Annotated in this window: 102 protein-coding genes, 9 tRNA genes, 2 pseudogenes and 1 riboswitch (1 of these 114 only partly in view); of the genes and pseudogenes, 72 read left to right on the top strand and 41 right to left on the bottom strand. The window is 54.6% G+C overall.

What is annotated here, in order from left to right; all coding sequences use genetic code 11:
• The 4 genes from bluB to ACT3RQ_RS11485 all read left to right on the top strand — a co-directional run.
• On the top strand, nt 1-631 hold the 3' portion of the coding sequence (gene bluB / locus ACT3RQ_RS11500) for a 5,6-dimethylbenzimidazole synthase (protein ID WP_444680525.1). Its footprint begins 98 nt before the window's first position; the window shows 631 of its 729 coding nt (coding positions 99-729); its start codon lies beyond the left edge, outside the window; it ends in the stop codon at nt 629-631.
• A gap of 92 nt (nt 632-723) precedes the next feature.
• Entirely contained in the window at nt 724-1,197 is a 474-nt protein-coding gene (locus ACT3RQ_RS11495) for a GNAT family N-acetyltransferase (protein WP_444621846.1), read from the top strand.
• A gap of 170 nt (nt 1,198-1,367) precedes the next feature.
• Nucleotides 1,368-1,595, top strand: coding sequence for a hypothetical protein (locus tag ACT3RQ_RS11490; protein ID WP_192527844.1), 228 nt, complete (start codon nt 1,368-1,370; stop codon nt 1,593-1,595).
• Nucleotides 1,588-3,090 (top strand): sodium:solute symporter family protein, encoded by a 1,503-nt coding sequence (locus ACT3RQ_RS11485; protein ID WP_444680524.1) that lies wholly within the window; start codon nt 1,588-1,590, stop codon nt 3,088-3,090. The genes ACT3RQ_RS11490 and ACT3RQ_RS11485 overlap by 8 nt, the downstream gene beginning before the upstream one ends.
• Before the next feature lie 76 nt (nt 3,091-3,166).
• On the opposite strand, the gene ACT3RQ_RS11480 is transcribed toward ACT3RQ_RS11485, so the two are convergent.
• Together ACT3RQ_RS11480 and ACT3RQ_RS11475 are read right to left on the bottom strand one after the other, a co-directional pair.
• On the bottom strand, nt 3,167-4,228 hold the full coding sequence (locus tag ACT3RQ_RS11480) for an SPFH domain-containing protein (RefSeq protein WP_441678918.1): 1,062 nt from the start codon (nt 4,226-4,228) through the stop codon (nt 3,167-3,169).
• Nucleotides 4,229-4,230: 2 nt separating this feature from the next.
• Nucleotides 4,231-4,725, bottom strand: coding sequence for a nodulation efficiency, NfeD-like protein (locus ACT3RQ_RS11475; protein ID WP_441678920.1), 495 nt, complete (start codon nt 4,723-4,725; stop codon nt 4,231-4,233).
• A 160-nt stretch (nt 4,726-4,885) separates the two neighbouring features.
• Between ACT3RQ_RS11475 and ACT3RQ_RS11470 the strand changes: the two genes are divergently transcribed.
• Nucleotides 4,886-5,599 (top strand): trimeric intracellular cation channel family protein, encoded by a 714-nt coding sequence (locus tag ACT3RQ_RS11470; RefSeq protein ID WP_172117241.1) that lies wholly within the window; start codon nt 4,886-4,888, stop codon nt 5,597-5,599.
• Here ACT3RQ_RS11470 and ACT3RQ_RS11465 read toward each other — a convergent pair.
• Entirely contained in the window at nt 5,596-8,550 is a 2,955-nt protein-coding gene (locus ACT3RQ_RS11465; RefSeq protein ID WP_444680523.1) for a hypothetical protein, read from the bottom strand. The two genes, ACT3RQ_RS11470 and ACT3RQ_RS11465, sit on opposite strands and share 4 nt — an antisense overlap.
• Nucleotides 8,551-8,658: 108 nt before the next feature.
• Here ACT3RQ_RS11465 and ACT3RQ_RS11460 point away from each other — a divergent pair, with 108 nt between their 5' ends.
• The gene (locus ACT3RQ_RS11460) at nt 8,659-9,366 is read left to right on the top strand and encodes a DUF3581 family protein (RefSeq protein WP_172117239.1); all 708 of its coding nucleotides are present in this window, start codon (nt 8,659-8,661) and stop codon (nt 9,364-9,366) included.
• 128 nt (nt 9,367-9,494) lie between these two features.
• On the opposite strand, the gene ACT3RQ_RS11455 is transcribed toward ACT3RQ_RS11460, so the two are convergent.
• On the bottom strand, nt 9,495-11,234 hold the full coding sequence (locus tag ACT3RQ_RS11455) for a potassium/proton antiporter (protein WP_444639612.1): 1,740 nt from the start codon (nt 11,232-11,234) through the stop codon (nt 9,495-9,497).
• A gap of 111 nt (nt 11,235-11,345) precedes the next feature.
• Nucleotides 11,346-11,732 carry a hypothetical protein gene (locus tag ACT3RQ_RS11450; RefSeq protein ID WP_444680522.1) on the bottom strand — a complete coding sequence of 129 codons (387 nt, stop codon included), beginning with the start codon at nt 11,730-11,732 and terminating at the stop codon, nt 11,346-11,348.
• Between the two features lie 228 nt (nt 11,733-11,960).
• Here ACT3RQ_RS11450 and ACT3RQ_RS11445 point away from each other — a divergent pair, with 228 nt between their 5' ends.
• A complete protein-coding gene (locus tag ACT3RQ_RS11445; protein ID WP_444680521.1) occupies nt 11,961-13,460 on the top strand; it encodes a CoA-acylating methylmalonate-semialdehyde dehydrogenase in 1,500 nt (499 codons plus the stop codon).
• A gap of 62 nt (nt 13,461-13,522) precedes the next feature.
• Here the strand turns inward: ACT3RQ_RS11445 and ACT3RQ_RS11440 are convergent, their stop codons facing one another.
• Nucleotides 13,523-13,819, bottom strand: coding sequence for a hypothetical protein (locus ACT3RQ_RS11440; RefSeq protein WP_444680520.1), 297 nt, complete (start codon nt 13,817-13,819; stop codon nt 13,523-13,525).
• A 308-nt stretch (nt 13,820-14,127) separates the two neighbouring features.
• A riboswitch (TPP riboswitch) is annotated at nt 14,128-14,232 on the top strand.
• Here ACT3RQ_RS11440 and ACT3RQ_RS11435 point away from each other — a divergent pair.
• The 4 genes from ACT3RQ_RS11435 to ACT3RQ_RS11420 all read left to right on the top strand — a co-directional run bounded on the left by ACT3RQ_RS11435 (nt 14,222) and on the right by ACT3RQ_RS11420 (nt 18,877).
• The gene (locus tag ACT3RQ_RS11435) at nt 14,222-15,610 is read left to right on the top strand and encodes a sodium:solute symporter (protein ID WP_444680519.1); all 1,389 of its coding nucleotides are present in this window, start codon (nt 14,222-14,224) and stop codon (nt 15,608-15,610) included. Its footprint overlaps the riboswitch before it by 11 nt.
• Nucleotides 15,607-16,575, top strand: a complete 969-nt coding sequence (gene corA, locus ACT3RQ_RS11430; RefSeq protein ID WP_444680518.1) for a magnesium/cobalt transporter CorA — start codon at nt 15,607-15,609, stop codon at nt 16,573-16,575. The genes ACT3RQ_RS11435 and corA overlap by 4 nt, the downstream gene beginning before the upstream one ends.
• 77 nt (nt 16,576-16,652) lie before the next feature.
• Complete coding sequence (locus ACT3RQ_RS11425) at nt 16,653-17,831, top strand: zinc-binding dehydrogenase (RefSeq protein ID WP_444680517.1); 1,179 nt, start codon at nt 16,653-16,655, stop codon at nt 17,829-17,831.
• A gap of 23 nt (nt 17,832-17,854) precedes the next feature.
• Nucleotides 17,855-18,877, top strand: coding sequence for a proline racemase family protein (locus ACT3RQ_RS11420; RefSeq protein WP_444630340.1), 1,023 nt, complete (start codon nt 17,855-17,857; stop codon nt 18,875-18,877).
• 49 nt (nt 18,878-18,926) lie between these two features.
• Here the strand turns inward: ACT3RQ_RS11420 and ACT3RQ_RS11415 are convergent, their stop codons facing one another.
• The 3 genes from ACT3RQ_RS11415 to ACT3RQ_RS11405 form a co-directional block, all read right to left on the bottom strand.
• Entirely contained in the window at nt 18,927-19,127 is a 201-nt protein-coding gene (locus ACT3RQ_RS11415; protein ID WP_444680516.1) for a DUF1289 domain-containing protein, read from the bottom strand.
• A gap of 26 nt (nt 19,128-19,153) precedes the next feature.
• A complete protein-coding gene (arfB, locus tag ACT3RQ_RS11410) occupies nt 19,154-19,570 on the bottom strand; it encodes an alternative ribosome rescue aminoacyl-tRNA hydrolase ArfB (RefSeq protein ID WP_193054807.1) in 417 nt (138 codons plus the stop codon).
• Nucleotides 19,571-19,641: 71 nt separating this feature from the next.
• The gene (locus ACT3RQ_RS11405) at nt 19,642-20,589 is read right to left on the bottom strand and encodes a D-2-hydroxyacid dehydrogenase family protein (protein ID WP_444680515.1); all 948 of its coding nucleotides are present in this window, start codon (nt 20,587-20,589) and stop codon (nt 19,642-19,644) included.
• 103 nt (nt 20,590-20,692) lie between these two features.
• On the opposite strand from ACT3RQ_RS11405, the gene ACT3RQ_RS11400 reads away from it, so the two are divergent.
• The 6 genes from ACT3RQ_RS11400 (at nt 20,693) to ACT3RQ_RS11375 (ending at nt 23,914) form a co-directional block, all read left to right on the top strand.
• Nucleotides 20,693-21,118: a flavin reductase family protein gene (locus ACT3RQ_RS11400; RefSeq protein ID WP_444680514.1), complete on the top strand. Its 426-nt coding sequence runs from the start codon at nt 20,693-20,695 to the stop codon at nt 21,116-21,118.
• A gap of 25 nt (nt 21,119-21,143) precedes the next feature.
• Entirely contained in the window at nt 21,144-21,308 is a 165-nt protein-coding gene (locus ACT3RQ_RS11395; protein ID WP_444680513.1) for a hypothetical protein, read from the top strand.
• Nucleotides 21,309-21,558: 250 nt separating this feature from the next.
• The gene (locus tag ACT3RQ_RS11390; RefSeq protein ID WP_444628127.1) at nt 21,559-22,188 is read left to right on the top strand and encodes an NAD(P)H-binding protein; all 630 of its coding nucleotides are present in this window, start codon (nt 21,559-21,561) and stop codon (nt 22,186-22,188) included.
• A 230-nt stretch (nt 22,189-22,418) separates the two neighbouring features.
• Entirely contained in the window at nt 22,419-22,988 is a 570-nt protein-coding gene (locus ACT3RQ_RS11385) for a DJ-1/PfpI family protein (protein WP_192527830.1), read from the top strand.
• Nucleotides 22,989-23,125: 137 nt separating this feature from the next.
• A complete protein-coding gene (locus tag ACT3RQ_RS11380; protein ID WP_193056763.1) occupies nt 23,126-23,488 on the top strand; it encodes a ribbon-helix-helix domain-containing protein in 363 nt (120 codons plus the stop codon).
• Nucleotides 23,489-23,572: 84 nt separating this feature from the next.
• The gene (locus ACT3RQ_RS11375) at nt 23,573-23,914 is read left to right on the top strand and encodes a hypothetical protein (protein WP_172117223.1); all 342 of its coding nucleotides are present in this window, start codon (nt 23,573-23,575) and stop codon (nt 23,912-23,914) included.
• A gap of 2 nt (nt 23,915-23,916) precedes the next feature.
• Here the strand turns inward: ACT3RQ_RS11375 and ACT3RQ_RS11370 are convergent, their stop codons facing one another.
• Entirely contained in the window at nt 23,917-24,135 is a 219-nt protein-coding gene (locus ACT3RQ_RS11370; protein ID WP_172117222.1) for a DUF3820 family protein, read from the bottom strand.
• Nucleotides 24,136-24,278: 143 nt separating this feature from the next.
• On the opposite strand from ACT3RQ_RS11370, the gene mqo reads away from it, so the two are divergent.
• The gene (mqo, locus tag ACT3RQ_RS11365; RefSeq protein WP_444680512.1) at nt 24,279-25,982 is read left to right on the top strand and encodes a malate dehydrogenase (quinone); all 1,704 of its coding nucleotides are present in this window, start codon (nt 24,279-24,281) and stop codon (nt 25,980-25,982) included.
• 96 nt (nt 25,983-26,078) lie between these two features.
• On the opposite strand, the gene ACT3RQ_RS11360 is transcribed toward mqo, so the two are convergent.
• Entirely contained in the window at nt 26,079-26,954 is an 876-nt protein-coding gene (locus tag ACT3RQ_RS11360; protein WP_172117220.1) for a LysR substrate-binding domain-containing protein, read from the bottom strand.
• A 130-nt stretch (nt 26,955-27,084) separates the two neighbouring features.
• Between ACT3RQ_RS11360 and ACT3RQ_RS11355 the strand changes: the two genes are divergently transcribed.
• Nucleotides 27,085-27,510 (top strand): VOC family protein, encoded by a 426-nt coding sequence (locus tag ACT3RQ_RS11355; protein ID WP_444680511.1) that lies wholly within the window; start codon nt 27,085-27,087, stop codon nt 27,508-27,510.
• A 33-nt stretch (nt 27,511-27,543) separates the two neighbouring features.
• Here ACT3RQ_RS11355 and ACT3RQ_RS11350 read toward each other — a convergent pair.
• Nucleotides 27,544-27,825 (bottom strand): annotated as a pseudogene (locus ACT3RQ_RS11350) (helix-turn-helix transcriptional regulator); the annotation flags it as partial.
• Between the two features lie 2 nt (nt 27,826-27,827).
• On the opposite strand from ACT3RQ_RS11350, the pseudogene ACT3RQ_RS11345 reads away from it, so the two are divergent.
• The 4 genes and pseudogenes from ACT3RQ_RS11345 to ACT3RQ_RS11330 form a co-directional block, all read left to right on the top strand.
• Nucleotides 27,828-27,940 (top strand): annotated as a pseudogene (locus ACT3RQ_RS11345) (NAD(P)-dependent alcohol dehydrogenase); the annotation flags it as partial.
• Nucleotides 27,941-28,112: 172 nt separating this feature from the next.
• Nucleotides 28,113-28,379, top strand: a complete 267-nt coding sequence (locus tag ACT3RQ_RS11340; protein ID WP_172117214.1) for a DksA/TraR family C4-type zinc finger protein — start codon at nt 28,113-28,115, stop codon at nt 28,377-28,379.
• A 112-nt stretch (nt 28,380-28,491) separates the two neighbouring features.
• Entirely contained in the window at nt 28,492-29,223 is a 732-nt protein-coding gene (nfsA, locus tag ACT3RQ_RS11335; RefSeq protein WP_444680510.1) for an oxygen-insensitive NADPH nitroreductase, read from the top strand.
• A 124-nt stretch (nt 29,224-29,347) separates the two neighbouring features.
• On the top strand, nt 29,348-29,944 hold the full coding sequence (locus ACT3RQ_RS11330) for a hypothetical protein (RefSeq protein WP_444680509.1): 597 nt from the start codon (nt 29,348-29,350) through the stop codon (nt 29,942-29,944).
• Between the two features lie 22 nt (nt 29,945-29,966).
• Here ACT3RQ_RS11330 and ACT3RQ_RS11325 read toward each other — a convergent pair whose 3' ends face one another.
• Nucleotides 29,967-30,491 (bottom strand): helix-turn-helix domain-containing protein, encoded by a 525-nt coding sequence (locus ACT3RQ_RS11325; protein WP_087106281.1) that lies wholly within the window; start codon nt 30,489-30,491, stop codon nt 29,967-29,969.
• Nucleotides 30,492-30,779: 288 nt separating this feature from the next.
• Here ACT3RQ_RS11325 and gltX point away from each other — a divergent pair, with 288 nt between their 5' ends.
• The 3 genes from gltX to ACT3RQ_RS11310 all read left to right on the top strand — a co-directional run bounded on the left by gltX (nt 30,780) and on the right by ACT3RQ_RS11310 (nt 32,561).
• On the top strand, nt 30,780-32,258 hold the full coding sequence (gene gltX / locus ACT3RQ_RS11320; RefSeq protein ID WP_193054819.1) for a glutamate--tRNA ligase: 1,479 nt from the start codon (nt 30,780-30,782) through the stop codon (nt 32,256-32,258).
• 131 nt (nt 32,259-32,389) lie between these two features.
• Nucleotides 32,390-32,465: transfer RNA gene (locus ACT3RQ_RS11315), tRNA-Ala, on the top strand.
• Between the two features lie 20 nt (nt 32,466-32,485).
• Nucleotides 32,486-32,561 (top strand) — tRNA-Glu (locus tag ACT3RQ_RS11310).
• Nucleotides 32,562-33,187: 626 nt separating this feature from the next.
• Here the strand turns inward: ACT3RQ_RS11310 and gltA are convergent.
• On the bottom strand, nt 33,188-34,474 hold the full coding sequence (gltA, locus tag ACT3RQ_RS11305; RefSeq protein ID WP_172117211.1) for a citrate synthase: 1,287 nt from the start codon (nt 34,472-34,474) through the stop codon (nt 33,188-33,190).
• Nucleotides 34,475-34,972: 498 nt separating this feature from the next.
• Here gltA and sdhC point away from each other — a divergent pair, with 498 nt between their 5' ends.
• The 9 genes from sdhC (at nt 34,973) to sucD (ending at nt 46,758) form a co-directional block, all read left to right on the top strand.
• A complete protein-coding gene (sdhC, locus tag ACT3RQ_RS11300) occupies nt 34,973-35,350 on the top strand; it encodes a succinate dehydrogenase, cytochrome b556 subunit (protein WP_087106275.1) in 378 nt (125 codons plus the stop codon).
• On the top strand, nt 35,344-35,691 hold the full coding sequence (gene sdhD / locus ACT3RQ_RS11295; protein WP_172117210.1) for a succinate dehydrogenase, hydrophobic membrane anchor protein: 348 nt from the start codon (nt 35,344-35,346) through the stop codon (nt 35,689-35,691). The genes sdhC and sdhD overlap by 7 nt, the downstream gene beginning before the upstream one ends.
• 3 nt (nt 35,692-35,694) lie before the next feature.
• Entirely contained in the window at nt 35,695-37,467 is a 1,773-nt protein-coding gene (gene sdhA / locus ACT3RQ_RS11290; RefSeq protein ID WP_172117209.1) for a succinate dehydrogenase flavoprotein subunit, read from the top strand.
• A 27-nt stretch (nt 37,468-37,494) separates the two neighbouring features.
• Entirely contained in the window at nt 37,495-38,205 is a 711-nt protein-coding gene (locus ACT3RQ_RS11285) for a succinate dehydrogenase iron-sulfur subunit (protein WP_087106268.1), read from the top strand.
• A gap of 349 nt (nt 38,206-38,554) precedes the next feature.
• Nucleotides 38,555-41,389 (top strand): 2-oxoglutarate dehydrogenase E1 component, encoded by a 2,835-nt coding sequence (locus tag ACT3RQ_RS11280; RefSeq protein WP_444680508.1) that lies wholly within the window; start codon nt 38,555-38,557, stop codon nt 41,387-41,389.
• Between the two features lie 40 nt (nt 41,390-41,429).
• A complete protein-coding gene (odhB, locus tag ACT3RQ_RS11275; RefSeq protein WP_193054821.1) occupies nt 41,430-43,010 on the top strand; it encodes a 2-oxoglutarate dehydrogenase complex dihydrolipoyllysine-residue succinyltransferase in 1,581 nt (526 codons plus the stop codon).
• Nucleotides 43,011-43,137: 127 nt separating this feature from the next.
• A complete protein-coding gene (gene lpdA, locus ACT3RQ_RS11270) occupies nt 43,138-44,577 on the top strand; it encodes a dihydrolipoyl dehydrogenase (protein WP_444680507.1) in 1,440 nt (479 codons plus the stop codon).
• A 142-nt stretch (nt 44,578-44,719) separates the two neighbouring features.
• Nucleotides 44,720-45,886, top strand: coding sequence for an ADP-forming succinate--CoA ligase subunit beta (gene sucC / locus ACT3RQ_RS11265; RefSeq protein WP_193054822.1), 1,167 nt, complete (start codon nt 44,720-44,722; stop codon nt 45,884-45,886).
• Nucleotides 45,886-46,758, top strand: coding sequence for a succinate--CoA ligase subunit alpha (gene sucD / locus ACT3RQ_RS11260; RefSeq protein WP_172117205.1), 873 nt, complete (start codon nt 45,886-45,888; stop codon nt 46,756-46,758). The genes sucC and sucD overlap by 1 nt, the downstream gene beginning before the upstream one ends.
• 77 nt (nt 46,759-46,835) lie before the next feature.
• Here the strand turns inward: sucD and ACT3RQ_RS11255 are convergent, their stop codons facing one another.
• From ACT3RQ_RS11255 to ACT3RQ_RS11240, 4 genes are all read right to left on the bottom strand, one after another.
• The gene (locus ACT3RQ_RS11255; protein WP_444680506.1) at nt 46,836-47,846 is read right to left on the bottom strand and encodes a lysylphosphatidylglycerol synthase transmembrane domain-containing protein; all 1,011 of its coding nucleotides are present in this window, start codon (nt 47,844-47,846) and stop codon (nt 46,836-46,838) included.
• A 4-nt stretch (nt 47,847-47,850) separates the two neighbouring features.
• Nucleotides 47,851-48,684: a DUF2334 domain-containing protein gene (locus ACT3RQ_RS11250; protein WP_444680505.1), complete on the bottom strand. Its 834-nt coding sequence runs from the start codon at nt 48,682-48,684 to the stop codon at nt 47,851-47,853.
• A complete protein-coding gene (locus tag ACT3RQ_RS11245; RefSeq protein ID WP_444680504.1) occupies nt 48,677-49,819 on the bottom strand; it encodes a glycosyltransferase family 4 protein in 1,143 nt (380 codons plus the stop codon). The genes ACT3RQ_RS11250 and ACT3RQ_RS11245 overlap by 8 nt, the downstream gene beginning before the upstream one ends.
• Before the next feature lie 182 nt (nt 49,820-50,001).
• Nucleotides 50,002-51,939: an exoribonuclease II gene (locus tag ACT3RQ_RS11240; RefSeq protein WP_192527849.1), complete on the bottom strand. Its 1,938-nt coding sequence runs from the start codon at nt 51,937-51,939 to the stop codon at nt 50,002-50,004.
• A gap of 174 nt (nt 51,940-52,113) precedes the next feature.
• Between ACT3RQ_RS11240 and ACT3RQ_RS11235 the strand changes: the two genes are divergently transcribed.
• The 7 genes from ACT3RQ_RS11235 to ACT3RQ_RS11205 all read left to right on the top strand — a co-directional run bounded on the left by ACT3RQ_RS11235 (nt 52,114) and on the right by ACT3RQ_RS11205 (nt 59,731).
• Nucleotides 52,114-52,911, top strand: coding sequence for an HAD family hydrolase (locus tag ACT3RQ_RS11235; protein ID WP_444628546.1), 798 nt, complete (start codon nt 52,114-52,116; stop codon nt 52,909-52,911).
• Nucleotides 52,912-53,040: 129 nt separating this feature from the next.
• Nucleotides 53,041-53,766 carry a response regulator gene (locus ACT3RQ_RS11230; protein WP_444680503.1) on the top strand — a complete coding sequence of 242 codons (726 nt, stop codon included), beginning with the start codon at nt 53,041-53,043 and terminating at the stop codon, nt 53,764-53,766.
• 80 nt (nt 53,767-53,846) lie between these two features.
• A complete protein-coding gene (locus ACT3RQ_RS11225; RefSeq protein WP_444680563.1) occupies nt 53,847-55,262 on the top strand; it encodes an ATP-binding protein in 1,416 nt (471 codons plus the stop codon).
• A gap of 111 nt (nt 55,263-55,373) precedes the next feature.
• Nucleotides 55,374-56,633 (top strand): ABC transporter substrate-binding protein, encoded by a 1,260-nt coding sequence (locus ACT3RQ_RS11220; RefSeq protein WP_193054827.1) that lies wholly within the window; start codon nt 55,374-55,376, stop codon nt 56,631-56,633.
• A 139-nt stretch (nt 56,634-56,772) separates the two neighbouring features.
• Nucleotides 56,773-57,699 (top strand): carbohydrate ABC transporter permease, encoded by a 927-nt coding sequence (locus ACT3RQ_RS11215; RefSeq protein ID WP_444680502.1) that lies wholly within the window; start codon nt 56,773-56,775, stop codon nt 57,697-57,699.
• On the top strand, nt 57,692-58,570 hold the full coding sequence (locus ACT3RQ_RS11210; protein WP_193056747.1) for a carbohydrate ABC transporter permease: 879 nt from the start codon (nt 57,692-57,694) through the stop codon (nt 58,568-58,570). The genes ACT3RQ_RS11215 and ACT3RQ_RS11210 overlap by 8 nt, the downstream gene beginning before the upstream one ends.
• Before the next feature lie 39 nt (nt 58,571-58,609).
• On the top strand, nt 58,610-59,731 hold the full coding sequence (locus ACT3RQ_RS11205; RefSeq protein WP_172117196.1) for an ABC transporter ATP-binding protein: 1,122 nt from the start codon (nt 58,610-58,612) through the stop codon (nt 59,729-59,731).
• A gap of 7 nt (nt 59,732-59,738) precedes the next feature.
• Here the strand turns inward: ACT3RQ_RS11205 and ACT3RQ_RS11200 are convergent, their stop codons facing one another.
• The 3 genes from ACT3RQ_RS11200 to ACT3RQ_RS11190 all read right to left on the bottom strand — a co-directional run bounded on the left by ACT3RQ_RS11200 (nt 59,739) and on the right by ACT3RQ_RS11190 (nt 63,204).
• Nucleotides 59,739-60,785, bottom strand: coding sequence for a YcjF family protein (locus ACT3RQ_RS11200; protein WP_172117195.1), 1,047 nt, complete (start codon nt 60,783-60,785; stop codon nt 59,739-59,741).
• A complete protein-coding gene (locus tag ACT3RQ_RS11195; protein WP_444680501.1) occupies nt 60,782-62,170 on the bottom strand; it encodes a YcjX family protein in 1,389 nt (462 codons plus the stop codon). Before ACT3RQ_RS11195 ends, ACT3RQ_RS11200 begins: the two co-directional genes overlap by 4 nt.
• Before the next feature lie 164 nt (nt 62,171-62,334).
• Entirely contained in the window at nt 62,335-63,204 is an 870-nt protein-coding gene (locus ACT3RQ_RS11190; RefSeq protein ID WP_444680500.1) for a D-hexose-6-phosphate mutarotase, read from the bottom strand.
• A 150-nt stretch (nt 63,205-63,354) separates the two neighbouring features.
• Between ACT3RQ_RS11190 and ACT3RQ_RS11185 the strand changes: the two genes are divergently transcribed.
• The 4 genes from ACT3RQ_RS11185 (at nt 63,355) to ACT3RQ_RS11170 (ending at nt 68,227) form a co-directional block, all read left to right on the top strand.
• Nucleotides 63,355-63,597, top strand: a complete 243-nt coding sequence (locus ACT3RQ_RS11185) for a GlsB/YeaQ/YmgE family stress response membrane protein (RefSeq protein ID WP_192527808.1) — start codon at nt 63,355-63,357, stop codon at nt 63,595-63,597.
• A gap of 188 nt (nt 63,598-63,785) precedes the next feature.
• Nucleotides 63,786-66,251: a DUF1266 domain-containing protein gene (locus ACT3RQ_RS11180; protein ID WP_444680499.1), complete on the top strand. Its 2,466-nt coding sequence runs from the start codon at nt 63,786-63,788 to the stop codon at nt 66,249-66,251.
• 85 nt (nt 66,252-66,336) lie between these two features.
• A complete protein-coding gene (locus ACT3RQ_RS11175) occupies nt 66,337-66,972 on the top strand; it encodes a C40 family peptidase (protein WP_444680498.1) in 636 nt (211 codons plus the stop codon).
• 61 nt (nt 66,973-67,033) lie between these two features.
• Entirely contained in the window at nt 67,034-68,227 is a 1,194-nt protein-coding gene (locus tag ACT3RQ_RS11170) for an MFS transporter (RefSeq protein ID WP_444680497.1), read from the top strand.
• A gap of 43 nt (nt 68,228-68,270) precedes the next feature.
• On the opposite strand, the gene ACT3RQ_RS11165 is transcribed toward ACT3RQ_RS11170, so the two are convergent.
• Nucleotides 68,271-68,753, bottom strand: a complete 483-nt coding sequence (locus ACT3RQ_RS11165; RefSeq protein ID WP_172117189.1) for an FKBP-type peptidyl-prolyl cis-trans isomerase — start codon at nt 68,751-68,753, stop codon at nt 68,271-68,273.
• Between the two features lie 178 nt (nt 68,754-68,931).
• On the opposite strand from ACT3RQ_RS11165, the gene ACT3RQ_RS11160 reads away from it, so the two are divergent.
• Entirely contained in the window at nt 68,932-69,210 is a 279-nt protein-coding gene (locus ACT3RQ_RS11160) for a hypothetical protein (protein WP_444639635.1), read from the top strand.
• 173 nt (nt 69,211-69,383) lie between these two features.
• On the opposite strand, the gene ACT3RQ_RS11155 is transcribed toward ACT3RQ_RS11160, so the two are convergent.
• The 8 genes from ACT3RQ_RS11155 to ACT3RQ_RS11120 form a co-directional block, all read right to left on the bottom strand.
• On the bottom strand, nt 69,384-69,851 hold the full coding sequence (locus tag ACT3RQ_RS11155; RefSeq protein WP_444680496.1) for a hypothetical protein: 468 nt from the start codon (nt 69,849-69,851) through the stop codon (nt 69,384-69,386).
• Between the two features lie 235 nt (nt 69,852-70,086).
• Nucleotides 70,087-71,685, bottom strand: a complete 1,599-nt coding sequence (locus ACT3RQ_RS11150) for an isocitrate lyase (protein WP_444680495.1) — start codon at nt 71,683-71,685, stop codon at nt 70,087-70,089.
• Nucleotides 71,686-72,016: 331 nt separating this feature from the next.
• Nucleotides 72,017-73,198, bottom strand: a complete 1,182-nt coding sequence (locus ACT3RQ_RS11145) for a JmjC domain-containing protein (RefSeq protein WP_444639637.1) — start codon at nt 73,196-73,198, stop codon at nt 72,017-72,019.
• Between the two features lie 30 nt (nt 73,199-73,228).
• Complete coding sequence (gene purB / locus ACT3RQ_RS11140) at nt 73,229-74,617, bottom strand: adenylosuccinate lyase (RefSeq protein WP_444639638.1); 1,389 nt, start codon at nt 74,615-74,617, stop codon at nt 73,229-73,231.
• Between the two features lie 77 nt (nt 74,618-74,694).
• A complete protein-coding gene (gene hflD / locus ACT3RQ_RS11135; RefSeq protein WP_087106212.1) occupies nt 74,695-75,336 on the bottom strand; it encodes a high frequency lysogenization protein HflD in 642 nt (213 codons plus the stop codon).
• The gene (mnmA, locus tag ACT3RQ_RS11130; RefSeq protein WP_444639639.1) at nt 75,333-76,490 is read right to left on the bottom strand and encodes a tRNA 2-thiouridine(34) synthase MnmA; all 1,158 of its coding nucleotides are present in this window, start codon (nt 76,488-76,490) and stop codon (nt 75,333-75,335) included. Before mnmA ends, hflD begins: the two co-directional genes overlap by 4 nt.
• Nucleotides 76,491-76,563: 73 nt before the next feature.
• On the bottom strand, nt 76,564-77,019 hold the full coding sequence (locus ACT3RQ_RS11125; RefSeq protein ID WP_193054836.1) for an NUDIX domain-containing protein: 456 nt from the start codon (nt 77,017-77,019) through the stop codon (nt 76,564-76,566).
• Nucleotides 77,016-77,627 carry a pseudouridine synthase gene (locus tag ACT3RQ_RS11120; protein ID WP_444628534.1) on the bottom strand — a complete coding sequence of 204 codons (612 nt, stop codon included), beginning with the start codon at nt 77,625-77,627 and terminating at the stop codon, nt 77,016-77,018. Before ACT3RQ_RS11120 ends, ACT3RQ_RS11125 begins: the two co-directional genes overlap by 4 nt.
• A gap of 231 nt (nt 77,628-77,858) precedes the next feature.
• On the opposite strand from ACT3RQ_RS11120, the gene ACT3RQ_RS11115 reads away from it, so the two are divergent.
• The 3 genes from ACT3RQ_RS11115 to clpA all read left to right on the top strand — a co-directional run bounded on the left by ACT3RQ_RS11115 (nt 77,859) and on the right by clpA (nt 83,127).
• Nucleotides 77,859-80,093 (top strand): NADP-dependent isocitrate dehydrogenase, encoded by a 2,235-nt coding sequence (locus tag ACT3RQ_RS11115; protein ID WP_444680494.1) that lies wholly within the window; start codon nt 77,859-77,861, stop codon nt 80,091-80,093.
• Nucleotides 80,094-80,408: 315 nt separating this feature from the next.
• Nucleotides 80,409-80,714, top strand: a complete 306-nt coding sequence (gene clpS, locus ACT3RQ_RS11110; protein WP_087106453.1) for an ATP-dependent Clp protease adapter ClpS — start codon at nt 80,409-80,411, stop codon at nt 80,712-80,714.
• Between the two features lie 139 nt (nt 80,715-80,853).
• Nucleotides 80,854-83,127: an ATP-dependent Clp protease ATP-binding subunit ClpA gene (gene clpA, locus ACT3RQ_RS11105; protein WP_444680493.1), complete on the top strand. Its 2,274-nt coding sequence runs from the start codon at nt 80,854-80,856 to the stop codon at nt 83,125-83,127.
• A 135-nt stretch (nt 83,128-83,262) separates the two neighbouring features.
• On the opposite strand, the gene infA is transcribed toward clpA, so the two are convergent.
• The 3 genes from infA to aat all read right to left on the bottom strand — a co-directional run bounded on the left by infA (nt 83,263) and on the right by aat (nt 85,143).
• Nucleotides 83,263-83,481 (bottom strand): translation initiation factor IF-1, encoded by a 219-nt coding sequence (gene infA, locus ACT3RQ_RS11100; protein ID WP_007111068.1) that lies wholly within the window; start codon nt 83,479-83,481, stop codon nt 83,263-83,265.
• Between the two features lie 147 nt (nt 83,482-83,628).
• Complete coding sequence (locus tag ACT3RQ_RS11095; RefSeq protein ID WP_444680492.1) at nt 83,629-84,363, bottom strand: arginyltransferase; 735 nt, start codon at nt 84,361-84,363, stop codon at nt 83,629-83,631.
• Nucleotides 84,364-84,402: 39 nt separating this feature from the next.
• Nucleotides 84,403-85,143, bottom strand: coding sequence for a leucyl/phenylalanyl-tRNA--protein transferase (aat, locus tag ACT3RQ_RS11090; protein ID WP_444680491.1), 741 nt, complete (start codon nt 85,141-85,143; stop codon nt 84,403-84,405).
• Nucleotides 85,144-85,261: 118 nt separating this feature from the next.
• Between aat and ACT3RQ_RS11085 the strand changes: the two genes are divergently transcribed.
• Together ACT3RQ_RS11085 and lolA are read left to right on the top strand one after the other, a co-directional pair.
• The gene (locus tag ACT3RQ_RS11085) at nt 85,262-88,540 is read left to right on the top strand and encodes a DNA translocase FtsK 4TM domain-containing protein (RefSeq protein ID WP_444680490.1); all 3,279 of its coding nucleotides are present in this window, start codon (nt 85,262-85,264) and stop codon (nt 88,538-88,540) included.
• A 239-nt stretch (nt 88,541-88,779) separates the two neighbouring features.
• Complete coding sequence (gene lolA, locus ACT3RQ_RS11080; RefSeq protein WP_087106192.1) at nt 88,780-89,433, top strand: outer membrane lipoprotein chaperone LolA; 654 nt, start codon at nt 88,780-88,782, stop codon at nt 89,431-89,433.
• Between the two features lie 35 nt (nt 89,434-89,468).
• Here lolA and ACT3RQ_RS11075 read toward each other — a convergent pair whose 3' ends face one another.
• Complete coding sequence (locus ACT3RQ_RS11075) at nt 89,469-90,803, bottom strand: replication-associated recombination protein A (protein WP_444680489.1); 1,335 nt, start codon at nt 90,801-90,803, stop codon at nt 89,469-89,471.
• A 304-nt stretch (nt 90,804-91,107) separates the two neighbouring features.
• Between ACT3RQ_RS11075 and ACT3RQ_RS11070 the strand changes: the two genes are divergently transcribed.
• From ACT3RQ_RS11070 to ACT3RQ_RS11050, 5 genes are all read left to right on the top strand, one after another.
• Nucleotides 91,108-91,653: a hemerythrin domain-containing protein gene (locus ACT3RQ_RS11070; protein WP_444621838.1), complete on the top strand. Its 546-nt coding sequence runs from the start codon at nt 91,108-91,110 to the stop codon at nt 91,651-91,653.
• Between the two features lie 113 nt (nt 91,654-91,766).
• Nucleotides 91,767-92,555, top strand: a complete 789-nt coding sequence (gene murI / locus ACT3RQ_RS11065; protein WP_444680562.1) for a glutamate racemase — start codon at nt 91,767-91,769, stop codon at nt 92,553-92,555.
• An 80-nt stretch (nt 92,556-92,635) separates the two neighbouring features.
• Nucleotides 92,636-93,751 (top strand): tRNA (uridine(54)-C5)-methyltransferase TrmA, encoded by a 1,116-nt coding sequence (gene trmA / locus ACT3RQ_RS11060; protein WP_172117173.1) that lies wholly within the window; start codon nt 92,636-92,638, stop codon nt 93,749-93,751.
• Nucleotides 93,752-93,890: 139 nt separating this feature from the next.
• Entirely contained in the window at nt 93,891-98,714 is a 4,824-nt protein-coding gene (locus ACT3RQ_RS11055; protein WP_444680488.1) for an NAD-glutamate dehydrogenase, read from the top strand.
• A gap of 174 nt (nt 98,715-98,888) precedes the next feature.
• Nucleotides 98,889-99,902: a quinone-dependent dihydroorotate dehydrogenase gene (locus ACT3RQ_RS11050; protein ID WP_444680487.1), complete on the top strand. Its 1,014-nt coding sequence runs from the start codon at nt 98,889-98,891 to the stop codon at nt 99,900-99,902.
• Between the two features lie 81 nt (nt 99,903-99,983).
• On the opposite strand, the gene rmf is transcribed toward ACT3RQ_RS11050, so the two are convergent.
• Complete coding sequence (rmf, locus tag ACT3RQ_RS11045; RefSeq protein WP_087106179.1) at nt 99,984-100,193, bottom strand: ribosome modulation factor; 210 nt, start codon at nt 100,191-100,193, stop codon at nt 99,984-99,986.
• 325 nt (nt 100,194-100,518) lie between these two features.
• Here rmf and rlmKL point away from each other — a divergent pair, with 325 nt between their 5' ends.
• Both rlmKL and ACT3RQ_RS11035 read left to right on the top strand, forming a co-directional pair.
• Entirely contained in the window at nt 100,519-102,741 is a 2,223-nt protein-coding gene (gene rlmKL / locus ACT3RQ_RS11040) for a bifunctional 23S rRNA (guanine(2069)-N(7))-methyltransferase RlmK/23S rRNA (guanine(2445)-N(2))-methyltransferase RlmL (RefSeq protein ID WP_444680561.1), read from the top strand.
• A gap of 19 nt (nt 102,742-102,760) precedes the next feature.
• A complete protein-coding gene (locus tag ACT3RQ_RS11035) occupies nt 102,761-103,096 on the top strand; it encodes a glutaredoxin family protein (protein WP_444680486.1) in 336 nt (111 codons plus the stop codon).
• Between the two features lie 17 nt (nt 103,097-103,113).
• Here ACT3RQ_RS11035 and ACT3RQ_RS11030 read toward each other — a convergent pair whose 3' ends face one another.
• Nucleotides 103,114-103,395 (bottom strand): hypothetical protein, encoded by a 282-nt coding sequence (locus ACT3RQ_RS11030; RefSeq protein WP_018916661.1) that lies wholly within the window; start codon nt 103,393-103,395, stop codon nt 103,114-103,116.
• Between the two features lie 187 nt (nt 103,396-103,582).
• On the opposite strand from ACT3RQ_RS11030, the gene pdxB reads away from it, so the two are divergent.
• Nucleotides 103,583-104,731 carry a 4-phosphoerythronate dehydrogenase PdxB gene (pdxB, locus tag ACT3RQ_RS11025; RefSeq protein WP_444680485.1) on the top strand — a complete coding sequence of 383 codons (1,149 nt, stop codon included), beginning with the start codon at nt 103,583-103,585 and terminating at the stop codon, nt 104,729-104,731.
• 62 nt (nt 104,732-104,793) lie between these two features.
• On the opposite strand, the gene htpX is transcribed toward pdxB, so the two are convergent.
• The 4 genes from htpX to msrB all read right to left on the bottom strand — a co-directional run bounded on the left by htpX (nt 104,794) and on the right by msrB (nt 108,600).
• Nucleotides 104,794-105,699 (bottom strand): protease HtpX, encoded by a 906-nt coding sequence (gene htpX / locus ACT3RQ_RS11020; protein WP_172117168.1) that lies wholly within the window; start codon nt 105,697-105,699, stop codon nt 104,794-104,796.
• 92 nt (nt 105,700-105,791) lie between these two features.
• Nucleotides 105,792-107,084 (bottom strand): pyridoxal phosphate-dependent aminotransferase, encoded by a 1,293-nt coding sequence (locus tag ACT3RQ_RS11015; RefSeq protein ID WP_216658002.1) that lies wholly within the window; start codon nt 107,082-107,084, stop codon nt 105,792-105,794.
• A 57-nt stretch (nt 107,085-107,141) separates the two neighbouring features.
• Nucleotides 107,142-108,095 (bottom strand): ribosome biogenesis GTPase YlqF, encoded by a 954-nt coding sequence (gene ylqF, locus ACT3RQ_RS11010; protein WP_444628527.1) that lies wholly within the window; start codon nt 108,093-108,095, stop codon nt 107,142-107,144.
• Nucleotides 108,096-108,201: 106 nt separating this feature from the next.
• Nucleotides 108,202-108,600, bottom strand: a complete 399-nt coding sequence (msrB, locus tag ACT3RQ_RS11005; RefSeq protein ID WP_444639646.1) for a peptide-methionine (R)-S-oxide reductase MsrB — start codon at nt 108,598-108,600, stop codon at nt 108,202-108,204.
• A 250-nt stretch (nt 108,601-108,850) separates the two neighbouring features.
• Between msrB and ACT3RQ_RS11000 the strand changes: the two genes are divergently transcribed.
• The 12 genes from ACT3RQ_RS11000 (at nt 108,851) to ACT3RQ_RS10945 (ending at nt 113,644) form a co-directional block, all read left to right on the top strand.
• Nucleotides 108,851-108,926 (top strand) — tRNA-Glu (locus ACT3RQ_RS11000).
• Between the two features lie 24 nt (nt 108,927-108,950).
• Nucleotides 108,951-109,025, top strand: a tRNA-Gly gene (locus ACT3RQ_RS10995).
• 4 nt (nt 109,026-109,029) lie between these two features.
• A tRNA-Glu gene (locus tag ACT3RQ_RS10990) sits at nt 109,030-109,105 on the top strand.
• Nucleotides 109,106-109,129: 24 nt separating this feature from the next.
• Nucleotides 109,130-109,204 (top strand) — tRNA-Gly (locus tag ACT3RQ_RS10985).
• 23 nt (nt 109,205-109,227) lie between these two features.
• Nucleotides 109,228-109,303 (top strand) — tRNA-Glu (locus tag ACT3RQ_RS10980).
• 23 nt (nt 109,304-109,326) lie between these two features.
• A tRNA-Gly gene (locus ACT3RQ_RS10975) sits at nt 109,327-109,401 on the top strand.
• 315 nt (nt 109,402-109,716) lie between these two features.
• Nucleotides 109,717-110,685, top strand: a complete 969-nt coding sequence (locus ACT3RQ_RS10970) for an ABC transporter ATP-binding protein (protein ID WP_193054851.1) — start codon at nt 109,717-109,719, stop codon at nt 110,683-110,685.
• On the top strand, nt 110,682-111,455 hold the full coding sequence (locus tag ACT3RQ_RS10965; RefSeq protein WP_172117164.1) for an ABC transporter permease: 774 nt from the start codon (nt 110,682-110,684) through the stop codon (nt 111,453-111,455). The genes ACT3RQ_RS10970 and ACT3RQ_RS10965 overlap by 4 nt, the downstream gene beginning before the upstream one ends.
• Nucleotides 111,456-111,490: 35 nt before the next feature.
• The gene (gene queF, locus ACT3RQ_RS10960) at nt 111,491-112,324 is read left to right on the top strand and encodes an NADPH-dependent 7-cyano-7-deazaguanine reductase QueF (protein ID WP_444639647.1); all 834 of its coding nucleotides are present in this window, start codon (nt 111,491-111,493) and stop codon (nt 112,322-112,324) included.
• Nucleotides 112,325-112,371: 47 nt separating this feature from the next.
• Nucleotides 112,372-112,932 (top strand): nitroreductase family protein, encoded by a 561-nt coding sequence (locus tag ACT3RQ_RS10955; RefSeq protein ID WP_444639648.1) that lies wholly within the window; start codon nt 112,372-112,374, stop codon nt 112,930-112,932.
• Between the two features lie 13 nt (nt 112,933-112,945).
• Nucleotides 112,946-113,449, top strand: coding sequence for a YiiD C-terminal domain-containing protein (locus tag ACT3RQ_RS10950; RefSeq protein ID WP_172117161.1), 504 nt, complete (start codon nt 112,946-112,948; stop codon nt 113,447-113,449).
• A gap of 107 nt (nt 113,450-113,556) precedes the next feature.
• Nucleotides 113,557-113,644, top strand: a tRNA-Ser gene (locus ACT3RQ_RS10945).
• A gap of 28 nt (nt 113,645-113,672) precedes the next feature.
• Here the strand turns inward: ACT3RQ_RS10945 and ACT3RQ_RS10940 are convergent.
• On the bottom strand, nt 113,673-113,970 hold a 298-nt coding region (locus tag ACT3RQ_RS10940; protein ID WP_444680484.1), incomplete at its 5' end, for a hypothetical protein.

Raw genomic sequence — 113,970 nt, 5'->3', positions numbered from 1 at the left:
GCGCTCGCTGTTTCTTCCTGACCCGATTCCCGCTGACGTGCTGGCGCGACTATTGCAGGCTGCCCACCATGCGCCTTCGGTAGGGTTCATGCAGCCCTGGGATTTTATGGTCATTGAAGGTGACGAGGTCAGGGCGTCTATCCTTGCGTTATTTGAGCAGGAAAACCAGAAAGCCGCTGAGCGTTTTGAGGGGGAGCGTAATGATCTTTACCGTAGCCTAAAGCTTCAAGGGATTGTCGAAAGCCCGCTGAATCTATGCATCACCTGCGACCGCAGCCGAGGTGGACCACACGTGCTAGGCCGCAACAGCATTGTCGAAACTGACTTGTTCAGCACGTGCCTGGCGGTACAAAACCTGTGGTTGGCCGCGCGGGCCGAAGGGGTTGGCGTTGGCTGGGTAAGTATTATTGATCAGGCTCAGTTAAGTGACACCTTGAACCTGCCTGATCACGTATATCCCGTGGCCTATCTATGCCTTGGCTATGTCAGCGAGTTTCTGGATCAGCCGGAGCTTGAAGCCAAAGGCTGGCGCTCCAGGCTACCGTTAAGTGAGTTGGTACACGGCGATAGTTGGGGGCAACCGCTTGAGAATGGTCCTCTTGATGCGCTGCTGCGCGATTCGTCACGCTAATCGCCGCAGGTGCGCGCTTTTGCATGATGGTGCGAGGCGGGCTACAGGGTTGCCGTGACGGTGTTAATTTCAGCAAAATAAGGTAAATAGTGATGCGGGACACCACTATCCAGCGACTTAGCGCAGATAGTCCTCATCTTCCCATCGTAGTGCGCTGGACGTTTGCAGCGTGGGGGAATTTATACCCAGGGCTAACGCTAGAAGAAGCCATTGATGACACGATGTCTGAGTGCGGTATCTCAGGTGTACCCTCCGTATTTATTGCTTTGCAAGACGACGTACCTGTCGGCACTGCCTGCTTAATTGACGATGATATGAGCATTCGGCGCGAATTAACGCCGTGGCTGGCCTCTGTTTTCGTAGCGCCTGAGTGGCGCGGGCAGGGTGTTGCTTCCGCGCTGGTGCAACGCGTGGAGGCAGAAGTGCGCAATAGCGGTATTCACCAATGTTATCTCTATACCCCTGACCAGCAGTCGCTTTATCAGCGGCTAGGTTGGCAAGCGATAGAAACGCTTGAATACCGAGGCGAAACCGTGACGCTCATGCGACGCCTCTTAACGGAGTAAAGACGTTGATGACGCAGTGGACGCGGAGTGTACTACTTCGGTACCGTCGCACGCTGCCGCTTTGGAATACCTAGCGACAAGCCGTTGATCGGCCGACGATTTGCCGATCACACAACATGAAAATAGGTAGGCCAGTGGTACGACGGCTAACAAAATTTTAGGGAATCACCATGCGGCGTTTACTGGTACTGCCCACCTCGCGTGCGGGTTGGGGTTTATTAATTGCGTTTTTAACACTCATCGCTATGGGAACGTGGCCGATGATTGGTTGGGTAAACCGGGCAACGTTAGTGCTAGGCCTGCCCCTGATGGTGGTATGGAGCTATCTGGTTATTTTTTCTTGCGTGGTGGTCATGCTGATAGGCAACCGTATCGTAGAGCGAGATAACCATGAATAGCCTCTGGCCTCTGCTGATTACGCTTATCTATGTGGCCATTGCCATGATGATTGGCTTACGCGCCCGCGGTGGGCAGGCCACCCGTGCCAATATGAACAGCCTGGAAGAGTGGGGGGTTGCTGGGCGTAGCATGGGGCCGGTCACGCTGTATCTGCTGATTGCCGCAGGGAGCGTCAGTGCTTATACCTTTATGGGCGCACCGGGCTGGGCTTATTCGAAAGGGGTAGCGGTCTTTTACGTCGCTATCTATTTGGCATATCTGGCCCTGATCGCCTGGTACTTTGGCCCCAAAGTATGGCAGTTTGGCGCTGAGTTTGGCCACGTTACTCAGGCAAGCGCGATTGCTGACCGTTATCAAAGCCCTACCTTGGGGGCGCTGGCATCGCTGGTAATGGCGGTTGGCTCAATTGCTTATGCGGTGCTTCAAACGGTTGGTTCGGCCTATATTCTGTTTGTGATGAGCGGCGGGATCATTCCTGTCTGGTTAGGCGTTGTGTTGGTACTTGCCTCTATTGCTGTCTATTTGTACGCCAGTGGTCAGCGGGCGATTGGGCGTACCAACGCCTTTCAGGGCGTATTAATGTTGGTCGTTGCCTGGGCTGTAGGCTTGTGGGCAGTGCATAGCGCCACCGGCGGTTTAAGTTTTGCAGCGGTATTTGAGCGTATTCAGGCTGAGCATGTAGCGTTTTTAACCCTACCAGGGGCTGGCGGGGATATGAGTTTTAGCTTCTGGACCACCTCGATTATTGTCTCGATGTTCTCGTTTATGCCCCCGGTATGGACCCAGTGGATGAGTGCGTCTTCCGCACGCACTATCCGGCGCAGCGCTACCTGGCTGCCAACGTACTATGTGGTGATTTTACCCATGGTGATTGTGGGCTTTATCGGTATTTACTCGCTACCTGACCTGGCCCGAGCAGACACGGTGGCCCTTGAATATGCCATGCAGCATTTGCCCGTTGTGCTGGTCGGGCTACTGGGGGCGGGTACCCTGGCGGCTTCCATGTCATCAAGTGAGCCGTTTATTCATTCGGTGTCGCTGTCATTAAGTAAGGATGTACTGCAACCGCTGTTAAAGCTTTCAAATGCTACTACTGGCCGACTTGCCAGGCTTATGATCTTACCCATCATGGCCTTGGTGATTGCACCGCTCGCGATTGCTGAACCGGGCAGTCTGGTGATGATTTTGCTGGTAGGGCTGGGATTTGCCTCGCAAGTGTTGCCTGCTTTTGTTGGCATGTTCTTCTGGCCGCGCGCGTCACGTTTGGGCGTTATGGCGGGTATTGTGGCAGGATTTTTGGTTACCGTGGCGTTTACTACGCTATGGCCACACCCGTTGGGCATCCACGCGGGGTTCTGGGGGCTAATCATCAACTTGCCGATATTTGTGGGGGTGTCGTTAGTGACTCCGGCCACACAAGCGGATGTCGTGGAGCGTTTTTTTCGCATTGCGGCGCCGCGTGGTTTAACCCGTCTTGGGAGCGTGAGTCGTTAGGGCCGATTTATCATAAGTGTTTGTAACAGTTGGAAAACCGGGTAATAGCGTTACCCGGTTTTCTTGAGCGAGCGTGTCAGCTTCCGCTAATACCTCCGCCTACCACGCCGCTGCGAAAGCTGTTGGATGGGTTAGTACTGCCGGTGCGGTGTTGTAGATGTTCTCCTACCGCATCCTCAGGTGAGCCTGCCAGTTCGCGGAACATGCCCATGGAACCCAGCAGAGCAGAAGATTCATAAGGCACAAAAACGCGCTCGCCGTCTTTTGCCATGTTGGGCAAACCCTTGATATAGCTCTGGCCGAGTAAATAACCCACCACGGTGCGTTTGTTTTCCTCGCTGTCGCCAATGGCATTCAATACCAGTTTGATGGACTCCTGCTCGCCCTGGGCGCGCAGAATGGCCGATTCCTTATCGCCTTGGGCGTTAAGAATGGACGATTCACGCTGGCCCTGAGCCATGGCGATAGCGGCCGATTTTTCACCTTCGGCTTCGGTAACGGTGGCGCGGCGTTTACGCTCGGCAGCCATTTGTAGGCGCATGGCCGTTTCTACTTCTTCAGGCATGGCAATGTCCTGTACCTCGACGCGAGATATTTTGACCCCCCATTTGGATGCAGGCTCTTCCATGGCAGCCTGAATCTCATTGTTCACTTCCGCGCGGGATTCAAATAGTTTATCCAGCTCCATTTTACCGACCACCGAGCGTAGCGTGGTTTTCGCCAGAACCTCGACGGCCTGGCTCATGTTGACGACTTCGTAAACCGCGCGCTTAGGATCAATAATTTGATAATAAAGCGCGCCATTGATACGAACCGTTACGTTATCGGTGGTCACGACCGGCTGGCCGGGGAAATCCATCACCGTTTCACGGCGGTCAATGCGAATCTCATCCGTGGTAATTGCCTGGTACTCTTCGCCCATTTTGCGATAGCGCAGCATGGTGATCGCGCGGGGCTGCTCAATAAAGGGAACGATGATATTGATGCCACTTTCGAGCACACGATTAAATGAGCCGAGGCGCTCAACTACCATTACTTCCGACTGACGTACAATCACCAGCCCTTTGGAAATAATCACAATGCCGATAACGACAATAATCAGGCTTATTAATAAACCGGGGCTAATAGGTAAATCCATTATTAAGGCTCCTTGCGTAGGGTGGTATCGTCTTGCAAAGGGTTAGGGGCTGACGAGGGGAGGGCAACCAGCGCTGTGGTGCCTTCAAAGCGCTGAAAGATAACGGACGTATCGGGTGGAAGTTCTGTGGCACCTGTGTCCATAACGCGCAAGCGGTAAAAGTCGCCGTTAATTTTGATACCGGTCGCATCGTCATAATCGCGGCGCAACGTATGGTAATGATTGCCTTTTTCGACCCCAGTGCCGGTGGTGCCGTAGGCAACGCCGCGAGGAGAAAAGCGCGGACGAATCACCATCACACCCAAGGGAACTAATAGGCCAGAAAAAATGCCCATGCTCAGCAATTGCCAAGGTAGAGAGAGCCCAAGGGCAGTGACCGCCGCGGTAAGCGCGGCAGCAATACCCAGTGCCAGTAGTACCATTGCACCAGAGGTTAACTCCCCTAAACTGAGAAGTAGCGCCAGTACTAACCATGTATAAGCAGGGTTCCAATCCATAGCACCTCCTTTTAAAAAGTTCTCACAAGCGTACCCTAAGCCACGGCGTTAAGTCGGGTTAATTAGCGAATGAGCAAGCGATAGGCGAAAAACGCATTAGTGGTATTCTGCCTGCTTTAAGAAACCGCTTTAAAAAACATAGCGCACAAAGGGGAATCACGTGACGGGTGTGGTGTATTGGTTGGACATGATGGGTGTGATTGTTTTTGCGCTATCGGGCGTTATCCTTGCGTGTCGGTCAAAAATGGACCCGTTTGGCATGCTGGTGTTGGCCGCTGTGACCGGTATTGGTGGCGGTACACTGCGTGATTTAGTGCTGGGCTTGCGGCCTGTCTTTTGGGTCGCTGATCCCACTTACTTATGGGTTATCCTGGCAACGGTGGGCATTTCGCTGGTGGGGTTCCACTATATTCATCGCTTGTCGCGAAGGTTTTTGCCGATTGCGGATGCCTTTGGCCTTGCCTTGTTTACGGTCATCGGCACCCATAAAGCGCTGTTGCTGGGAACCTCCGGTGTAGTGGCGGTATTGATGGGCATGATGACCGGTGTCGCCGGCGGAATGATCCGCGACATGCTGGCTCAGCGCGTACCGATGGTGCTGCGCGAAGAGATCTACGCTACCGCTGCCATGGCTGGCGGCACTGTATATGTCGCGCTGAACACCTTGAATACGCCGCTGAGCGTTAGTATCGCCATGGCCTTGGCGATTACGCTGGGGCTGCGGTTAGCCGCGATTCGCTGGCACTTGGCATTGCCGGTGTTTGCTTGGGTCACTTTGCCGCCCAAAGAGACGGGTTCAGCAGCGCCGCTTTCGACGCCGGCTAAAGCCAGAGAGCGGGTCAGGATGATTCGGCGCCAGCGCAAAAAGCGCTAATCAGGACGAGGGTAACGAACCGCTTGCCGCCAGCGGTCAAACCACCGCTTGGGTTGCAGTACGTGTAACCTGGGTTCGCTGTTAACAAGCTCCACGCCTATGCCAAGTGCGCCAAGGCGGGCATAGAGCGCGCCATTGGTGCTCTGCTCTTCAAGCGTGACATCGGAAAGCAGCAGTAGAGGGCCGCCGGTGAGTACCAGGTTGCTCAGTTGGATACGTTCGCCATTAAGCGCAAGTTCAGCGGTGCCATTAACATTGTGCACGTTGAGTAGCCTGCCGAGCCAGTCGCTTTCTCGGGCACGGGCTAAAAACAACCTGGCGACCAAGCCGGTGTCGCGCATGGCCAGACGCAGCTGTGTGGACAGGCGAATGGGGTCATCCCAGGTAAGCTGTGCGTCATCCATGGAGAGCTGCACCCACCAGCCTGCGTCCTGAGCGCCTTGCTCGCTTATGCGGAACACATTTTCCAAGCGCAGAAATGAGTCATTAGCCGTAAAACGCCGTGCCTGTAAATCACCTTCAGTAAGTTGTAAGTAGAGTTCGATATCGCCACGTAGCCGCTGATCAAGAAGGGCGAGGTCGGCGCCAAACGCACGTAGGGTCATGTTGCCTTGGGCGCTCATCCCCTCCAAGAGCCACTCGCTGCCCAGGCTTGCCTGACCGCCAAGCAGGCGAAGGCCTGCATCTGCAGGCAAGTAGCGGTTATAGCGAGTAAAGTCCGGCACTTCGGTAATCGGCAAGTCTATTCGGGTAACAAAGTATTCTGCTTCTGGCGATATGAATACTTTGCTGAGCTGGTCTGTCTGGGTGGTTAAGGCAAAGTGACGCCCCTCTACATGAGGTTGGTCATCACCGTTACGCTGTAGCGAAAAGCGCGGAATACCCAGCGAAAGTTGTGCCTGTTCGGGGCTGTCGATTTGCGCGGTTAGCTCGCCGCGCCCGCTGGCCTGGTAGTCTAAAAAGGTGACTTCAAGCTGGTTGGCATCGATACGCAGCCGAGTAGGTGCCAACAGGCGCTTACCGCTAAAAGAGCCTTGGGCGAGCAGTTGCCCATTGCCAGACAACGAAACGCCGTGATCTGTGGGTAAAAAGGCGTTCAGAAAACTCAAGCGCTGCACGCTGCCCTCTAGCTGAAACTGCCCACTGGGAATCTCGCCACGCCGTTGAAAGCGGCCTTCGCGAATCACCAAGATACTTTCCAGGCGCTCTTCGGGCTGTGTGTCATCAGCGACCTGCCAGCGTAAACGGCTACCACTGATATCAACGCTTGTGCCATCGGTAGCGGCCTCGCGTAGTTGCAGTGAAAGCTGCATATCGCTAGTGAGCAGGGTGCTTTGCTCATCACGCTGCCAGCGGGTAGTGAGCGAATCGCCGGTTAAGGTAAGCGCTCCGCTAAGCTGTTCAGGGGTAATATGGAGCGTTCCATTACTTTGCGCTTGGCCGCTGACCAGGCTAAACGGAGCCGGGTCCGGCAGGTAGGTGGCAATATACGGTTGCAGGGCGCTAATACTGGCCATGCGGGCGTCCTGCCAGTGAAGTGTCGCGGTGGCGTGGCTGCGGGCTAATACGGGTTCGATAGGACTTTGTGCTACCAAGTCAAGTGTCGCGTCGTTAAGCAGTGTTTGGTCAGCGTGGGAAAGTGTTGCCTGGGAGAAACCAAGTGTCGCGTCCACCATCGAGGCGTCCTTTAGCTCAGCGTTAAGTATGCCTTGCCCTTGAGCGGTCATATCCAGTGCGTTGACCGCGATTGCGTCTGCCTCGACCCGCAAATGGGCGCTATGGGCGTGAGTGTCGCGAACGCTAACCCTAGCCTCTAAACGGCCATTGCCGGATAAGCGAATGCCCTGACCCTCCAGCGTATTGGCGAGGTAGCGGTCCATCATGTCCAGCCGGGTAATGGTGCCTTCAAGCGCCAGCTCAGCATCCGTGGGTGGAGTTAGTTGGTCCAGGCGCTGGTTGGCCATATCGCTTTTAAGGCTTAAGGCGGTATTTACCGCATAGGGCTGTGTATCTGCCAGCGTGACATCCTGCAGGCGAGTCTCAAAATCAATGTGGTGATCGGCTACGCGTAGCTGGACGCTTCCTCTACCGGTTGCTGTGTGGCGCGGGGGTGGTGCATCTGCCTCTCTCCAGGTCGTTGGTTGATCGTGCTCTAAAAGCGTTCGCTCATCCAGCGTTAAACGTAATTCAGGTGCCTTCAAAGTAAGCAGGCTACCTGGTTTAAGTGTGCCTGAGGCAAGTTCAATATGGCCCTCCAGTACGCCGCGGCCGTCCAGGAAAAGCCACGGAATGGCCTCCAGGTAGGGCATGAATACATTCCAGGCATCTGCCTGCGCCTTAATATCAAGTGTTGCGGAAAGTGCCGCTAGCAGTTCAGGGTTAAGTGCACCCGTGGCCGGGTCCGTGGGCGTGATCTCATCAAGCGTTGCAGTGGCTTCAAGGGTTATGGCGTTAACCAGTGTGGCGTGGTCACTTGGGCGTATCAGGCGGCCTTCTGTGATTGCCAGGTTCACATGGGGTATGGCCAGGTTTTCACGGCTAAGGGTTGTATCAGCCACTTCTAGCGTGCCCTGCGCTTCAAGGGCGATATCACCCACCGTTAAGCGGCGAATTCCTTCGGCCTCTAATGCCTTGATATGTAACTCGCCACGCAGTAGCGACCATAACGAGAGTGTGAGCGTGGCATGCTCGGCCTCAATTGCCATCGGTAGCGCATCGTCTTCACGGGCAAGATAAAGGTTGTCTACTTCCCAGCGTCCAGGGTGGCGGCTAGTTCCTTGGCTCCAGCGAACCTCAATACCTTCAAACTGAGAAATTCTTTCCGGTAACCACTGACTATTCAGCAACCAGTAGCTGCCCACCAGCCAAACCGTTATGATAAACAGGCTACTGATCAAGGTAGCCAATACAACGCGGGATAAGCGCTTTTTAGTAATGTTCGTGTTTGACATACTCGCTTCCTGGCAGGTGACTCCTGTTGGCGCGCGTTTTATGGCATTATGCGCGACGCTGGATAGTTATGGGTTTTCGATTTCAACGCTAGGCAGGCAGCAAACGCCATGTTCAAGGATTTTTACGCGCAACACGGAGAGTATGTAGTGGTCTCCGCCGAGCAGGCCAGCCGTTTCGCTAAAGGCGTGGCAGGTGATTACAACCCGATCCATAATCCGGGTGCGCGACGTTTCTGCGTGCCTGGTGACCTGTTGTTTACGCTAATACTGGTAAAGTTCGGGCTGTCGCGGCAAATGGAATTTCGCTTCACCAATATGGTAAGTGCTGATACGCCACTGCTCTTTAGTGAAGCAGAAAATGGCGAGCTTCACGTAAGTGATGAGAGTGGAAAATGTTATTTACAGGTGGTTCGTGATGGCGAGACGACCCACGATAGCGCTGCTATTGAAGCCTTTGCTCGCTGCTATGTGGCGTTCTCAGGCAAAAATTTCCCGCATTATTTAAAGCCGCTAATGGAAAAGCATGGGGTAATGTTTAACCCTAAACGCCCTTTGGTTATCTACGATAGCATGGGTTTTTCATTAGAGCGTTTGGATGGGTTTACACCAGGCCTCGCCTTAACGCGCTCATCGCTGGATGTGCAGGGGAAGCGAGCAGACGCATTGCTTGAGTTTTCCATTGAATCGAAGGGCGCTGCAATCGGTGTCGGCTCTAAAAAGCTGGTGGTCAGTGGCCTTTGTCATTATGACGCCGCTGAAATGGCCGCCATTGTTGATGAGTTTTACCGGCTTAAAGCCGCCTACGAAGCTGCCTGAGTTGTTTCTGCAGGGCTAGTCCAGCAAGAACTGGTTCTGAAATGCGATTCTTGCAGGACATTTTTGCAGCACGTTGAGGTATTTCTAAAGGCCACCCGTTAATAGCGGGTGGCCTTTACGTATGGGTGTCAGGCGGGGTGTTGCTCTACAGTGAGTTCTGGCTGACTGATGGCCAAACCTACCGTGGTAATGCGCCCATCAAGTACGCCTTGAACGGAGAGGGTCACGTTTTCCAACGTTATTGAGTCACCTATGCGCGGTTCGTCCGTCAATCGCTCACGCAGAAGCGCGTCTAATGTGCAGTGCATATCACGGTCTAGCGTAATGCCATAGGAGTTAAATACTTCGTCAACGTTGGTGTTGCCTTTCAGATGCAATATTTGATTGGGGAGTTGGTAGTTGTCGACCGTGGCTCCCTCCGCAAAAATACAGTCAACAAACGGCAGAACCTGTGAACGCAGCACGACAAACAAGTGATCGCCTGGCTGTAATTGAGTGGACCCGCGCGGTGGGATAACGTCTTTGCCACGGGTGATCATGGCCACCACTGTGCCGTCAGGCAGTGCGAGTTGCGATAAACGGCGGTTGGCTGCACGAGTAAAATCGCCTAGCCGATACTCCACAATGTCGGCGTCAACATCCTCCAATGAAGTAATCTCCAGGCTGGCGGCAGGCACAACAGGCGGTGGTTCGGTAAGTTTCAGTTTACGCGCCAAGTAAGGCAGCGTAGTGCCTTGAATCGTGGCAGAAATTAATACCACGAAGAACACCACGTTGAAGATAAGTTCAGCGCCTTCCAGGCCGAAAATCAGTGGGAAAATAGCCAAAATAATGGGCACTGATCCACGCAGGCCTACCCAAGCAACCAGCCCGGTTTCGCGGTTCGTAAAACCGAACATTTTAAGAATGGGAGTGACGGCGAGTGGGCGAGCCACCAAGGTTAATATAGCCGCGATCATCAGGCCTTCCAGCCATACATCCAGTAGGGAAACAGGATTAATCAGCAGCCCAAGCACCACGAACATGACGATCTGACTCATCCACGCTAATCCGTCATGAAACAAAAATGTGCTGCGCTGAAAGGCAATCGGGCGATTGCCGATCATGACGCCTGCAATAAAAATCGCCAGGAAACCACTGCCTCCAAGGTTCGCAGCAACGCCAAAGGCGAAGAGCCCACATGCCGCAACCAGAACGGGATAAAGGCCCGATGTGACCAGATGAATACGGTTAATAAGTTGAACGGCTGCCCAGCCGACCAGCAAGCCGACGGCGCCACCTACCCCGATTTGCAGGATAAAGAGTTTTAACAGGCCCACTCCAAGGGGCATATCGTTAACCAGTACTTCAAGTAATCCAATGGTTAAGAAAATCGCCATCGGGTCGTTGGATGCGCTTTCAATTTCAAGCGTAGACTTGAGTCGTTGATTAATATGGATGCCAGCATTACGCAGTAATGAGAAAACCGCAGCGGCGTCGGTGGAGCCGACGATGGCGCCGAGTAATAAACCATCCAACAAGGGGAGCTTTAGAATATAAGCAGCAGCAACCCCGGTAATCATTGAGGTGATCAAAACGCCGAGCGTGGCCAATAGCGAGGCTGGCTTCCACACCAGGCGGATTGAGGCGAGGGGCGTTTGTAAGCCGCCATCGAACAGAATCATTGCCAGTGCCAACGTGCCTAGCGCGTGTGCCAAACCAGGGTTATTAAAGTCGATACCGCCAATGCCTGCTTCCCCCGCAAGCATACCGGTTCCTAAAAACAGTACGAGTACCGGCATACCCAAGCGAGCTGACAGCTTGCTTGAAATAATGCCGACCAGTAGCAGGATGGCTGCTAGTAAAATAAGTTGGTCCACCAGAAACATACGCACGATTCCTGAAATAACTTGATATGGCCAGACCTTTTAATAATAAATGCCTGGTGTCATGTCCGTGGCAAAGAGGCGTTACGCGCCTCTGTTAACCGTCGTTATTTGTTAAGCGTAGGGTGGTGCTCTGCAGGGAGGAAGGCCACCTGGTAAGCCTGGGGTCGATGAGCCAAGGGTATTCAATACGCAGTGATAAACGGCAGGCGCAATACCAGGCCATCTTTCATGGGCGGGCAGAGCCACCCCGGTATCATTTTGAATTACTACCGGGTTTTGGCGTCGCTTGTCATGGCCCAGACTAAGGCGATTAAGTGGGTTAGCCAGCACGTTCAGCGGCTTGGCGTGGTCTTCCAGGGTTGAGTGATGAACTGGCTCAGCAGCCCGCGGCATCGCCTCGTGAGGAGCGGCGCACCACAGCAATAGCGCCAAGCTCCAGAGGCCCACTTGGCCGAGCCGGAGAGACGTCATAGCGGTGGGCATGTATTGCTGAGGCAAAGAGACATCTCCTGGGTGCGCCGTATTATCATCCCTTATTGGGAGGGGAGGTCAAGCGGTTAAACATGCGTTTGCACTGTCTTTGGCGTCTTGTCATCGCTAATCGGGATTGTCACTAACCGCTAGTTGACGTTTACGTTAACTTGCTGATATACCCTATTCTTGGCCTTGGGGCAGCTATAGAGACTGCCTCTGTTACAAACACAATCATAATCAGGAGCAAGCGTAATGGCCGTTCGCGAAATTCCCATGATCATTGATGGTCAAGCCGTCCTGTCTCAAAGCCAGGAGTGGCGTGATGTGGTTAATCCGGCGACCCAAAAGGTGGTTGCCCGGGTGCCTTTTTGCACGGCAGAAGAAGTAGAGCATGCGATTGCAAGTGCCCATCATGCGTTTAGAGAGTGGCGCAAGGTACCGCTTGGAAAGCGCATGCGTATTATGCTGGCGTTGCAGGCACTGATTCGTGACAACGCCGATGAACTAGCCGCCTTAATCACCGAAGAGCATGGCAAAACGTTGCCAGACGCCAAAGGTGAAGTAGGGCGAGGTCTGGAGGTGGTCGAACACGCCTGCTCGATTACCTCGCTCCAGCTAGGAGAGGTGGCCGAGAACGCGGCAAGCGACGTCGATGTTTATACACTACATCAGCCGCTAGGCGTAGGGGCCGGTATTACGGCCTTTAACTTCCCTATCATGCTGCCCTGTTTCATGTTTCCACTGGCCATCGCGACAGGCAACACCTTTGTGTTGAAGCCTTCTGAGCAGGATCCCAGCTCGACCATGCGCTTGGTGGAGCTTGCCCATGAAGCCGGTGTGCCAGCTGGGGTGTTGAACGTGGTGCACGGCGGTCCTGAGGTTGCCAACCAGATTGTCGATCACCCAACGATTAAAGCGCTATCGTTTATTGGCTCAACCCACGTCGGCTCATTGCTTTACAAGCGGGCGGCAGATGCGGGTAAGCGTATGCAGGCGATGATGGGGGCGAAGAACCACTGTGTGGTTATGCCCGACGCAAATCGCAGCCAAGCCATCAACAATCTGCTGGGCTCAGCATTTGGCGCCGCAGGCCAGCGCTGTATGGCTAATTCGGTCGTGGTGCTGGTCGGTGAGGCGCGACAATGGATTGATGATATTGTGGATGCTGCAGGCCAGATGAAAGTGGGGCCTGGCACTCAACAGGATGCCGATTTAGGGCCGCTGGTATCGCCTGCCGCCAAGGAGCGGGTGTTAGGTCTTATCGAGACCGGTGAAAAGGAGGGCGCAACGCTATTGCTTGACGGGCGTAACTGCCAGGTACGCGATTATCCGAAGGGCAATTTTGTGGGGCCGACGTTATTTACCGATGTGACTGCGGAGATGACCATTTACCGTGAAGAGATATTTGGGCCGGTACTCTGCGTTGTCAACGTGGAAACACTCGACGAAGCGATTGCGTTTATTAATGCTAATCCTAACGGCAACGGCACGTCTATCTTCACGAATTCTGGCTGGGTGGCGCGGCGCTTTGAAACTGATATAGACGTGGGGCAGGTGGGTATCAACGTGCCAATCCCGGTGCCGGTTGCCTATTTTAGCTTCACTGGCTCACGTGCTTCAAAGCTCGGCGATTTAGGGCCAAATGGAAAACAGGCGATCGCCTTCTGGACGCAAACCAAAACGGTAACGGCACGCTGGTTTGAGCCTGAAAACGTTTCAAGCGGTATCAATAGTACTATTGCATTAAGCTAACGCTTACTTACTAAGCAGTCACTGGTTCTTGTGGGGGCCAGTGACGTTGTTGTATTCAAGGCTTAAAAATCATTCAGCAGGCTCAAGCTTTCTTCCAGTAGCTTTTCAATCGGCTTAAGTTGGCTTTCATGCAATACGAGTAGAGACGGCGCCTCTTTCGTCGGTGACCTCTTGCCCTTCGGCTTTGGCATGGCGATCATATTTGCTAAAGGCATCGCCAAAATGGCAGGGCCTTCAGAGGGTAGCGGAGCGTTTTGCTTCATGGCCTGGTCGAAGTCTTTTACCGCGCGCTTTACATCATCTGGCGTATTTAAAACGTAGTCAGCATGCTGTAGATCGCTGGGCTCGCAGCAGAGCATTGAGCCGCCCTTGCGTATGCTCCTTGACTTCGGTGTATGACATAGTGGTTTCCTGTAAGCGCGTCGCTTATTCTCCTGTGCGACGCTTGTAACATTAATGTTTTATAACACTAATGGCAGTAAGCTACTTTTATTTTGTAATGCTTTGACTCAGTTTACAGCAGCTTTTGTTAGTCTAGACAACGTTGTAGCGAATGAATAGCAGAAGTAAACCGTTTTCCTGTTAGCTATTTAGCGGCTAGGATACGGCGCGAGTAGCTGCTCATTTTGACGGTTAGCTCGCTTTACATCAGGATACGCTCTCAATTCACTGTCGCCAGGGGAGCCACGTTGCGTGGCTGAGAATGCTATGACGCAGACCCTGGAACCTGAACCGGTTAGTACCGGCGGAGGAAGTGCGACATGCCATACCTAACGTCAGCCGTGCTAGGCGCGGCGCTCTGTTGCTTTGCATTTTTAGGCCTTAAAGCCCGTGGGCGTAAAGGCTCATTGGATGACTTTGTAACCGCTCGTAATTCACAAACCAGCACCACGCTAGGGCTCTCTTTTGTTGCATCTGGTATGGGGGCCTGGATTTTGTTTGCGCCGCCAGAAATTGGCGCTTTTATTGGCCCATTGGCCTTGGCAGGCTATGCCCTTGGCTCCTCACTGCCTTTTATCGTCCTTGGCTTTTATGGTCCGTCTATACGCCGGGCTCTCCCTGAGGGGCGGAGCATCGCTGAGTTTGCTGAGGCGTGCTATGGGCGCGGAGTGCGCCACTGGGTAACGCTGGTTTCCGTGGTGTATATGGCCTGCTTTTTAGCCGCTGAATTAACCGCTATTGGAGCGATCACCTCGCTGCTTTCTGATGTTCCGTCGAGCTGGGTGATTATTGGAGTAACGCTCACTACGTTGCTTTACACGGTAAGCGGTGGGCTGCGCGCAAGCCTGGCCACTGACCGTTGGCAGGCATGGTTGCTGCTTGCACTGTTAGTGGTGGTTTCCAGCGTCACCCTTTGGCACTTGCCTGCCATGCCGAGCAGTGCGGCATGGCCCTCTATCGCCACTTCTGATGCGCTTAGTGTGGCACTAACGCTTGTCATCGCGGTTACCGCAGCGAACTTGTTTCACCAGGGCTACTGGCAGCGGGTATGGGCGGCACGTGATGACCACAGTTTGGCCCGCGGGGCTTGGGTAGGAGGGGGCGCCACGGTCATGATCGTTATGGTGATTGGCGGTTTGGGTATGCTTGCTGCCATGAACGGTGTTCCGCTGGGCGAACCGCCCATGCCTTTTTTTGCACTGCTCAATAACGCGCCACCCTGGCTAGCTATAACGGCACTAGTGCTTGCCGTTACATTGGTGGCGTCCAGCGTAGATACGCTACAAAGCGGTATTGCCTCACTGATCGTGTCGCGCAGTGAACAGCCAAGCGTTTCTATCGCGCTCACACGCTGGATGACCGTTTTACTTATGGTGCCTGTCGTGGTTGTCGCACTTCAGGGTGTGTCTGTTTTACGTCTTTTTTTAATCGCTGATTTAGTCTGCGCTGCAACCGTGGTGCCCGTGCTGCTGGGCTTGTGGCGGCGCATGACGCCTCTTGCGGCTATCGGTGGCGGCATGGCGGGTCTATTGGGTGCGATCTTGCCTGGGTGGATGAGTCACGCCAGCATAAGCGAAGGGATAATGGCGGCAAGCTTTCCGAACAGTGTACCCACACTAGCGCCGTTTCTAGGTGCTTTGTTAGCTTCCACGGTGGTAAGCGTGTTATTAGCGTATTTAAGAACCCCTTGGAACCAAGGACAGTTATGATTCGCAGTATTTTGACGACCCCTGATGGCGAAACCCATGAAGGGAGCGAAGAGCTTTTTGTCACATGGCAGAATACCCCCGGCAGTCATATATGGATCGATATGCAGGGGGAATCAGCAGAATCTGCTGAGCGGCTACTGGGTAAATTTGAGTGTCACCCCATGGCTATTCAGGATGCCCATAAAGAGCGCTTACCACCCAAAATAGAAGAGTTTGATAACCACGCACTGATTATTTACCGCGGTATTTCATCTTTTGATGCCCAGCTAAACTTTGTTCCTCAGCAGGTCTGCTTTTTTATTGGTGAGTGCTTTCTAGTGACGCTACATCCAGGCGTTGCCATGAGCATTGAGCGGCTCTTTAAGGAGCATGGTAAGACGTTATTAGCGAAATCACCGGAGCAGGTGGCGCTCAAGGTGATGTATATCTCTGCTGGGTATTACATTGATAGCCTGCTTGAATTTGAAGCGGAATTAAGCGATTTAGAAGATGAATTACATGAAAATGGCAACGATGTATTAATGCGCAAAATTACCATGTACCGCTCCCGGCTGGTTAAGATGCGGCGCGTGTTTAATTATCATAAAGGGATTACCCAAGAGTTAACTGTCTACGACTATGAGCACGTCCCGCGTGAGGAAAGTGAAACGCTGCATGCCATTAACGATGTTGCCGAACGTTTTGAGCGGCTTTATACGCTTACTCAGATGTATTACGACATTTGCGGTGACCTAGTAGACGGTTACATATCAATCTCGTCGCACCAACTGAACATTACAATGCGCGTTCTAACGGTCATTACGGCGATTTTTGTTCCGTTAACGTTTGTTGCCGGTATCTACGGGATGAACTTTGACTACATGCCGGAGCTGCACTATCGCTATGGCTACTTCTTCATTTTAGGCATGATGGCAGGAATCGGTGGCGTGCTGATTTGGGTGTTCAGGCGAAAGGGCTGGTTCTAATTCAGCAGGCTTTTAAGGGGTAGCAAGAGTTTGCTATGGTCGGCTAGTCTTATTCCTTTGTATCAAGGAGCCTGACAATGCCTGAATCTACCGCCGTTTCTTCTACGATGGCTGCCATGCTCTTGGTCGGGCATGGTGGCGTCGAACAACTGCATTATCGTGAAGACGTCAAAACGCCGTTGCCCGGCCCAGGTGATGTTCTGGTCCAGGTGACGGCGACCGCGAAAAACAATACTGACCGTAAAGCGCGTGAAGGCCTGTATCCCACCAAAGAGAAAGGCGACGTGACGTCCTTTGCCATGGGTGGCACGCCCACCTTAACGTTTCCGCGTATTCAGGGGGCAGATGTAGCCGGGCGTATCGTAGCGGTAGGCGAAGGCGTGGATGCCGAGCGGATTGGCCAGCGTGGCCTGCTTGATTTCAATATTTATGCGGATGAGCGCCGGGATATCAATCTCACTCCCGACTACTACGGCCATGGGGCCGATGGCGGCTACGCTGAGTATATTGCGGTACCCGCAGACCAGTTCCACTCCATTGATAATCCCGAACTCCGCGATGCTGAGCTAGCCGCGATGGGCATGTGCTCCTATCAAACGGCGTACCATATGATGACCTCGGCACACATCAAGGCTGGCGAGCGCGTGTTGGTAAGCGGTGCCAGCGGTGGCGTAGGTACCGCGCTCATTCAACTGTGCCGTATTGTCGGTGCTGTTCCTTATGCGGTCAGCCAGCCTGATAAAGCCGCTGCGCTGCAAGCGTTAGGCGCCGAAGCCGTCATTGACCGTGGCGACCTGCCGACCTTTGTTAACCGCGTCTTAGAAGCCACTGGCGGAAAGCCAATTGATGCGGTGATGGACTTGGTCGGCGGCGAGATGACCGATCTGTTTATCGACACCATGATTGTTGATATGCAGCACCGCCAATCCTATCCGCGCCTTTCCATAGCAGGGGCCAGCGGCGGTAATCTCAGTGAGATCATGTGGACGCGTATTTACCTTTACCAGGTGCAGATATTTGGCGTTTCTCACGGTACTCGTGAAGAAGCCGAGCAGCTAATCGCCTGGATTCGTAGTGGTGAACTCAAGCCTGTTCTCCATGCGGCGTTCAAGCTTTCTGAACTGCATGACGCCGAGCGCTATTTTGTTAATCGGGGCAGCAATTATCTCGGCAAAATTGTCATTGTTCCGGATGCGCAGTGGGATACCCACGGCGCACCTTTTGCACTAACAAACGCTCAGGAGCAACGCCTTTGAAAAAGATCCATACGCTTCAATTAATGGATACTCATGCGGGTGGCGATGTCAGCCGAATCGTAACGGGCGGGATTGATGCTCTGCCGGGCGCCACGGTGCGGGAGCAAATGGAGTACCTGCGCGATGATGCCGATGGCTTGCGTCGCTTGCTGCTGGAAGAGCCCTACGGTATTCCGGAGATGTCGGTGGACTTACTGGTGCCAGCGACGCACCCTGAGGCCGCCGCAGGTTATATCATTATGGAAGTGATGGGCTACCCGATCTATTCAGGCTCCAATACCTTGTGTACGGCAACCGCGGTGCTTGAGTGTGGGATTGTGCCTAAGCAGGAAGGCATTCAGCAGTTTTCGTTGGAGGCCCCGGCAGGCCTGGTACATATTGAAGCGCGTGTGCATAACGGCGTGGTCGAGTCGGTTACCTGTGAGGGTTTGCCCAGCTATATTGATACCTACCGCGATACCATCCAGGTGCCTGGTATCGGCACCGTGACGTACTCTGTCGCCTATAGCGGCGGCTTTTACGCGTTAGTGGATGCTGCCGAGCTTGGTTTTAAGCTTATTCGTGAAGAAGAGCAGGCACTTTCGGCCTGTGCGCATAAAATTGTTGAGGCCTTGCAAGCTCAACGCGGCTTTTCCCACTACACGCTGGGTGATGTAGGTCCGCTGCCTTTCCTGCATTTTATGGGCCCCGAAGAGCAAGTGGGTGAAGGGTATGTACGCTCTCGTTCAACAACCTACGTTCATCCAGGTGTGATTTGTCGCAGTACTACCGGCACCGGCACCTCCGCCAGGCTCGCGTTAATGAACTACGAAGGTCGACTCAACATAGGGGATAAACTGGAAACGGTCTCGCTACGTGAAACCGGGTTTATTGGCACGTTCACAGGGACTCATCAGGAAGGCGCCTACCAGGTGGTTGAAAATACGATTACCGGGCGCAGCTATGTGCTGGCTCAGTCGGATATCGTGATCAACTGTGATGACCCTCTGGTTGCTTGCGGTGAGCTGCACCATATTTTGAGCGACCGCCACTCTGTTAACCACTAATCTGTTAATCAATACCCTGTTAATCACTGCTCTGTTAATCACTACTCTGTTACGTCGGGTGGCTAATCTCGGCTAACGCGATATAGCCCTGCGCTTCCAGGCGCTCCCAGACCGGGGCTTTTTCGGCCTCGGTCATTTGGCCCCAATAGGCAATTTCATTCAGCGTACGGCCACAGCCTTGGCACGTATTTGTCGTGTCTAGCTGGCAGTGCTGGATGCAAGGAGAGAGCGGTCGGGAAACGGTGGTCATGCGCAATTCACTTGACTCAATAGCGCTTACGCAGAGGAAACTTTACCACGTAGCGATTTTATTTTTCCTTTGCGGGTCTTGTGGTCAACGCGACGTCGCTGGGAGCCTTTGGTGGGTTTTGTCGGGCGGCGTACCTTTTGCTGCCGAGTCGCGCTGATGATCAATTCTTTCAGGCGAGCAAGGGCATCTTCTTTATTAAGCTCTAGCGTGCGATAACTCTGCGCCTTGATAATCACCACACCCTCTTTACTGATGCGTTGATCATTGAGTGCTATCAAACGTTCTTTATAAAACGGCGGCAGGGTAGAGCGTGAAATATCAAAGCGCAAATGTACCGCTGACGCCACTTTGTTGACGTTCTGACCGCCTGCACCCTGAGCGCGAATTTGGCTAATATCAATTTCCCAGTCGGCCAAGGCAACATGGTTGGAAATAGTGAGCATCAAGTCCTCTGTGTCACAGGTGAGTAATAAGGCTAGCACACTTGACACAGAGGTGGTCGCAGCGACGGAGTTTAAGAGGCGAGATTAGTGACCGGCTCACCGTTGCTAAATGCGACGACATTCGCAAACGCGTCACCAAAGTAGAGCTCGTAGCTATCTTTTTCGACATAACCCAAGTGAGGCGTCGCCACGCAGTTGGGCAGGGTGAGCAGAGGATCGTCGCAGGTCGGCTCGCTATCAAAAACATCAACCGCCGCGCGTCCAGGTCTGCCTACTTCGAGGGCGCTAACTAATGCACCTGATGCAATTAACGGTGCGCGACTGGTGTTTACCAGAAGCGCTGTGGGTTTCATGCAGGCCAAATGGTCAGCGGTCACAATACCCCGCGTTTCATCGTTTAGGCGCAGATGTAGGCTAAGCACATCGGCACGTTTAAAGAGATCCTGCTGGCTCTCGGCAACCGTTAACCCGGCGTCCATGGCTCGTGCTCTGGTGCCTTCGCGCCCCCATACCAGCACGTTCATTTCAAATGCCTGTGCGTAACGGGCCACCAGGCTACCAATTTTGCCCAAGCCAAAAATCCCCATTGTGCGGCCTTTTAGCCCGGTGCCTAGGGTTTGTTGCCAGCGGCCAGCTTTAAGGTTTTCTACTTCTTCAGGCAGGTGGCGCATGCCGCAAAGTACCAATCCCCAGGTTAATTCGGCCGCCGCGTGCGGCGAGCCTTTACCTGTCATAACGGTAACGCCGTGGCGCTGACACGCTTTTAGGTCGACATGGGCCGCACCGCCCCCGGTTTGGCTAATCACTTTTAAATTGGGTAAGCGTTCAAGCAGCGCTGCAGTGATAGGGGTACGTTCACGAATTAACACAAGCGCATCCGCGCGATAAAACCGTGCCACCAACGCCTCAAAATCGGTCAGCGTATCGTGATAAATAGTTACGTTGTGCCCGTTGAGCATTGCATAGGCATCCAGATGGCGTACACAGTCCTGGTAATCATCAGGTATCACGATATTCATTGGCAGGTCCTTGGTCAGTGTAAGATCATCGAAAAAAGCAGCGCCGATAGCGTGCTGTTATAAGGTGATACTACTCTCGCGCTAGGCAATCAAGGATCAACGAATGAGCGACTATTTATTAGAGGATTCCCCGTTAAGTGCTGGCATGATTTACCGTCTACTCTCGGGAAGTATCTGCCCTCGCCCGATTGCATGGGTGGCCACACAGGATGTCAGCGGGAAAGACAACCTTGCCCCCTTTTCGTTTTTCAATGTGGCAAGTGTAACCCCGCCTGTTTTGGCCTTTTCGCCACTTCTGGATGGCAGTGGGCAGCCTAAAGATACCCTGCGCAATCTAGAGGAGTTGCCGGAGTGCGTAGTGCATATTGGCAGTGAAGCGCTGATTGAAGCATTGAATACAACCAGTGCCAGCCTGCCCAGAGAGGAAGATGAGTTTACGCTTGCAGGGCTTGAAAAAAACTCTAATGCCAGGCGTCACAGTGCCACGCATTGCTGCCTCCCCAGTTGCCTTTGGTTGCAAGCTTTATGATCTGATTCGCTTTGGTGACCAGCCTTTGGCAGGTACGCTCGTGCTGGCGCAGATAGTCTCTATTCATATTGACGACACCTTATGGGATGGCCGTCACGTGGATATCGATTTACTCAAGCCGATTGGCCGACTAGCGGGCAGCGACTACGCTCGCGCCACTGATCGCTTTGCTATTGAGCGCCCGGCTTAGGGAACTGCTTTTGCCTTGGCCTACCAGGTTTGGTCCGAGCCCAGCACCTTATGAGTGTGCATGAGACCTGCACTGTCGTTGCCACAACACAAGACACCTACACGTTTAGCTTAATGCTGCTGCAGTGTTTTCTTTCAGCGAGCGTGCTCTAAGCACGTTCGCTGCTTTACGCTCAAGGCTTGATTTCTCCAAGCTGTGGCTGCACTAACTAATGAATAGCCCGTGAATATACGTAAACCAGAGAGGCAACATGACCACATTAGTAATAGGTGCCAATGGGCAGATTGGTAAACAGTTTTGTGAACTCGCCCAACAGGCTGGGGAGCCGATTAAGGCAATGATCCGGGATGAAAGCCAGGCAGAGTGGTTCAGCGAGCGTCAGATCCCTATCATTGTGGCTGATCTTGAGGGTGAGTTTGAACACGCCTTCGAGGATTGCGATCAGGTGATTTTTACTGCTGGCTCAGGCCCGCATACTGGACCGGATAAAACGCTCATAATTGACCTTTATGGTGCTATCAGAGCCGCTGATATCGCCAGTGAAAAAGGGCTTGATCGCTATATTATGGTGAGTGCTATTCGCGCAGAACATCCGCTTGAAGCACCCGAAAAGATGCGCCCTTACATGGCCGCCAAGTTTGCAGCGGATAGCCATCTACGTTTTGCCAAGGTTCCCCATGTCATCCTTAAACCAGGCCCCTTGACTAACGAGAAGGCAACGCACGGGTTTGCCGGGACAATGGAGGCATCTCCTGAACAATCCATTACCCGGGCAGATGTTGCCCATGCCTTGCTGCACGTTGTGAAAACACCTACGTTGAAAGACAAGGAGTTCACGCTCTTGAACGGTAAGGAGCGTATTAGTGACTTGGTGCGTTGAGCCTGAGCATCACATAGTAACGATCTAAGCTTCCCCTTACCCTTGGCAAATTATGGCTTGAAGAGCGCCACATGAAGCGTGCCATTATGCATTTACCGGTTTGACCGCGTATTTTCGCTATAAAAAAATCAGTGTAGTAATGGCGTACTACCGCTATCGAAAACGCGCTTGCTAGGCTTGTTGGGCACATGCAACGTGTGCACAACGACAAAACAAGAAGGAGTACGGAGATGACCAGCAAGCGCATTCTGATGATTACCGGTGACTTTACTGAAGATTACGAGACTATGGTGCCTTTCCAGGCATTGATGGCTGTTGGTCATCAGGTTGATGCCGTTTGCCCTGGCAAGGCATCGGGCGACACCGTGGCGACGGCGATTCATGATTTCGAAGGTGATCAAACCTATTCTGAAAAACCTGGCCACCGCTTTGCGCTCAATGCCGATTTTGAGCGTATTGATCCCGCTGATTATGATGCGCTGGTGGTGCCCGGCGGGCGTGCTCCGGAATACCTGCGCTTGAATCAGGATGTGTTGGCGATGGTTCGGCACTTTTTTGAAGCCAACAAGCCTGTTGCTGCGATTTGCCACGGCGCGCAATTACTAGCCGCTGCAAACGTGCTCAAAGGCAGGCAGTGTTCGGCATACCCGGCTTGCCAGCCAGAAGTTGAGTTGGCAGGCGGGCATTTCGCCAGCATTGAGGTAAGTGAGGCGGTAACCGATGGCAATCTGGTGACGGCGCCCGCTTGGCCTGCCCACCCAGCTTGGCTTGCTCAATTTATGGCACTGCTAAACCAGTGAGCGCTGGGCCGTTAGCATCATCATACAAAGCAAAGCTTACGCGCCTACCTAACAGACATGCACCTAGCAGACATTAGGCGCGTAGTGTATTTTCCCGCTATGCTAACGGCTTACCTGAATGTTTAGAGATCACACCCATGTGCAAACTCTTTATTCACGCCAATCCTGAATTATGGTCCAGTGCGACGCATTCACTGCGTATTGATGGCATGGTGACGAGCGTGCGAATGGAGCACTACTTCTGGCTCATTTTGGAAGAGATCGCCACGCGTGATGGTATGAATACGGCTCAACTGATTACTCGCCTGTATCATGAATCTATCGATGCCGGACACGACTTGGGCAACTTTACCTCGTTTTTACGCGTGTGTGCGCTACGCTATCAGGCGCTTCAACTAACGGGAGATATTCCCACTCAGCATGAGATACCGATTGCGACGCTGGATGCTGAGGAGATCCTCGTGCGTGAAGGCCGCTCTAGGCGCCGCCAGGTTCACTAATCACTGACCGTCTCAGCGTGATAGTGAGTAGCGATAAAGCCAGTACGTGAGACAGTACGTGAGACAGACATTAACAGGGTTTTTATGACAGATGTTGCGACTGCCGTGCGCCAATTACTCACCACGGCACCCGAAAAAACATTACCGATCACCTATCAGCAAGTGGCTGCGGCGTTGGGTCTGACACCTCCACGTACTATTCAGCGGGTGGCTCAGGCGCTAGAGCAGCTTATGCGCGATGATGCTGCTGCCCATCAGCCGTTTATCGCCGCGCTGGTGGTAAGCCGCCGGGGCGATAATATGCCCGCCGCTGGTTTTTTTGAGCTGGCCGTAGCGCTGGGGCGCTTCCCCGATGACGCCACGCAACATGCCAAGGCGTATCGTCATGAATATCAGCAGGTATTGGCGTCGCGCTCAAACGCGTAACCTTACTTGGACGGCTTGCGTAACGGCTCCAGCAAGTCGCTTAACCCATTATGGTCAATTTCCTGCATTAGTTGCAGCAGTTGGCCAATCTCTCCCGATGGAAAACCTTCCCGCGCAAACCAGTTAAGGTAGGGTCCCGGCAAGTCGGCAATGAGCCAGCCCTGGTGTTTGCCAAACGGCATGGTGCGAGTTACCAGTTTTTCAAGGTCTTCAGGTCTCATGTCTTACTTTCCTTTGTGCGTGTCTATCGCATTGGTTTCCGAAAAGATCTAATTTTGCTAGACTTTGGTCGAAGTCAATACCCCCCCTCGATGCCGGGCAATTATAGCTTCGGCAAGTTATTTCTGTATCGTCAGGATATGACATGCATAAACATTTACGTTTTTTACTCTGCACACCGCTTTTAGCGTTTGCAGCGATGCCCGTTGCGGCGGATGAGCCTGTTGATGTTGTATTAATTGGTGGCGGCATCATGAGCGCCACACTAGGTACCTATCTTCAAGAATTAGAACCCGACTGGGATATCCATCTTTACGAGCGCTTGGGCCAGGTCGCTGAAGAGAGTTCCAATGCCTGGAACAACGCAGGCAGCGGTCACTCTGCCTTCATGGAAATGAACTATACGCCGGGTGATGGCGACCACGTTGAAATTGAGCGTGCGGTTAACGTTACCGAGCAGTTTGAAATTTCCCGCCAGTTCTGGGCCCACCAGGTCGATCAGGGCATCCTGAGCGACCCGAAAGCCTTTATTAATTCGGTGCCGCATCATGCGCTGGTGTGGGGGGAAGACGATGTCGCTTTCCTGCGCGAACGCTACGCACGCATGACCGAAAACCCGCTTTATGAAGGCATGGAATACTCGGAAGATCGCCAGGAAATCGCTGAGTGGATGCCGCTGGTGATGGCTGGCCGTGATGAGAACACGCCGGTTGCCGCGACTCGTATGCAGATGGGTACGGAAGTGAACTACGGCGCGCAGACTCGCCAGATGGTTGAAGGCCTGGGCGATAGTGATAACTTCACGCTTTCGCTTAACAGTGAAGTGCGCGGTCTTGAGCGTAATGACGACGATACCTGGCACGTGACGATCAAAAACCTGGAAAGCGGTGATGAAACCACCATCGATTCCCGGTTTGTGTTCATTGGTGCGGGCGGTGCTGCGCTGCCGCTGCTTCAGGAATCCGGTATTCCGGAAGCGGACGCTTACGCCGGTTTCCCGGTGGGTGGCCAGTTCCTTTACACCACTAACCCTGAGGTTGTCGCCCAGCACCAGATCAAGGTGTATGGCAAAGCCGGTGAAGGTTCTCCGCCGATGTCGGTTCCGCACCTGGACTTCCGCAACCTGGATGGCGAGCCTGCGCTATTTTTTGGCCCATTTGCCACGTTCTCAAGCAAGTTCTTGAAAGAAGGCTCCTGGACCGACCTGTTTGGCTCCATAACATTTAACAATATCTGGCCGACAACCCAGGTGGGGTTGCATAACTTCAATCTGGTGAGCTACCTGGTGGGTCAGGTAATGATGTCCGATGACGACCGCTTTGAAGCGCTGCAGGACTTTTTCCCTGAAGCGAACAGCGATGACTGGAAGCTTTGGACCGCCGGTCAGCGGGTTCAAATCATCAAGAACGACCCTGAACATGGCGGCCTGCTGCAGTTTGGTACCGAAGTGGTAAGTGCTGAAGACGGCTCAATCGCTGCACTTCTGGGGGCTTCACCCGGTGCCTCAACCGCGCCGCCCATTATGCTGCATTTGCTGGAAAACGTGTTTGCTGAGCAAGTGCAAAGCGATGCGTGGCAGGAAAAGCTGACCGAAATCGTACCGTCTTACGGCCAGCGTCTTTCTGAAAATCCGGAGCTGCTGCGTGAAATGCGGGTATACACAGCAGAAGCGCTTAAGCTGAACGAGCCGATGAATGTTGCTGAAACAGACACAGACGTTCAAGCGGAAGTTGAAAGCGCGCAGCCTGAATCAGAAGCCTCTGATGCCGGTGATGAGAGCAGCGTTGACGAAAACGCTGATGCACAAAGCGAAGAGCAGGACGCTGAAACAGAAGAAGTTGCTCTGTAAGATTTTGCTTACTCAAACCTGAATGCACTAGCGTGCCATGTCAGGTGCGGTCGATAACGCTAGCCCCTTTTTAAGGGGCTAGTGTTTTTTTTGGATTCAATAGTGAGGATTGGCAGCTTCACAAATCAGCTGGGCAAGCGCGTGGGCTGGGGCACTTAACTGGCTGTTTGCGCGATGAATCAATCCTACATCCCGATGAAACGTATGTTCACTCAGCGGGATGGCGCGCACCGCTGGTGGCCAGGGCTGCAGGGCGGCTACCTCTGGCACCAGGGCAATGCCCACGCCGTTGGCCACCAATTGGATAATGGTATCCAGCTCGTCCACCTCACACAGCTCATGCACATGACAGTGCTGGGCGCGTAAAAAGCGGTCGACTTGGCGGCCGCCAAACGAGGTGCGGTCGTAACGCACAAAAGGCTCGCGGCTGAGCAGCTTGCGCCAATCATCGCCTTCCGTTAAAGCCGGGACGATTAGGCGGTAAGGTTCATGGGCCAGTGGTGTCCAGCGTAAATCGCTGTGCAGTGAGAAAGGCGGGCGAATAATGGCCGCCATATCAAGCTCGCCTGCATCCACCTGATTGACCAGCGCCATGGAGAGCCCCGGCAACACGCGGCTCCGGCAGTCGGGATAGGCTCGGTGAAAACGAGCCAAGGCACTGGGCAGTAGCGAGCGCTGAATGGAGGCAATAGCGCCTATGTTCACCGGCGTGCTGGCAGGCTTGTCGGTATTGGCTTCGCCAAGTGTCCGATAAAGGGCGAGTAGGGTATGCGCCTGTTGAAGAACGTCCTGGCCTTGCGCCGTTAATACCGCCGCACGCCCTTTTCGGGCAAACAGGGTAACGCCCAGCTGTGCTTCCAGCCGCTTCATCTGTGCGCTAACAGCCGCTTGCGTTAAGCCAATTTTCTGGCCTGCCGAGGCAAAGGTACCTTCTTGAGCGACGGCTGTTAGGGTTTTAAGCTCTCGTATCATTGATAAATAATATTTGTGAATTGGCGAAAAAGATATTGATTTTATTTTTATAAGGCTCGGCCTAGGATGACCATCGCGGGTTGGCACTTCGTGTCACTCATTACATAACGATAGCGAGCAGGAGACCACTATGAGCCTTTCCCCCTTTCATTTGGCCATCCCGGTTTACGATGTAGCGCTAGCCCGGGCTTTTTACAACGACGTTTTTTGTCTGGAAGAAGGGCGCTCCAGTGACAACTGGGTCGACTTCAACTTTTTTGGTCACCAGCTGGTAATTCACGGCCACCCTAAAACGCCCAGCCAAGAGAATGCCCATACCAACCCGGTAGATGGCCACAACGTACCGGTGCCGCATTTCGGCGTAATTTTAGAGTGGGATGAGTGGGAAACACTTGCCGAGCGCTTGACGTCACGCAACACCGTTTTTGTGATTGAGCCTTACGTACGCTTTAAAGGTGAAGTGGGCGAGCAAGCCACCATGTTCCTGCTCGACCCCTGTGGCAACGCGCTAGAGTTCAAGGCATTTAAGGACAAGAGCCAAATATTCGCCAAGTAAGTTTGCCAAATGAGCTAGCCAAGTAAGCGATAACTACCCCTGCAGCATCTGCTCTTGGCGGCGATGTTGCAGGGGAGATTCGCCAAAGTAGCGTTTATAGTCACGGCTGAATTGCGGCACGCTGCGATAGCCGACCGCCAATGCCGCCTGGTTGACATTATGGTCCTGCTGCGACAGAAGCTGCTGGGCTTTTATCAACCGCAGCCGCTTTAGGTACTGGGCAGGCGAGGCGCGAGTAATCTGCTTGAAATAGTGATGGAACGTCGAAACGCTCATACTGGCTCGCTGAGCCAGCTGTTCAACCGTAAACTCATCGCCTAAAGGCGCTTAAATACGACGGTACACATTTTTTATTGGTTTGCTGGAGCCTATCGAGCCTCCTATTGAAGCCTTCAGCTTGGTATTCAAGCGTCGTGTCGTGGCCGCTTCCTGGCATCGATATGTTTCATCAGGGGATTATCAAAGAGTATAGCCTGAAGCGCTACAACATCCTTGTATGTAAAGAAAATTTCTTAACGCTAAGCGATTCCATTAGTGGAATATTCGTGACCTGCCGATAGCTGCTACCTTGATAGATAAACCAGCGAGTAGGGAATTCAATAATGGCAGGCGGATGGGCAAAAGAGGGTGCCGAACAAGAGCAAATCGAAAGAACACTGGATGATGCTGTCGAGCTTGCCCGCAGTCGGCTGCCGCAGGGCAAAAGCCGTAAGTATTGTGAAGAGTGCGATGAGGTGATTCCTGAGGCGCGCCGCCTTGCAGTCCCCGGGGTTCGCTTGTGCGTTGTTTGCCAGAATGAGCACGACAAAAAACAGTCGAATGCTAGCAGCTATAATCGCCGAGGTAGTAAAGACAGCCAGCTTCGCTAAGCAAGCCCATGTTTGCGCTTATTGGATAAAAGCGTTTAGCAGTAGGCTATTAGCGTGCGGCTGTGCGACTCTAGTGTTGATAAGCGATACTGATTTATAAAGGCGAGGTACCATGAACGACGTTATTAAACTCTTGAAATCCCACCGTTCAGTTCGAAAATTCAAGGATCAGCCGATTGCACGAGAGCTGCTGATCGAACTTATCCAGGCGGGTCAAGGCGCGGCAACGTCCAGTCATGTTCAAGCCTATACGGTTATTCATGTTACAAATCCGGCTAATCGCGAGCAGATTGCTGAGTTAGCGGGTGGCCAGCCTTATATTGCCAGCTGTGCGGACTTTCTGGTCTTCTGTGCCGATATGAAGCGCCCAACCGAGGCATCTGAGAGGGCGGGTTCCAACGTTGTTCGAGGGATGACAGAACAGCTGTTGGTAGCCACGGTAGACACTGCTTTAATGGCGCAGAATGTTGCGACAGCTGCTGAATCAGAAGGGCTGGGCATCTGTTATATTGGCGGTATTCGCAATAACCCCCAAGCGGTTAGCGATCTGTTAAAGCTGCCTAAGCATGTTTACCCTGTATTTGGTATGTGCCTTGGCTATCCGTCTCATGAGCCGGAGGTAAAGCCCCGCCTGCCGGTTGAAGCGATCTTAAAAGAAGACTACTACAGCGACGACAGTGCGCAGGTGCAAGCGTTTGATGACACCATGCAGGCGTATTATCAGTCGCGTAGCAGTGGCAATAAAGACACCGATTGGTCACAAAACCTGAAGCCGCTGTTTGATAACAAACTACGACCCCATATGCGCGACTTCTTGATTCAGCGTGGCTTTGAAATGGAGTAGCCCAAACGGCACCTTGCTTATGACTGCCATCGCTCCTCTTCCTGATGCTTCATGAGTGATCAAATTCACTGCTACCAGCAGGTGGCAGTGATAATCTGGAAGCCGCCGTTTTTGAGGAAGCACTATGTGTAAGTTACGAACAGGGTATACGCGACAAACGGGCTTTGGCCTATTAATGGTGGTGACGATGTCGGCTGCGGGATGCAGCGGTTCCGAAGATGAACCCCCGAGTAATGTATCTGAACAGAGAGCTACCAGCACGCAACCGGCTGACGCTTCTGTAGCGGAAGAGCCTGCGACCATCGTGCCCTTGGAAGTCGCTATTTCGACATCGGTTGCCTTGCGCCCTGATCGGCGCCTGATGGTGGAGGGAGAAACCAATCTACCTGATCAGACGCAGGTGCAGGTTATTGTCGAGCGCGAAGTGAGTCGTGTGCGCTGGAGGGCGCGTGCGCGGGTTAGTGACGGAGGCTTTATTGCTGGTCCATTTGGTTCAGGGAGCGGTTTGCCGGATGGTGGCTATATCGTACAGGTGCAGCTTTCCGAGGCCAGTGTGCAGCCTCAAACCGTACAAGCCGTGATCGGTAATCGCGGGGAGAATTTGGCGGGAGAGCTGGTTAGCCAATCCCGCCATGGGTTGGGTCAAGTGGCCACCTACTCACGCCGTTTCTTGGTGGGGGAGGAGCCAAGACGAACACGTGACCAGGTGGAAGTGCATTAACATTTACGGGGATGTAGATGCTTTAGACAGAACGCCAATGGGCTAGCAGTACCGCATGTATTTCTACGTCAGAAGGCGCTTTTGCAAAGTGCTCAAGTACAAAACGCTCATCGCGACTGACAAGATAATGCCCGGCTTTATGAAATACGTGCGTCGGGCCCAGCAGCAGTAAATCATTGGCTGCGACGGGTGAAAAGTCAGTGCCTGAATCTGGCGTTGCCATAACACAGGGTGCTTTCCAGTCGATATTTAACGCTAAATGGTGTGGAACGGTAATTGTCGTTGCTTGCACCTGTTCCCAGGGGAGGGGGCCAGTGTGTTTCAACGTCAACAGTTGAGGGGCGGTGTCGCCTTCCAGCAAGGTAGCAAGTGAACAATCCAACGCCTCGGCTAGAGCGACCAAACGCTCGTGACCAATTTGTTTAATTGCACCTGATTCCCAGTAGGAAATAGTAACATCCGACACGCCAACGTTACGTGCTAGGGCAGCTTTGTTGAGCTTGGCCCTAAGACGCAATTGCTTAATACGTGAGCCTAGCGATTCCATTTCGATTTCCTATAATTGAGCTGTGTAAGCTCGTTAAGTTTACTTCAACCACAGTTGCAGCGATGTGAGCACGCTTAGTGCGTTTAAGCACTTTTTATAAGCATGATCGCCGATCATCGATGCCGCGCCATACTAAGCGATTGTTCAGTGTCGCGCATCTTGTAATCTTATAACCGTATTACTTTTTGTAAGACGCTTTAATATGAAAGTCGTTCCATCTACAGCGCTGTTGGTTATGCGTAGGGTAGGTATAATATCGCTACGCTTTCTCGCTATAAGGATGTCTTGATGACCGTTCGTACTCGCATTGCACCTTCCCCGACGGGGGATCCCCACGTTGGCACGGCGTATATTGCGCTGTTCAATTTATGCTTTGCGCGTCAGCATGGCGGGCAGTTTATTTTGCGCATTGAAGATACGGACCGCGTACGCTCAACGCCTGAGTCAGAGCAGATGATTCTGGACTCCTTGCGCTGGCTTGGGTTGGAGTGGGATGAGGGGCCTGACGTTGGCGGCCCACACGGTCCGTACCGCCAAAGCGAACGTGGCGATATTTATGCGCAGCATGCTCAACAGTTGCTGGACGCTGGCCATGCGTTTAAATGCTACCGCACTGCAGAAGAGCTGGATGAGCTGCGTGAGTCGCGTAAGGCAGCAGGCTTGCATCTGGCGCTCAAGCCGGGTGACCTGGCTTTGGATGACGCAGAAGCTGCACGCCGGCAGCAGGAAGGCTGGCCTTATGTCGTGCGTATGAACGTGCCCAGCGAAGGTGTCTGTGTAGTAAACGATATGCTGCGCGGTACGATTGAAGTGGAGTGGGCACAAGTTGACGCGCAGATACTGCTCAAGTCGGACGGCATGCCTACTTACCATTTGGCGAATGTGGTAGATGACCATTTAATGGAAATCACGCATGTGCTGCGTGGCGAAGAATGGATTAACTCTGCACCCAAACACCAGCTGTTATATGAATACTTTGGTTGGGAAATGCCTGAGCTATGCCATATGCCGCTTTTGCGTAACCCCGACAAATCCAAGCTTTCCAAACGTAAAAATCCCACGTCGATTAATTTCTATCGCCGGATGGGCTTTTTGCCTCAAGCGGTTACCAATTACCTCGGCCGTATGGGCTGGTCCATGCCGGATGAGCGCGAGAAATTTAGTTTACCCGATATGATGGCCGAGTTTGATATTCAGCGTGTATCGCTGGGCGGCCCGGTGTTTGATCTTGAGAAGCTTACCTGGCTCAACGGTGTTTATATCCGCGAGGACCTGGATGATGATGCGCTGCTTACTGCGCTGCGCGAATGGGCGTTTAATGATGCCTATGTAAGGCAAATTTTGCCCCAGGTACGTCCACGCGTAGAAACACTTTCACAAATCATGCCGCTAGCCGGGCACTTCTTCTCAGGCTTGCCTACGCTTACAGAAGATGACTTCGCCAGTATTAAGCTGGAGAAAGACGAGTTAGTGAAATTGCTGCAGTTCCTGGTCTGGCGCTTCGAGGTGCTACCTGCCTGGGATAAAGAAGCGCTGCTGGCCGAAGTAAAGAGCTTGTCAGCGTATTTCGAGCTTAAAATGAAAGCATTTCTGGCGCCGATTTTTATTGCGATTACAGGCAGTAGCTCAAGCACGTCTGTTATGGATGCCATGGCGATTCTGGGTTCCGATATCACTCGTGCGCGTCTGCGCAACGCTATTGATGTGCTGGGTGGCGTTTCCAAGAAACAAGCGAAACGTTTTGAAAAAGAGTACCGCGATCTGTAAGTCGCTCAGCTAATGGCTGCAGGAAACGCCATTCTCCATTGACGTTAGGCGTCTGGCGTTTTTCTGGGGTATTAATAGCCTTGACGAAGACGAGCGTAATCAGTATTATACGCTCCGTCTTCAGGATATGTGGGGCCTTAGCTCAGCTGGGAGAGCGCAACACTGGCAGTGTTGAGGTCAGCGGTTCGATCCCGCTAGGCTCCACCATTTAGTTTGTTTGTCGTAACGTCCCATTCGTCTAGTGGTCCAGGACACCGCCCTTTCACGGCGGTAACAGGGGTTCGAACCCCCTATGGGACGCCATCTCTTTTATACTCTTCTATCCCCATATTGATGTAGTAATGAACTCTTTCATTTGCTGCGTTTTTTCCTGCCTGTTATCTAGCTGAGCCGCTAAATCCTCACTTTATTTGTGGTATTTTCGCTTGACTTGTCCACTTTTGGTGGTCTTTGCTAAAGGTTGTGCACAGCCCTGTGCTGCACCCGCGAAAAATATTCGAATTAACTTATCTTGTTTAAAAACAATGGCTTACATGCGGTCAAAAAATGACCAATTTAAGGGGAGGTCACTGTTCATGGCGATTCAGGGGCATTTGTGAGAGGTTATGAACAAGGTTATCCACAGATAGTGTGGAAAACATTTTCCAGCCTGGCTCTTAAAAAAGTCAAGCGCTATTGCGGCCTTTTGCTCGCTTTTTGGCTGGCGTTTTCGTCTATTGATGAGGTGAGGCGTGCGCGTTTGGAGAGGCGTTGTTGGATGTCGTGCTAATGAGGTCAGAGTACGCGTCTAGCGCACGTATTCGAACGTGTTTAGAAGGGAGTGGCTTGCGGGAGTTGTTAGGCTTGGAGGGTGGTCATATACAAGCAGAGACGCTTAAACAAGGAAGGCCACCCGAGGGTGGCCTTCTTGAAGATTCAACCGTCGAAAATTATTTCGACGGGTAATCGCGTTGGTCATGGCCAGTGTAAAGCTGACGCGGACGACCAATTTTATAGCTTTCGCTCAACATTTCGTTCCAGTGGGAGATCCAGCCAATCGTGCGTGATACGGCAAAGATTACCGTGAACATATTGGTGGGGATGCCCATCGCTTTCAAAATGATGCCAGAGTAGAAGTCGACGTTCGGGTAAAGCTTGCGCTCGATGAAGTATTCGTCTTCCAGTGCAATTTGCTCTAGGCGTTTGGCAATTTTAAGCTGCGGGTCGTTCGCCATGCCCAGTTCGGCGAGTACTTCGTCGCAGGTCTCTTTCATTACCTTGGCGCGGGGGTCAAAGTTGCGATACACGCGGTGACCAAAGCCCATCAGCTTGAACGGGTCTTCCTTGTCTTTTGCCTTGTCAATGAAGCGTTGGATGTTCTCTTCAGAGTCGTCGCCAATCTCATCAAGCATCGCCAGTACGGCTTCGTTCGCGCCGCCGTGTGCCGGGCCCCATAGTGCCGCAATGCCAGCGCTAATGCAGGCAAAGGGGTTGGCGCCGGTCGAGCCTGCCAAGCGTACGGTAGAGGTGGAGGCATTCTGCTCATGGTCGGCATGCAGCATGAAAATGCGGTCCATCGCTTTCGCGTAAACCGGGTTGATCTTGTACTCTTCGCACGGGTTGCTGAACATCATGTAGAGGAAATTCTCTGCATAGCTCAGGTCGTTGCGCGGGTAATTAAACGGCTGGCCAACATTATACTTGTGCGACATGGCCGCCAGAGTCGGCATTTTGGCGATCAGGCGAATAGCACTAATAGTGCGGTCTTCTTCTTTAGTGATATCCATGTGGTCATGGTAGAACGCCGCAAGACCGCCTACGACGCCGCACATAATTGACATGGGGTGCGCGTCGCGGCGAAACCCTTTAAAGAAGTTGTTGATTTGGTCGTGCACCATCGTGTGATTGCGAATGCGTGCAGCGAAGTCCGTGTACTGCTCGTCGTTGGGCAGTTCACCAAAAAGCAGGGTATAGCTCAGTTCAACAAAGTTGGACTCTTTAGCCAGTTGGTCAATAGGGTAGCCGCGATGCAGCAGTACGCCTTTGCCGCCGTCAATATAGGTGATGGCAGATTGGCAAGAAGAGGTGGCCATAAAGCCAGGGTCGTAGGTGAACAGGCCTTCCGCACCTAAGCCGCGGACATCAATAACGTCTGGGCCAAGGGTGCCGGAGTACATGGGTAGTTCGATCGTTTTATCAAGACCGTCTACCGTCAATGTTGCTTTCCTGTCAGCCATGTTGGCCTCCTTTCGGATTCGGGTTGGGACGTAAAGTCATTGTTTCGCATGCCGCGCCGGCGAAAAGGTTTGCCCACTATAAGAGCGCGCGACATTTTGTCAATTATGCAAAGCGCTAGGCATGGGTGGTGCGTGTATGGTTATGCAAAATTATTATCTTAGACAATTTTTGTATATGGCAAATGATAGCTATAGTAACCAGGTGCCAGAGATTTGACGAATCCTTAACAGGCTTATCAAATTATCGTGACTCTGTCACTATATCGATGCTGCATTGCAAAATCGACTCGGCCGGGCTGCTTTTTTTGCAACATAATTGAGTTAGGTCCGAGTTCGGTTTGTCAGCAGGGGCGAAGGTTCTTATAATCCACGGCGCGCGACCGGCAGGTAGGTGGTCGTGCCCGACTTGGCAAACGGCCGAGCCCCTTCCAGCAACCACTGCCCGCTCGGGCTATGCCCGACCTGTCGCAGAGCGGGCCAAGAGAGTGTGTATAAGCCGTGAATAGCAAACGACCCGTAAATTTAGATCTAACAACGATACACTTCCCACTTCCGGCACTGACGTCGATTGCCCACCGTATTACGGGGGTTATTCTGTTCGTTGGCCTGGTGTTCGCTTTTTGGGCGTTGGGTAAGTCACTTTCATCTCCAGCAGGCTTTGATGCCGTTAGCAGCGCACTTGCCAATAATTTATTGGCCAAGTTCATTGCTTGGGGACTGCTTTCTGCGCTGGCGTTCCATTTTGTAGCAGGGATTAAACACCTGTTAATGGATGCCGATATTGGTGTGACACTAGAAGGTGGTGTGCAAAAAGCACAGATCACCGTTGTGGTGAGTGCCGTTCTAATTATTCTGGCAGGAGTTTGGGTATGGTAACCAACGTCACAAGTTTTGGCCGAAGCGGATTGTCTGATTGGCTGATGCAGCGTGTGTCTGCGGTGGTGCTGGCCGTTTACACGGTCTTTATGGTGGCCTATCTGTTGTTTAATCCAGACCTTGACTACTACACCTGGAGCGGCCTGTTTAACCAAACGTGGATGCGGATCTTCTCATTGCTGGCTTTTATATCCATTGCAGCACATGCCTGGATTGGCTTGTGGACCGTAACCACTGATTACCTTAAGTCCACTGGCCTGCGCGTAGGTGCCCAGACGCTGATTATTCTGGCTATCTTCGTGTACCTGGTTTGGGGCATTCAAATTCTGTGGGGAGCTTGATAAATGTCTAACCTTCGTAGCCTGACGTTTGACGCCATTATTATCGGTGGCGGTGGCGCTGGCCTGCGCGCTGCTTTAGAACTGGCGAAGTCCGGTAAACAAACAGCCGTCCTTTCCAAAGTCTTCCCGACACGCTCTCACACTGTCTCTGCCCAGGGCGGTATTACCTGCGCTATCGCGTCTTCTGATCCTAATGACGATTGGCGCTGGCACATGTACGACACTGTTAAAGGCGGCGACTATATCGCTGACCAGGACGCGTCGGAGTATATGTGCTCTGAAGGCCCGAAAGCTGTATTTGAACTTGAGCACATGGGCCTGCCGTTTTCGCGCTTTGATAACGGCCGCATCTATCAGCGTCCGTTCGGTGGCCAGTCCAAGAATTTCGGTGAAGGCGGCCAGGCGGCGCGTACTTGCGCGGCGGCAGACCGTACCGGTCACGCACTGCTGCACACGCTTTACCAGAACAACCTTAAGAACAATACAACGTTCTTGAATGAGTGGTACGCGGTTGATCTGGTGAAGAATGGCAACGGTGACGTGGTGGGTTGTATCGCCATGTGCATTGAAACTGGCGAAGTTGTTCACGTTAAATCCAAAGCCACTGTATTGGCGACTGGCGGTGCTGGCCGAATTTACGCCTCTACCACCAATGCCTTGATCAATACGGGTGACGGTATCGGTATGGCGTTGCGTGCGGGCTTCCCGATGCAGGATATGGAAATGTGGCAGTTCCACCCGACCGGTATTTACGGTGCGGGCACGCTGGTGACCGAAGGGTGCCGCGGGGAAGGTGGCTACCTGATCAATAAAGACGGCGAGCGCTTTATGGAGCGTTACGCGCCCAACGCGAAAGACCTGGCGGGTCGTGACGTTGTTGCGCGTTCCATGGTCATGGAAATTCTGGAAGGCCGCGGTTGTGGCGAGAAGGGTGATCACGTCTTCCTGAAGCTTGATCACCTGGGTGAAGAAGTGCTGAGCAAGCGTCTGCCGGGTATCGTTGAGCTTTCAAAGACCTTCGCCCATGTCGATCCAGCGAAAGACCCGATCCCGGTCGTGCCGACCTGCCACTATATGATGGGCGGTATTCCGACCAATATTCATGGTCAGGCGATTCTGCAGGACGAAAGCGGCAACGACCAGATCATCAACGGTCTGTTCGCCTGTGGTGAAGCAGCGTGCGTATCTGTTCACGGTGCTAACCGTCTGGGCGGAAACTCCTTGCTGGACCTGGTGGTGTTTGGCCGTGCCGCCGGTATGTTTATTGAAGGCGCGCTGAACGAAGGTATTGAGTACCTGGATGCCTCCGAGTCTGATATTGAATCAGCGATGAAGCGCATTACTCGTTGGAACGAGTCAGAAGGCGGTGAGAGCATTCCTGCGCTGAAAGCAGAGCTTCAGGACATCATGCAGAACTCTTTCGGTGTATTCCGTGAAGAGAAAAACATGCTGGAAGGCGTTGAGAAGCTTGCCAACCTGCGCAGCCGTATTGCCAATGCTCACCTGCCTGATAAGTCCAATGCTTTCAACACGGCCCGTGTAGAAGCGCTGGAACTTGATAACCTGATGGAAGTGGCCGAAGCGACGGCAATTGCCGCCCTTGAGCGTAAAGAGAGCCGCGGTGCCCATTCACGTTACGATTACCCAGACCGTGATGACGTCAACTGGCTGAAACACTCGCTCTACTTCCCGCTCACCAAAGAGCTGAAGCAGCGCGACGTCAACTTCAAGCCGAAAACTGTTGATACGTTCGAACCCAAGGTTCGTACCTACTAAACTCCGCATTGACGAGAGGGAGTTATAATGTCCAATCTTCAGGTATCCGTATACCGTTACAATCCGGAAACCGACTCCGCGCCCTATATGCAGGAGTTCCAGGTTGATACCAAAGGGCGCGATGTCATGGTGCTGGATGTTCTTCATATGATGAAAGAACAGGACAGTGGTCTGGCATTCCGTCGTAGCTGCCGCGAAGGCGTTTGCGGCTCTGATGGTATGAACATGAACGGCAAAAACGGCCTGGCGTGTATTACACCGCTGTCAGATGTTGTGAAAAACAACAAGCTGATCCTGCGCCCGCTGCCTGGTCTGCCGGTTATCCGCGATATGGTTGTGGATATGGGGATTTTCTATAAGCAGTACGAGCGTATTCAGCCGTACCTGCAAAATGAAACGCCAGCGCCCGCCATTGAGCGCCTGCAGTCGCCCGAAGACCGTGAAAAGTTGGATGGCCTGTACGAGTGCATCTTGTGTGCTTGCTGCTCTACGTCTTGCCCGTCGTTCTGGTGGAACCCGGACAAGTTCGTAGGACCTGCTGGCTTGCTGCAGTCTTACCGCTTCCTGGCGGATTCGCGCGATACCGCAACCCGCGAGCGTTTGACCAGCCTGGAAGATCCGTTCTCGGTGTTCCGCTGCCGCGGCATCATGAACTGCGTAGCGGTTTGCCCGAAAGGCTTAAATCCGACGCGGGCCATCGGTAAAATTCGCGAAATGCTGCTCGCAGATGCAACATAAACGCCTTGTGAGTCAATAAAAAGCGTTTGCCACGCAACAAGTCTCGTTTTACTACTTAAATCGTGGCGCTTCGCTTGTTATCATAGGGCTTGTCATAAGGTGCGGCGCGTCGCCGCACTTTATGAGCAGTCAAGTTTAAAAGCCGGTGCTGCGAGTACCGGCTTTTGAGCATGAGCTGAGCAAGAATAGCAGTTAAGAAATAGTAATTAAGAAATAGTAATTATGTAGGGCTTCCGACCGTTGGTCGGTGCCGCCGGTACATGTTCCGCCCCGCCGGCAGGGCAATAGCGATGTCGTTGTGTTTTGCAGCGATGCCGATACCACCCCATCAGTGTAGGGTGACCGAGAGATGCAACAAGGCATAATGGAGTTAATGTGGCGTTCCTCTCACGTTAGTGGTGGCAATGTCCACTACGTGGAAGCGCTTTACGAGCAGTACCTCGCCGATCCAGATGCTGTTTCTGACGAATGGCGTAGCTATTTTGACCAGCTACCGAGTTCCGAGGGCAGTGCCTCCCACGATGTTCCACTAAGCCCGACTCGTGATCAATTCTACCAGCTAGGTCGTGAAAGCCGCCCGGGCCGGGTAGTTGCCGCTGCCGATAGCGGTGAGAACAAAAAGCAGGTGAAAGTCCTGCAGTTGATCAATGCGTATCGCTTCCGTGGTCATCAAAAGGCTGATATCGATCCGCTTGGACTGCGTAATCCTACCCCCGTCCCTGACCTCGATTTATCATTCCATCAGTTGACCAAGGCTGATCTTGATACCGAGTTCCAGACCGGTTCGTTCTTCCTGGGTATTGATAAGGCACCACTGCGTGAGATCGTGGACGCGTTGGAGAAGACGTACTGTCGCTCCATCGGCTGTGAGTTCATGCATATCGTGGACACAGAAGAGAAACGCTGGCTACAACGGCGCTTCGAATCAGTGCGCAGTGCTCCCAAGTTTAGTGACGATGTTCGCAAGCATGTGCTCGAGCGTCTGACGGCTGCTGAAGGTTTGGAAACTTACCTGGCATCCAAATATCCGGGTACCAAACGCTTTGGTCTTGAAGGTGGTGAAGTCTTTGTACCTATGATGGACGAGCTTATCCAGCGTGCTGGCGGTTATGGTACGAAGGAAGTCGTTATCGGTATGGCGCACCGTGGTCGCCTCAACCTGTTGGTCAATATTCTGGGCAAAAACCCGGCTGACTTGATTGATGAGTTTGATGGTAAGAAGGTGATTGAGCGTGGTTCTGGCGATGTGAAGTATCACCAGGGCTTTAGCTCCAACGTCATGTCACCGGGCGGCGAAGTCCACCTGGCCATGTCGTTCAACCCCTCGCACCTGGAAATTGTCGCACCGGTTGTTGAAGGTTCCGTACGCGCGCGCCAAGACCGCCGCAAGGATCCTGTCGGGGACAAGGTGTTACCCATCAATATTCATGGTGATGCTGCCTTCGCGGGTCAGGGCGTCGTCATGGAGACATTCCAGATGTCTCAGACCCGGGCCTATAAGACCGGCGGCACGATTCACATCGTCATCAATAACCAGGTGGGCTTTACGACGTCCAACCCCATGGATGCTCGTTCGACCGAGTACTGTACCGACATTGCCAAGATGGTCCAGGCGCCCATCTTCCATGTGAATGGTGATGATCCTGACGCCGTTATCCATGCGACCCAAGTGGCGCTGGATTACCGTCAACAGTTCAAAAAAGACGTCGTTATTGATCTGGTCTGCTACCGTCGCCGTGGGCATAACGAAGCCGATGAGCCGTCCGGTACGCAGCCATTGATGTACGCCAAAATCAAGGATCATGCGTCGACGCGTACGGTTTACGTTAAGCGCTTGGTTGACCAGGGCGTTCTATCTGAAGATGACGCCAAAGCGATGATGGAAACGTATCGCGATGATCTGGTCGCGGGTAACCACGTTGCCAATGCACTGGTTCAGGAGCCCAATCAATCCCTGTTTGTGAACTGGGCGCCGTATCTGGGGCATGAGTGGACAGGCGATGCGGACACGTCTTTTGACATGAAGCGTCTTCAGCAGCTGGCTGCGAAAATGTGCGAGATTCCGGATGGGGTCGAAGTGCAGCGCCAGGTCGCCAAGATTTACGAAGACCGCCGCAAGATGCAGGCCGGTGGCATGGCCATGAACTGGGGCTTTGCTGAAACGCTGGCCTACGCCACGTTACTTGACCAAGGGCACCCGATCCGGATTACCGGTCAGGATGTGGGTCGTGGCACGTTCTCGCACCGTCACGCTGTGGTTCATAACCAGAAAAATGGCTCTACCTACGTGCCACTGCAAAACATGGCCGATGGTCAGCCGGTTTTCACCATTCACGACTCCTTCCTATCGGAAGAAGCTGTGTTGGCGTTTGAGTACGGTTACTCCACCACTGCGCCGAATGACCTGGTTATCTGGGAAGCCCAGTTTGGTGACTTCTTCAACGGTGCACAGGTGGTCGTTGATCAGTTCATCTCTTCTGGTGAGAGCAAGTGGGGCCGTTTATGTGGCCTAACGATGCTGCTACCCCATGGCTATGAAGGCCAGGGTCCAGAGCACTCGTCTGCGCGACTGGAACGTTTCCTGCAAATGTGTGCTGAGCACAACATGCAGGTCTGTGTACCGACGACACCTGCGCAGATTTATCACTTGCTGCGTCGTCAGGTGATTCGTCCGCTGCGCAAGCCGTTGATTGTTATGTCGCCCAAGTCGTTGCTGCGTCACAAGGAAGCGGTATCGAGCCTTGAAGATCTTGCTCACGGCAAATTCCAAATGGTGTTGCCGGATCAAGCGGATCTGGCCGCTGAAAACGTAACGCGTACGATTCTGTGCTCAGGCAAGGTCTACTATGACCTGGCCGCCTGGCGTGCAGAAAACGAGCGTAACGATACGGCGATCATTCGTCTTGAGCAGCTGTATCCCTTCCCGAAAGAAGAGCTTCTGGAAGTGCTCCAGGCGTATGGCAATGTGGAAGATATTGTCTGGTGTCAGGAAGAGCCGTTGAACCAGGGCGCTTGGTACTCCAGTCAGCACCACATGCGTACAGTGGCCGATATGCTTAAAGATGGCCTCGGACGCGAGTTGAAATTTGCAGGACGTCCTGCCTCTGCCGCGCCGGCAGCGGGCTATATGTCCGTCCATACTGAACAGCAGCGCCAGCTGGTGGAAGACGCTTTCAATCTGTAAAGCGCCCACCGGGTTTAGAGAACACCATAAGGGAAACGACATGGCTACCGAGATCAAAGCGCCAACCTTTCCGGAATCCGTTGCCGAAGGTACTGTGGCTACGTGGCATAAAAAGCCGGGTGACAGCGTCGAGCGTGACGAACTGATTGTTGAAATCGAAACCGACAAAGTGGTGCTGGAAGTGGTGGCACCTGAAGCGGGCACCCTGACTGACGTAATGGCCGAAGAGGGCGAAAGCGTCGCGTCTGAGCAGGTGCTTGGCAAAATCGGTGAAGGCAGCGCTTCAGGCGACAGCGGTAAAAAAGAAGAGCCATCTTCTGATGAGCCGAAAGCCGAGAAAGCTGATCAGCAAGACGAAAAGAAAGAAGAGAAAACAGAAGAGAAGAAAGCCAGCGGCGGCAAGCAGCATGATGTAAAAGCGCCGAGCTTCCCTGAGTCTATCCAGGAAGGCACCGTGGCGACTTGGCACAAAAAGGTCGGTGAAGCGGTTAAGCGCGATGAAGTACTGGCTGATATCGAAACCGATAAAGTCGTACTGGAAGTGGTTGCGCCTGCTGACGGTGCGCTGGCAGAAATTAAAGCCGAAGAGGGCAGCCAGGTAGAGTCCGAAGCAATTCTTGCGGTCTTCACCGAAGGTGGCGGTAGCGACGTAGCAACAGCGGCTGATAAAGAGCCAGCCGCCTCTGCTGACGATGGCGCCAGCGATGAGAAAATGGGCGACAAGATCGTCGCACCGGCGGCGCGCAAGCTGGTTGCCGAGCACGACCTTGACGTTGCCAAAATTGAAGGTACGGGCAAAGGCGGTCGCGTCCTGAAAGAAGACGTGCAAAAAGCCGTTAAAGATGGCTCCGCCAAGAAAGGTGCTGCCAAGTCTTCTGCGCCGAGCAACGCCGCAGCGGCCCCAGCGGCTGTTGAAGGCGAGCGTGTTGAAAAACGCGTGCCGATGACCCGCCTGCGTCAAACCATTGCCAAGCGTCTGGTACAAGCTCAGCAAACCGCGGCCATGCTGACTACGTATAACGAAGTGGACATGACTGAGATCATGGCCCTGCGTGCGCAGTACAAAGACACCTTCCTAAAAGCTCACGATATCAAGCTGGGCTTTATGGGCTTCTTTGTAAAAGCGGCAACTGAAGCTCTCAAACGCTTCCCGGATGTTAATGCCTCTATCGACGGCACCGACATCGTGTATCACGGTTACCAGGATATCGGTGTTGCGGTATCCACCGACCGTGGTCTGGTGGTCCCTGTACTGCGCGACACCGACAGCATGAAAATTGCTGATGTCGAAAGAACGATTGTTGATTTCGGTAAGCGTGGTCGTGACGGTAAGCTGGGCATGGACGACATGATCGGCGGCACCTTTACTATCACCAATGGTGGTACGTTCGGTTCTCTGATGTCGACGCCGATTATCAACCCGCCGCAAACGGCTATTCTGGGTATGCACAAAATCCAGGATCGTCCGATGGCTGTTAATGGCAAGGTTGAAATTCGCCCCATGATGTACCTGGCACTGTCATATGATCACCGTATGATTGATGGCAAAGACGCCGTACGTTTCCTGGTTACGCTTAAAGAATTGCTGGAAGACCCGGCACGTTTGCTGCTGGACGTCTAAGGTACGTAGACCACGTATCCTTGCGTATTGATATTTCGATACGCGCCACCCTTCTTATGCAGTCGCACACCGCTCTTCTCTCGGCAATGTAAAGACGAGAGAAGAGCACCGAGCTAAAGGAGCCAACATGGCTGACAAGTTTGATGTGATCGTTATCGGCGCCGGCCCTGGCGGTTACGTAGCTGCTATCCGCGCAGCGCAAATGGGCCTGAAAACAGCCTGTGTTGAAAAATGGGTTAACAAGGAAGGCAAGACTGTTCACGGCGGTACCTGCCTGAACGTCGGTTGTATTCCTTCCAAAGCGCTGCTGGAAACCTCACATAAGTTTGTTGAAGCACGTGATCACTTTGCTGAAGTTGGCATCGAGATTGACGCGCCGAAGGCTAACATTGCCAAAATGCTCGAGTTCAAAAACTCGGTCATTAACAAAAACGTGGGCGGCATCAGCGCACTGTTCAAGGCCAACGGTGTTACTTCGCTGGAAGGTAAAGGTAAAGTTACTTCGTCTACAGAAGTTGAAGTAACCGACCACGATGGCAATGCCACGACCTACACGACTGACAACATCGTTATCGCCGCAGGCTCCGTGCCGGTTGAAATTCCGCCGACGCCGCTGACCGACGACCTGATTGTGACGTCTACAGGCGCACTTGAGTTTACCGAAGTACCCAAGCGTCTGGGTGTGATCGGTGCTGGTGTTATCGGCTTGGAGCTGGGCAGCGTTTGGAAGCGTTTAGGTTCTGACGTGACCGTTCTTGAAGCCATGGACAGCTTTTTGCCGATGGTTGACGGCGCGATTGCCAAAGAGACCCAGAAGCTGCTCAAGAAACAGGGTCTGGACATCAAACTGGGCGCACGCGTGACCGGTTCTGAAGTCAAGGACAACGAAGTCGTCGTTAAGTACACCGACGGTGACGGCGAACAGGAAATGACCTTCGACAAACTGATTGTTTGTGTGGGTCGTCGTCCTTATACGCAAGGCGTGATTGCCGACGGCGTAGGCGTTGAGCTTGACGAGCGTGGCTTTATCTTCGTTGATGACCAGTGCCGTACCAATGTCCCGAGCGTTTATGCAATCGGTGACTGTGTACGTGGTCCAATGCTTGCTCATAAAGCGTCTGAAGAAGGCGTTATGGTCGCTGACATTATCGCTGGCCATAAAGCTGAAATGAATTACGACGCCATCCCCAGCGTTATCTACACCTCGCCTGAAGTCGCGTGGGTAGGTATAACCGAGCAAGATGCCAAAGCGAAAGGCATCGAAGTCAAAACCGGCTCTTTCCCGTTCTCTGCCAACGGTCGTGCGCTTGCCAACAATGCGCCTGAAGGTATGGCCAAGATTATTGCCGATGCCGAAACAGACCGCATTCTGGGTATGCACATCGTCAGTCAGCACGCGGGTGAGCTGATTGCCCAAGGCGTTATCGCGATGGAATTTGGTTCCAGCGCTGAAGATCTAGCGTTGACCTGCTATGCCCACCCGAGCACTTCTGAAGCTATTCATGAAGCGGCTCTCGCGGTGGAAGGCCATGCAATCCACATGGCTAATCGTAAAAAGCGCAAATAAGTTCAGCGGTAACTACCAGGCGCCACCATTAGGTGGCGCATCACTTTCGGGCATGTTGTAAAATAGCGCGCGAAAGTACGGGGACAGCCCGTTTTTAAAACGGGTTGTCGTTCGAGTCACATGCAACCAATGGCATGAATCGATGAACCTTCACGAGTATCAAGGCAAACAGCTGTTTGCTGATTATGGTCTACCAGTGTCTAAAGGCTTTGCCGTGGACACTCCCGAAGAAGCAGTAGAAGCCTGCAAAAAGATCGGCGGCGACATGTGGGTAGTTAAAGCCCAGGTGCACGCAGGTGGCCGTGGTAAAGCGGGTGGCGTTAAGTTGATCAAAGATCCGGCTGAAGCGAAGGCGTTTGCCGAGCAGTGGCTGGGCAAAAACCTGGTAACCTTTCAGACTGACGAGCAAGGTCAGCCGGTTGCCAAGATTCTGGTAGAGACCTGCACTGATATCGCCGATGAGCTTTACCTCGGTGCCGTTGTCGATCGTACTACCCGTCGCGTGGTCTTCATGGCCTCGACTGAAGGTGGTGTTGAAATCGAGACGGTTGCTGAAGAGACGCCGGAAAAGATTCTTAAAGCCGAAATTGATCCGCTGGTTGGCGCACAGCCGTACCAGGCGCGTGAGTTGGCCTTTGCTCTGGGCCTGAAAGGCGACCAGGTCAAACAGTTCACCAAGATCTTCCTGGGCCTATCCAAGTTGTTCCACGACAAGGATCTGGCGCTTTTAGAGATCAACCCGTTGGTTATCACTGACGAAGGCAACCTGCACTGCCTCGACGCCAAACTGGGCCTCGACAGCAATGCGTTGTACCGTCACCCGGACCTGCAGGCCATGCGCGATCCTTCCCAGGAAGATCAGCGTGAAGCCGATGCAGCGAAGTGGGAACTGAACTACGTCGCACTCGACGGTAACATTGGTTGCATGGTAAACGGCGCAGGCCTGGCCATGGGCACCATGGACATCGTTAACCTGAGTGGCGGCAAGCCGGCTAACTTCCTGGACGTTGGCGGCGGCGCGACCAAAGAGCGCGTAGCAGAAGCGTTCAAGATCATCCTGTCTGACGACAACGTGAAAGCCGTTCTGGTTAACATCTTCGGCGGTATCGTACGTTGCGACATGATTGCTGAAGGCATTATCGGTGCCGTTGAGCAAGTGGGTGTCAACGTGCCGGTCGTGGTTCGCCTGGAAGGTAACAATGCCGAGTTGGGTGCTGAGAAACTGGCGTCCAGCGGTCTGAACATCATCGCTGCTACCAGTCTGACCGATGCGGCTCAGCAGGTTGTTAAAGCGGCGGAGGGCAAGTAATGAGTATCCTGATCGATAAGAACACCAAGGTCATCTGCCAGGGTTTCACCGGTGGCCAGGGCACGTTCCACTCCGAGCAGGCGATTGCCTATGGCACGCAAATGGTCGGTGGTGTTACGCCGGGCAAAGGCGGCCAGGAGCATTTGGGCCTGCCAGTTTTCAACACCGTTAAAGAAGCGGTCGAGAAAACAGGCGCGGAAGCCAGCGTTATCTACGTACCGGCTCCGTTCTGCAAAGACTCAATCCTTGAAGCTGCTAACGCTGGCATCAAGCTGATCGTTTGCATCACCGAAGGTATCGCTACGCTTGATATGCTCGACGCAAAAGTAAAATGCGACGAGTTGGGCGTGCGTCTGATTGGCCCGAACTGCCCGGGTGTTATCACGCCGGGTGAGTGCAAAATCGGTATCATGCCGGGTCACATCCACCAGCCGGGCCGTGTGGGTATCGTTTCCCGCTCTGGTACGCTGACTTACGAAGCCGTTAAGCAGACCACTGACCACGGTTTCGGTCAGTCTACCTGTGTCGGTATCGGTGGCGACCCGATTCCGGGTTCCAACTTCATCGACATTTTGGAAATGTTCGAGAAGGATCCGAAAACCGAAGCGATCGTCATGATCGGCGAAATCGGTGGTACGGCTGAAGAAGAAGCAGCCGCCTACATCAAGGATCACGTTTCCAAGCCAGTGGTTTCTTACATTGCCGGTGTTACTGCACCTCCTGGCAAGCGTATGGGCCACGCTGGCGCCATCATTTCTGGTGGTAAAGGCACGGCTGACGAGAAGTTTGCTGCTCTGGAAGACGCCGGTGTTAAAACCGTTCGTTCTTTGGCAGAAATCGGCGACGCACTGAAAGAAGTGACGGGCTGGTAAGCTGGCAAGCGGATCAAAAAGGGGTGCCGTTTGGCACCCCTTTTTTGTGTCTTCAAGTTGACTGCACTGCCGTCATTTTAACCCTCGACCTCACGCTTGCGCCCTTCAAGAATTTTTCTGAGTAGCGGGCGTCCTGCCATCAGCATAAATACCGGTGCCCCAGCGATTAGATAAAAATAGTAGGTGACGGCACGCCAGATCAAGATGGCGGCTGCCGCACTGCTTTGACCCACTATAGGGGCCAGCAGGGCCGACGAGGAGAGCTCTGCACCCCCGGCACCGCCGGGCAGCAGGGTCAGTTGGCCTGCCGCCATGGAGAGCATCTGCACCAGGAAGGTCCATGCCCAGTCCAGATGTTGCCCAAGGCCGTACAGCGTGACGTAGAGAATGCTGTAGCGCACGATCCAGTGCACGATCCCGAATCCGAAGGCCAAGGCCAGCGCGGAGCGCGGCAACTGAAGGGTTTCGGTAAAGGCCTGCTTGAAGAGCAGGATGCGGCGCACCATGGCATGCTGAAACCGTGCACTGACACGCATTCGAGACAGTAGGCGGCCGGTCACAATTAGTACGCGGCGATGATAGCGGCTTATGAGAACGACGCCGAGCAGTGCCAGGCACAAGAGTGCCATGGGTACCACCAACATCCATCCTAGCCGGGCATCAATGGAGCGCGTGATGACATAAATCATCATCGCGATCATTGAACAGAGAAAAAACAGCAGGTCAATGATTTGGTCTACAGCAAAAATGGCAGTGGTCTGCGCGGGTCGTACGCCACGTCGCGTGAGAAGGGCGATCAGTGTCAATGGCCCACCGCTTCCCCCTGGCGTGGCGCAAATGGCGAATTCAGTAGCCATTACCGTACCGGTAGCACGCATCAGGCCCATGTTGCCGGCGCGTCCCGCCAGTAGAACACGCAGCTTGGCACCGTTAAGCAGCCAGCAGACCAATATCATGCACAGCATCAGCGCAAACAGACTTGGTGGAAACCCGGCAAGTAAATGAATAAGGTCAGTGCCACCCAGTAATAGGGGGATGGCCATAACAGCGATGAGACCTGCGGTCAGCAGCCAGAGTGTTCTTTGCATGCGTTTAATTATTCAGGGGTGGGTTTGGCGCTGGGCGAGCGTTTTCAAGGCGGGTACCCATACGTGATGATAAGGTGCCAGTCTGATTGTGCTGACTGCAATGGCGCTGTAACCAACTGATCTTGGTGGTGGGCCGATAGCCTTCTTCTAACAGGCGCCGAATCGTCGTCAGCCAGTAGCGCCTTGAAATAGCATGGCGCATATCCACGGGGTGTAACCCCAGGCGAATCAGTGGCGCTTGGCGATGACGACGCCTGGCCCGCTCATTAACGACCCAGGACATACCGCGCCGCCAGCGGCTGCGTGCGCTCCACACTAGCGAGGGCGCCTTAATCGGTGTGTAGTCTGGCAGAAAGTACAGCTGGCCGGGGTCGCTGGTATAGGTAAACCCTTGGGTTTTCAGTGCCTGCCGGGCGCCTTCGCCTAAAAGCCAGGCGGGCGCAACGAATCCCTCCAGTGGCCAGTCTTGAGCACGAAAAAGTTCGACGCCACGCTGTAAACGTTCAAGCGCATCAGCGTAGCTGAGCGGGTAAAACTCACCTTCATAGGTATAAAGCCGTCGCATGAAGTAATCGCGCGGCGTGCGGGGGGCGGGCGCATCATCGCAGTGATAGAAACCATGTAACGCCAGTTCGTCTCCGCGCTCCCTGCGCTGATGCAGAAGCCGCAGCATGTCGGTGTCTTTAAAGGTGTTACTGCGATGATGAAAGTCGGGCACGACAAGCCAGGTCATGGGGATTTTTCCCATGCTATCGACCTCCTCGACAAAGGCGCGATAGTCCGGCCAGGTGATGGGGGCAATGTCATGGAGTACCAGTGCAAATTCCCTGTTAGCCATGCTGTGCGCTCACCGTTGCCGTATGACTAATGCCGAGAAGTTCGCGATAGTGCTGCATAACCCCCTGCACGACGATATCCCAGTCATGGTGGCGTTCTACATGTGCGCGCGCGCGACGGCCCATGGCTTTTGCATCGTTTTCAAAAAGCGCCTGAATGCTGCGCGCCATATCTTCACTGTCCAGTGGTCGACACAGCATTCCGCACTCTTCGGGAACGTTTTCGGTCAGCGCACCGGCGCGGGCTGCCACTACCGGAATGCCACAAGCCATGGCTTCCAGCACAATCAGCCCGAAGGTTTCCTGGGTGCCCGCATGCAACAACGCATCGCTACTGGCGAAATAACGTGCAATCTCGGCGGTCGGGCAAAAATGATTGATGACTGTTACGTTGTCGGGAACCTGAGTCGGCATTGAGGAGCCGATCATCAGTAAATGATAGCGCTGTGTGGATGTGCCGCTCTTCAGGCGGCGCATGGTCTCCAGCAGGATCGACAGGTTTTTTTCCTGCGAGCCACGCCCGGCAAAAACCAGCAGGCGTGTGTCGTCATCAAGCCCCAGCTCGACCCTGACCTGCTCATCGCGAAGTTCAGGACGAAAGGTGGTGAGATCTACGCCCAGCGGCTGAACGCGAACCTCCTTAATACCCAGCCCTTCGAGTCGCTCTGCCATCACACGGCTCGGAGCGAGGACGCGATCATAATGATCATAAAGCCGCGAGATGTAGCCGTTGATCAGCGAACGTGACCAGTCCCCTAGCCGATTGCTGATCATGGTGGGCAGGTCGGAGTGGTAAAAAGCTATCAGCGGGATATCGAGCTCACGGGCGCTTGCGATGGCCGCCCAGCCGACGGTATACGGGTCGCCGGCTTCGATCAGGTCCGGACGCACCTCATTAAGCGCTCGCCGCCAGGGACGCCTTGTCAATGGGAAGCGATAGCCATTGCTGAAAGGCAGTGGGGTTGCGGGCACATCAACACGGTGATCTTGGGCTATATACACATGGCGCTCGCCAGGCACCAGCAGGGTATGGCGAGCATCGGCCAAGGCGTTCAAGCGATGACGCTTGGCATCAAGATAGGTACGTACGCCGCCACTGGAGGGCGCATAAAACATGGTCATGTCGGCAATATGCACTACGCCGATACCTCCTCGAACCACTGATAGTTGAGCGGGCGACTTATGATTGCAAACGCAGGGGGCCGCAGGCGCCCCCTGTATAATGTGTCATTTTGATGACCGCTGAGGCAAGCGGCAACAGACTATTGCCTGTCACATTGCCGAGGTCATAAGCCCGCCCATATGGGCGGGCAGGCACTTTAGGCGGGGCGTGCCACCAGCGAACGGGTCTCTTCACGCGCTTCTACCAGCGCAACACGCAGGCTATCGCCCAGTTTATAGCGCTCTTCACCCTCGATCTGAATGCGTCCCTCTTTATCATCGATAGCCACTTTGTCGCGGTCGCTATGCATCAAGGGAGCTGGAACAAACGCGGTAGCGCCATTCTCAATCAGGCGTACGCGCATACCGCCACGGTTAATCGCCATAATGTCGGCTTCAAACGTGTCCTGGTTCTGCGCCGCAGGCGTTAAGAAGCGCACGTAGAGCCAGTCTTTCACATCACGCTCGGCCATCCGGTTTAGGCGGCGGCGCTCGGTGAGCTGCTCGGTTAACGCTTGGCTTGCTTCTGCCGGGGCCTGTTCGCTTTTCAGTACGCGTTTGATCAAACGGTGATTGACCATATCGCCATACTTACGAATCGGCGATGTCCAGGTCGCGTAAGCAGCCAAGCCAAGGCCAAAGTGCGGGCCGGGCTGAGCAGACATGCTGGTAAAGCCCTGGAAACGACGCAGACGGGCATCCAGCCAAGCGTCATCGCGGCTCTCAAGCGCGCGCTTAAGCTCTTTGTAGTGATCCAGTTCCGTTAACGCTTCACGCTCAACGGTAATCTCCTGGCTTGCCAGGAACTCTTGCGCCGCCTCGGCTTTTTCGGGCTCAAAGGCACGATGCACGTTAAAGATACCGTGGCCGATGTGGCTTGCCAGGAAGTCCGCGCAGCAGGCGTTGGCCGCAATCATCGACTCTTCAATCATGCGGTTGGCGATACGCCGGTCTTCGGTATTGATCGCCAGCACATTGCCTGCCGCGTCAAGCTCAAAAACGTAATCGGGACGATCTTTAAAGACCAGTGCGTGCTCGTTGCGCCAGGCGGTACGTGCTTCGGTGAGTTCTTGCAGCGCAGTAAGCTGCTCGGCGATGTTATCTTCGGGTGCCCAATCGCCTTGACCGTCAATCCAGTCAGAAACGCGGTCATACACGAGCCTGGCATGCGATTTAACGTTCGCCGCGAAGAAGCGGTAGTCACCCAGGCTGCCGTCGGCATTGATAACCAACGTGCAAGCGAGTGTCGGGCGCTCTTGGCCTTCCCGTAGCGAGCACAGGTCATCGGCCAACTGTTCCGGCAGCATGGTCACGTTTTGGCCCGGCAGGTACACGGTGAAGGCGCGGGTACGTGCTTCCAGGTCAGCGGCATGCCCCTCTTCTACATAGGCAGTGGGGTCCGCAATCGCGACGCTTAGCTGCCAGCCGCCCTCTGCGCGTTTGCTTACGTGTAGCGCATCATCCATATCGCGGGTTTTTTCACCGTCGATAGTGAAGAAGGGCTGCTCGGTAAGGTCTTCGCGGGTCAGGCCTTCTTCGTGTAATGGCCATTCGGTGCCCGCATCGGGGCAGTCCTGTTCCAGCGCGTGACGGGCAAGTGTGACGCGCCATGGCACCGCAGGGTCGTCCGACTTGGCGACCAACTCATCAATTTGGGCAAAAAAGCCGCGGTCATTCTCTTTAAGCGGATGGCGAACCAGGCGGGCAACCACCCAGTCACCATCGGCAATGCTGGCTTCATCCAGGCTGTTTTTGATACGTGACTTGATCACATTACGAATAGAGGGGTGATCAGGGACGACGGCCAAACGATCTTCGCGCTTTTGAACACGCGCCACAAAGCGGTCAAGACCGGCTTCAATCAGCTTTTCAGGCTCAACCGATTTCTTGTCACCGTTTTCGTGAATCACCGCTTCTACGCGGTCACCGTGAATCACCTGCTTCATCGCGGGAGGCGGCACGAAGTAGGATTCACCGTTATCGGTTTCGAGAAAGCCAAAGCCTTTCTCGGTGGCTTTAATCACCCCTTCAGCGCGCGGGGTGGTATCACGAATTTGTTGCTTGAGCTGAGCAAGCATAGAATTATTCTGAAGCATGAGATCAATCAGTTGGCGAGAGTAGCTTGCCACTATACGGATTCCCAGGGGCTGCGCCAATTATCCGCCGTGGAAGTTGATGTTAGTTAGATAGTATCTTAGATAGTATCAAGGTGTTACATAGCCCGAGGAGGATCGGTTAAGCTGATGTTTCATTAATGGAGAGCGCACGTTATGACACCACGGCTGATTGTTTCTGATCTTGATGGCACCCTATTGGGGCGCGACCATCGCTTGCACGAAGATACCATTGAGGTCTTAAGAACGTTGGTCAACCAGGGGCATCTTTTGGTGCTTGCATCAGGACGCCACTACGCCGATATGCGTGTTTTTAGAGATCAGCTCAATGTTCCCATCCATTTAATCAGCAGTAACGGTGCCTATACACACGACCCTAACGATCAATTGCTGGCGGCCTACCATGTCGGGTCCCCTCAGGCTGCCGCGTTGATTAAATTGCCGCGCCCGGACGGTGTACGGTTAAGCCTTTACCTGGACGATGCCTGGTACATAGATGCTGAGTCGCCCAGCCATTTGGAAATGCATGCAGCCACGGGCTTTGTCTACCAGGTGGTGCCACCGGAGAAGATGCCTACCGAGGGGATAGGTAAGGTGCTTTACGGCGGGCGCCCCGATGCGCTGTTAAAGGTCGAAACCGCCATCCGCGAAATTAATGATGGCTCGCTTCACGTGACCTATTCAACCAGCGATTCGTTAGAGATTATGGCGGGAGGCGTCAATAAGGGAGTAGCTTTGTCGGCGCTGCTCAAGCGCCTCTCGGTTGCACCTGAAGACTGCCTTGCTTTTGGCGACAACCTCAACGACGTTGAGATGCTAAGCCTGGTGGGCGAGCCGCACTTCATGATTAACTCACACCCAGAAATGGCCGGCAGGCTAAACGCCGCGCGGCAGATAGGCCACCACGGCGAGGCGGCCGTCGCTGTGCTGTTACGCGAGCGATTTGCACTCTGAAAGCGACATTAAAAAGAAGATTCGTTAGCGTCAGTCCCATCATTAGTCGAAGGGGGCTTGAGATACCCGGTCCCCTCGACCATCATCATGGCCCCAGAACGACAACAACGTAGGGCCAAAGCCGCTGCAATGACGACACCCGCTGCTACCTTGATTGTGGTCGATGACGATCCGGAAATTCGTGAGCTGCTTGCTGATTATCTGGGTCGCCACGGTTATCGTGTTTTCACCGCCGATGGTGCCGAAGCGCTGCATGCTCTGCGCTTGGAGTGTTCTCCCGACTTGCTGATTGTCGATTTAATGTTGCCCGGCGAAGACGGGTTTACCATCTGCCGTGATGTGAGAAAACATAGCGATGTGCCGATTATTATGCTCACGGCCAGTGCTGATGAGACAGATCGAATTCTCGGCCTGGAGTTAGGTGCTGATGACTACCTGAGCAAGCCATTTAACCCCCGCGAGCTGTTAGCGCGCATTAAAGCAGTATTGCGGCGTACGCGCAGTGATGCGGCGCCTATTCCCACAGGGCAAGCGCGTTGGGTGGGGTTTGGTCAGTGGCAGCTGGATCGCATGACGCGAGAGCTGATTGACGAGAAGGGTGAGCGTACCTCGCTCTCAGGTGCCGATTTTCAGCTACTTCAAGTGTTTCTGGAACACCCTGCCACGGTGCTCTCGCGGGATGATCTCTATGCGCTGACCCGGGGGAGAGACGCGCCGCCGTTTGATCGCTCCATTGATGTTCACGTTTGTCGGCTTCGCCAACGGTTGGGCGAAGATGCTCAGCATTCGCAACTGATCCGCACGGTGCGCGGGGCGGGCTATGTGTTAACCGCCCAGGTAGATGCATTAACGTGAAAGCGACAGGATGGAGAGGCATTAGACGTAGGCTGGCCCGCTGGCTGCCTGCTTCTCTGCGTGGGCGTTTTGTCATTATCATGATCGCTGGGGGGCTGGTGGCTCAAGGCGCCAGCTATGCGCTTTGGAGTTCTCAAGTACGATCCAGCCATTTGGCTCAGCTTGATGAGCTGTCCACCAACATGGCCTTTAGCATCGCCTCCACCATGCGGTTCTTCCGCTCGCTACCCGTTGAATACCGCCATATTGTGCTGGATCAGTTACGCAATATGGGCGGAACGCGGTTTTTTGTGAGCGTTAACGAGCGCCGACTCATGGTCAACGATATTGGCTCGGGGCTGGAAAAAGAAGTTGTCGTTAACAACGTACGTTCGGTGCTCACTCGAGAGCTTAATATTGACGATGTCGTCGTCGAATTTTCGCGTCCGGAAAATCTGCGCGTACTCAATAACGAGGTGCTTCTTTATGACCTGCCGCCCCGTTGGGGGCAGCACAGCCTGATGATGGAGCCGCTATCGCCGCCCATTTTAGTTGTACAGTTAGAGCTTTCACCCGGCACCTGGCTTTACGTTGCCACGCTCCTGGGCGTGCCCGATATTTTTAGCGGCTATCGCTGGCTTTCTGAAGAGCGTTTGCTGGTAGGGCTTTTGGTACTGCTGAGCGTGTTGGCGCTTTCGTTACTGGGCATTACCAGCGTGACCCGGCCGCTGGCACGGCTTTCACGCGCGGCCAGGCAGTTGGGAGATGACCTTGATATTCCCCCCTTAAAGGAGAGCGGCCCCAAAGAGGTGGCGGCCACTGCCATTGCGTTTAATCGAATGCAGCGACGCATACGCGAGCAGATTGAGGAGCGCGAGCGGCTGTTCTCCGCTATTTCTCATGACCTAAAAACACCGATTACCCGTATGCGCCTGCGTGCCGAGATGCTGGATGACACGCTCCAGCGCGAGCGTTTTTGTGCCTCTCTGGACGAATTGGATAGTTTGGTAAAAGGCGCGCTGGCATCGGTAAAAGGGCTGGATCTGCATGAAGAACCGGTGACTATGTCCCTAGAGCAACTGCTTGAAGAACTGGCCGAGGCGCTTAGCTTGCAAGGGGGGGATGTCAAGATTGAGCGCCAGAGTGCCGTCAACATCGCGCCGATTGTTGCCAAGCCTCTAGCGCTAAAGCGTTGCCTGGCCAATTTGCTTGAGAACGCGATTTTTTATGGTAAGCAGGCGGATATCTATCTGGTTGATGAGGAGGAAAGCGTCACCTTGCAGATACGCGATTACGGACCGGGCATTCCTGAAAAGCAGTTAGAACGCGTGTTTTCGCCCTTTGTAAGGCTGGAACCTTCTCGCAGCCGCCATACCGGCGGTAGCGGCCTGGGGTTAGGCATTGCCAAGCATATCGCCCGGGCACACGGTGGCAATATTCAGCTTGCCAACCATGCCGAACAAGGCCTAATCGTGACCCTTACGCTACCGCGCCAAGAAACTATTACGGGTTTGTAATAAACCTCCAACACTATGCAGCACTCGGTAACTCACGTTGCTGCTTTTCCTGGAGTAACCTTCTAAAGGCCGAACGTCCGAGAGGACAATAACAATATCAGGAGCGACGCAATGCCGATGTTTAAGAAAACCACCCTCGCACTCGCCTTAGCCGGGGCGACACTTGCCGCGACAGCTCACGCTGATGACGTCGAAGTACTTCACTGGTGGACCTCCGGCGGTGAAGCCCGCGCTGCCAACGTGCTTAAAGAGCTGATGGAAGCGGAAGGTTACGGCTGGCAGGACTTTGCTGTCGCCGGGGGCGGTGGTGAAACGGCGATGACCGTGCTCAAGTCGCGTGCCATGTCTGGCAATCCTCCTTCAGCGGCTCAAATCAAGGGGCCTGAAATCCAGGAGTGGGGCGAGCTGGGTCTGTTAGGTAATCTTGATGATGTCGCAGACGCCGAAGGCTGGAATGAACTGCTGCCTGAGGTTGTCGCCAATATCATGCGCTATGACGGTCAGTATGTGGCGGTACCTGCTAACGTCCACCGGGTGAACTGGCTATGGGCCAACCCTGAAGTACTGGACGCCGCTGGGGTTGAAATGCCAACGACCCTGGATGAGCTGTTTGTCGCGGGAGAAGCCATTCGCGAAGCGGGCTTTGTGCCGCTGGCGCACGGTGGCCAAGCCTGGCAAGACGCTACGGTATTTGAAAGCGTGTTATTAGGTGGTCAAGGCAGTGAGTTTTACCAAGCGGCGTTGGTGGATTTAGATCCGGAAGCGCTGGGTGGCGATCAAATGATCGAGTCGCTGGAAGACTTCAAGCGTCTGCGTGAGCTAATGGACGAAGGTATGCCTGGGCGTGACTGGAACATTGCCACTGCGATGGTGATTGAAGGCGTGGCAGGCATGCAGTTGATGGGTGACTGGGCCAAAGGTGAGTTTACCGCGGCGGGACTGACAGCCGGAGAAGAGTATCTGTGTGCAGCGGCACCCGGCACGGAAGACGCATTTACCTTCAACATTGATAGTCTGGCCATGTTCCGGGTAACGGATGACGGCGAGCGTGAGGCGCAACAGGCATTGGCACGTTTGGTACTTGAACCTACTTTCCAGGAAGCCTTCAACCTGGCGAAAGGCTCAATTCCAGCGCGTCCTGACCTGGATATGAATGAATTCGACAGCTGTGCCCAGCAGTCGCTGGCCGACTTTCAGCGCACCGCTGAAGAGGGCGGTTTAGTGCCTAGTATGGCGCACGGCATGGCCGTTCGCGCGGATGTACAAGGGGCTATTTTTGACGTCGTAACTAACTACTTCAATAGTGCTGATATGACCGCCGAAGAAGCCGCTGAACGTATGGTGAGCGCAGCGCAAGCGGCCTCGTTCTAACGCGCTTTTCGCTTGGCTTGGTTTAGCCTGACTCAGGTAGGGGGCAGGCAATACCGCCAGGAAATGCTGTAGGGCGCCGCCGCAACGGCGGCGCTTGAGTTTACGGGTAAGCCACTTCTTTTATAAGAGTTACCTCCCCATGAAAAATACCTCTGCGCTGGGCCTGGCGCCTGGTGCCAAGCGGTCAACATCTTCTGGTGGTCTGCAGGCGTGGCTTCCGCGCCTGGTGTTGGCGCCGTCGGTGGCGATTTCGCTGTTCTTTGTTTACGGCTTTATGTTGTGGACCTTCGTGCTCTCGTTGACCAGCTCGCGCATGCTGCCCAGCTACGATTTTGTGGGCTTTGGGCAATATGCCCGTTTAATGGCGAACGACCGCTGGTGGGTTGCCTCAACCAACCTGATGATTTTTGGCGTGCTGTTTGTGGCCATTTGTCTGGTAATCGGTGCGTTTCTGGCCATTTTGCTGGATCAAAAAATTCGCCAGGAAGGCGCGCTACGCACCATTTATCTCTATCCCATGGCGCTGTCATTTATCGTCACTGGCGTCGTGTGGAAGTGGTTGCTTAACCCGCAGCTGGGTATTCAAGCGATGGTGCAGAGCTGGGGTTTTGAGTCCTTTCGCTTTGACTGGATTATTGACCCGGATATGGCGATCTACACCCTGGTCATTGCGGCCGTATGGCAGGCATCCGGGTTTGTTATGGCGCTGTTTCTGGCCGGGCTGCGCGGCATCGACGACAGCATTGTCAAAGCGGCCCAGTTAGATGGTGCAAGCCTGCCGCGCATTTACTGGCGTGTGGTTATGCCCTGCCTGCGCCCGGTGGTGTTTAGTGCCGTAATGATTTTGGCGCATATTGCGATCAAAAGTTTTGACCTGGTGATTGCACTGACCGGCGGCGGGCCTGGGTACGCGACCGACTTACCGGCCACCTTTATGTATGCCCACGCGTTTAATCGCGCCCAGATTGGCTTGGGGTCTGCGAGTGCCATGCTCATGCTTGGCGGCGTGTTGGCGATTTTGATTCCTTATCTCTACTCCGAATTAAGGAGCCGTAAGCATGGATAATGTCATTCGTCGCCAAACCTTCGCGGCCCGCTTGGGTCGTGTTGTGCTGTACGGCGTACTGATTCTTGCTGCGCTGTTTTATATCCTGCCGCTTATCGTGATGTTGATGACCTCGGTGAAGCCGCTTAGTGAAATCAGCGCCGGAACACTTTTATCGTGGCCACAAAATCCGACGCTCGCGCCCTGGACAAAAGCCTGGGGAGAAGCCTGTACCGGCATGCGCTGCGATGGCGTCGGCGGTTATTTCTGGAACTCCTTTGCAATCGTTATTCCTGCGGTATTGATCTCAACCACCATCGGCGCCCTTAACGGCTACGCGCTCACCAAATGGCGCTTTAAGGGGTCCGAATTGGTGTTTGCGTTAATGCTGTTCGGCTGCTTCATTCCCTTTCAGGTGGTGTTGCTGCCCATGGCGCAAACCCTGGGTTGGCTGGGCATTTCCAGCTCACGTGCTGGCTTGATACTGGTGCATGTGGTGTTTGGTATTGCGTTTACCACGCTCTTCTTCCGTAACTTTTATGTGGGTATTCCCAACGAGCTTGTGTCGGCTGCGAAGTTGGACGGCGCCGGATTCTTCCGCATTTTCTGGCGAATCCTGTTGCCGGTTTCTGCACCGATCATCGTCGTCTCGGTGATTTGGCAGTTCACTCAAATCTGGAATGACTTTTTGTTTGGCGTGGCATTTTCGGCCCACAACACTCAGCCCGTGACCGTAGCGCTTAATAATCTTGTCAACACCTCTACCGGCGTACGTGAATATAACGTCGATATGGCAGCAGCGATGATCGCAGCGCTACCCACCCTGGTGGTGTACGTACTGGCAGGCAAATACTTCGTGCGTGGGTTAACCGCCGGCTCCGTCAAAGGCTAGTTCTGAGAAGAGCCTGATAACAAAACAGGGTGTTTTTTTATGTCGACATTAGAAATTCGCAACGTTCGTAAAGAGTTTGGCAGCGAGCGAGTGCTGAAAGACGTCAGTATTTCGATTAATTCCGGTGATTTTTTGATTCTGGTCGGGCCTTCTGGCTGCGGCAAGTCCACGCTAATGAACGCGATTGCCGGGCTTGAGCCGGTGACTAGCGGCCATATTTTGATTGATGGCGAAGACGTCACCTTTAACACGCCTGCCGAGCGCGATATCGCCATGGTGTTTCAGTCCTATGCGCTTTATCCCAGCATGACCGTGCGCCAGAACATTAGCTTCGGGTTAGAGATGCGTAAAGTGCCCAAAGCCGAACGCGAAGCCTCGGTAGAGCGCGTGGCAGACTTATTGCAAATCACTCACCTGCTGGAGCGCAAGCCTGCCCAGCTTTCCGGGGGGCAGCGCCAGCGGGTGGCGATGGGGCGGGCGCTGGCGCGGGAGCCCAAGGTCTATCTGTTCGATGAGCCGCTTTCTAACCTGGATGCCAAGCTGCGCGTTGATATGCGCACTGAAATCAAAAAGCTCCACCAACGGCTGGGCACTACGATTGTTTACGTTACTCATGACCAGGTAGAAGCAATGACGCTGGCCGACTGCATTGCCGTCATGCGTGATGGCAATATCCTCCAGCTTGGCAGCCCTGATGAGGTGTATAACAATCCGGTCGATATGTTCGTGGCGGGCTTTATGGGGTCGCCCTCCATGAACTTTATTCGCGCGATGCTGGAAAAAGAGAACGGCCGCTACCAACTGCGAATTACAACGCCAGGTGAGATGGATCTGCTGCTTCCCTGGCCTGAAAGCCGTGCGACGCCCGGTATGGACGAGCGTCTTAATCAACCGGTCATTCTTGGCCTGCGCCCAGAACACTTTAGCGAAGAGGATGTGCGTCTAACGGCGCAGGCTGAGGGCACGCTGCTGAACGCACATATCAGCGTGGTAGAGCCGACCGGCGCGGATATCCTGCTGCGGTTGCCGCTGGGCGAGCAGGAAGTTACTGCCCGCGTTGGTCCTAAATGCCCGGTTGTCGCCGGAACGCGCCTGGCGCTGCGTATTGATATGGAACAAGCCATTCTGTTTGATGCGGTGAGCGAGCAGCGAATCGCTTAGCCAGTGGCTACTCCCTGGTCCGTGTGGCCGGGGCAGGCTCTTTATCCAGCCGTTTGATCTGGCGCCAGAGGTCCTGGCGCAGATCGGCCATTCTGGGTTGCTCTTCGGGTATAAAGGCTACCGGGCGGCAGAGGCGTTGGGCGCGTAGCCCCAAACGGGCGCTGAGCAGCCCGGTGGCCAGGCCTTGGCTTGCGCGAGTGGAAATTCGGCCAGCCAGGTGTAGCGAGAGCATATCCATACTGGCATCGGCGGCGAGTTCGCTTACGCCTGCAAACGCCATGTTGCGCAACACGTTTCTAAACAGACGTAAGCGACTGGCGTAACCAAGTTCCAGGCCGTAAAGCCGGCATAACCTGTCGACCATGGCGAGACTGCGCCAGGCTACCAGCGCCATATCCACCAGCGTAAGGGGGCTGATCGTCACCATAATGGCGGTTTCCCCAGACATACGGGTTATCAGACGTTGCGCCTCACGATCGCGGGGTGCCAACAGGTGGTGGCGCAGCAGCGCCTGAACTTCCTCTCCGTTATGATGCGGCTCACAGGCGCGCTCAAACGCTTGCCAGTGAGGGTCGTCCGCTGAAAGCTTTAATTGCTGGCGAAGCGCTTCTGCCATTTTCTTTGCCTGATGGGGCGAGCGTTGGGGCAGTTCAGCTAAATCGCTACGCAGTCGATCATGGCGTTTCAGACGCCTTAATCGGCCGAGTTCTCTGATCAGTGACATGCCCCCTAAGCCAATCAGACTGATGCCAAACAGCTGCCACGCCAAATTCATCCACGCTGACTGGGAAAGCGCATCGGGAATGCCGGTGGCCAGTTCGATGATGCCCAGCGTGGCTCCACCTGCCAAGGCAAACATTAACCCCCAGCGGCGTTTGCGTGGGGCGCCCAGGCTGGTAGCGGGTAACGCCTGTTCCTCGGCCGCCGTTATAAGGGGCTGGTCATCGTCGGTTGCTTCAAAGCGCTGCTGCTGGCGTAGGCGGGTCTCCTGCTCGGTAGCCGTGTCGGGCGTATTGTGCAGGCGAAAATTACGCCGTGGCTGTGGGTCGGTCATGCGAGTTTATCTCCAATCAGCCAATCAATGGCGGCGTCCATTCGAATATGTGTCAGTGCATCCGATGCCGATGGCATGGGTCGAAAGCTGGGGAAGTCAAAGCCCTGGTGCTGCCAGAAGTCGGCATTGGGCAGGCGGGTCGGGACATCGCCTGGGTAAACCAGCACGTCTTCGCCCTCAAGCGTCGTGCCGCGTAGCGCCGAGGAGCGTTTTCCATCTTGCAATACTTCGCGTGCCTCGGTGGCCCGAATAGCCGCAAGCGACAGCGCTTTTACCGGCACGTTGGCAAAGCGTAAATCCTTCAGCGGTTCGGCTAGCAGCGCTTCCAGTAACTGTACAACATGGCTGTGCTGGTCTGGCGTTACGTGATCCGCTTTGGTGGCGGCGATGGCCAAACGGTCAATTTTGGGTGCGAACAGCCGCGATAGCAGGCTGCGTTTGCCGTAGTCGAAGCTTTGCATTAATTGACGCAGCGCACGGGAAAGGTCCTCAAACCGTTCTGGCCCGGCGTTCAGTGCACCCAGTACATCGACCAGTACAATCTGACGATCAAAACGCCTGAAATGATCGCGATAGAAGGGCTTCACCACCTGTTGCTGATAGTAGCGAAAACGGGCAGCAAGCGTGGCGTAAAGGCTGCTTTGGGGCAGGTTATTGAGCATTTCCCTGGAAGCATCAAGATGGGGCAGGGGGAAAAACTGCAGTACCGGGGCGTCCGCCAGCTCACCGGGAAGCAAAAAACGCCCTGGTTGAAGGTCCGAAAAGCCCGCTGCCTTGGCACGACGAAGCCCTTGCGCATAGGCATCAGCCAAGTGCGCCAGTTGCGCTTCGTCCGCTTCCGAGGCGGGGTCTAAAGCTTTCACCGCGTCTAACCACTCGCTGAAGAGTGCGCGCCGCTGCTCGCCTTCCAACAAGGGCTGGGCCTGGCACCAGCTGTAAAAATCGTGCTGCAGCAGCGGTAAATCGAGCAGCCATTCGCCCGGGTAATCAAACAGGTCCAGAGTTAAATGGGCGATATCCGGTGACAGCCAGCCGTTTTGCGCAGGCCGATAGCGCAACTGCAGGCGTAATTCGCTGATGCCCCGTGTCGGTTCGGGCCAGCGCGGCGGCGTATCGCGCAGCGCCGCCATGCCCGGGTCGTAGGGGAAACGGGGAACGCCAAGATCGGGTTGATTAAGCCGCTGAGCGCCCAGTAAGCGGCCATCTCGGGCGGCGGGCAGTAAATCCAGCCTTGCCTCGACGCCCGCATGACGTAGCTGGTTCACCAACGAGGTTAAAAACGCCGTTTTGCCCGCTTGTGATAGCCCCGTTACCGCTAAGCGCAGCTGACGGTCTCGGCCTCGTTCCAGTAAGTTACTCAGTTCGCGGCTTAACGGCTGGCGCATCCTGGCGTTCCTTTTGTTAATCCTGAATTCAGAAGTCATGGGGCCGTGGCCGTAAGCGGCTCACGTAGTGAGCGAACATTAGTGGCTGGCGGCGTTGCAAACGTAATGGCTAATTTGGTTGCTAGCATAGTGAATAGCATAGCCAAGGGTTGATGAACCGTGCATTAACCGCGACTTAGCGTTGTCCCCAGCAGGTGCTGGGCGCCTGGTACCAGCCACACCGGGTCAAGGCGCGTGTTGGCGGCTTCAATGCACAAAAAATGGCGCGCGGCGTCAGCAGGTGTGTCGCCGGGAGGGTTCGCACCGGGGTGCCACACCACGGTTGAATCACTTGACTGCTTGGCAACGCGCAAGCGGCGCACGCCATCATCTAGAAGCACGGCTTCATTGCTGTGATAAATTCGGTCGATGCCGCCACGGATAGCCAGCGTGCCTTGTTGCTCGGACTCCGCAAAATCACGCAGTTTGTCCAGGTAACGGGCGCCCGCAAGACCTTCCACACGGCACTGATGCACGTCATCAACGGCTAAATAGGTGTGCAGCGCACCGCTGGTTTTAACCGGCGTATCGCCGATATTTTCACTGATAAGCTCAACATTTAAGCGCTGCGCGTTGGCCTGAACCACCACGCGTGCGGTGAGTTGGTTGTGCAGAGGGTGCTCGGGAGAAAGGTGCACCTCAATTCCCTCTGCGTGCTCATCAACGGCGTCCAGTCGCCAACTGGCTTGGCGAGCCAAACCGTGGAATGGGCCGTCGCGTTCAGGACTTTCGTCGGCGTAGCGCTCGTCTGCAAACCAGGGCCAGCATAATGGGATGCCGCCGCGTATAACGTCGGGCATTGCGGGCGGTGTCGGTGTTACCCAAAGCCAGCCGGTATCATTGGCAGGTTTGAAGTGAAGCACTTGAGCGCCTTGTAGGCTAATGGCAAGTTCGCCCCAGGGCATATTGAAAAGAGCGACATTGCGTCCTTCCCACGTCGCTATTTGCTGGCCGTCTACGCTAGCCATAAGAGTTACGAGTGAATCAGGGGTCATGAGCGTTCCTTAAAAGGGTGTGTATCAAATCAGGCAGGATTGTCGCGCTGTGTGCTATGGTAGGACAAGCATAATGAGTAGGTAAAACGCCTAGGTTGGCAGGTAAGAGACATAGGTAAAACCCTGAAAAGTGGATATCAAGGAGGCACTATGGGCTTTATTGCGTGGTTAATTATTGGTGGTTTGGCTGGCTGGATCGCTGGCAATATCATGCGCGGCGGCGGTTTCGGCATCCTGGGCAATATCGGTGTGGGTATCGTTGGGGCCGTGTTAGGTGGCTTTTTGTTTAGTTTGCTAGGCTTGCAGGCGGGCGGCTTTATTGGCTCGCTAGTGACCGCTACGGTAGGGGCTGTCGTACTGCTGTGGGTTATTAGTAAAGTGCGAAGCGCGTAGCGTTAAATAAAGACGCCGTGCTTAAGCGGCGCACTGGTTCGATATCATTTGCTGCCCGGCCTTGTGTCGGGCAGTGTCGTTTTGCACCAATCGGTCAGTTTAGCTATCGGTCTTGCCACCACTTTCCGTTACACTAAGGCGCTTTGCTCTAGCGCACTGCTGGTAGATTTTTTGTTTCGAGGTGTCTCTTGGTCGACGCGTTAAACGCTTGGTGGGCCCAACAGCTGGTGCTGTGTGATTGGGCATTTACCCCGCATCCGCTCTCGGTGGATACGCAAGCTGCTGAGCAGCGTTTGCTGCAACTGGGTATTACCAGCCGTAACGAGCTGGCCGAACAGCTTTTTCATGCGTTAGGCGCTTCGACAGGAGAAGCGGACCGCTTATTGGGCGCGCTTGAGTGGTCGGCGTTGGCCGGGGCAGCAGGGTGGTTAAATGCCGATCAGGCTCATGCCTGGGCGCACCATGTTATCCGCCGTATTACCGCTGACTACAGCGATTTACGCGGCTGGCTTTCAGAGCTGCGCCGGGTGCTGGGCGCCAAGGGCTGGGAAACCGGCGCGGATGATCGTTTTATTGACGCCTGCCAGGCACTCTCAGCACTGGAAAGCGAAGACGAAGGGATTACCTGGCAAAGGCTTGAACATACGCTGGCACAGTTGCCCGCACCGGCGCCGTTATGGCCCCAGGCGGCAGAAGCGCAGGTGTGGCGTTTATGTGCGCTGTTTCGCCCCGTTATTAGCTACCCCGCAGACCGAGCCGATTGGCCGGAAGCCGACCAATGGCTTGAACGCATTTGGCAGATCAATGACCGCGAGCAGCTACTCGAAGTGGCGCTATGGCTGAGCGCTCAGGGAGAGCGCCAGCGCTGGGATATTGAAGCCCGTGAGCTGCTGGGGATGGATAACGCCCAACGGCTTGCTTGGCAGCAGGATGAAATAGAAGACTCGCCCTACGCGGGTGTCCTCAACGCGTTTGTAAGCCAAGGCGAGCCGCTTGAGTGGGCCGCGTGGGACTGGCTACGGCTGGTGGAGATTGCCTGGGCCGGTGCTTGTTGTGGTTGGTTAAGCCAGGCAGAAGCAGATGATCTTGCATGCCACGCAGCGGACCTAATGAATCATCGCTATCACGATTGGCGCGCTATTCTAAAAGCCTATATGCGCGGTCAGAGCCTTTTTGAGGGTGTCGACCGACGCGATATGACGCCCAACCCTCATCACGTCTTACTGCTCAACGCAGCGCATAGCCCATGGGCCTGCCCGCCCTCTACGCTGTTGAATGAGACGAGTCGCCAAGCATCACAACAGCGTGTCAAAGCGTGGCGCAATACGTCCCATCACTGGCTGCTGGCGTTAGCGGGGGTACGTGAACCCGATGTCATGCTGCGCCAGCTAAACCCCGGTGCACCCATTGCCGAGCAGCGCCGAGCAGATGCCGCGCTTTACCTTCAAGAGTCGCTTGGCCTGCATGCGGATGAGGGCCCCGCTGTTCTCGCCCGTTACTGGCTGCCTGCCCAGGCACATCATCTTAATCAGTTAGCGGCCGATGCGGTGCACGGCGTGTTGCCGCCATCACACACGCTGTTTGGTCAGCCCGCGTCAGACGAGTTGAAGCAGCGTAATGCGGTGAAGGGTGTCAGCCGTCATGCGGCCACTATCCATATGGCGGAAAAGTTTGCCTTCTATTTGCACATGTCGCTGGATAGCGGTTTATTCGAGCGTGAGCCGCTGCTTGCTTATGCCCGTGAACTGCGTAGCTGCTTGTGCCGTTTTTACCCTAACCCCAAACGGTTGCTGGAAGCCTGGTTTGCCTGGGAAAGCTGCTTGCCGGAGCCTGAGCATACCTCGCTAATTAACGAGATAGCTTGGCACCTGGAAGATCCAGGGAGCCTTTTTTACTGGCTGGATTGGCGCCCCGATGCCTGGTGCGAGCCAGGCGGGCGGCCAACGCTTACCCATTTTACGGCCATGTCACTGGTTGGGCCGCTTAATAGTGCCGTGTGGAGTGAGCCTCAGCCAGAAAGTGCGCGCGAGTGCGCGGACATTAAAGAGTGGGTGGAGAGTCACTATCACTTGAGTAGTGCCGCCGATATGCAAGAGTTTCTAACCTTTATGTTGGAAGCTGGCGATCGCCAAGAGTATCAGATCAACTATGCCCCCTATACGCTGAACCCGGAGCGTCTAGAGGCGGAAATCGCGATTCTGGAATCGGGTGACTGTGCCGAAGAAGATCGCCACCATCTGCTTCGCCTACGGCGTGTGCAGGGTAATGAAGATAGCTGTAATGATGTTGACATGGCCGCATGGGATATTGCTCAGCTTGTCGATTTGGCGATCGCTGCCCGGCAGTTGGGTTGGCTGGAAAGCCAGGCATTTGCCGAGGTGCTGGACCGTGCGTACCATTTGGCGGCTAATCACTATGCTGGCTGGCAAGAGTATGCCGCAGGAATGTATGCTGGATTCTCGTTTTTTATGGGTGAAACACCCGAACGTGACAGCTTTTTAGCCGGGTTTCGTCAAGCCATGGTGGCTTGGGTGTGCGGTGCACCGATCCTTGCGGGCCCTTGGGCAAGCCTCGATTTTCCGGGTAATAAACCGCGCCATTTTGCGCCGCTGCATATCGACACCTTACCCGGTGATTCACGAACATTACATTGAGACTCGCCAACCATGCATTGTCTAGCTTATAGTTTAACGCGTGTTAATTACCCTACCTTCACCATAATAGTACGAGGTTAATCGCATGGTTGCGTTGCCACACCCCGCTGTGACCGCTGTCCGTGTTGTAAGTGTTTGTGTTGTCATTGCTTTTCTGACTGGCTGTGCAGGCTCTTCGCATCAATCTATCGAGTCGCCCGAGGACTATTTCTCGATGACGCTGCCAGGAATGGCGAAAGGCGTTAGTCCTCAGATGTCACCCGTCAGTAATTCATTAGACCAGCTACGTAGTTTTCAGACACCACCACCGACTCTGGTGCGCCAGGCACTACTGGAACAGCACCAGCGATGGTCGGGGACGCCTTACCGCATCGGCGGGACGTCAGAGCGAGGAATCGACTGTTCGGCGCTGGTACGTAATGTTTATCGCGATACGTTTAATTTAGAACTACCCCGTTCCACTTCGGGCCAGATACATGAGGGACGCTCGATCGACCGCCAAGAGCTGCAGGCGGGCGATCTGGTTTTCTTCCGTCCGCCAGGGCGTTATAACCATGTGGGTATCTATGTCGGAGATGGCTACTTTTTACATGCCTCTACCTCACAAGGCGTCATCATTTCCAGTTTGGATAACAGCTACTGGCAGCGTTATTACTGGCAGTCACGTCGGGCGCTGGAACCCACCAACCTTGCTTATTTAGGCAGTAACTTCACGCCGTGAAGGGGCAGGGCTGTTGGCGTTTCGCTTCCAGCCCCGCAAGTTGTCTACTCCTGGGAATGGTATGATTGCAGCCAAAACACGCGCTTGGTGGCGAGCAACAATGGCCCTGTGTTTAGGGTCATTTCTGGTATTTATTAATCTGTATGTTCCTCAACCGTTACTGCCCGAGCTTAAAACGGCCTACGAGGTGTCTACCTTAGGTGTCAGCCTGCTGATGTCGGTTGCTACGCTGTCGCTTGCCTTGTCCCTGTTGGTCTTTGGACCGCTTTCCGATGCGATAGGCCGTGAAGGCATTATGCGCATCACGCTACTGCTGGCGGGGGGCTGTTCGCTGGCGCTGGCATTTGCTCCGAACTTTGAAAGTCTGCTACTGCTTCGCTTGGTTCAGGGGTTTGTATTAGGCGGCCTACCCGCCGTTGCTATTGCCTGGATGGGCGATGCCTTTGAAAAGTCTGCGCTGCTAAGCGCCGTAGGGCTCTATATTGGTGCCAATACGCTAGGCGGTATTAGCGGTCGGGTCGTAGGGGGGGCCGTCGCGGAGATAGGTGGGCCCTCCGCTTCCTTTATTGTGGTTGGGACGATGACGCTGGTTGGCTGCGCAGTATTTTGGCGCTTATTGCCTAATAGCCATGCGTTTGAGCCCAAGCGTTTTCAGCTTCGCCGCGCGCTGGTAGACCTGGCTGGGCATTTGCGCAACCCGGTGCTGCTTGCAGCCTACTGCCTGGGCGGCATCAATTTTCTTATCTTTATCAATCAATATAGCTACATCACCTTTCGCTTGGCCGCTACACCTTATGCGCTGGCAGCGAGCGGGCTGGGGCTGATTTTCCTGACCTATTTGGGCGGCACTTTTGCATCGGCTATTTCTGGCCGACTGGCCGAGCGCACGTCTCCGGCTACTTGCATGATGGCAGGCGTGGTAATTCTGATGACAGGTACCGCCGTTACTCTGCATGATTCGCTGGTGCTAATTATTGTCGGTCTAACGATTAATGCGTTTGGTTTTTTCTTAACGCACTCACTGGCGTCCAGTTGGGTGGGGCGTTATGCCCAAGGCGCGCGTGGCAGTGCGTCAGCCCTTTACCTGGTGTTTTATTACGTGGGCGCAAGTCTCGGTGGCTTCTGGCTGGAGCCTTTTTGGCAGGGAGCTGGCTGGCTTGGTGTGGCCTGGGCTTCGTGGATTCTGTTAACGGTTACGTTAACCATCACGCTAGGAATGCGCTGTTTCGAGCGCCGTTGTTTAATGAAGGCATAAAAAAAGGCAGCCCGCAGGCTGCCTTTTTAGCAAACGTGGGCACTTAGTGCTCAACGCCACCTTCACCGTGCACATGGCCGTGCTCGGTTTCTTCCTGGCTTGCTTCACGTACGGTTGCAATCTCAACGTCAAAGTTAAGTTGCTGGCCTGCCAGCGGGTGATTACCGTCAACGATGACGGTATCGCCTTCGATGTTCTTAACGGTCACCATCAGCGGGCCACCTTGAGTCTGGGCTTGGAACTGCATGCCCGGCTCAATGTTTTCAACGCCCTGAAAAGCATCACGCGGTACTTCTTGTACCAGCTGCTCTTGGACTTCGCCGTAGCCCTCTTCGGGGGATACTTTAACGTTCAGCTTGTCGCCCGCTGCGCGGCCTTCCAGCTCTTTCTCCAGGCCCGGGATGATGTTGCCAGCGCCATGAAGATACGTGAGCGGCTCACGGCCTTCGGAACTGTCGAGCACCTCACCTTCATCGTTGGTCAGGGTATAGTGGAACGCGACAACCGAGTTTTGCGCAATTTGCATTGGATAACCTTTCGGTGAGTGCATGTCCCAATATGGTAACGCGTGAGGCGTGGCTTGTCAGGGGGTAAACCGGGTTTTTACGCCTGATCGTTAATAGTGGTGTTGCGCCTTGCAGTCACCGGGGATACTCTAAGCCAACAACTTTTCCCTTTTTAAGATCACATTCACTGGAGCTTGCATGACAATCTTCTTTATTTGGCTTATTGCATTTGTCCTGATTGCCTACTTTGCCAATCAGAAGTGGAATAATGGCCTCAGCCAAGGCCTGGACCGGCTTTTGCCTGGCGTGATGAAAAGCCACGGCGATAACCGCTACTTGTGGGTAACGACGCTGGCTGTATTAGGCGCAACAACGCTGGTTCGTCCGGTGGATATTTTGCTTGTGACTATTTTGCTGGCGTTGGTTGGTTGGGCCATTGTGAAACTGGCCGGTTGGGCGAGCAATATGTCGCACTAATTAAGCTATCAAGCGGCGAATGTGATTGCCGCTATGAACATAAAAATGCCCGGCTAAAGATAGCCGGGCATTTTTTTGCGTTAAAACGAATAGCTTACTTAACGTGGTAAATGTTCATCTTACCTGGCGACAAGCCCGAGACCTATCAACCCGAGCCTATCGGCGAAGCGCTATTAATACGGAGCGACGCTTACGTTTGAGCCACTACCGATCAGGCGAACACGCTGGCCTGCCTGGTAGGCGTGATCAGCTCCTTGTACCACCACCACGTCGCTGCCATCATCAAGGCGGATTTCCATTTCCAGTGCGCTGATGCGGTTGGCGCGGTCTTCAGCAGCGGTGCCCGCAATCGTGCCACCCAGAGCGCCGGCAACAGTTGCCAACTGACGACCTGAACCGCCACCCACTTGGCTACCCAACAGGCCACCAATAATGGCGCCGCCGCCACTACCCAGCAAGCCTCCCGCACGGCTATCTGCCTGAATTTGTACGGGCCTTACCGCGACGATGGTTCCATAGGTAACGCTTTGGCTGGTTTTAGCTTGGTTGCCGCGATACACATCACCTGAGTAGGGGGCAGTGTTGGCACACCCGGCCAGGGTCAGGATGCTTAACGCAGCAACAGCTAGTAAACGTTTCATTAAAACCTCCAAGGTATGCAGCTTAAAAAAGTAGTAGTCAGGTGCTTCAAGGGTAGTGCAATGTTTATAAAAAGTAACTGAATTGACTAATTAAGACCAGAGAATATCAAAAGGCCGTAAATCCCAGTGTAGACAGAGAATAAGAAAACAGTGTGCATATCTAACAATAAAAAAAGGAGGCTAAAAAGCCTCCTAAGATAAAGATACTTCGTCGTGGAGTGCGGGTACGGCTACATTAGCCAAACTGGTTCATTGTATTATCTTTGCCGCCCGCTTTAAGCGCTGCGTCGCCGTGGAAGAACTCCTTATGGTCATCGCCAATATTAGAGCCTGCCATGTCTTGATGTTTTACCGTGGCAATTCCTTGGCGAATCTCTTCTCGCTGAACACCTTGTACGTAGGCCAGCATACCCTCTTCACCAAAGTAGCCCTTGGCCAAGTTGTCGGTTGAAAGCGCCGCAGTGTGGTAGGTGGGCAGCGTAATAAGATGGTGAAAAATGCCCGCTTCACGGGATGAGTCACGCTGGAAATTGCGCGTCCATTCATCCGCCAACTGGCCAAGCTCGGTAGTGTCGTACTCGACACTCATTAGCTTGTCACGCTGATAGGCGGACACATCCTTACCCTCGGCTTGCCAGGCATCGAACACCTGCTGGCGGAAATTGAGCGTCCAGTTGAAAGAGGGCGAGTTGTTGTAAACCAATTTGGCATCGGGCACCACTTCGCGGATACGGTTGACCATGCTGGCAATTTGCCCAACGTGGGGCTTTTCCGTTTCGATCCACAGCAAGTCGGCGCCATTTTGCAGGCTGGTAATACAGTCAAGAATGACGCGGTCTTCACCCGATCCAGCTTTAAACTGATAAAGGCCTGATGCCAAACGCTTGGGCTTGACCAGCTTGCCGTATTGCTTGATAACCACATCGCCATTATTGATATCGGCAGCATTCTCGATAGCGTCACCATCCAGAAAGCTGTTGTACTGATCGCCGAGGTCGCCTGGCTCATGGGTTACAGCAATCTTCTGGGTCAGCCCAGCGCCCAACGAGTCCGTACGAGCAACGATAACGCCATCTTCCACGCCGAGCTCAAGAAACGCGTACCGGACAGCGTTAATTTTGGCTAGAAAATCCTCGTGCGGAACCGTGACCTTGCCATCCTGGTGGCCGCACTGTTTCTCGTCGGACACCTGGTTTTCGAGCTGAATGCAGCATGCGCCGGCTTGAATAAACTTCTTCGCTAGCAGATAGGTGGCTTCCGCATTACCAAAACCGGCATCAATGTCGGCAATAATAGGCACGATATGAGTATCATAATTGTCGATTTTGCTAATGACTTCCTGCTCTTTGGCGCTGTCACCGCTGGATTTTGCGTCATCCAGCGCGCGGAAAAGGTGATTAAGCTCCCAGGCATCGGCCTGCTTCAAGAAGGTGTAAAGCTCCTCAATCAGGTTGGCGACCGAGGTTTTCTCATGCATGGACTGGTCGGGCAGGGGGCCAAACTCGGAACGTAAGGCAGCGACCATCCAACCCGAAAGGTAGAGGTAGCGGCGCTTGGTGGTGCCGAAATGCTTTTTGATGGAGATCATCTTCTGCTGACCAATAAAACCGTGCCAGCAGCCTAGCGACTGCGTGTACTGTGCCGTATCGGCATCGTAGGCAGCCATGTCATTGCGCATTATCTTGGCGGTATAGCGCGCAATATCGAGCCCTGTATGGAAACGGTTTTGAGCACGCATCCGCGCTGCATGTTCAGGCTTAATTGCCTCCCACTTGCCGCTTTGGGCCTCACGTAATTGAGCGATGGCTTTAATATCGTTGAGTAGTCCAGACATGAGCAATTCCTCCAGGGTAAACAGCACTTCGCAAGGTTGTGTTTGTGCTGCGCTTGCGAAAACGTTATCAGCGTCTACCGGCCGTAAGGCGTGGTTTCTGTCTAGGCAGAGATACCTGGTAGCGCTGCAGTGCAATAACTATTGACGACAAGGAGGGATTCAACAATTGACACTTGGAGGCAGACGGGGTTGTAACTTGACGACAGAGGGTTAACAAAATGGCGTGTTTGTGTAGTCGTTTTTCGTCAGGCGCGTCACCGGCCCATAAAAAACGCCATCCGAAGATGGCGTTTGGTGCTCAATATTGAGAGACGTTGGGTAGGTGCTGGATCTACTCTTCGTCCTCTTCTTCATCCATAAAGCCCATGCTGCCAGTGTTAACCAGCTGGGTAAGTAACGCCGCCGCACCATCAAGCTCAAGAACGTCTTCATAGAAGGGAGCCGATTCTGACAGGTGCTTGGCAAGTGCTTCAGAGCAGGAATGACCATCGCCATCGACAAACAGCGTGGTGCCGCGCGAATCGCTACGCCAGGCAAAGCGTGACCCGGGCATTGCAAAAAGCGGTTCACCCGCTTGCAGGTGCGCGACCAGCGCTGCTTCATCCAACGGCGACTCCAGCGGAGCGACCTGATCCATGTACTTGGGTTGCGTCATCACACGGCCAAACCACTGCGCCATTTGCTCAGGGTTGTCCAGCGTTGACAGCATAAACTGGCGCATGCGCTCGATAGCCGCATCATCCAGCTCACCGGCTTGGCTTGCGGGCGCCATGCCCGCATCGCTGTAGCGTTTTGACGCGGGCAACTGCTCGCCCAGGTAATCCGCGTAAGAGGTAATGGACTCATCGGCAGAGGGTGCGCGAAAGCCTACCGAAATCGTCATGCAGTCATCGGTCTGGCTGACGCCGTGATGTGCCCAACCCGGCGGAAGATACAGCATATCGCCTGGTGCCAATGTCCAGTCTGAGTCTGGTTCAACCTCAAAGGTTTCCAGGATACGCAGGTCAATGCCCTGAATAATCGGGGCGTCATCGGACTGCTTACCCCCCAGCTGCCAACGGCGGTGACCGCTGGCTTGTAGTAAAAAGACATCGTACTGGTCGATATGCGGGCCGACGTTTCCACCTGGCGGTGCATAGCTGATCATAATATCGTCTAACCGCCAGCGTGGCAGAAAGTCGAATTCATCCATCAGCGCAGCAACCGCCGGTACATAGTGGTCAACCGCCTGCACTAACAGGCTCCAGTGGCCTTCAGGCAGGCGCTCAAACGTAGCTTCATCAAGCGGGCCATGAGAAACCTGCCAGGCCCTGTCGGGGCCTTTCTCTTCTACCAGGCGCGCTTCTACACCCGGTTCACAAGCAAGGCCCGCCAGTTCATCAGGATCAATCGGGCTTAGAAAGTCAGGTATAGCGCCACGAATCAGCAGCGGTTTCTGTTGCCAGTAGTGGGCCAGGAAGTCCTCGGGCGTTAAATCGCCCAGCAGGGTAAGTGGCTTATCGTGTTGGCTCATGGCGGTATCCTAATTGAGTGGCCGCAGCGCTTATGACAAGCTGCCCAGGCGTTGAGTAAGTGCTTCAGCTTGCGCTTGTGCATTACCAATATAGCTTGCCGGGGAGAGCTCTTTAAGCGCTGCTTTAACGTCGTCTGGCAGTTCAAGGGTATCAATGAAGGCGGCAAAGCCTGCCTGATCAATACGCTTGCCACGTGTCAGCTCTTTAAGTTTTTCGTAGGGTTTTTCAATACCGTAGCGGCGCATAACGGTTTGAATCGGCTCGGCCAGCACTTCCCAGCTGTTATCCAGGTCGGCGGCCAGGCGCTCAGGGTTGGCTTCCAGTTTGCTGATGCCTTTTAAGCTGGCGTGATAGCCAATCAGGCCATACGCCAAACCTACACCTAAATTGCGCAGCACGGTGGAGTCGGTCAAGTCGCGTTGCCAGCGGGAAATGGGCAGTTTTTGCGCCAGGTGAGCAAGCACGGCGTTCGCCAGGCCGAGGTTGCCTTCCGAGTTTTCAAAGTCGATAGGGTTAACCTTGTGCGGCATCGTAGACGAGCCGATTTCGCCTTCAACCGTGCGCTGCTTGAAGTAACCCAGCGAAATATAACCCCAAACGTCACGATCAAAGTCGATCAAAATGGTGTTGAAACGGCATACCGCATCGAACAGCTCGGCAATGTAGTCGTGCGGCTCAATTTGTGTCGTGTAGGGGTTGAAGCTTAGTCCCAGCCCTTCGACGAAGGTGCGCGCATTGGCTTCCCAATCGATGTCGGGGTAGGTGGTCAAGTGAGCATTGTAGTTGCCAACGGCGCCGTTGATTTTACCCAAAATTTCAACGCGTTCGACCTGCTTGAGCTGGCGCTTTAAGCGGTAGGCCACGTTAGCCATTTCTTTGCCAAGCGTGGTGGGGCTTGCCGTTTGGCCGTGGGTGCGCGAGAGCATTGGCTGAGCAGCGTGGGTAATCGCGAGCTTAGCCACTTCATCGGCTACTTCGTGCATGGTAGGCAACAGTGCTTTAAGGCCATCGGCCAGCATTACACCGTAAGAAAGGTTGTTGATGTCTTCCGAGGTGCACGCAAAGTGAATGAACTCGGTCACTGCGTTCAATTCGGCGTTGCCAGCAATTTTCTCTTTCAGGAAGTACTCGACGGCTTTCACGTCATGATTGGTCGTCCGCTCAATCTCTTTGATACGTTCGGCATCAGCAATCGAAAACTCACCCACTAACTGCTCAAGAAAGGCGGTCGCCTCGGCGGAGAGAGGCGGCACTTCAATGATTTGATGGTGCTCCGCCATGCGCTGCAACCAGCGTACTTCCACAATTACACGGGCGCGTATCAGACCAAATTCACTGAAGTGTTCGCGCAGCGCGGACGCTTTGGCGCTGTAGCGACCGTCAACAGGAGAGAGAGCAGTCAAAGCGGAGAGTTGCATGGCATCGTTTCCAAGTAGTTCAAGAACAGGTGAGTCGGGAAAAAGTAAAGAGGCGCAATATCCGCCATTTAAAAGCGTTAACCGAGGCTATCCAGCGCACGGCGCAGAGCTTTGCGCTGAAAAATCAACTTCCAGCGGCGTCCACCCTGCTGATGCCATAAGAGCCCAAACCGAATGCCTGACAATAAGCAGGCACGCACGCGTTCCGGCATCATACGGCTTTGCAGTAACGAGGGGTCACCCTGCACTACAATGCGCGTTTTAAACGTGGAAACCGTCTCCTTGTAAGCTTCGCCGAGGCTTGAGATGACGTTTTCATGGGTAGCGCTAAAGTGTTCGGCCTGACCCTGAATACGGGTAAGGTGCTGGCCCAGAGAATCCATCATGTCGTTGTTGGTGCGCAGCTTATTCATGACCAGTAAAATCGTAAAACCGTAGCGCAGCACTACCGGGTTGGCCTGCTTACGGCCTACCAGCGCCTCAAGCGTTTCAAGGCCACGGCGCAGGTTGTTGGGGTGGCCGCCATAGATCGCTTCAAAGCTTTCCGGGTTGGTATCCACGGTCGCTTCAATCAGCGTGTCCCAGGAGCGGGTATCCACTTGGCCGGTGCGCGCTAGCTCATCCACCAGGCTGGCTGCTTGAAACACTCCGGCCAAGGCAAGTGCCTGGCGTATAGCAGGTGAGTCAGGTGCCCGGTGAATGGGAGTGGGGGTGCTCATGCGGCAGTCTCCGTGGCATTCCATGTCGCGCGAATAACGCCGCCGCCCAAACAGATATCGCCATCGTAAAGTACCAACGATTGGCCGGGCGTCACCGCCCACTGCGGGTCATCGAACGTCACTTCAACGCCGCCATCGGGCAACGTGCGCATTTCGCAGGGGCAGTCGCTCTGCCGGTAGCGAGTTTTGGCGGTAAACCGGCCTGACGCTGCGGGTGGTTCGCCTGCGACCCAGTCCATGGCCTCGGTGGCCAACGTATCCGAAAAAAGCAGCGGATGATGCTTGCCTTGTACCACGACCAGTACGTTGCGCTCTAAATCTTTTGTCGCTACGTACCATGGGTCTTCGGAGTAGTTGGCCAGCCCGCCAATCCCCAGCCCTTGGCGCTGCCCCAGGGTGTAGTACATCAGCCCCATGTGGTCGCCAATTACATCGCCTTCAGGTGTCTCAATCTTGCCGGGTTGCGCGGGTAGATACTGCTGTAAAAAGTCACGGAAGCGCCGTTCGCCGATAAAGCAGATACCCGTGGAATCTTTCTTTTTGGCGGTGATCAGGTCGTGTTCTTCGGCAAGCGCACGAACGGCGGGTTTTTCCAGCTCACCCACCGGGAACAGCGTGCGGGCGATAGCCGCTTCGGGCACCGCGTGCAGGAAGTAACTCTGATCCTTGTTACCGTCCAGCCCTTTAAGCAGGCGCGGGCGAACACCACTGGTGCCTTGGCGAACGCGTCCTTCACGCACATAGTGGCCGGTGGCGATCTTCTCGGCGCCCAGCATTTCGGCGTACTCAAGAAACACCTTGAACTTGATTTCCCGGTTGCACAGGATGTCGGGGTTGGGTGTACGCCCGGCCTTGTACTCTTCCAGGAAGTGCTCAAACACGTTATCCCAGTACTCGGCGGCAAAGTTGGCCGTATGCAGCTTGATGCCCAGCTTGGCACATACTGCTTCGGCGTCGGCAAGGTCTTCCTTTGCCGTGCAGTATTCAGTGCCGTCGTCTTCGTCCCAGTTCTTCATGAACAGGCCTTCCACCTCGTAACCCTGCTGCTGCAGGATAAGAGCGGAGACAGACGAATCGACGCCACCCGACATGCCGACAATTACTTTGCCTGCGGCGGGCGCCTCGGTAATGGGCGAGCCATTGGTGGATGTCATTGGCATCCTCGGTTGAAGTGGTATGCAATTGGGCGGTGATTATACACGATGGGGGGTTGGTGCTTCGAGTGCTTCACTCTTGAATGACGCTTAATGGATAGCAGCGTTCGCAGATAGCGTCCTCAATGCGTTTGAGTACCAAGGGGCTTCTTAAGCGGTTTGCGTCTTTTAAGGCGCGAATTTCGTCAAGCGTTAGCCAGTGGGTCGCCACAATGTCACGGTCCAGTGGGGTGTCTAGCTGCTTAAGCGGCTCGGCAAGAAACCCGTGGCTGTGAAAGGTTTGGCCACTCTTTGCGTGAAAAACATACAGACCTAAATAGCCCGTAAGCGTCACCTGCCAGGCCGTCTCTTCTTGCACTTCCCGTACGATTGCCGCCATGGGGCCTTCGCCCAACTCTATATGCCCCGCCGGTTGGTTAAAAACGGTAGTTGGGCCGCCCTTGGCTTCTTCAACCAGTAAAAAGCGGTCGTGACGTTGAATAACACAGGCGGCTGTACTGTGAATGGCACTGCTTCGAGTAGCGCTCATGAGGGCTTTCGCTGGCGCGAGGCAGGCGATTTGCCCGAGCGCTGGGAACCTGGCGCCTTCCTTGGGGCATGCAGGGTTTCCTTGCGCCATTCACCAGGCTGTAAATCACCCAACTGCCAGGCGCCTATCGAGGCACGAATCAAGCGTAGCGTGGGAAACCCGACGTGGGCGGTCATCCGGCGTACCTGGCGGTTGCGGCCCTCGCTAATGGTCAGTTCCAGCCAGCTAGTGGAGGGGTGGCGCTTGGGGTCGATGGCCGGTTCGCGGGGAGCAAGTGCCGGTGGCGCTATTAGTCGAGCTTTGGCAGGGCGGGTAGGGCCGTCCTTCAAGGTAATCCCGGCCCGCAACGCATTAAGCGCGGTGTCGTCGACCTGGCCTTCAAGCTGTACCCAATAGGTTTTGGGTTGCTTGTGGCGAGGGTGCGCAATTCGGTGGATGAGCGCGCCGTCATCACTAAGTAACAGGAGACCTTCAGAGTCATAATCAAGTCGTCCAGCCGCATAAACACCGGGCACCTTAATAACATCGGCAAGGGTAGCTCGCCCTTCGTTATCGGTAAATTGGGAGAGCATGCGGTAGGGTTTGTGGAGTAAATATAGGCTGCTCATAACGTCTCTTACATCTTGCGCCGGATTTGTCGACAATCTCTCATGCGGTTAAAGTGCAGCGCTGGTATACTCCTGCGTGACCGCTGGAGTCGTCGTCAACACCACCGAAGTGATATCAAGGCAGCCAGATTGAGCTGCTTAGCGCGCTTCGCGGCACGGTCTATCGTCGAATGAGCCGCGTAGCTTAGTATTTTATAACTAAAGCGACAGAGAAAAGAGGTTAACGCAAAAATGTCCCAAACGCCGAAGATCATTTATACGCTCACCGACGAAGCCCCTGCGCTCGCGACATATTCCCTGTTACCGATTATCGATGCTTTTACAGACCCGGCCGGGATTGAAGTCGAGACACGCGACATTTCATTGGCGGCACGTGTGCTGGCCCAGTTCCCTGACCTGCTTAACGACGAGCAGCGCGTTAGTGATGACCTAGCAGAACTTGGCAAGTTAGCGACTACGCCCGAAGCCAATATTATTAAACTGCCCAATATCAGCGCCTCTGGCCCGCAGCTGAAAGCCACGATCAAAGAGCTTCAAGGCCAAGGCTACCCGCTGCCCGAGTACCCGGAAGAGCCTAAAAACGACGCAGAAAAAGCTATCAAGGCGGCTTACGACAAGGCCAAGGGTAGTGCGGTAAACCCAGTGCTGCGTGAAGGTAACTCTGACCGCCGTGCGCCGAAGTCGGTCAAGAACTACGCGCGCAAGTACCCGCATCGCATGGGCGAGTGGAGCAGCGACTCTCAGTCTCACGTGGCTCACATGAGCGAAGGCGACTTCTACGGCAGCGAGCAATCCGCTGTTATGGAAAAAGCCGGCAAGCTCAAGATTGAGCTGCAGCAAAAAGATGGCTCCACAACTGTCCTAAAAGAAGGCCTGGCCGTTCTTGAAGGCGAAGTGATTGATGCTGCCTGCATGAGCAGCCGTCGCCTGCGCAGCTTTATCGACAGCGAAATCAGCGATGCCAAGGCGCGCAACGTACTGTTCTCGCTCCACCTGAAAGCCACCATGATGAAGGTTTCCGACCCGATCATGTTCGGCATCGTGGTTGAAGAGTTCTACAAAGCCGCACTTGAAAAGCACGCCGATGCGCTGAAGTCAGCTGGCTTTAACCCTAATAGCGGTATTGGCGATCTCTACAGTGCCATTGAGTCGCTGTCCAGCGACCAGCAAGACGCTATCAAAGGTGATATCGAAGCGCTTTACCAAGAGCGCCCGCCGATGGCGATGGTGAATTCCCACAAGGGTATTACCAATCTTCACGTGCCTTCTGATGTGATCATCGATGCCTCCATGCCGGCGATGATTCGTGACTCCGGTAAAATGTGGGGTGCCGATGACCAATTGCACGACACCAAAGCGGTTATTCCGGATCGTTGCTACGCGACTATCTATCAAGCGGTGATCGAAGATTGCAAAAAGCACGGTGCGTTTGACCCAACCACCATGGGTAGCGTGCCTAACGTTGGCCTGATGGCGCAAAAAGCCGAAGAGTACGGCTCCCACGATAAAACCTTCCAGATCGCTGCCGATGGCACCGTGGTGGTGACGGACGAAAACGGCAACACGCTGTTTAGTCATGACGTCGAAGCAGGCGACATCTGGCGTATGTGCCAGACCAAAGATGCGCCGATTCAGGATTGGGTGAAGCTGGCTGTTACGCGTGCGCGCGAAAGCGGCGTTCCGGCTATTTTCTGGCTGGATGCTAACCGCGCTCATGATGCGCAACTGATCAAGAAGGTAGAAGCGTACCTTAACGATCACGATACCAACGGCCTGGATATCCGTATCCTGGCGCCGGTTGATGCCATGGCGGTATCGCTTGAGCGTATCCGCAAAGGCGAAGACACCATTTCTGTCACCGGCAACGTACTGCGCGACTACCTGACCGACCTGTTCCCGATCATGGAGCTGGGCACCAGCGCGAAGATGCTGTCTATCGTTCCGCTGATGAATGGCGGTGGTCTGTTTGAAACTGGCGCGGGCGGTAGTGCTCCCAAGCACGTTCAGCAGTTCCTGGAAGAGAACCACCTGCGTTGGGACTCGTTGGGCGAATTCCTCGCGCTGGCGGCATCGCTTGAGCACCTGGGCAGCACCTTCGGCAACGCACGTGCCACTGTGCTGGCGAAGACACTTGATGAAGCCAACGGCAAGTTCCTGGATAGCAACAAGTCGCCTTCACGTAAGGTCGGTGAGCTTGATAACCGTGGTAGCCACTTCTACCTGGCACTTTATTGGGCAGAGGCGCTGGCCGCTCAGAATGACGATGCTGAGCTGAAAGCACTGTTTGCTCAGTTGGCCGAGAAGCTGGAAGCCAATGAGCAAACCATCGTTGCAGAACTTAACGATGTTCAAGGAAAAGCCGTTGATATTCAGGGCTATTTCCGTCCGAACGGTGAGCTGGCAAGCCAGGCCATGCGCCCGAGCAAAACGCTGAACGAAGCGTTAGCCGTGGTGGCAAAAGGTTAAGGCCAAAATGCCCTCGTTAATGGGGGCGTGAAAGCGAAACCCTCGTTCCAATAAAGAACGGGGGTTTTTGACTTTTGAAGTATGATATTTTTGATGCCACGTGAACCCTTGTAGAACTTAAGCGTCATAGTCTTTGACGGGTTACCCTTGCGGCTGCAAAGGTGGAGTCGTTTCGACTAGGTCGTTTTATGCGTCTTGAGAGAACTAACAGTGCGATCTATGTCTATTCCAATGTTTGATATGACAATGTTCGGTATGACGACGGTTGATGTAACCGCAATGTCATATGCGATGGCCGGCATGACGCGGCCTGAAATGCCTGATGATGGGGATGTAGCGACTCAGTCTGCTGAGCCCGCTTTAGCACAACCGCCTCTATACAAAGTCGTGCTGCATAACGACGACTACACGCCCATGGATTTTGTTATTGAAGTGCTGCAAGAATTTTTCAGTATGGATAGCGAAAAAGCGGTGCAAACAATGCTGGCGGTGCATACCCAAGGAAAAGCGACCTGTGGTGTTTTTACACGAGACATTGCCGAGACCAAATGCCATCAGGTTAATGAGTATGCACGTGAATGCGAACACCCGTTAATGAGTGATATTGAAGCCGCAAATTGAAAGGGTTGATAAAAATTTGTCGGTGAGGCTTGCAACCCTGCCATTTGTACCCGATGTTGAAAGTGCCGGTCGACTAAATTGATCCGACGCAAGTCCTAGGTGGCGAAATGCCCTAGGTAGTAGCGAAAAGGGGACTGCCATGCTGAGCAAAGAACTTGAACTGACCCTGAACACGGCTTTTACCGTGGCCCGTTCAAAGCGCCACGAGTTCATGACCGTTGAGCACCTACTGTTAGCGTTGCTGGACAATGCCTCAGCAGTTGATGTCTTAAAAGCGTGTGGGGCAAACCTCGACAAGCTGCGGTCCGATCTGCAGGATTTTATTAATTCAACCACACCGCTTATTCCCGAAGGCCATGGGGACCGTGAAACGCAGCCAACGCTTGGTTTTCAGCGTGTGCTACAGCGGGCGGTTTTCCATGTTCAGTCGTCAGGCAAAAGCGAAGTTACCGGCGCCAATGTATTGGTGGCCATTTTTTCTGAGCAGGAAAGCCAAGCGGTCTATTTCCTCAAGCAGCAAAGCGTTGCTCGTGTCGATGCGGTTAACTACATCGCCCACGGTATTTCCAAAGTAGCAGGCCATGGCGAGGCGCCGTCATCATCGCAAGAGGGTGAGGAGATCGAAGAGGGCGCAAGTGAAGGTGGCGCACATCCGTTGACCGGGTATGCCACTAACCTGAACGAGCAGGCCCGCTTGGGCAAAATTGACCCGTTGATTGGCCGTGACCACGAACTTGAGCGCGTTGTGCAGATTCTGGCGCGTCGGCGTAAAAACAACCCGCTGCTAGTCGGCGAGGCTGGCGTAGGCAAGACCGCTGTGGCCGAAGGCCTTGCCAAGCGTATCGTTGAAGAAGACGTTCCGGACGTTATTGCAGACGCCGTAGTTTATTCGCTGGATATGGGCGCGCTGCTTGCCGGAACCAAATACCGTGGCGATTTTGAAAAACGTCTAAAAAGCCTGCTGAGCGAGCTACGCAAGCAGCCCAATGCCGTACTGTTTATCGATGAGATTCATACGATTATCGGTGCGGGTGCTGCCTCTGGTGGCGTAATGGATGCCTCTAACCTGCTGAAACCGCTGCTCTCCTCGGGCGAGCTGCGCTGTATTGGCTCCACGACGTTCCAGGAATTTCGCGGTATTTTTGAAAAAGATCGTGCATTGGCGCGTCGCTTCCAGAAAGTCGACGTACTCGCGCCCTCGGTTGACGATACGATCAAGATTCTTAAAGGGTTGCGCTCTCGCTTTGAAGAGCACCACGAGCTTAAGTACACCGATGGTGCGCTGGAAAGTGCGGCACGTTTGGCCGATCGTTACATCAATGATCGTCATTTGCCGGATAAGGCCATTGACGTCATTGACGAGGCGGGCGCTCACCAGCGGCTATTACCCCCTGAAGTGCGCAAAAACACCATTGATGTAGAGCAGGTGGAAGCCATTGTGGCCTCTATCGCACGCATTCCGCCGAAGAGCGTTTCAAGCTCGGACCGCAAGCTGCTTGAGAAGCTCGACCGCGACCTGAAAATGCTGGTGTTCGGGCAGGACGAAGCCATTGATACGCTCTCTGCCGCTATCAAGCTTTCGCGCGCTGGGCTTAAATCGCCCGATAAGCCGGTAGGTAGCTTCCTGTTTGCTGGGCCGACGGGGGTAGGTAAAACCGAAGTGGCCAAGCAGCTTGCCCATATCATGGGTATCGAGCTTGTGCGCTTTGATATGTCGGAATACATGGAGCGTCACACCGTATCGCGCTTGATCGGTGCGCCTCCCGGCTATGTTGGGTATGACCAGGGCGGGCTGTTAACCGAAGCAGTGACCAAGCAGCCGCACTGCGTACTGTTGTTGGATGAGATTGAGAAAGCGCACCCGGAAGTCTTTAACCTGCTACTGCAGGTAATGGACCATGGCCGCCTGACCGATAACAACGGCCGTGAAGCTGACTTCCGCCATGTTATTGTCATCATGACCTCTAACGCAGGTGCCGAGCAGGCCTCGCGTCGCTCTATCGGTTTCCAAAGCCAGGATCACTCAACCGATGCGATGGAAGTTATCCGCCGTACGTTCTCGCCGGAGTTCCGTAACCGCTTGGATGGTATCATTCAGTTCCATGCGTTACCGACGTCTGTTGTGCGTAACGTGGTCGACAAGTTCTTGATTGAACTGCAGGCGCAGCTGGACGAGAAGCGTGTACAGCTCGAGGTTGATGATGCGGCCCGGGACTGGTTAGCCGAGAAAGGTTACGATCCGGATATGGGTGCTCGCCCCATGGCGCGCTTGATTCAAGAGAAGCTGAAAAAGCCGCTTGCTGAAATGATTCTGTTTGGCGAGTTGGCCGATAATGGCGGTATTGTGCATGTCAGTCTGGAGGAGGGGGAGCTGCATCTCTCCACCGAGACTGAGATGGCGGATGCGCCCTGAAAAGGGCGCTAAGATCGCCTTAATGCGTAGCGCCTAATCATACCGTAATGCACAGCGCCCTGTCTTCGACGGGGCGTTGTCGTATACAGGTAACGGCGCCGTACTGCGTGCTGGCTGAAAAGGCGTTATAAAGGCTTAGCGCGAACGGTAGACAATGCGGCCTTTGGAAAGATCGTACGGCGTTAGTTCCACTTTCACTTTATCGCCCGTCAGAATGCGGATATAGTTTTTACGCATTTTGCCGGAGATATGAGCGGTTACAACGTGACCGTTCTCAAGCTCAACACGGAACATGGTGTTGGGAAGGGTATCAACGATAACACCTTCCATTTCAATATGATCTTCGCGTGCCATATAGGCAGATCCTCACTTATTTAACGTAGTTAGCAAACCAAAACCGTTTCAGGTTTTAAGGGCCAGAAGGCTGACACTTAAGAAACAGCGCTATATTGTGCCGTAAGCCCGTCGTCAAGGCAAAAAAGCTGGCTTAATTTGCTGGCTTTAGCGAATTAAGGGCCGCCAATAACGCCCATCCAGTACTTCAATGGGAGAAAAATCCTGCTTGTAGCGCATTTTACGACACTCTTCGATCCAGTACCCTAAATACAGGTGGGATAGGCCTTTTTCACGCGTCAGCGCAATGAGCTGAAGGATAGCAAGGGTGCCCAAAGAGCGCCTGTCTAGGGCATCGCCAACGCCAAAAAACGTGTAAATGGCCGAAAGGCCATGCTCTAGCTGGTCAAATGCCGATACGGCCACCAGCTCCGAGCCTGCATACATCTCCAGCAAGTAGGCATACGGCTCCTCCAGGGTTAAAAACGTGCGGTACTGTTCACGATTGGGTGGGTACATGTCACCATCGGCATGGCGATGGCGAATATAGTCTGCATAGAGCTCATAGTGCCGCGCCTCATAGCGTGCAGGAACGACGCGAGTGGTGATATCTGCGTTCCGGCGCCACACCTTGCGCTGGGAGCGGTTGGGCGCAAAGGGCTCAACAGGAATACGCACGGACTGGCAGGCATTACAGTTTTCACAGTGGGGTCGGTAGAGATGCCGACCACTGCGCCGAAACCCGAGTAGCGCCAGCGAGTCATATACGCCCCGAACGGGAGACTCTTGCGGGTCAAGAAAAAGCGTTGTCGCTTCTTTGCCGGGTAAATAGCTGCAGGCATGAGGCACGGTAAGGAAGAAGCGCAGATCCCGCACCGGCCGACGCGGAGTATTACTACTCAAAGCTTGCCTCCTTGATAAATTAACCCAACCCAGCCAGCATCACGGGGTGTTATAGCGCGATACCGCTTCTAGCCAGGGGGATGCAGGCACTGACAATGCCTCATGTGATGACACATTAAACGCCGCTTCGGGCAACCACTGTTCAAGATAGTTGATGAACGTCTCTCGGGCGATTGTTGTCGCACCCATGCTTGCAAGGTGCGGTGTGTGCATTTGGCAGTCAATCAACTTGCCGCCATGTGCCTGCATAGCGCCCGCCAAGTGAGCAAGGGCCACTTTGGAGGCATCGGCGATGTTCGAAAACATCGATTCGCCGAAAAATACCGGTCCCATCGCTAAACCATAAAGGCCGCCTACCAATTGGCCGGCGTGATGGACCTCGATACTGTGTGCAATCCCTAGACGGTGAAGCGCTACGTAGGCATTGTACATATCAACGGTGATCCAGGTGCCTGCGTCTTCATCGCGTGGCGCAGCACAGGCATTAATGACGTGTTCAAACTGTTGATTAACGGTGATGTTAAAGCCCCCATTGCGCAGTCGTTTTGCTAAGCTACGCCGCAGCTTGAACTGCTCAGGGCGTAGTACCATGCGCGGATCGGGGCTCCACCATAAAATGGGGTCGTCATCGCTGTACCATGGGAAAATACCGCGCCGGTACGCTTCCACCAGCCAGCGCGGAGAAAGCTCGCCACCTGCTGCCAGCAGCCCATTGGGCGAGTCCATGGCAATGCGGGTAGGCGGAAAGGTTGGGAATGGCGAAGAAAGCCAAGGTAGCATTACTTGCTCCTGTTACTGAGCACTTGATGAGAAGCTCTGTGACGGCGCAAGGATGCTCGGTATGATGCAAACTCGCAAGTGGATTAAAGACACCATTGAGGTGTAAAGGGAGAATCGCTTGAAAGTGAATAAGGCGGTAGACAAGCGAACGCAGCGTAATTCGCGTCAAGCACCATCTTCGGCCTCTTCTGCGCGGGTTAAAGCCGCGAAAGATAAAGCTCGCCGGTTCGGTCTGCGCTTGCAAGGCTCGGTGCGTGAAGGCGTAGTAGTGGTACTGCTGGCGCTGTGCGTTTTTTTATTATTAGCACTGTTTAGTTATCATCCGGAAGATCCTGGTTGGTCTTACCAGGGGCCTGAAACGGACGTTCGTAACTGGATGGGGCCGGTCGGCGCTTGGCTTGCGGATGTCCTGTATTCGCTGCTGGGGGCTAGTGCTTTGTGGTGGCCGGGTATGTTTGGCTTTACCGCATGGTGGCTAATGCGCTCGCGCCAGGTGCGTTTTGAGTTCGACCCCGTGGCGGTTGCCGTACATGCCGGCGGTCTGGTGCTGCTGATGTTTGGCACGACCATGCTGGGAGCGCTGCACTTTTATCATCCTAACAGCATTTTACCCTATGCCTCGGGCGGTATTTTGGGGGAAGGGTTGGTCAACACCCTCAAACCACTGGTCGGCAGTGGTGGTGTGGGACTAATCGCTGCGGCCTTGATACTGATTGGCTTCCCGCTGTTTAGCGGTACGTCTTGGCTGCGGGTGGCGGATGAAGTAGGTCGCCGCTTATGCCGTGTTGGTGGCTGGTTGAGTGCCCGCCGGGAAAAAAGTCGTGAGAAACGCCGCGAGCGCGCTGCGCTGCGCGCCTCTTTAAAGCCTGCGCCAAAAGCGGAAGAGCCTCCGCGAGCACCTAAAGCCAAAACCAGCCGCGATACACATCGTGAACGTCGCGAGCCCGAGTTCTCGGCACCGCTTGCCGCGCAAGAAACGCCTGAGGCGACCAAAAACGACACGTCGATTCCTTGGGCAGCGAGCGCTTTTTCAGCGGCAACGACGGCTGCCGAAACACAGACCAAGCCTACGGTGGTAACGGCCACTGAGCCTGATGCTGTACCACAGCCAGAAGCAGCACCAGAACCCGCGCAAGCGCCAACGCCTGAGGCAGTGAGCCCCGCAGCAGAGCAGAGTGATGAGCCAGTATCGATCAATGCTGATCGCACTTCTGGACTCAATTCAGAGCCACCCAACGCGCGTCAACCTGAGGTCATCCCAGAGCCCACGCCTGACAGCGACGCTGCGCCAGCGGTTGAATCATCAACGTCTGAAGAACCGATGTCATTACGCGCTTCTCGTGAAGACGATGCTGCGGTGCCCGCTGTCTCGCACTTCTTCCGTCAAGAAGAGGGCGCCGAGGAAGCGCAAGACGATGAGCAGGGCAGCGAGCAAGGCGATGAGCGGGATAGTGAACAGGGCTTGAAAACAGAGGGCTTGAAAACGAAAGAGTGGCAGCACGATGACTGGGATGAGAAAGAGCAGGCGGTTCAGGAAGACACGCCTCTGCGCCCTGAGCCTAAGCTAGGCGAGCCCAGGTTAAGCGAGCCCAGGCTAAGCGCGTTTGATCAGCCTGAGGTGGCGCCTCAAAGTAAGCCTTCACTTACCGCTACGCCTCCATATACTGAGCCCCGCCGTGAGCGGGTGCCTGAAGTCGTTCCTGAGCCGGTATGGGAAGAGGATGAAGATGAGCCTTTGCTTAGCCCTACGTCTTTGCCCACCAACACTGCACGCCATGAGCCGACCTTCTCTGCGGATAACGTGGTCAATGAAGCCGACAGCGGGCCGACGCTCTGGACGGTTGAACACCTGCAAAATCAGCGGCCTGCTTTTGAGACGTTGCCAGAACCGGAAGGCGATGTGCCTAGCCTTCAACTGCTAACGCCCGCTGAGCCGCATCAGCCGAACTACACAGACGAACAGCTGGCCGATATGGCAGAGCTGCTGGAAGTGCGGCTGCGTGAATATGGCGTAAAAGCAGAAGTAGTCGATACATGGCCTGGCCCCGTCATCACGCGATTTGAAATCAGGCCAGCGGCAGGGGTGAAAGCGTCCAAAATCAGCAATCTTTCCAAAGACCTGGCCCGCTCGCTAATGGTAAAAAGCGTGCGCGTGGTTGAGGTGATTCCTGGGCGGCCTACCGTTGGGATCGAAATTCCCAACCCGCATCGGGCAATGATTCGTCTGCGTGAAGTCATCGACTCCGAGCGCTACCAGCAGGAAACCTCACCGCTGACCATGGCGCTTGGCCAGGATATCGGTGGCGGGCCTGTGATTGCCAACCTCGGCAAGATGCCCCACCTGTTGGTAGCGGGCACCACCGGTTCAGGTAAATCGGTAGGCGTTAACGCAATGCTGATTTCGATGCTACTGAAAGCCACGCCAGATGAGCTTAAGCTCATCATGGTGGACCCTAAGATGCTGGAGCTTTCGGTCTACGACGGCATCCCGCATCTGCTGGCGCCGGTCGTGACCGATATGAAAGAAGCCGCCAATAGCCTACGTTGGTGTGTCGCTGAAATGGAGCGCCGCTATAAGCTGATGGCCGCCATGGGCGTGCGTAATATTGCCGGTTTTAACGGCCGATTGGATGAAGCCGAGCGCGCAGGTGCTCAGGTAGCCGACCCGCTTTGGGAGCCGCAACCCTGGGAAATGCACCAAACGCCACCAGTGCTTGAGAAGCTGCCCTATATCGTGGTGGTCATCGACGAATTTGCCGACATGTTTATGATCGTTGGTAAAAAGGTGGAAGAGCTGATTGCCCGCCTGGCGCAAAAAGCGCGGGCAGCCGGTATTCACCTGATCCTGGCCACCCAGCGCCCCTCGGTGGACGTGGTAACGGGCTTGATCAAGGCGAATATTCCTTCGCGCATGGCATTTCAGGTCTCTTCACGGATCGATTCTCGTACGATTTTGGACCAGGGCGGCGCTGAAAGCCTGTTGGGTCATGGCGACATGCTGTATTTGCCTGCGGGCTCCGGTCCGCCTAATCGAGTGCATGGCGCGTTTGTTGATGATGACGAAGTGCACCGTGTGGTTGAGGATTGGAAGCGCCGCGGCACCCCTGAATACATTGAGGAAATTTTGTCGGGCGGCGTCTCGGCGGATGCGCTAACAGGGCTTGAGGCAGAAGGCAGTGACGGCGACGATGCTGAACAGGACGCACTGTATGATGAAGCGGTTCAGTTTGTGACCGAAACCAAAAAAGCCTCGATTTCTGCGGTACAGCGGCGCTTTAAGATTGGTTACAACCGAGCCGCGCGCCTGGTCGATGCCATGGAGGCGGCACAGATCGTTTCTGCCATGGGCAGCAACGGCGCCCGCGAAGTATTAGCGCCACCGCCGGTGGGGCATTAATGCCGCAATTAGTAATTCTGCATTTAGTAATCGTGCATTTAGTAATCATGCAAGAAGCGTGAAAATCGCGCCGCGGATGAAACCCCGTGGCGCGTTTCGCGTCTGAAGCATCACATGGACGTTGTTGAAAGTCCTCAGCATTGGTTTATCAGTACTGGTTCATCTGTACTACTTTTATCAGCTTCAATCCGGCAGCGTAGGTCTATTCAACTCGACAACGTATGCCCAGGGAGAACACTATGCGCGACACGCAAACTCTGCTTTCTTCACCCTTGTCATTGGCCGCGGCCGCTCTTGGATTGACGTTTGCTACCCCCGCTGCATGGGCCAATGATGCCGCTGAGCGTTTAACCGAGCGCCTGGAGCCCCTGGAAAGCTATCAGGCGACCTTTGAGCAGCAGATTCTTGATGGTAGTGGCCAGCGTTTGCAAAGTGCGCGTGGCGAAATGTGGCTCTCACGCCCAGGTATGTTGCGTTGGGAAGTCGAAGCGCCTTATACGCAGGTCGTCGTGTCCGATGGCAACGATGTTTATCTCTACGATCCGGACCTTGAACAGGTAACGGTTCAGCCGATGGATGACCGCGTAACGCACACGCCTGCGCTTCTGCTCTCTGGCAGTATCAGTGACCTGACAGCAAGTTATGATGTGGTGTATGAGCAGGAAAGCGGTGAAGATGTGTTCACGCTGATCCCAAGCTCGGCAGACACGCTGTTTGAAGAGTTGAGCATGGTGTTTGACAACGACACGCTCACTGAACTTTGGATGATGGACAGCACTGGTCAAAAAACGCTTATTCGGTTTAGCGATATCACCCAGAACGGGTCCATTGACCGTGGCCTGTTTAACTTCGAAATTCCGGAAGGCACCGACGTTATTCGTGAAGAGCTCTAAAACGTCGGCGGTTTACCCGTGAATGATCAGGCGCCTTAGGGCGCCTGATCTGCTTCCTGGTCACGATTTTCCCGCCAGGCCATTATCTCGCCGAAGCGCTTCTCCTGGCCAAACTGGCTAGGCTCAAAAAAGCGTGCTTTGGGCAAATCCTCTGGCCAGCAGTCGTGAGCGCTACCCGCGGGATAGCCATCAGGCTCGTTATGCGCGTAGCGGTAGCCTTCGCCATGGCCTAGCTGCTCCATAAGCCTGGTGGGCGCATTGCGTAAATAAGTGGGTACCTCTATTTGAGGCTGCTGGCGCGCGTACTGTTTTGCAGCGTTCCAGGCGCGGTCAATTCGGTTGCTTTTGGGTGCCACGGCCAAATGGATGGCTGCATGGGCAATGGCACGCTGGCCTTCGTAGTCCCCCAAGCGAAGGTAGGCGTCCCAGGCCGCTATCACCAACGGAAGCGCACGTGGGTCGGCATTACCTACATCTTCTGATGCAATGGCGCTAAGCCTGCGAACCACATCCAAAGGATCACCACCGCCCTGAATAAAGTGCGCCATATAAAGTAACGCTGCGTCAGGGCGTGAAGAGCGTATGGATTTATGAATCGCTGAGAGTAGGTCGTAATAAGCGTCGCCCTGCTTATCAAATGCGCTTGCCTGATGGCCAATAACGTCTGCCAATACCGACATGTGAAGCACCTCTTGGCCATTCTCTGGCTGGGTAAAGTCACAAGCGGTTTCTAAAAGTCCCAACGCGCGCCGGGCATCGCCCGCACTTGCGTGCGCCAGGGCAGCAAGCACATCGTCCTCCACGACAATCGCACGTTTGCCAAGACCGCGCTGCTCGTCAGTCAGCGCTTGGCGCATGACGGCTATCAGCTCCTCTTGCGAGAGTGCCTTCAAAACGTAAACTCGAGCGCGAGATAGCAGGGCAGAGTTGACCTCGAAGGAGGGGTTCTCCGTGGTGGCGCCAATCAGGGTTAGCAGCCCCGACTCTACGTGAGGCAGCAAGGCATCCTGCTGGCTCTTGTTTAAGCGATGGATCTCATCCAGAAACAGAATCACCGGTGAGGTATGCTGCTGGGCGCGCTCAACCACGGCGCGTATCTCTTTAACGCCAGCCATCACCGCGCTTAAATGCTCCAGATGTGCGCTGGATGCGCGCGCGAGCAGCTCGGCCAGGGTTGTTTTGCCAACACCTGGAGGCCCCCACAAAATCATTGAGCGTACCAGGCCTGCTTCGGCCATGCGACGAAGCGGCTTGTCGTGACCCACCAACGCTTGCTGGCCGACGTAGTCATCAAGCGTCTGCGGGCGCATCCGATACGCCAACGGCGCGTCATCGCTGGGTGTTGCACGCTGAAAGTCGAAAAGATCCATGTAAACTTCCGTTGTAAATCGAGATGTTGAGTAATGAGGTAATCATAAGAGCGTATGGCAAATGGCGTATTGCCCGACTACCTTTTGCATAGCTTCCATAAAAACTGATACAAACGATATGCTTGTCAGGGTGGCGCCTTAAGCGCATGGTGACATCTAACCATAATACGTAGCGGTACCTACATGACGATAGCGCTTAGCCATCGCCCATAGGCGTAGTGTAGTAATACCCGCTTATGATTGCGTGCCCAACGCCACTTCAGAGTTAAGGCGGCAGGCATGACACCACACAGGAGACGGCACGATGTTAAACCAACTGCGTCTAGATCATGCCAACATGGCACGAATGCTTCATGTCTTGCAGCTTAAACAAAAGACCCTGGCTCAGGGTGAGCGGCCCAATTTTCAGCTGATGCGTGAAGTCGTGGATTACATTTTGTCTTACATGGAAGGTTTCGCGGCCCCGTTAGAGCGTATATGCGTTGATCGTTTGGAAACCCAAGCGCCCGAGCATCTGGAATTAATGGAAAAAATGACCAGCGATTATCTTGAGCTCAAGCCACGCCTTCAATTGCTGTCCGACAACATCGATACGATCCTGATGGACAACATCTTGCCGATGGATCGTTTTGCCGAGGACTTAAAAGCTTACCTTGAGGCGCATAGGGCGTATCTACGCCAGGAGCGAGAAGGTCTTTTCCCTCTTATTGATCAATATTTTAGTGAGGAAGATATGCAAGAGCTGCTGCACGCGCTACCAGAAGGCGCTGAGCAGGAGCTTGAGCGCCTGCAACAGGATTACCCAGAGCTTTACGCTGAACTACGCGGCGCGGACATACCCGCGATCTAATCAGCAGAGCGTTCCTTTGGCTGCCAGCGGGGCGTGTTAAACTAGCGCCCCGTGAATGAGCGGCTGATGGAGAAGCAGGTGTGCTTATCAAAGCAAACGGCAAAGGGGTAGTAATGGCGGGCCCCGTGCTGATTTTTGACTCCGGCGTGGGTGGGCTTTCGGTCGCCCGGTCACTGCGTCAGTATTATCCTGATACGGCGATGTGCTACGCCTGCGATAACGCGTGGATGCCTTATGGGCTGCGTGATGACGTAACGCTTTCAGCGCGTATCGTGTCGGTTTGCCAGGCCGCCGTTCAGGCCTGCCAACCAAGCGTGCTGGTCGTTGCCTGCAATACGGCCAGCACACTCGCGCTGGATGGTTTGCGCAACGTCCTGACGATCCCTGTGGTTGGCACGGTACCCGCCATTAAACCCGCCGCCGCCATTAGCCAAACACGCCATATTGGCCTACTGGCTACTCGCGCTACTGTGGGTAGGCCCTATACGCAAAAGTTGATTGAAAACTTTGCCAGCGACTGCCTCATCACCCGGGTAGCCGCCGATGCGCTGGTGCTGGAAGCCGAGGCGCTACTTGGCGGCGGCCAGCCAGACCGCCAACGGCTTCAGCAAGCCCTGGCGCCGCTTTGGCAAACGTCGAGCACTCAGCCACCAGTGGATACCGTTGTGCTGGGCTGTACGCATTTCCCCCTGTTAAAACCCTGGCTTGAAGCACTCGCCCCCACACCCGTGAATTGGATTGACTCCGGTGATGCGATCGCTCGGCGCGTCGGCCAGATCGCGCCGCCGTTAAAAAAAGGGCAAGATGGCCGATTTTTTACCACGGCTTCTGCCGATGCGCTAAGCCCAGGCTTTGCGCAGTTTGGGTTTTCTGTTCCTGGCCGGTTGGCGTTAAGCGCTTAGGGCGCGTATTTTCAGCCTGAGCCGACACGACTGTTATTAGCATTGATATTAATACCGTTTATGAAAAAAGAGGCGCCGACTTGGCTATCCCCGTGATACAACCCGAACGTTATGACGAGCAGCTTGCCGAGAAGCGTGCTTACCTGGAAAGCACTTTTGCGGTGTTTAATCCGCCCGCACTTGAGGTCTTTGCCTCACCGCCCAGTCACTATCGCCAGCGCTGTGAGTTTCGTATCTGGCATGAAGGCGATGATCTTTACTACGCCATGTTTGAGGTCGACCCAGCCGACCCTAAAAACAAGCAGGTCGTGCGGCTTGATCAGTTTGACGTTGCAAGCGAGTCCATCAATGCGCTAATGCCGCGTCTGCGCGAGGCGTTTCTGGCCAGTGACGAACTGCGTCGGCGCCTATTCCAGGTGGAATTTCTCACCACGCTGTCAGGCGAGGCGCTGGTCACGCTGATTTACCACCGCCCGCTAGGTGACGCTTGGGAGCAAGAAGCACGCGCCCTGGAAGCCGAGCTTGGCATTATGATCATTGGCCGCTCACGCAAGCAGCGCCTGGTGCTTACCCGTGACCACGTGTGGGAGCGTTTAACGGTTGATGGGCGCTCGCTTGACTATCAGCAGGTCGAAAACAGCTTTACCCAGCCCAATGCGCATATCTGCCAAACGATGCTGAGCTGGGCGCGTGAAGTGACGGCCGGACGTCAGGATGAAGACCTGGTCGAGCTTTACTGTGGCAACGGCAATTTCACCATCGCCCTGGCCGATAATTTTCGGCGCGTACTGGCCACTGAAATTTCGCGCACGTCGGTCGCCAGCGCTAACGTCAACCTTGAAGCCAACAAGATCACCAATGCTCATGTAGCCCGTATGTCAGCCGAAGAGTTTGCGCTGGCGCTTAAAGGCGAAAAAGGCGGGCGGCGCGTGGCTGAAATGGCATTGGACGAATATCGCTTCTCCACGGTGCTGGTTGACCCGCCCCGCGCTGGGCTGGACGCGCAGAGTTGCCAGCAAATCAGTGAGTACGATCAGATCGTCTATATTTCATGTAACCCAGCAACACTTGCCGAAAATCTGGCGCTGCTCACTAAAACGCACCAGATAGAACGCTTTGCACTATTTGACCAGTTTCCATTCACCGACCATTGTGAATGTGGCGTATGGCTCACGCGGCGCGAGGATGGTCAATAGGGCGCATAATGCGAAAGAGGTATATACCATGAAGAACATGCCAGATGGATAGAGTGATGATCCAGGGTGGCGTAAGCTAGTCGTTATATTGGCCTAAAGGCCTATCGTTCCACGTTTTTTCCGGCAGTCGAGGTGATGGATGCAATACGTTGCGAGTGAAGAGAGTCGGCAAGACCTTTTGAAGCAGCTATTTGAGCGCTTGGAAGCGCGGCTGGAACCGGAGCGAGCAACGGCGATAGAGGCGTTTGCACGACGTTTTTACGCGAGCGTGCCGTTAGAGGATCTTGTTGATCGCCGCTTGGACGATCTTTACGGCGCCACATTATCCATTTGGCAGTTCCTACAGCACCACGATGCGAAGCGCCCTAAAGTGCGCGTTTTCAACCCTGACTTTGAAGAGCATGGTTGGCAGTCGACGCACACATTTGTAGCAGTACTGCATGAAGACATGCCTTTTTTGGTCGACTCGATACGCATTGAACTGAATCGCCAAGGGCTTACCGTCCATGCGATCCAAAATTCCGTATTTGCCGTGGCCCGCAATGAGCAGAATCAGCTGCAAACGCTGACCTCACCTCGTGATGCCAACGCCCCAGAGGCGCGTGAGTCGCTCATCGTTATCGAGGTTGATCGTCATACGGATCCTGACGCGCTGTCGAATATCGAGAAAAAACTCTATCAAGTACTGCGTGATGTACGTACCGCGGTTGATGACTACGACGCGATTACCCGTCAGATCACCGCTGCGATCCAGGAGCTTGAAAAGAACTGCCCCCCGCAAATCGACCCGGACGACCATGAAGAGGCCATCGCCTTTTTAGAGTGGCTGGTTAAGGATAATTTCACTTTCCTGGGGTATGACGAATACCTGTTGGAAGGCGATGAGCTGCAGCGCGACCCGAATAGCGTGCTTGGGGTCTTTCGCCTGGACGATCCACGCTACGATGAGCGCATTCGTGCCGAAGAGGGCATTGACGAGCACGGCAACTATGAACTGGTGCCCCAATTACTCTCGTTTGCCAAAAGCGCCCACCACTCGCGGGTACACCGCCCGACCTACCCAGACTACATTACCGTCGACCGCTACGACGACGACGGCAATGTGATTGGCGAGCGTCGCTTCTTTGGTTTGTTCACCTCGACGGTGTACAACGAGTCGCCGCGCAATATTCCGCTGCTGCGCCGTAAACTAAAAGCTGTCTCGGATATCGCCGGGTTTAATCCCCAAGGGCATAACGGTAAGCAGCTTCTACAGGTGCTTGAAGTTTATCCCCGCGATGACCTGTTCCAGATCAGTACGGATTCACTAGCGCATACCGCGCTGGGCATTCTTGATATTCGGGAACGTCGCCAGGTACGCCTGTTTATCCGTGCCGATGTTAGCGGTAAGTTCTACTCGTGCCTGGTGTTTGTGCCTCGCGATGTGTTTTCAACCGATTTGCGTCAACGCATTCAAAACCTGTTGTGTGACGAGCTTGACGCGCACTTTGGCGATTTTAATACCTACTTGTCAGAGTCGGTTCTGGCGCGTATTCAACTGATTCTACGCTTTAACGGCGATGCACCCAGCCAGTACGACCTTAAACGCTTGGAAAGCAAAGTTGCCCGCCTAGCGCGCAGCTGGCGCGACGAGCTGATGGCCGCGATGATTGAGGGTTTTGGAGAAGAGCGCGCCAATCATCAGATGGAGCAGTTCCAAAGCGCCTTCTCGGCAAGCTATCGCGAAGACTTCAATGCGCGCACCGCAGTATTCGATATACAGCACTTGCTGGCACTGGATAACGGTGAGGCGCTGTCGCTGTCGCTTTATCGGCCGCTGGAAGAGCAGGGCAGTGGCGTAAACCTGAAGCTTTTCCATCGTGGTTCGCCGATCCCGCTGTCTGATGTGTTGCCCATGATGGAGAACCTGGGGCTTCGGGTTATTAGTGAACGCCCCTACGACATTAGTGCGCCGCAGCAGCATTACTGGATTCACGACTTTGAGCTTGAGCACGGTAATAAAGATGTCAGCTTGGGTGAAATGCGCGAAACCTTCAGTGAAGCGTTTAAACGTATTTGGGCGGGCGAAGCGGATAACGACGCCTTTAACCGGCTGATTATTGCGGCAGGGCTGGACTGGCGCGAAGTCGCCATGCTGCGTGGATACGCACGTTATCTCAAGCAAATCCGCTTTGGCATGTCTCAAAACTACATTGCCGCGACCTTGGCCAACTACCCGGCCATTACTCAGTTACTGGTGGAAATGTTCCGTCTGCGCTTTGATCCTGCGCTGGACTCACACGATACCGACGAGTGTATCACGCGGCTTAATGAGCAGTTGGAAGCCGTTGCCAGCCTAAACGATGACCAATTGTTACGTCGTTTTATGGAGCTTATTCAAGCAACACTGCGCACCAACTACTACCAGCGTGCTGAAGACGGCCGCTTTAAAGACTACATCGCCTTTAAGCTTGAGCCTTCCAAAGTCACCGGAATGCCCAAGCCACGGCCGATGTTCGAGATTTTTGTCTGCTCGCCACGCGTGGAAGGTGTCCACCTGCGCGGTGGCAAAGTAGCCCGCGGTGGTTTGCGCTGGTCTGACCGCCATGAAGATTTCCGTACCGAAGTGCTGGGGCTGGTAAAAGCGCAGCAAGTCAAAAACGCGGTGATCGTCCCGGTAGGCGCCAAGGGTGGTTTTGTATGTAAGCGCATGCCTGAAAATGCTGACCGCGAAACGAAGCAGAACGAAGGCATTGCTTGCTATAAAACGTTTATCCGTGCGCTGTTAGACGTGACCGATAATCTGGATGGCAGCGACGTTGTTCCGCCTAAAAACGTGGTGCGCCACGACGAAGACGATGTCTACATGGTGGTTGCCGCCGATAAAGGAACGGCAACATTCTCGGATATCGCCAACGAAATCTCTATCGAGTATGGCCACTGGCTAGGGGATGCGTTTGCCTCCGGTGGGGCGAACGGATATGACCATAAGAAAATGGGCATTACCGCGCGTGGTGCCTGGCAGTCGGTTAAACGTCACTTTAAAAACCTCGGCGTAGATACCCAGCGGGACCTGTTTAGCGTCGTTGGTATTGGTGATATGGCGGGCGACGTATTTGGTAACGGCATGCTGCTTTCCGACAAGATTCAGTTGGTGGGTGCGTTCAACCATCTGCATATCTTTGTCGACCCCAACCCTGAGGCTGATGCGGCCTTTGCCGAGCGTACAAGGCTATTTAACCTGCCGCGCTCCAGTTGGGAGGATTACAGTGCCGAGCTGATTTCGCAGGGCGGAGGTGTCTTTAACCGCAGCGCCAAGTCCATCGCGATTACCCCGGAAATGCAGCAGGTCTTTGGTATTCAGGAAGAGCACCTGTCGCCGAATGAATTGATTCGCGCCATGCTCCAGTCAAAGGTCGACCTGGTCTGGAACGGCGGTATCGGCACCTACGTGAAAGGCTCGGATGAAACCGATGCCGATGTCGGCGATAAAGCTAACGATGCGCTGCGCATTAATGGCGAAGACCTTAACTGCCGCGTAGTGGGCGAAGGCGGCAACCTGGGGATGACTCAACGTGGCCGAATGGAAGCCGCCGCCAAAGGTGTGCGCGTTTACACTGACTTTATTGATAACGCAGGTGGCGTTAACTGCTCTGATCACGAGGTCAATATCAAAATATTGATCGATGATGTGGTGAAGCGCGGCGACATGACCGACAAGCAGCGCAACGACCTGCTGGCAGAAATGACCGATGAAGTTGCCGACCTGGTGATTCTTGATAACTACCGTCAGGCTCAGGCGCTGGACCTCTCCGAGATACTGTCATGCCAAGGCATCGGGCCGTATCGCCGCTTTATCAGCGAGCTGGAGTCTGCCGGGCAGATTGATCGTGAGCTTGAGTTCCTGCCCACCGATGAGACCTTAAAAGAGCGTGCCGCCAATCAGCAGGGCATGCGCTTGCCGGAGCTGTCGGTACTGATTTCCTACGCCAAGAGCACGCTAAAAGACGACCTGATCACCTCCGATGTGCCCGATGATACGTATATCCATCGCCATCTTGAGCGTCTGTTCCCGTCTGTGCTGACAGAGCGCTACCAGACCGAGATGTATGAACACCGCCTGAAGCGTGAAATTGTGGCAACGCAAGTCGCGAATGACTTGGTTGATCACATGGGGGTCGTGTTTGTCCGTCGGCTACGTGACTCCACTGGCGCCGGTCGGGCAGATATTGCACGTAACTATGTTATTGCGCGGGATAGCTTCAACCTGCTGTCACTTTGGGCACAGATTGAAGACCTGGATAACCAGATCCCCAGCGACGTGCAGCACTCCATGATGCTGGACCTGATGCGCCTGATCCGCCGCTCGACACGCTGGTTCCTGCGCCAGCACATGGGGCTTTCGACTCAGGATGCCATTGAGTACTTCGCGCCTCGGTTGGCGCAGCTGCAAGAAGAGATGGGCGAACTGTTAAGCGGCGAAGAGCTTGAGGCCTGGCGCCAGCGTCGGGATGAGCTGCAGGATGCGGGCGTGCCGGAAGCACTGGCCTCTACCGTTGCTGCCGCGCCTAGCCTGTATGCCGGGTTGGGGATCATTCAGGCGGCACGGGTTACCAATGAGAAGCCCCAGCGCGTCGCCGAAGTGTTTTACGAAATTGGCAGCCGTTTGGAGCTTCCCTGGATGAGCCAACAGGTAACGCAGCTCGGTGTGCGTGACGCATGGCAGGTACAGGCCCGGGAAACGTTCCGGGATGATATCGACCGCCAGCAGTTGGCCTTAACCACCAGCGTACTGAAGTTGGAAGCCGGTAGCCGCGATACTCAGGAGCGTGTGGACCAGTGGCTTGAGCAGCATGCTGACCTGCACCGCCGCTGGTGCCGTTTGATTGATGAGGTGCGTAGCGGTAGTGAAGGTGGGTTTGCGCTGTTTGCCGTCGCTGTACGCGAACTGGTGGACCTTGCAGAAAGCGATAGCGAGGCATAACCGCCTAAGCGTTTGCTAACACAACGCATACTTGTTGTAAGAAGTAACCGTGCCTGAGGTAACTCAGGCACGGTTTTTTTGTGCGTAGCTTCTGGTTAAGCGCGAGCGCGGTGCGCTAAAAGGGCAGGATGCGCTATACTCTGCGCCGCCCATTCTCCTGGAGAGACTCTGTCGATGTATTCACTCGCGCGTTCGCTGTTCTTTCGTATTGACCCCGAAACCTCACACGGGTTGGCGCTGGGGGCGTTAGACGCATTACAACGCGTGGGCGGTATTCGCCCTTGGGTGGGCAAGCCAATCGAGGATCCTGTTGAGCTGATGGGGTTGCGCTTTGCCAACCGCGTGGGGCTTGCTGCGGGGCTTGATAAAAATGCCGATCACCTGGATGCGCTCGGCGCGCTGGGTTTTGGTTTTGTTGAAGTGGGCACGGTGACGCCCAAGGCACAGCCGGGTAACGCCAAGCCGCGCTTGTTCCGTTTGGCGAGCCATAACGCCATCATTAACCGCTTTGGGTTTAATAACAAAGGGGTTGAGCACTTAATTGAGCAGGTGAAAAAGCGCCGCTATCAAGGCGTGGTGGGCATTAATATTGGCAAAAATCTGACCACCTCGGTTGAAAACGCCCTGGAGGACTATTTAGCCTGCCTGAATGCCGTTCACCCGGTTGCTGATTATATTACTGTGAATATTTCTTCACCCAATACGCCGGGGCTGCGTACACTGCAGTTTGGTGAGCAACTGGATGCGTTATTAGGGCCAATTCGTGAGCGTAGCCGGTTGCTGGATGCTGAAGCAAACCGCAAGGTACCGCTACTGATTAAAATCGCTCCGGATATGAGCGAAGAGGAAGTCGCGCTCGTGGCCGGTAGTATTGCTCGCAATGAACTGGACGGCGTCATCGCGACCAACACGACCGTTTCCCGTGAAGCGGTCAAGAGTGACCCTCAGGCGGAAGAGGCGGGAGGGCTTTCGGGAAAACCCGTTTTTGAACCCTCTAACGTGATTATTCGTCTGCTGCGTCAGCATCTGCCAACGCTACCGATTATTGGCGTTGGCGGGATTGATAGCGGTGAAACTGCAAAAGCCAAAATTGCGGCGGGTGCTGATTTGGTTCAGCTCTATTCAGGCCTGATGTACCAAGGCCCAGCGCTTGTGAACGAATGTGCCAGCGCGCTAAAAACGCAGTAATTCGTGTGGTTTTGAGGCTAAAAAGCCCGCTTTTAAGCGGGCTCCATGTTCCAAAGTGTAGATTAAGGAAGTTATAACCGGTTAGGTCATGACCATGGGATTCTTGTGGATACCGGAAACGCCGGTCATACCGTCCCATTGGTCTCCGCGACCTTCACGCCAACCGCTCATCCAGTACTCGCGTAAATTAACATCTTGACTGGGACATTCATCACGGGAGCGGCCGATAACACCTGCTTTGTACCCGTGAACATAAGCCCGCTGGAAGCGGTCACGTTTTTGTCGTTTCATTGGCTAACCTCTTTTCATGAAAGCCTTTAATAAGAAATAGTGCACTATGCCTTAGTGGCGTCAGGCTCCTATTTCGAGAGCTAACCTCAAGAGCAGGCAGCCAGCATGGTACTTTTGTCTAGCACTCACGTGCTGAACCGACCAAGCGGCGCCCCAAACAAGCCATAGGTCATAAATGGCCTGGACAAGCAACGCATGCGTTTTTAGTAGCTACTCTCTTATTCTTAGATCAAGATGGGGGCACTTGTCGACCCCCAAATTGTCATAAGATGTAAATACATTTGCCATATATAGGAATATCGCGCGGTTACGCGCTGCCATGACTATGACCGAAACGAGTCAAAACGCCCCCTTGAACCTGTTGGCGACCTGCCCGAAAGGCATTGAAGGCCTGCTGGCCGATGAGCTGGCAGCGATAGGCGCGACGCCTGGAAAGACCACGGTGGCAGGCGTGTACTTCACCGCCAGCCAAGCCATCGCCTACCGTGTATGTTTGTGGTCACGGCTTGCCAACCGGGTCATTCTGCAGCTCGTTCGCGAGCCGATGATTGAAACGCCCGAGCAGTTACGCGATGTCGTTGCCCACATTGCCTGGACCCAGCATTTGGCTGTGGGCAAAACCCTGGCCGTAGATTTTCATGGCCGCAGCGACCACATTCGTCATACCCGGTTTGGCGCGCAAACGGTGAAAGACGGTGTGGTAGATTCGTTGCAGCTTGCCGGGCAAGAGCGGCCATCCATTGATACTAAAACGCCCGACTTGCGCCTGTACGCACATTTGCACCGGGCGAATCTCACGATTGGTATCGACCTCTCGGGTGAGAGTCTTCATCGCCGCGGCTATCGTCGCGATGTAGGCCATGCACCGCTGAAAGAGAACCTGGCGGCCGCGCTGCTCATACGCGCGGGCTGGCCCGAGCGAGCCAAGGCTGGCGAGCCGTTGATCGACCCACTGTGTGGCGCGGGCACGCTGCTGATCGAGGCGGCGCTAATGGCCGCCGACCAGGCGCCTAACCTGGACCGCGAACGCTTTGGCTTCAAGGGCTGGGCTGGGCACGATGAAGCGCTCTGGCTTGAGCAAAAGCGCGAGGCCGAAGCGCGTGCGTCTATTGGCCGTAAGCGGTGTAAAACGCAGCTGCTGGGCTTTGACCAAAGCCCAGCCGCGCTTTCTGCGGCGAAAACCAACGCGATGCGTGCAGGCATTCCAGCGCTGATTACCCTGCACGGGCAAAGTCTTGCCCAGCTAACCCGGCCCGAGACGCTCACGGCAACAAGCGGGCTGTTGATCACCAACCCGCCGTACGGCGAGCGGTTGGGGGAACTTCCCGAACTGGTGCGCCTTTACGCCCAGTTGGGCGAAAAAGCCAAGGCACTGTTTCCAGGTTGGACGCTGGCAATGTTTACCGGCAACCCCGACTTGGGCCACCGTTTGGGGCTGCGCGCGCACAAGCAGTATGCGTTAAAAAATGGTGCGTTGGATGCCAAGCTGCTGCTGATGGATATCGGCACATCAGCTGCCAATAATGGTGCTCAGGCAGAAGGGCAGCCTACCGATCAAGCGCCTGCTGCTGCGCCAGTTGCTCCACAGCAAGCGTCGCGTGCGGTGTCCGAAAACGCCCAGATGTTTGCCAATCGTCTGGTCAAAAACCAGAAGCGCCTCAAAAAATGGTTAAAGCTGAGCGGTGAAACCTGCTACCGGCTCTATGATGCCGACATGCCTGAGTTTGCGCTGGCGATTGACCGCTATGGTGACCGTGTACACGTTCAAGAGTACGCCGCACCGAGCTCGATCAACCCGGCTCAGGCACAAAAACGCCTGTTTGACGCCTTGGAAGTGTTGCCTGATGCGTTGGGCGTTGACTCCAGCAAGGTGTATATCAAGCGTCGTGAGCGGCAAACCGGCACCGCCCAGTACCAGAAGCGTGATGCCAGTGGCGAGCGTTTTGACGTGCGCGAAGGCGATGCGCGGTTGTGGGTTAACCTGCGTGACTACCTGGATACCGGGCTGTTCCTGGACCACCGGCCGGTGCGCCGCATGTTGGGTGAAATGGCCAGCGGTAAGCGCTTCTTAAACCTGTTTTGCTATACCGCCACGGCCACGGTGCAAGCCGCGCTGGGCGGCGCCAGCGACAGCGTTAGCGTGGATATGTCCAATACCTACCTTGAGTGGGCAAAAGACAACTTTACGCTGAACGAACTCGACCTGCGCCTGCATCGCGTGGTGCGTGATGATTGTTTCCGCTGGCTGGAAACCGCTAACGCCGAGTTTGACCTGATCTTTATGGACCCGCCGACGTTCTCCAACTCGAAAAAAATGCGCGATACGCTCGACGTACAGCGCGACCACCCTCGGTTGGTAGAACTGGCTATGGCGCGGCTTGCGCCTGGCGGAACGCTGGTATTCTCGAATAATCAGCGTCGCTTCAAGCTTGATGATGCACTTAGCGAGCGTTATGCGGTGGAGGAGATTACCTCGCGTACCTTCGACCCTGACTTTCAGCGGCGCACCAATATGCATCACGTGTTCCTGCTGCGTCACCGCAGCTAGGGCGTAAGGGCTTGCGGCGGTGATCTCGCTTACGCTCTACACCACGCTGGGTTGCCATCTGTGCGCCCAGCTGGAAGGCCTGCTGGCAGCGCTTGCTAATCAACCGGTGGCGCTGCAACGCATTGAAATCAGTGATTGTCCGGAGTTACTAGCACGCTACGGCGAGCTTATTCCGGTGGTGGCGGATAGCCAGGGGCATGAGCTGATACGTGGTTTTGAGGTCGAGCGCTTAAGCGCTTGGTTGCGTCAGCGCGGCTGGCTAAGTGAGCACGCGCTAACACACCTGATGCAGCCTGATGAAGCGCCACCAAAAGGGCGTTATGTTCGCAACGGGCGGCGTTTTCTGGGTGAGTGATGACTTACTGGGGGCGCTTAAAGCAGATCAAGCAGCGAAAGCTGGCGCATCGCTTCCTGGCCTTCTGGAGTATGGTCATCAACGTCCAGTACTTTATGAAACCCGCGTGACTTTTGAATGGTCGTCTCATCTTCCAGCCACATCTGAGCCTGCTCAAGCGTGTCGGCCAGTTGATGTTTTAGGCCGCCAAACTGCGTGCCGATTTGCCCCCAGGCGCGACTAAAAATCCAGTCGCCAAACATATCCTGGTGAATATGAACCAGCACATAGTCGTGGTCGGTTTCCCACCTTACGATCACAAGCTTACTCCCACGGTTGTTCTTGACACTGGCTTACCCATTAGGCACTCCTTGTCCTGAATACTCTTTTCCAATTTGATGCGGCGGACGGTATTGTAAAGCGCGTTATCGCAAACGCCTATCTTTGCTTATGAAGCGTTTTTCTGTGGAGAGGCTTGCCTGTCCTGCGGACTAAAAGGATCACGTTGTGAAGCTGACTGTAGATGCCAATATACCCGCCGCCGAACGCTGCTTTGGTGATTTTGGCTCAATCACCCATCTGCCAGGGCGTGAAATAAGCGCGGCACACGTCAAGGACGCGGATGCGCTGATTGTGCGCTCCATCACCCAGGTCACTGCCGCGCTATTGGCAGACAGCGCTGTACGCTTTGTCGGTACCTGTACGATTGGCACCGACCATATTGATCATGCCGCCCTGGCGGAGCGCGGTATTACCTTTGCAAGCGCGCCTGGTTGCAACGCTGAAGCGGTGGTGGACTATGTGCTCAGCAGCTTGCTAACGCTGGCTGAGCGCGATGGCTGGTCGCTGCTCTCACGAACGGTGGGCATTGTGGGCGTCGGCAATGTAGGCAGCCGCTTACTTGCCCGCCTTAATGCGCTGGGCGTCAACACACTTGCCTGTGATCCACCCAGAGCAGAGCAGGAGGGCGAGCAGGACTTTGAGGCGCTGGATACGCTGATTGATCGTTGCGATATTCTCTGCCTGCACACGCCGCTGGTGTCAGAGGGGCCGCACGCCACGTATCAGCTGCTGAATGCTCAGCGCGTCAATGAATTAGCGCCTGGCACGGTATTGCTAAACGCCGGGCGGGGCGACTGTGTTGATGGGCTAGCGCTGCGTGGTCGGTTAGCGGGTAAAGGCGATATTACCGCCGTGCTGGACGTGTGGGAGAGCGAGCCGGACATTGATGCAGGGCTGCGCGACCTGGTGGCACTTGCCACGCCGCATATTGCCGGGCATAGCCTGGACGGCAAGCTGCGCGGTACCTGGATGATTCAGCAGGCGTTAGCCAGCCATCTTGGCTCTCCCAACCATGATGCGTTTGCCGATATCTGCCCGCTGCCAGCGTTGGCATCATTGCATTTGCAGGACGCTCTGCCGGTCGAGGATGCGCTGCGTGTGTGCATGCGTGCCGTGTACGACGTGCGCCGAGACCACGACAGCCTGCAGCGCCAGGCGCTTTTGCAGGGTATCAAGCAGGGCTTTGATACTTGCCGAGCCAATTATCCACTGCGCCGTGAATTTGCCACGCTGAACGTGCAGTTATCGGGCAGTGCGGTTGATCTTGAAGCGCCGTTGAGTGCCGCGGGCTTTCACGTCTCGCGGTTATCCTGACGCGCAAAAAGAACAGGCCCGCTTAGCGGGCCTGTTGCGACTAAATACGTTGCGGATGTTTTTTATTGACGGTAAGCGGCTTCTTTTAGCGCACGAATACGGTCATCCAGCGGCGGGTGGCTGGCAAAAAGTTGTTCTACCAGCGAGCGTGTTTGGCCTTTGGTGATCGCCATGGCGCGTAGGGTGTCGGGCATTTGGTCCGGCATTTCTGTTTCCGCTTTCAAGCGGGCCAGAGCATTCACCATGGAGCCTGTCCCTGCTAACCGAGCACCGGCCTCATCGGCACGGTATTCACGATAGCGAGAGAACCAGGCAACGATAGCCGACGCCACAATCCCGAACACAATTTCTGCGACAATCACGACCGCGAAGTAACCCATAAAGCCCAGGCCACCTTCGCCGCCGCTGCGGCTTTTAAGAAAGCCATCCACCAACTGCGCCACCACACGGGCAAAGAACATCACAAAGGTGTTCACTACGCCCTGAATCAGCGCCAGCGTGACCATGTCGCCATTGGCGACGTGGCCAATTTCGTGGGCAAGCACTGCGCGCACTTCGTCGGGGCGCATCCGGTTTAACAGCCCGGCAGAAACCGCCACCAAAGCGTCATCTTTATTCCAGCCGGTGGCAAACGCGTTTGACTGCTGGGCGGGGAAGATGCCCACCTCCGGCGTCTTAATACCGGCCTCGCGGGCAAGTTCAGCCACGGTATCGACAAGCCATTGCTCGGTGGCGTTGGAAGGCGACTCAATAATTACCGTGCCGGTACTGCGTTTCGCCATCCACTTGGAAATAAACAGCGAGATCAGCGAGCCGACCATGCCGAAGATAAAGCAGAAAATCAGCAGGCTGGTAAAGTTGATTCCTTGGCTGCGTAAATAACCTTCAACGCCAAACAGGCGCAGCGTAATACTGGCGACAAGCAGTACCGCCAGGTTGGTGGCTAAAAACAGCACAATTCGCATCATGGTGCAGGTTCTCCCTAAGAGGACGGTAAAGCGTTACTAGAATGCTTGCTTGGATACGTACACGTCGTGGCAGTTTCAAGTCACAGCGCACGTTATTGACGGTAGCGGGACAAGAAATTACCGAACCTGTCCAGGGCGTCGCCCAGTTGATCCGCCCAGGGCAGTGTCACAATGCGCACATGATCAGGTTCTGGCCAGTTAAACGCCGTGCCTTGAACCAGTAGAATTTTCTCTTGAAGGAGCAAATCAAGAACCAGCTTCTGGTCATCTTGAATATTGAAGACCTTGGGGTCCAAACGAGGAAACGCATAGAGCGCGCCCTTGGGCGTGACACAGGAAACACCAGGAATCGCGTTGAGTTTTTCCACCGTGATGTCGCGCTGAGCCAGTAAACGGCCACCTGGCAGGATCAGGTCATTGATCGACTGATAGCCACCCAGTGCGGTCTGAATGGCGTGCTGGGCAGGCACGTTGGCACACAGACGCATGGAGGCCAGCATGGTCAGCCCCTGGATAAAATCCTTGGCGCGCTGTTTGGCAATCGTGCCAGAAATCGTCATCCAGCCGGAGCGAAAGCCCGCACAGCGGTAGCTTTTCGACAGCCCGTTCATGGTAATCACCAACTGGTCATCGTCGGCCAGAGCGCCGGTCGCGGTATGTTCTACGCCGTCATACAGGATCTTGTCGTAGATCTCGTCAGAGAACACCACCAGATTGTGCTCTTTGGCCACGGCCAATACGTCGCGCACCACGGCCGGTGGATAAACTGCGCCGGTCGGGTTGTTGGGGTTAATCAGCACAATCGCGCGGGTGCGGCTGGTGATTTTGGCGCGGATATCAGCAATGTCCGGCGTCCAGTCGGCCTGCTCATCGCACCTATAGTGCACGCCGTGGCCGCCGGAAAGATGCGCCGCTGCCGTCCATAGTGGATAGTCGGGGGCAGGGATCAGCACTTCGTCGCCATCGTTTAATAGCGCCTGCATGCACATCACAATCAGTTCGGACACGCCGTTGCCGATGTAAATATCTTCGATGCCAACGCCTGGGATCTTCTTGCGCTGGCACTCCTGCATAATCGCCTTACGCGCCGAGTAGAGGCCTTTGGAATCACAGTAGCCTTGTGCCGTGGGCAGGTTGCGCATCACATCCTGCAAAATCTCTTCTGGTGCTTCAAACCCAAAGGGCGCCGGGTTGCCAATATTCAGCTTTAAAATCCGCTGGCCTTCATCCTCAAGCCGCTTGGCATGATCGAGGACCGGGCCACGGATGTCGTAGCAGACGTTATTGAGCTTGTGAGATTTTTTGAGTTCAGCAGATGACGGCTCGGCGTTTTGTGAGTCCGTATCCTGAAGCTCAGTAGGCGTTTGAAGCTGAGAGGTTTCCATGAGTGATTTATCCAAAAGTGTCCAAAGGCCGTGCGGCGGCGCCGGTCGGTTCATCCATTATGCGTCGGAAAGTGGCTGATTGTCTTCGTCGTTTTGCACAATGGGCGGCGGAATATCGTCCGGTGTTTCCAGCGTTAAACGGCCAAGCTTGCCGTCACGCAGTTCGTGTAGCAGTACTTCGGCGCCACGGTGTAAATCTACCTCGCCACCTGCGCGCAGGCCGCCCCGTTTACCGGCAATTTCTTTCAGGATGGCATGCCCATCAAACCCGGCGATCGCCAGAAAATCAGGCTTCTTCGGACCGTCGGCGTCCACGTCATTATCGACCGGCACTTCATACGTGGGCAATGCTTTGAGTTTGTAACGTGCGGTCAACTCGTCCGGGTAGCGCTTGGCAAGCTCGGCGCTGGTAACAATACCCACGTCGGTATACTCAATGGCGGTATCGCGAATAGCGCCGCTGGCCGCCAGCCGATAGGCGCTGGCCTGGTCTTCAATCTTGGGCCACAGCACGCCTGGGGTGTCGATCAGCGCTACGCGGCCATCAATACGCACTTTCTGCTGGCGCTTGGTGACCGCCGGTTCGTTACCGGTTTTGGCAATTTTACGCCCGGCCAGGCCGTTAATCAGGGTGGATTTACCCACGTTGGGAATCCCCATCACCATCACTCGAACGTCGCGGTCAGCACGTACGTCACCTGCTAATTCGTGGCAAAGTTTGGGAATCTTTTTTAACTCACGCGTGTTGGTCGTGGTGATCGCGAGTGCCCGGGTATCGTCCTGGGCATCGAAAAAGGCTACCCATTCCGCAGTGCGCTCTGGGTCTGCCAGGTCCGCCCGGGAGAGTATTTTCAATACTGGCTTATGGCGGGTCAGCTCGGCCAGCATCGGGTTGGCGCTAGAGTAGGGCAGACGTGCGTCGAGTACTTCAATGACCACGTCAATTTCCGGCAGCGCATCCTTTATCTGGCGGCGGGCCTTGTTCATATGTCCGGGGAACCAGCCGAGCATGAGTTTCTCCTACAAGCACAAAAAACGGGCATAAAAAAAGCGAGCAACCATTCTACCAGATGGCGCTCGCCTTGCTGCGATTCGTTAAAGGGGTTAGAGGTAGCGTTTACTCGTCAGGATGAAACTCTAGCGACACCGAGTTAATGCAGTAACGCAACCCTGTGGACGCCGGTGGCCCGTCAGGAAACACATGCCCCAAGTGGGCATCGCAGTGGGAGCACACTACTTCTGTGCGCACCATGCCGAGCGTGGTATCGCTATGCTCTTCAACGCAGTTTCTGCCAAGCGGCCTGTCGAAGCTGGGCCAGCCACAACCCGCATCAAATTTGTGCTCGTTTTCAAACAGCGGTGCATGACAACAAATACAGTGGTAAATGCCTTGAGCATCGCTTACTTGGTAGTCACCTGTAAAGGGACGTTCGGTGCCTTTCTCGCGTGCAACCCGGTACTGCTCAGGCGTCAGCTGTTCGCGCCACTGCTCGGGGGATTTTTTGATTTTGGCCATTTTAGTGTCTCCTTGCCCTCTGTGACTTGCAGGCTATCGTACTCTTTTCAATTAAGACAGCGTAGTTAAGAAAGCTAGTACTTACCCGAGTTCAGAAGGCGAATAGGGTGTAGCCACCCGTTTGAGTAGGCGTTAAGTGGTAGCAATGAAAGAGATTGGCGTATAGATAGAAAGCAGAGCGATATCATAGGGCTTGACAGAAATGCGTGCTCTGAGTAATATACGCGCCACCTCGACGAGGCAATGAAACGTCCCATTCGTCTAGTGGTCCAGGACACCGCCCTTTCACGGCGGTAACAGGGGTTCGAACCCCCTATGGGACGCCAATTACATCGTTAAGGTATCGGAGTGCGGGAATAGCTCAGTGGTAGAGCATCGCCTTGCCAAGGCGAGGGTCGAGAGTTCGAATCTCTTTTCCCGCTCCAAAACGTCCCATTCGTCTAGTGGTCCAGGACACCGCCCTTTCACGGCGGTAACAGGGGTTCGAACCCCCTATGGGACGCCAATCCGATGGCGAGAAATTGATTAAGCGGGAATAGCTCAGTGGTAGAGCATCGCCTTGCCAAGGCGAGGGTCGAGAGTTCGAATCTCTTTTCCCGCTCCAATCAATAAAATAGATGTTTATACGTCCCATTCGTCTAGTGGCCTAGGACACCGCCCTTTCACGGCGGTAACAGGGGTTCGAACCCCCTATGGGACGCCATCTAGTAAGTGCATGTTTACATTGCGGGAATAGCTCAGTGGTAGAGCATCGCCTTGCCAAGGCGAGGGTCGAGAGTTCGAATCTCTTTTCCCGCTCCATGTAAACAGCCTCATCTAGCATGGCAAGGGTCGAGAGCTGGAACGCCAGCCCGGTCGAATCTCTTTTCCCGCTCCATGTAAACAGCCCTCAAATTCGATTTTGTACCTTCCTTCGTTGTACCCCCCTTCGTTGTAACCTTTTTATTGCCCTGCGTTTTTTGTTAGTAGCGCCTTTGAGCGTTATTTTTCATGTCTGCTATTTCGCTAAGTTTGCTGCGCTTTGCCACTTGGCTTGAAAAAACATTTAAATGCCCCGATATCATTGCTTCTCAAGCATTCTCTTTGCCCCTATTTTTTTGCTGACAGGACATCTTTATGGCCGAACCGGCATTGTCTATCCGTGGCCTTACCAAGGTGTACGGCAACGGCTTTCACGCGTTAAAAGGAATTGATCTCGACGTCCAGCAGGGCGATTTTTTTGCCTTGTTGGGTCCCAACGGCGCAGGTAAATCCACCACCCTGGGTGTGGTGTGTTCATTGGTGCAGAAGTCAGAAGGCAAGGTGTCGATTTTTGGTATCGACATCGACAAGGACTTCGCCAAGGCCAAGTACCAGCTGGGCGTGGTTCCTCAGGAATTCAACTTCAACCAGTTCGAGAAGGTGCTTGATATCGTGCTGGCGCAAGCAGGCTATTACGGCATGACGCGCCGTGAAGCGCTGCCGCGTGCTGAGCAGCTGCTGCGCGACCTGGGCCTGTGGGATAAGCGCAATGGCAACGCTCGCATGCTTTCTGGTGGTATGAAGCGCCGCTTGATGATTGCCCGGGCGCTGATGCACCGGCCCAAGCTACTGATTCTGGATGAGCCCACCGCGGGCGTGGATATTGAACTGCGCCGCAGCATGTGGGAGTACATGCGCCGCATTAATCAGGATGAAGGCACCACGATCATTCTAACCACCCACTATCTGGAAGAAGCCGAAAGCCTGTGCCGTAATATCGCCATCATCAATCACGGTGAAATTGTGCGTAACACCAGCGTGCGCGAGCTATTGGCCGAGCTGAATACCGAAACCTTCCTGCTGGATCTCGCCGAGCCGGTCACGGCACCACCGGTGATTGAAGGCTTTGAGATCAAGCAGATCGAACCGACGCAACTCTCGTTGGTGATTCATCGCGGGCAGCAGTTAAACGATGTGTTCAGTGTATTAAGCGAGCAGGGCATGCAGGTGGTTTCCATGCGCAACAGCGCTAACCGGTTGGAAGAGATGTTTGTGTCAATGGTAGAGGCGGGCAATACAGCCATCGATCAGCGCGCCGAACCCAACAAGGAGACGCAAGCATGAATGCAACACAAACGCTCGTCGCGCTATGGACGCTCGTACTTAAAGAGATCAAACGCTTTACGCGTATCTGGCCGCAAACGCTGCTGCCGCCTTCGATCACCATGGCGATGTACTTCATCATCTTTGGCAACCTGATCGGCTCGCGCATAGGGGATATGGATGGCTTCTCCTACATGGACTTTATCGTCCCCGGCCTGATCATGATGTCGGTCATCACCAACAGCTACTCGAACGTGGCTTCCAGCTTCTTCTCGAACAAGTTTCAGCGTTCGGTAGAAGAGCTAATGGTATCGCCCATGCCCAACTGGGTGATTCTATCCGGGTTTATCCTCGGCGGCATGGCGCGCGGCTTGGGCGTGGGCCTGATCGTTACTATTGTGTCGCTATTCTTCACGCGCTTAACCATCGAGCACCCGCTTTTAACCATCCTGGTGGTGGTGCTAACCTCGGCGCTGTTCTCCATCGGCGGCTTTATCAACGCCCTGCTGGCCAACAAGTTTGATGATATCTCCATTGTGCCGACCTTTATTTTAACGCCGCTGACCTACCTGGGTGGGGTGTTTTACTCCATTTCCATGCTGCCCAATTTCTGGCAGGGCGTGTCAATGCTCAACCCGATTCTGTATATGGTGAACGTCTTCCGCTATGGGTTTTTGGGCGTGTCGGACATTCCCGTTGGTTGGGCGCTGGCGGCTATTTTGGGGTTTATCGTAGTGCTGTTTTTTGCGGCACTGGCCATGCTGGAGCGTGGCAAAGGCATTCGTAGTTAACCGCACGACCGTTTTTATCAAGAGAGCGTTACCCTATGGCACACCGCCCCGATACCTTAGAGCACGCGCCCCTGGGGCGCGAATCCGCCTATCCTGAGCTGTACGATGCCGCGCTGCTGTTCCCCATCCCACGCGCCGCCAACCGCGCCCCGCTAGGGATTGAAGAGGGCAAGCTGCCCTTTGTGGGGGAAGATGAGTGGCACGCGTTTGAGGTTTCCTGGCTGAATGCCCGTGGCAAACCCATCGTGGCCGTGGCCCGCTTTCGGCTGCCTGCTGAGTCGCCCAGCCTGATCGAATCCAAATCCTGGAAGCTCTACCTCAACAGCTTTAACCAAACCCGTATGGAAAGCCGCGAGGAAGTGATTGAAACGTTGCAGCGTGACCTAAGCGCGGTAGCCGGTGCACCGGTCAGCGTGGAGCTACTCGGTGTGGAAGACGCTGAGCTTGCCCCACAGCCGCTCCCCGGCGACTGCCTGGACGACTTGGATATCGAAGTAAGTGATTACACGCCCAGCGCCGCCCATTTGGCGGTAAGCGATGAGGTTGTAGAAGAGACGCTGCACTCGCATTTGCTTAAATCCAACTGCCCGGTGACCGGCCAGCCCGACTGGGGCAGCGTGATGATTCGCTACAAAGGCCCGAAGCTGGATCGCGAAGGGTTACTGCGTTACCTGATCGGCTATCGTCAGCATCAGGATTTTCATGAGCACTGTGTCGAGCACATCTTCACCGACCTGATGCAGCACGCCCAACCTACCGAGCTTCTGGTGCTGGCGCGCTACGTGCGCCGCGGCGGGTTGGATATCAGCCCCTGGCGCGCCACGCTGGGCCTTGCGCCGCCAAGCCCGCTGCGTCTGGCAAGACAGTAAGCGACTGCGCTACAGTAGTGCCTAACTGATTGATAGGATGAAACCAAATGGATGGACTCACGCTACTTCACAGCCGTAGCTCAATGGGCAAGCTGGTTGAGCCTGCGCCCACTGCCGAGCAGATGGATGCGATTTACCAGGCGGCCCTGCGCGCCCCGGACCACAAAGAGCTGCGCCCCTGGCGGTTTATTGAGTTCACTGGGGAAGGGCGTACGCGCCTGGGTGAGCTGTTTGCCGAAGCCGAGTTCCAGGAAGACCCTGGTGCCGACGACGACACGCTAAATTCAGCGCGCAAAAAACCGCTGCGCGCGCCGATGATTATCGCCGTGATCGCCAAGGTAACGCCGGACCTGCCCAAAGTGCCCAAAATGGAGCAGGTGATTTCCGCAGGCTGCGCCGCCCACGGCATCTTGCTGGCGGCCCACGCGCAGGAACTGGGCGCCATGTGGCGTAGCGGCAAGTACGCGTTTGACCCCGTGGTACGCAAAGGGCTCTCCCTGGAAGAAGATGACGAAGTGGTCGCGTTTATCTACCTGGGCAACCTGGGCGGGCGCCACAAACCACTGGCCCAGCACAACGTGGCCGACTTCGTAGAGCGCTGGGCGTAAGGAGGCTACCGCCATGCGCAAACCCGGTGTGCCTCACCCTCGCTTGCCGCTGCCCGAAGGCCAGGAAGACCTGGCCGCTTTTCAAAAGTGGTTAAGCGATGCAATTCCCATGGTCGGCGCCCTGGGCATTAAGGAGATGTCGCTTCACAACCAATCGCTCACTTGGCAGCTCGCCCTGGCGCCTAACCTGAATGACAAAGGTACCGGCTTTGGTGGCGCGCTAAGTGCGCAAACCACGCTGCAAGGCTGGTGTTGGGTAACACTGTGGCTACGCGGGCAAGGCATGGCGCGCGATGTAGTGGTCGCTGAAGCCACGCAACGCTTTCTGGCCCCGGTAACGGGTGATTACCGCCTGATATGCACGCCAGAAGAGCCTGACGGTGTTGAGAAGCTCACCAGGAAGCTTAACGAGCGAGGCAAAGGCCGCATTGCACTTACCCAACAGCTTTACTGCGGCGATGCGCTCTGCCTGGAAGCCCACGGCAGCTATGCGGTGCTATCAAGCAGCGATACCTGAAGGCAAGCCACTGATTCTGAAAAAGGCTTGCTATTTGGCCGCTTAAACCATAGTATATGCGCCGTTCTGTCGCGAAAGGCACAGCCCAAGTGATTGAACCAAAATGTGGAGGGGTGTCCGAGTGGTCGAAGGAGCACGCCTGGAAAGTGTGTAAGTCGAAAGGCTTCGAGGGTTCGAATCCCTCCCCCTCCGCCACAGAATATAGAAAAAGCCCGCTGAGCAATCAGCGGGCTTTTTTGTGTTTGGAATTTAGTGCCCATACTTTGGTTTTGGCTCTCATTGAGCAGAGCGGAACTTTTTTGGGCGCCGCCTCTTGGCCTGGGACCCTTGCTGCAGAGCTGCGGCTGAGTTCCAAAAAATCCTTCATGTATGCACCCAAATGAGGGATGACATCACCTTTTTCTTCAGATATTTTTACCTTAAGAATCATGTATGAATGCTCTTGGTTATAGCGACCCAAAGCGGTCATACGGTAAACCCCGTTTTTAGAAGTGCTTGGTCTTGAAGGCCTCAGGTTGGCT

This window comes from Halomonas sp. AOP43-D1-4, from assembly GCF_052446175.1.
GTDB classification, from domain to species: Bacteria; Pseudomonadota; Gammaproteobacteria; order Pseudomonadales; family Halomonadaceae; genus Vreelandella; species Vreelandella citrativorans.
The sequence above is the reverse complement of the archived record's forward strand: the minus strand, read 5'-3'. Positions and strand labels throughout refer to the sequence as shown.

Bases quoted from the DNA above. Each gene is read 5' to 3' on its own strand.
- htpX (WP_172117168.1), bottom strand. From the start codon at position 105,699: ATGATGCGAATTGTGCTGTTTTTAGCCACCAACCTGGCGGTACTGCTT.
- ACT3RQ_RS11150 (WP_444680495.1), bottom strand. From the start codon at position 71,685: ATGTCTGGACTACTCAACGATATTAAAGCCATCGCTCAATTACGTGAG.
- ACT3RQ_RS11210 (WP_193056747.1), top strand. From the start codon at position 57,692: ATGGATAATGTCATTCGTCGCCAAACCTTCGCGGCCCGCTTGGGTCGT.
- ACT3RQ_RS11160 (WP_444639635.1), top strand. From the start codon at position 68,932: ATGACAATCTTCTTTATTTGGCTTATTGCATTTGTCCTGATTGCCTAC.
- ACT3RQ_RS11330 (WP_444680509.1), top strand. From the start codon at position 29,348: ATGTGTAAGTTACGAACAGGGTATACGCGACAAACGGGCTTTGGCCTA.
- ACT3RQ_RS11415 (WP_444680516.1), bottom strand. From the start codon at position 19,127: ATGACCACCGTTTCCCGACCGCTCTCTCCTTGCATCCAGCACTGCCAG.
- rlmKL (WP_444680561.1), top strand. From the start codon at position 100,519: ATGACCGAAACGAGTCAAAACGCCCCCTTGAACCTGTTGGCGACCTGC.
- ACT3RQ_RS11485 (WP_444680524.1), top strand. From the start codon at position 1,588: ATGAATAGCCTCTGGCCTCTGCTGATTACGCTTATCTATGTGGCCATT.
- ACT3RQ_RS11455 (WP_444639612.1), bottom strand. From the start codon at position 11,234: ATGTTTCTGGTGGACCAACTTATTTTACTAGCAGCCATCCTGCTACTG.
- lpdA (WP_444680507.1), top strand. From the start codon at position 43,138: ATGGCTGACAAGTTTGATGTGATCGTTATCGGCGCCGGCCCTGGCGGT.
- ACT3RQ_RS11400 (WP_444680514.1), top strand. From the start codon at position 20,693: ATGAGCGACTATTTATTAGAGGATTCCCCGTTAAGTGCTGGCATGATT.
- ACT3RQ_RS11055 (WP_444680488.1), top strand. From the start codon at position 93,891: ATGCAATACGTTGCGAGTGAAGAGAGTCGGCAAGACCTTTTGAAGCAG.
- ACT3RQ_RS11225 (WP_444680563.1), top strand. From the start codon at position 53,847: ATGATCGCTGGGGGGCTGGTGGCTCAAGGCGCCAGCTATGCGCTTTGG.
- ACT3RQ_RS11170 (WP_444680497.1), top strand. From the start codon at position 67,034: ATGATTGCAGCCAAAACACGCGCTTGGTGGCGAGCAACAATGGCCCTG.
- ACT3RQ_RS11495 (WP_444621846.1), top strand. From the start codon at position 724: ATGCGGGACACCACTATCCAGCGACTTAGCGCAGATAGTCCTCATCTT.
- ACT3RQ_RS11370 (WP_172117222.1), bottom strand. From the start codon at position 24,135: ATGAGACCTGAAGACCTTGAAAAACTGGTAACTCGCACCATGCCGTTT.
- clpS (WP_087106453.1), top strand. From the start codon at position 80,409: ATGCCTGATGATGGGGATGTAGCGACTCAGTCTGCTGAGCCCGCTTTA.
- ACT3RQ_RS11390 (WP_444628127.1), top strand. From the start codon at position 21,559: ATGACCACATTAGTAATAGGTGCCAATGGGCAGATTGGTAAACAGTTT.
- ACT3RQ_RS11440 (WP_444680520.1), bottom strand. From the start codon at position 13,819: ATGCTCTGCTGCGAGCCCAGCGATCTACAGCATGCTGACTACGTTTTA.
- ACT3RQ_RS11250 (WP_444680505.1), bottom strand. From the start codon at position 48,684: ATGGCTAACAGGGAATTTGCACTGGTACTCCATGACATTGCCCCCATC.
- ACT3RQ_RS11425 (WP_444680517.1), top strand. From the start codon at position 16,653: ATGCCTGAATCTACCGCCGTTTCTTCTACGATGGCTGCCATGCTCTTG.
- ACT3RQ_RS11480 (WP_441678918.1), bottom strand. From the start codon at position 4,228: ATGGATTTACCTATTAGCCCCGGTTTATTAATAAGCCTGATTATTGTC.
- ACT3RQ_RS11165 (WP_172117189.1), bottom strand. From the start codon at position 68,753: ATGCAAATTGCGCAAAACTCGGTTGTCGCGTTCCACTATACCCTGACC.
- gltA (WP_172117211.1), bottom strand. From the start codon at position 34,474: ATGGCTGACAGGAAAGCAACATTGACGGTAGACGGTCTTGATAAAACG.
- ACT3RQ_RS11220 (WP_193054827.1), top strand. From the start codon at position 55,374: ATGCCGATGTTTAAGAAAACCACCCTCGCACTCGCCTTAGCCGGGGCG.
- ylqF (WP_444628527.1), bottom strand. From the start codon at position 108,095: ATGCTCGGCTGGTTCCCCGGACATATGAACAAGGCCCGCCGCCAGATA.
- ACT3RQ_RS11420 (WP_444630340.1), top strand. From the start codon at position 17,855: ATGGATACTCATGCGGGTGGCGATGTCAGCCGAATCGTAACGGGCGGG.
- ACT3RQ_RS11190 (WP_444680500.1), bottom strand. From the start codon at position 63,204: ATGACCCCTGATTCACTCGTAACTCTTATGGCTAGCGTAGACGGCCAG.
- odhB (WP_193054821.1), top strand. From the start codon at position 41,430: ATGGCTACCGAGATCAAAGCGCCAACCTTTCCGGAATCCGTTGCCGAA.
- sdhD (WP_172117210.1), top strand. From the start codon at position 35,344: ATGGTAACCAACGTCACAAGTTTTGGCCGAAGCGGATTGTCTGATTGG.
- ACT3RQ_RS11460 (WP_172117239.1), top strand. From the start codon at position 8,659: ATGTTCAAGGATTTTTACGCGCAACACGGAGAGTATGTAGTGGTCTCC.
- murI (WP_444680562.1), top strand. From the start codon at position 91,767: ATGGCGGGCCCCGTGCTGATTTTTGACTCCGGCGTGGGTGGGCTTTCG.
- ACT3RQ_RS11200 (WP_172117195.1), bottom strand. From the start codon at position 60,785: ATGACCGACCCACAGCCACGGCGTAATTTTCGCCTGCACAATACGCCC.
- ACT3RQ_RS11070 (WP_444621838.1), top strand. From the start codon at position 91,108: ATGTTAAACCAACTGCGTCTAGATCATGCCAACATGGCACGAATGCTT.
- purB (WP_444639638.1), bottom strand. From the start codon at position 74,617: ATGCAACTCTCCGCTTTGACTGCTCTCTCTCCTGTTGACGGTCGCTAC.
- ACT3RQ_RS11230 (WP_444680503.1), top strand. From the start codon at position 53,041: ATGACGACACCCGCTGCTACCTTGATTGTGGTCGATGACGATCCGGAA.
- mnmA (WP_444639639.1), bottom strand. From the start codon at position 76,490: ATGACATCCACCAATGGCTCGCCCATTACCGAGGCGCCCGCCGCAGGC.
- sucC (WP_193054822.1), top strand. From the start codon at position 44,720: ATGAACCTTCACGAGTATCAAGGCAAACAGCTGTTTGCTGATTATGGT.
- ACT3RQ_RS11465 (WP_444680523.1), bottom strand. From the start codon at position 8,550: ATGTCAAACACGAACATTACTAAAAAGCGCTTATCCCGCGTTGTATTG.
- ACT3RQ_RS11240 (WP_192527849.1), bottom strand. From the start codon at position 51,939: ATGCTTCAGAATAATTCTATGCTTGCTCAGCTCAAGCAACAAATTCGT.
- ACT3RQ_RS11380 (WP_193056763.1), top strand. From the start codon at position 23,126: ATGTGCAAACTCTTTATTCACGCCAATCCTGAATTATGGTCCAGTGCG.
- ACT3RQ_RS11115 (WP_444680494.1), top strand. From the start codon at position 77,859: ATGTCCCAAACGCCGAAGATCATTTATACGCTCACCGACGAAGCCCCT.
- ACT3RQ_RS11185 (WP_192527808.1), top strand. From the start codon at position 63,355: ATGGGCTTTATTGCGTGGTTAATTATTGGTGGTTTGGCTGGCTGGATC.
- infA (WP_007111068.1), bottom strand. From the start codon at position 83,481: ATGGCACGCGAAGATCATATTGAAATGGAAGGTGTTATCGTTGATACC.
- ACT3RQ_RS10950 (WP_172117161.1), top strand. From the start codon at position 112,946: ATGCGCAAACCCGGTGTGCCTCACCCTCGCTTGCCGCTGCCCGAAGGC.
- aat (WP_444680491.1), bottom strand. From the start codon at position 85,143: ATGCTACCTTGGCTTTCTTCGCCATTCCCAACCTTTCCGCCTACCCGC.
- ACT3RQ_RS11435 (WP_444680519.1), top strand. From the start codon at position 14,222: ATGCCATACCTAACGTCAGCCGTGCTAGGCGCGGCGCTCTGTTGCTTT.
- nfsA (WP_444680510.1), top strand. From the start codon at position 28,492: ATGAACGACGTTATTAAACTCTTGAAATCCCACCGTTCAGTTCGAAAA.
- lolA (WP_087106192.1), top strand. From the start codon at position 88,780: ATGCGCGACACGCAAACTCTGCTTTCTTCACCCTTGTCATTGGCCGCG.
- ACT3RQ_RS11125 (WP_193054836.1), bottom strand. From the start codon at position 77,019: ATGAGCGCTACTCGAAGCAGTGCCATTCACAGTACAGCCGCCTGTGTT.
- ACT3RQ_RS11050 (WP_444680487.1), top strand. From the start codon at position 98,889: ATGTATTCACTCGCGCGTTCGCTGTTCTTTCGTATTGACCCCGAAACC.
- ACT3RQ_RS11490 (WP_192527844.1), top strand. From the start codon at position 1,368: ATGCGGCGTTTACTGGTACTGCCCACCTCGCGTGCGGGTTGGGGTTTA.
- sdhA (WP_172117209.1), top strand. From the start codon at position 35,695: ATGTCTAACCTTCGTAGCCTGACGTTTGACGCCATTATTATCGGTGGC.
- gltX (WP_193054819.1), top strand. From the start codon at position 30,780: ATGACCGTTCGTACTCGCATTGCACCTTCCCCGACGGGGGATCCCCAC.
- ACT3RQ_RS11355 (WP_444680511.1), top strand. From the start codon at position 27,085: ATGAGCCTTTCCCCCTTTCATTTGGCCATCCCGGTTTACGATGTAGCG.
- ACT3RQ_RS11340 (WP_172117214.1), top strand. From the start codon at position 28,113: ATGGCAGGCGGATGGGCAAAAGAGGGTGCCGAACAAGAGCAAATCGAA.
- ACT3RQ_RS10970 (WP_193054851.1), top strand. From the start codon at position 109,717: ATGGCCGAACCGGCATTGTCTATCCGTGGCCTTACCAAGGTGTACGGC.
- ACT3RQ_RS11255 (WP_444680506.1), bottom strand. From the start codon at position 47,846: ATGCAAAGAACACTCTGGCTGCTGACCGCAGGTCTCATCGCTGTTATG.
- ACT3RQ_RS11015 (WP_216658002.1), bottom strand. From the start codon at position 107,084: ATGGAAACCTCTCAGCTTCAAACGCCTACTGAGCTTCAGGATACGGAC.
- ACT3RQ_RS11195 (WP_444680501.1), bottom strand. From the start codon at position 62,170: ATGCGCCAGCCGTTAAGCCGCGAACTGAGTAACTTACTGGAACGAGGC.
- rmf (WP_087106179.1), bottom strand. From the start codon at position 100,193: ATGAAACGACAAAAACGTGACCGCTTCCAGCGGGCTTATGTTCACGGG.
- hflD (WP_087106212.1), bottom strand. From the start codon at position 75,336: ATGAGCACCCCCACTCCCATTCACCGGGCACCTGACTCACCTGCTATA.
- ACT3RQ_RS10955 (WP_444639648.1), top strand. From the start codon at position 112,372: ATGGATGGACTCACGCTACTTCACAGCCGTAGCTCAATGGGCAAGCTG.
- ACT3RQ_RS11120 (WP_444628534.1), bottom strand. From the start codon at position 77,627: ATGAGCAGCCTATATTTACTCCACAAACCCTACCGCATGCTCTCCCAA.
- mqo (WP_444680512.1), top strand. From the start codon at position 24,279: ATGCATAAACATTTACGTTTTTTACTCTGCACACCGCTTTTAGCGTTT.
- ACT3RQ_RS11205 (WP_172117196.1), top strand. From the start codon at position 58,610: ATGTCGACATTAGAAATTCGCAACGTTCGTAAAGAGTTTGGCAGCGAG.
- ACT3RQ_RS11235 (WP_444628546.1), top strand. From the start codon at position 52,114: ATGACACCACGGCTGATTGTTTCTGATCTTGATGGCACCCTATTGGGG.
- ACT3RQ_RS11445 (WP_444680521.1), top strand. From the start codon at position 11,961: ATGGCCGTTCGCGAAATTCCCATGATCATTGATGGTCAAGCCGTCCTG.
- ACT3RQ_RS11475 (WP_441678920.1), bottom strand. From the start codon at position 4,725: ATGGATTGGAACCCTGCTTATACATGGTTAGTACTGGCGCTACTTCTC.
- corA (WP_444680518.1), top strand. From the start codon at position 15,607: ATGATTCGCAGTATTTTGACGACCCCTGATGGCGAAACCCATGAAGGG.
- ACT3RQ_RS11325 (WP_087106281.1), bottom strand. From the start codon at position 30,491: ATGGAATCGCTAGGCTCACGTATTAAGCAATTGCGTCTTAGGGCCAAG.
- ACT3RQ_RS11375 (WP_172117223.1), top strand. From the start codon at position 23,573: ATGACAGATGTTGCGACTGCCGTGCGCCAATTACTCACCACGGCACCC.
- clpA (WP_444680493.1), top strand. From the start codon at position 80,854: ATGCTGAGCAAAGAACTTGAACTGACCCTGAACACGGCTTTTACCGTG.
- ACT3RQ_RS11155 (WP_444680496.1), bottom strand. From the start codon at position 69,851: ATGAAACGTTTACTAGCTGTTGCTGCGTTAAGCATCCTGACCCTGGCC.
- ACT3RQ_RS10965 (WP_172117164.1), top strand. From the start codon at position 110,682: ATGAATGCAACACAAACGCTCGTCGCGCTATGGACGCTCGTACTTAAA.
- ACT3RQ_RS11360 (WP_172117220.1), bottom strand. From the start codon at position 26,954: ATGATACGAGAGCTTAAAACCCTAACAGCCGTCGCTCAAGAAGGTACC.
- ACT3RQ_RS11075 (WP_444680489.1), bottom strand. From the start codon at position 90,803: ATGGATCTTTTCGACTTTCAGCGTGCAACACCCAGCGATGACGCGCCG.
- ACT3RQ_RS11385 (WP_192527830.1), top strand. From the start codon at position 22,419: ATGACCAGCAAGCGCATTCTGATGATTACCGGTGACTTTACTGAAGAT.
- ACT3RQ_RS11145 (WP_444639637.1), bottom strand. From the start codon at position 73,198: ATGAGCCAACACGATAAGCCACTTACCCTGCTGGGCGATTTAACGCCC.
- ACT3RQ_RS11285 (WP_087106268.1), top strand. From the start codon at position 37,495: ATGTCCAATCTTCAGGTATCCGTATACCGTTACAATCCGGAAACCGAC.
- ACT3RQ_RS11175 (WP_444680498.1), top strand. From the start codon at position 66,337: ATGGTTGCGTTGCCACACCCCGCTGTGACCGCTGTCCGTGTTGTAAGT.
- arfB (WP_193054807.1), bottom strand. From the start codon at position 19,570: ATGCTCACTATTTCCAACCATGTTGCCTTGGCCGACTGGGAAATTGAT.
- sucD (WP_172117205.1), top strand. From the start codon at position 45,886: ATGAGTATCCTGATCGATAAGAACACCAAGGTCATCTGCCAGGGTTTC.
- ACT3RQ_RS11405 (WP_444680515.1), bottom strand. From the start codon at position 20,589: ATGAATATCGTGATACCTGATGATTACCAGGACTGTGTACGCCATCTG.
- ACT3RQ_RS11215 (WP_444680502.1), top strand. From the start codon at position 56,773: ATGAAAAATACCTCTGCGCTGGGCCTGGCGCCTGGTGCCAAGCGGTCA.
- msrB (WP_444639646.1), bottom strand. From the start codon at position 108,600: ATGGCCAAAATCAAAAAATCCCCCGAGCAGTGGCGCGAACAGCTGACG.
- queF (WP_444639647.1), top strand. From the start codon at position 111,491: ATGGCACACCGCCCCGATACCTTAGAGCACGCGCCCCTGGGGCGCGAA.
- ACT3RQ_RS11280 (WP_444680508.1), top strand. From the start codon at position 38,555: ATGCAACAAGGCATAATGGAGTTAATGTGGCGTTCCTCTCACGTTAGT.